Below are 111,502 nucleotides of genomic sequence, written 5' to 3'. Positions count from 1 at the left end.
CCCGCGCATTCCAAACCACGCCCCTCGGCGACCTAATCTTCTATTTCGACCCCCGCTATCAGCCTGAACTCTCCACGCTGGTCCAACGCTTCCTCGCCGCACCGGAACAACACACCACCCTCGACATACCCGAGGCCACGCGCGGGGTGTTCCTGCTGGAGGGTGAGCGACGGTGGGTGTTGAAGCACAACAAGCTTGAGCACTGGAAAAAACAGCTGCAGAACTACCTGGGGCTAAAACGTGCATTTGGCCTGCATGACCTGACCAACGAGTTCATCAACCTGTCCGTGGTGTCCACCAAGTCAGCCAGCGTGCCGCGCGTCGCCGGGTTCGGCTATAAAGCGCGCTTTCCGTTCCTGAAAGAGGAGTACCTGCTGGTGGGCTTTTTTGATGATCATTGCAGTGTGGATGATCGTCTTGTCGCGCAACCTGAACAGGCCGCTGCACTACTGCCACAGGTGTTTCGACTGTTTGCGCAGATGCTCGCCGAAGGGTTTGTGCACATGGACCCCCACCCCAAGAACATTTTGATCGCGCCGGACGGTCAGCTGCGCCTAATCGATTTTGAGTGCTGCGCGCATTCGGTTATCGATCATGACTTCAGCCTGGGTTTCTCCATGGGGTACTTCTATCACTTCTGGATCAAGCGCTTCGTCAGCCTCGAAGCCTATCGTGCGCTCTGTGAGCGTTACCTGGAGGACGAGCAGCCGAATCTACAACGGTCCATCTTCGACCCCGTATTCGAACGCTTCCTTACCCGGAAAGTCTCGCGCACCACGCGCTACAGCATCCTGACCAACCCCAAGGCCCAGGCCGCCTTCAAACAGGCTCCCGCCACGCACCCTTGACGGGCTCAGCGCCGTTTGCCAAACACCGACTTGGGCGGTTTGCCAAAAAAACGCGTAAACGCTGCGCTGAAGTTATTCGGAAATTTGTACCCCACCTGATAAGCCGCCTGGGCCACCTGACAGCCACTTTCCAGCAAGGTGTAGGCCTTGCGCATGCGGATCTCGTTGAGCATGCGGTGCGCAGTGGAGTTGAAGCGGTAGTGCAAACCTTCCTTGAGCTTGAACTCGTTGAGCCCGACCGCCGCGCAGAGATAGGGGATGGTCAGCGGCTGGTCCATCTGCTCGATCATGATGTCGCGCACGCGCTGGAGTTTCTCGATGTCGGTCGCGCTGAATTTCAGGCTTTGCGAGAGCGCGTCGGGGCTCAGCAGCTTGAGCTGTTCGCAGAGCAGGCTCAGGGTGTGAATGTGCATGTCCAGGGTGCCGGTCACGCCGTGGCTGAGGTAGCGGGTCAGGGCGCTGGCATGGCTGGCGCTGGCGGCCGAGCTCTTCTGGAATGCCAGTTGGCGCACATTGCCGTTGCCGAGGATCTGCTGGGTGCGCTGCTCGCCGATGTACTTGTTGAGCATGCTCTCGCCAATCAACAGGCGCAGTTGCGACACCGTTGCACCGGCCTTATAGCAGCGTTCGCCGAGACTGAGCTGGAACGAAGTGATCGTGGTAAAGCCCGCCCTGAACGACACCGCCGCGCCATCGGCGCCCTTGTAGCCGGAATCACCCTGCATACCGAAAGTAATCACCAACATGTGGCGGTTGTGCGGGCTGACGGTTTCTTCAATCAGGTTGCGCGTCGGGCGATAGCGCGAACGCACCACCATCAGGTCGTCGTCGAAGGTCAGGCGTTCCGAATAACACTCGCCCAGTTCTTCCGGCAACTGTTGGCGCATCCAGCCGCAGGCTTGCGTACTGACCAGCCGCGAGTGCGTTGACGCAACTCGATACGACTGGGAAATCCTCTGTAAAGCCGACACGTTTAACGCCCTCCCTAGATTTGGCTCCGATTCGCATATGGATTGATCCGAAATCCATACGGACTTACATGATAAGCGTTCGCATTAATGCGTAGCATGTTTCCCCATCAACTGCCATCGCCAAGACGCGGCCATGGGGCGATTCATTGAAGGGGAATGCGGGTGAGCACAGCTGTTTTCAGGGGCGTACTGGTGTGTTGGCTGGGTAACGCAAGCGTTGCCGTTGCACAGACTGAACTGGCGCCGGTCAAGGTCACGGCCAACAAGATCGAGCAGGAACAGGAAGAGGTCCCGGCCAGCCTCTCGGTGATCTCCGGCGAAGAGCTGCGCAAGGGCAATATCGATGATCTGGAACGCCTGGCCCGCACCACTGCGGGCTTCACCTTCCAGCCGTTCGGCCAGTCCGGCACCAATCTGCCGGTGGTGCGCGGCCTGAGTTCGGGTGCGACGGCGTTTTCGTCCTCGATGCTGATGCTCGTGGACGGCGTGCCGACCCTGATGGGGCAGGGCTTCGACCACACCCTGCTGGGCGTCGAACGCATCGAAATCCTGCGCGGCCCGCAATCCACACTGTACGGTCGCAACGCCGAAGCCGGCGTGTTGAGCATCCACACCCGCCAGCCTGGCGATACACCTTACGCGCGCCTTGAAGCCGGCACCGGCAGTCGCGACCTGCGCACCATGAGCGTCGACGCCAGCACTGCCCTGGTGCCCGGCACCTTGTATGCCGGCGTCTCCGGCCAGTGGCGCGAGCAGGACGGCTTTATCGATAACGCCTATAAGGGCGGCCAGGCCGATGACCGCGAGCGCCACAGTGCGCGTATGGTGCTGCGCTGGACACCCAGCCTGGCCACTGATGTCAACCTGCGCTACAGCCGCCAGGATTACCGTGACGTCGGCTCACAGTGGGGCACCGCCACTTCGGCGCGGCGCGAAGTGCGCTCCGGCACGCCAAGCTGGAACCATTCCAGCGGCCGCAGCCTGTCCCTGGATGTGACGCACGAGTTCGACTCCGGCCTGAAGCTGCGCTCGATCACCGCCCGCAATGACTTCTACGACCGCCTGCAACAAGACACCGATTTCCAGCCGGCGGACCAACTGCACCTGGCCCGCGACTACCATTTCAACACCCTGTCCCAGGAATTGCGTCTCGAAGGCCAATGGCGCAACAACCAGTGGCTGCTCGGCGCCTACGCCGACCGCGACGACCACGACCTGTCCTACCAGCAAAAACTGCCGCTGCGCCTGACCCAGACTGACAGCCAATTGGGCGGCAACACCCGCGCACTCTTTGGCCAATGGCTGATGCCCCTGGCCGAACGCTGGACCCTCACCCTCGGCGCCCGTGCCGAGCAGGACAAAGTGCACATCGACCCCGCCAGTGGCAGCCGCCAAAGCGCCAGTTGGCAACGCTTCACGCCCAAGGCCGCGCTGCAATACGAATGGCAGCCCGACGCCTACGTCTACGCCAGCTACGCCGAAGGCTTCCGCGCCGGTGGTTTCAATGCCTTCTCCAGCGCCGCCAACTACCCCGGCTACGATCCGGAAAAAGTCAAAACCTACGAACTCGGCGCCAAGGGCTGGCTGGCCGACAAACGCCTGCGCTACTCGGCCGCGGTGTACTTGATGGACGTGCGCGACATGCAGGTCCAACAGATCATCCAGCCCGGCGTGGTGTACATCACCAACGCCGCCACCGCGCGCTCCAGCGGGCTTGAGTTGCAGGCCGAATACCTGGTCGCCGACGACTGGCGCGTGGTCAGTTCCGTGGGCCTGAACCGCACGCGCTTCAAGCAGTTCAGCGAAGGCAGCAACGACTACAAGGGCAATCACAACCCCTACGCGCCGGACCTCACCGGCCACCTCAGCCTGCGTTATGACGCCCCTGCCGGTTGGTACGCCCAAGGGGGCGTCAGCGCCGTCGGCAAGACCTACCTGGACGCCGCCAATCAATACAGCCGTGGCGGCTACGGCTTGATCGACCTGAGTGCCGGCTACGACTTCAGCCACTACGGCATCAGCGCCTACCTGAACAACGCCGCCGATAAGCGCTACGACGCCGTCGGCTACCTGAATGGCACCACCCGCGTGTACAGCCCGGGCCGCGAAGTCGGCCTTCGGCTCAGCTATGAACTGTGAGCGATAAACCTATGAACCTGTCCACCCCACATGCCCTGCAACCTTTCTGGGACCTGACCCTGGCCGCCGTGCGCGCCGACGCCCTGCGCATTGCGCTGGAATGGAAACTCTTCGACCTGTTGCAAGTGCCCACCTCGGCCCACCTGATTGCCCGGCAACTGGAACTCGACCCGGCCAACACCGGCTTCTGGCTCGAAGTCCTGTGGAGCATGGACCTGCTTGAGCGCGACGAACGCCAGCCTGCGCTGTACCGCAACACTGCGGTAGCCAGTGATTACCTGCGCAGCGACGCACCGCACTACTGCGGCGACGCCTGGACGTTTCGCCTGCGTGGCATGCGCCGGTTCGGCAGCCAACTGGGCGAACACGTGCGCGCCGGCCAGCCCGACAGCCAACCCACCGACATGACCACCACCATCGACAACTGGACCGCCGCCGCCCGCCTGCAAATCGCCCAGGAGCAGCGCGCCGTCACCGTCGATGTGGCCCTGCGGCTGATGGCCCTGGTCCCGGAGTTCGCCCAGGCGCGTCGCTTGCTCGACCTCGGCGGCGGCCCGGGTTTGGTGGCGATTGCCCTGGTGCGCGACAACCCGATGCTCAGCGGCGAAATCTTCGACTTCGAAAAAACCGTCGAAGTGGCGGCGCTCAACATTCAGCGCGCCGGCCTGGAGCAACGCCTCGGCGTGCGCGGCGGCAACCTTGCCAGCGACCCGATTGGCGACGGCTACGACGTGATCTGGTGTTCTTCGGTGCTGCACTTCGTCCCGGACCTGCCTGCCACCCTGGCCAAGATCCGCGCCGCCCTGCGCTCCGGCGGCGTGCTGATCAGCGCCCACGCCGAGATCCCTGCCGACCCCGAACATGCCAGGCGCGTCATGCCGTATTACCTGTCGATGCAGATGCTCGGCCGCCACGTCACCGAGGCCGGTGGCCTGAGCGCCGCCCTGCAACAGGCCGGCTTCAGCAGCATCGACAGCTACCCCGAGGTGGCCTTTGCCGTGGCGCCGGTCTCGGTGCTGGTGGCCCGACGGAGCGCCTCATGAACGCTTCCCTGTGGCGCCTGCAATTGCTGTTTGGCTGGCTCGGCTTTGTGCTCGCGGTGCCGAGCATCTACCTGCTGCTCGGGCTGCCGCTGGTGATGCGTGAACACGGTTGGTCGGGCACCGACATCGGCCTGTTCCAGCTCGCCGGGCTGCCGGCGGTGTTCAAGTTTTTGCTGGCGCTGCCCGTGCAACGCTATCGCTTCCAGCGCGGGCATTACCGCAACTGGGCGATGTTGCTGTGCCTGCTGCTGGCGGCGCTGCTGGTGGTGGCGAGCCAACAGTCGATCAGCGGCAACCCGCTGTACCTGTTCGGCCTGGCGTTCGCCGCCTCCGTGCTGGCGACCTGGGCCGACATCCCGGTCAACGCCCTGGCGATCAAGTTGCTGCCGCACGCCGAGCAGGCGCGCGCCGGTGGTATCCGCTCGGCGGCGCTGTTTCTGGGGGCGATTGTCGGCGCTGGCGTGATGCTGCTGGTGCAGAACCGCTGGGGCTGGCAAGCGCCGTTCCTGTTGATGGCCGCCGGCCTGCTGCTGGCGCTGCTGCCCTTGGCCAGGCTGCGTGAAGGCGACGTACAAGCGGCCGATGGCAAGCCGGCCAGTCCGGCGCTGGCCGACTGGTCGGGTTACTTCCGCCAACCCGGTGCACGCCTGTGGACCTGGGTGCTGCTGACCAGCTTCCCGTTTGTCGGCGCGGCCTGGCTGTACCTCAAACCGCTGCTGTTGGACCAGGGCATGCTCGCGCCAAACGTCGCGCTGATCGCCGGTGTTGGCGGTGGCGTGGTCGGTGCCGTGGCCAGCCTGCTCGGCAGCCGGCTGATCCAGCGTATCGGGCCGGGCCGGGCGATTCCGCTGTTTATGTTGTGGGCGCTGATTTCGTTACTTGCACTGACTGCCGCCGTCGGCCTGCACGCCGACATGCTCTGGCTGGTGGTCGCGGCGTTCCTGCTGGCCACGGCCATGGGCGCGGTATCGACCCTGGTCTTCGCCCTGATGATGTTTTTCTCCCGCGAGCACCACCAGGCCGCCGACTACGGCTTGCAGGCCAGCCTGTTCGTGTTGACGCGGATGCTGGTGCCGATTGGCGCCGGGGTGCTGCTCGACCGCAGCGGCCATGTCGGCATGCTCGCCGGCCTGTCGTTGGCGATGGCCCTGGTGTGCGGCGTGGCCTTGCTGGCCCGGGCTTTTCCGGCTGGTACGGGCGCGCCTTGATGGGCGGCGGAGATTGATCCACGGGTGGTCTGAGGACCGCGTCATGGGACAAAAAAAGGGAAGCTCCGCTGCTGGGGCTTCCCTTTTTTTGCCCGACAGACGCACCTGCAAACGCCAGATTGGGCTTTTGAATCGATTGGATATTCTGTAGCCTTGCGCGGCTTCTGTTTCAACCGTGCTTGATGAGCAAAAACACTTCGTCCGGCGGCGCCCGATGGGCTCCAGAGCCGGTGGTACACTCGACTTTCGCGCTACTGCGCCTGCAGGTCTTGCGAACATGACGCAAATTTCCGAACGCCTACTGGTTCAAGCCCACCTCGACGCCAAGCAGCCCAAGGCCCTCAGCGCCGATGAAGAGGCGAGCCTGCGTGCCGCCATTGCCGCCGAGCTCAAAGCCCAGGACGCGGTGCTGGTTGCCCACTTCTATTGCGACCCGGTGATTCAGGCCCTGGCCGAAGAAACCGGCGGCTGTGTCTCCGACTCCCTGGAAATGGCCCGCTTCGGCGCCGCCCACCCGGCCAAGACCGTACTGGTTGCCGGCGTGCGGTTCATGGGCGAGACCGCCAAGATCCTCACCCCCGAAAAACGTATCCTCATGCCGACCCTGGAAGCCACGTGCTCCCTGGATCTGGGCTGCCCGGTGGACGAGTTTTCCGCGTTTTGCGACCAGCATCCCGAGCGCACGGTGGTGGTCTACGCCAACACCTCGGCGGCGGTCAAAGCCCGCGCCGATTGGGTGGTGACGTCCAGCTGCGCGCTGGAAATCGTCGAGAGCCTGATGGACAACGGCGAGACCATCATCTGGGGCCCGGACAAGCACCTGGGTACCTACATCCAGCGCCAGACCGGTGCCGACATGCTGCTGTGGGACGGTGCATGCATCGTCCATGAGGAGTTCAAGTCCAAGCAGTTGGAGGACATGAAGGCGCTGTACCCGGACGCCGCGATCCTGGTGCACCCGGAATCGCCGACGGCGGTGATCGAACTGGCCGACGCGGTGGGTTCCACCAGCCAACTGATCGCCGCTGCGCAGCGTTTGCCGAACAAGACGTTTATCGTGGCGACCGACCGCGGCATCTTCTACAAGATGCAGCAGCTGTGCCCGGACAAGGTCTTCGTCGAAGCGCCCACCGCCGGCAACGGCGCAGCATGCCGCAGTTGCGCGCATTGCCCGTGGATGGCGATGAACACGCTGGAGCGCACGTTGCAGTGCTTACGTGAGGGCAGCAACGAGATCTTCGTTGAGCCGTCGGTGATTCCGCATGCGGTAAGGCCGCTCAAGCGCATGCTGGACTTTACCCAGGCGGCGCGCCTGAAACTGGCCGGCAACGCCTGACCTGAGGCGAACTCGGCCAAAAATGTGGGAGCGGGCTTGCTCGCGAAGGCGGAGTGTCAGTCGATATATTGATTGACTGATACACCGCCTTCGCGAGCAAGCCCGCTCCCACATTTGGATCTTCACTAGGCTGTGATTATTTCTTCTGTTTGGGGATCCGCACCAGTTGCGTATCCGAATAGATGTCATGCCAGCTGCGCTTTTGCTTATCAAACAGCGACCAGACAAACCCCAGCCCCACGCACAGCCACGACGCAATCGACACCACAAACCGCAGCAGCGCCTGCCACAGGCTGATCCGCGAGCCGTCGGCGTTCTGCACGCGCACGCCCCACACCTGCATGCCCAGGGTCTGCCCGGAATGGGTCCAGAACTTGGCGAAGAAGCCAAACAGCACAAAAAACAGAATCGTCGACAGCAACGGATCGCCGTCCAGCGCACCGGATTCGGTCAGGGTGCGCATCTTGGCTTCGCCGACAAACGCCATCCACACCAGCTTGTAGATAAACGCGGTGACGATCAGCAGCGCGGTGCACAACAGGAAGTCATAGAACATCGCTGCCAGACGACGGCCCAGGCCAACGGCGGGAAATTCGCCCTGGGGGCTCAGCAGGGATTTGGACATGGCAGGGCTCTCTGGAGAAAAAAGCCATAGTACGGAATAACGCCCATAAAAAAGCCCCTGATGTCATATCAGGGGCTTTTTGTCGCAGGAAGGATCAGCCTTCTGCTTGTACTTCGTCTGCTTGCAGGCCTTTTTGGCCCTGGACCGAGACGAAGGTCACTTTCTGGCCTTCTTTCAGGCTCTTGAAGCCGTTGCCCTGAATAGCGCGGAAATGCACGAACAGATCCGGGCCGCTTTCTGGAGTGATAAAACCAAACCCTTTTTCGTCGTTAAACCACTTGACGGTGCCGCTCTGACGTTTGCTCTCCGACATTTTCTTATTTCCTTGACGCTAAAAATTAATGACAGCCTCTTTCGCATGAAAGAGTACTGGACTGGATTGCAGGAAAGTAAGACGTCGAACGGGTTGTAGCGCAACTACTTCAGCTACTGCCCAGGTCCAGGTTCAAAGCGACCCATGCAAACACAGTGGGCAAACTCTACGCCAACTAATAAGTAAAATACAAGCCCTGACAAAACCCCAGCGTTTGCTCGGTTTTATGACACTTTGGTGGCTGTTCGGGACTGGCCTTATTCGATAGAGTTGATCACTTGTTATAGGTTATTCCTTAATGTATTGACTATCGTCAATGCACTGTTTTATGGCGGTTGCGTTACAAATTAGTGCGCATTAACGCAACCGCGTTACTTATAGGAACAGTTAATCAGCCACGATAGTAACGCTGTGGGACGAATGGCGTTTTACTTACACGAAGTGGCACCTTTTTCCCACGTACCAACGCAGAGACTTCAGTGTCCAGCGCGATGAATGCGCTGTCCAGGTAACCCATGGCGAGTGGGCCGCCGAGGGTCGGACCAAAACCGCCGCTGCACACGCTGCCGATCAAGGTGCCGTGTTCGTCGACGATTTCTGCGCCTTCACGTACCGGCGTGCGTTCTTGCGGCAGCAGGCCCACTCGCTTGCGGCTCACACCGGCTTGCTGTTGGGTGAAGATGCGGTCGGCACCCGGGAAGCCACCGGCACGCGCGCCGTCGGCCCGGCGGACCTTGGAGATCGCCCACAGCAGGCTGGCTTCGATCGGCGTGGTGTCGACGTTCATGTCGTGGCCGTACAGGCACAGGCCGGCTTCCAGGCGCAGGGAGTCGCGGGCGCCCAGGCCGATGGGCTGGACTTCGGTCTCGGCCAGCAGGCTGCGGGCCAGGCTTTCGGCGCTGGCAGCGGGTACGGAGATTTCAAAACCGTCTTCACCGGTGTAGCCCGAACGGCTGACATAGCAGTCCACGCCCAGCAGGCGCAGTGAGGCGAACTGCATGAAGGTCATCTTGGTGACTTCCGGCGCCAGGCGCGCCAGCACCTTTACCGCCGCCGGGCCTTGCAGGGCGAGCAGGGCGCGTTCTTCGAACAGCGGTTCGATGCTGCATTGTTCGCCAATGTGTTTGCGCAGGTGCGCCAGGTCCTGGTCCTTGCAGGCCGCGTTGACCACCAGGAACAGTTCGTCGTTACCCAGGTTGGCCACCATCAGGTCGTCGAGGATGCCGCCCTGCTCGTTGGTGAACATCGCGTAGCGCTGCATGCCGACCGGCAGGTCGATGATGTCGACCGGTACCAGGGTTTCCAGGGCCTTGGCGGCATTCGCGCCGGTGAGGCGGATCTGGCCCATGTGGGACACGTCGAACAACCCGGCCTGTTCACGGGTGTGCAGGTGTTCCTTCATCACGCCCAGTGGGTATTGCACCGGCATGTCGTAGCCGGCAAAGGGCACCATGCGCGCGCCGAGTTCGATGTGCAGGGCATGCAGTGGGGTTTTCAACAGGGTTTCGGTGGACATGTTCAGCTCCTGAAAAACGTGCTGGCGCGCCTTGAGGCGTCAGCACTCGATAATGTTGACCGCCAAACCGCCACGGGCGGTTTCCTTGTATTTGCTTTTCATATCGGCGCCGGTCTGGCGCATGGTGCGGATGACCTTGTCGAGGGACACAAAGTGCTGCCCGTCGCCGCGCAAGGCCATGCGTACCGCATTGATGGCTTTCACCGAGCCCATCGCATTGCGCTCGATGCACGGCACCTGCACCAGCCCGCCAATCGGGTCGCAGGTCAGGCCGAGGTTGTGTTCCATGCCGATTTCGGCGGCGTTTTCCACCTGGGAAACCGTGCCGCCCAACACCTCACACAGGGCGCCGGCGGCCATTGAACAGGCCACGCCGACTTCGCCCTGGCAGCCGACTTCGGCGCCGGAAATCGAGGCGTTTTCCTTGTACAGAATGCCGATGGCGGCCGCGGTGAGCAGAAAGCGCACCACGCCGTCTTCGTTCGCGCCGGGGATAAAGCGCATGTAGTAATGCAGCACCGCCGGCACGATTCCGGCCGCACCGTTGGTGGGCGCCGTCACGACGCGTCCGCCATTGGCGTTTTCTTCGTTGACGGCCAGGGCGTAGAGGTTGACCCAGTCCAGTACCGACAGCGGATCACGCAGCGCCGATTCCGGGTTTTTGCACAGCTGGCGATGCAACCCCGCCGCGCGGCGCTTGACCTTCAAACCGCCGGGCAAGATGCCTTCGTTGCGACAGCCCGCAGCCACACAATCTTGCATCACCTGCCAGATCTTCAGCAGCCCGGCGCGGGTTTCGGCTTCGGGGCGCCAGGCACTTTCGTTGGTCAGCATGACCTGGCTGATGGACAGCCCGTAGGTGGTGCAATGCTGTAGCAAGTCCTTGCCGTGTTTGAACGGAAAGGTCAGCGGGGTGGCGTCTTCGACGATACGGTCGGCGCCGGCCGCGTCTTCATCCACCACAAAACCACCACCGACCGAGTAGTACTCGCGGCTGCGGATCTGGATATGGGCGGCGTCGAAGGCACGAAAAATCATGCCGTTGGGATGGTAGGCGAGGGGTTTGCGAATCATCGCCAGGTGTTCTTTCTCGTTGAACACGATGCTGTGTTCGCCGAGCAGATTGAGGCGGCCGTCCTTACGCATCTGCGCCAGGCGCGTGGCCACGGTTTCGGTGTTGACGGTGTCCGGGTGTTCGCCTTCCAGGCCCAGCAACACGGCCTTGTCGCTGCCGTGGCCTTTGCCGGTGGCGCCCAGCGAGCCGTAGAGTTCCACCTTGACGCACGTGGTGGCGCTCAGCAGGTTGTCACGCTTGAGCCCCTCGACGAATCGAGCGGCGGCGCGCATCGGGCCGACGGTGTGGGAGCTGGAGGGGCCGATGCCAATCTTGAACAGGTCGAACACGCTTAAAGACATGGTTGTTCTCCGGTTTCTTATTATTTTCTGAAGGCCCACTCGGTTAAATGTGGGAGCGGGCTTGATCGCGAAAGCGGTGGGTCAATCACAGTTGTATCAACTGATAGACCGCATTCGCGAGCAAGCCCGCTCCCACATTTTTACCCAGTACATCCTTGGGTTACGCGTAGCTCTCGATGGAAGGGCAGGCGCACACCAGATTGCGATCACCAAACACGTTGTCCACGCGCCCAACCGGCGGCCAGTACTTGCCTTCGATCAACGACGGCACCGGGTACACCGCTTGCTCGCGGGTGTACGGATGCGTCCATTCACCGACCAGTTCAGCGGCGGTGTGCGGGGCGTTTTTCAGTGGGTTGTCGTCCTTGTCCAGGGTGCCGTTTTCCACTGCGCGGATTTCTTCGCGGATGGCGATCATGGCGTTGCAGAAGCGGTCCAGTTCTTCCTTGGATTCGCTCTCGGTCGGCTCGATCATCAAGGTGCCGGCCACCGGGAACGACATGGTTGGCGCATGGAAACCGAAGTCGATCAGGCGCTTGGCCACGTCATCCACGCTGATGCCGCTGCTGTCTTTCAATGGGCGCAGATCCAGGATGCATTCGTGGGCGACCAGGCCGTTGCTGCCGGTGTAGAGGACCGGGTAGTGCTCTTCCAGGCGACGGGAAATGTAGTTGGCATTCAGGATTGCCAGCTGCGAAGCGCGCTTGAGGCCCGCACCGCCCATCATGCTGATGTACATCCAGGTGATCGGCAAAATGCTCGCGCTGCCGAACGGCGCCGCGCACACCGCGCCTTCCTTGCGTTCCATGGCCGCGTGGCCCGGCAGGAACGGCGTGAGGTGCGCTTTGACGCCAATCGGGCCGACGCCCGGGCCGCCACCGCCGTGGGGAATGCAAAAGGTCTTGTGCAGGTTCAGGTGGGACACGTCGCCGCCGAACTTGCCCGGTGCGCACAGGCCGACCATGGCGTTCATGTTGGCGCCGTCGATGTACACCTGGCCGCCGTTGTCGTGGATGATCCCGCAGATTTCGCGGATACCTTCTTCGAACACGCCGTGGGTGGACGGGTAGGTGATCATCATTGCGGCGAGCTGATCGCGGTGCTCGATGGCCTTGGCGCGCAGGTCTTCGATGTCGACGTTGCCGCGCGCATCGCAGGCGGTCACCACCACACGCATGCCGGCCATGTTGGCGGTGGCCGGGTTGGTGCCGTGGGCCGACGACGGGATCAGGCAGATGTCGCGGCGCGCATCGCCACGGCTCTGGTGATAGGCGCGGATCGCCAGGAGGCCGGCGTACTCACCCTGGGAACCGGCGTTCGGTTGCAGGGAGATCGCGTCGTAACCTGTGGCCGCGCAGAGCATGGCTTCCAGGTCGGAGGTCAGCTCCAGGTAGCCGGCGCTCTGCTCGGCCGGGGCGAACGGGTGCAGGGCGCCGAACTCGGCCCAGGTCACCGGGATCATTTCGCTGGCGGCGTTGAGCTTCATGGTGCACGAGCCCAGCGGGATCATGGTGCGGTCCAGCGCCAGGTCCTTGTCGGCCAGTTTGCGCAGGTAGCGCATCAGCTCGGTTTCCGAGTGATAGCGGTTGAACACCGGGTGGCTGAGCACCGGCGACTGACGCAGCAGCGCGGCGGGCAGGGTGCTGTCGACGCTGGCGTTGAAGTCCGGCAGGGCCTTGCCGTCGGCGAAGATCGCCCACAGGGTTTCGATGTCGGCCTGGGTGGTGGTTTCATCCACGGAAACGCCAAGACGCTCAGCGTCTACCACACGCAGGTTGATGCGCTGGGCGCGGGCCTTGTCATGCAGGGCAGCGGTGTGGGCGCCGGTGTTGAGGGTGAGGGTGTCGAAGAAGTTTTGCTGCTCGGCCTTGAAACCCAGGGTAGCCAGGCCGTTGGCCAGGATCGCGGCCAGCTGGTGCACACGCTGGGCAATCTGGGTCAGGCCTTTGGGGCCGTGGTACACGGCGTACATGCTGGCGATGTTGGCCAGCAGCACCTGGGCGGTGCAGATGTTCGATGTGGCTTTCTCGCGGCGGATATGTTGCTCGCGGGTCTGCATGGCCAGGCGCAGGGCCGGCTTGCCGAAACGGTCGACGGACACACCGACCAGGCGGCCGGGCATGTCGCGCTTGAACGCATCCTTGGTGGAGAAGTACGCCGCGTGCGGGCCACCAAAGCCCAGCGGCACGCCGAAGCGTTGTGCGCTGCCGATGGCCACGTCGGCACCGAACTCGCCCGGCGGGGCCAGCAGGGTCAGGGCCAGCAGGTCGGCGGCCACGGCCACCAGGGCGTTGGCAGCGTGGAAGCGCTCGGTCAGTGCGCGGTAGTCGAACACGTCACCATTGCTGGCCGGGTATTGCAGCAGGGCGCCGAAGAACGGGCTGACATCGGTCAGTTCGCGTTCGTCGCCCACCACCACGTCGATGCCCAGTGGCTCGGCACGGGTGCGCAGCACGTCGAGGGTTTGCGGGTGGCTGTGGATCGAGGCGAAGAAGGCGTTGCTGCCCTTGTTCTTGCTCAGGCGCTTGCAAAAGGTCATGGCTTCTGCAGCGGCGGTGGCTTCGTCCAGCAGGGAGGCGTTGGCGATCGGCAGGCCGGTAAGGTCGCTGATTAGGGTCTGGAAGTTCAGCAGCGCTTCCAGGCGGCCTTGGGAGATTTCCGGCTGGTACGGCGTGTAGGCGGTGTACCAGGCCGGGTTTTCCAGGAGGTTGCGCAGGATCGGCGCCGGCGTGTGGCAGTTGTAGTAGCCCTGGCCGATGTAGGTCTTGAACAGTTGGTTCTTGCCGGCGATGGCCTTGATCTTGGCCAGGGCCGCGGCTTCGCTCAGGCCGTCTTCCAGGCCGAGTACGCTGGTGCCCTTGATGCTTTCCGGGATCACGCTGGCGCTCAGGGCTTCGAGGGAGTCGAAACCGAGGCTGGCGAGCATGTGTTGCTCGTCTTGCGCGCGCGGGCCGATGTGGCGGGCGATGAATTCGTTGGCGGTGCTGATGTTAACGGTCATTGCGCGCTCCTCAAGCTTCGGCGTTGGCTTTGATCAGGCGGTCGTACGCGTCCTGATCCAACAGTTTAGCTACCGCGTCGGCATCGGCCGGTTTAAAGCGGAAGAACCAGCCTTCGCCCAGCGGGTCTTCGTTGACCAGTTCCGGGCTGTCGCTCAGTTTGTCGTTCACTTCCAGCACTTCGCCGGTCAGGGGCATGTACACGCCGCTGGCGGCCTTGACCGATTCCACGGTGGACGCTTCGGCGCCTTGCTCGTAGGCCTGCAACTCCGGCAGTTGCACGAAAACCACGTCACCCAGCGCGTTTTGCGCAAAAGCCGTGATACCCACGGTGACGCTGCCGTCAGCTTCGGCGCGCAGCCATTCGTGATCTTCGGTGAAACGCAACTCGCTCATGGAAACTCCTCAGGGCCAGAATCGTCTGGTGGACGGGATTGGAATAATGAGGAGTTGCTTAGCAAGAACGCGGCCAAGGTTATTAAATCGTTATAAAACAAAGACTTGGTTAATTTGGTTATAGCGTTATGCATTTCACCTGTAGCGATTTCGATACAGCTGGACCGGTTAAAAAAAGCCTATGTGGATCAAAGCCTTGCATGGCACGCAAAAAACAGGGTTGTAGCGAAATCGTTACGCTGTAGCGCTTTCAGTACACGGAATGTCGTTCCTGGACCAAAAATGGGCAGGCATTCCAAATGTGGGAGCATTCCACATTTGGATTTTGTGGGTTCAGGGCTTGTTGGGAATGCCGTACTTGCGCAAGCGATGGGCAATCGCCGTATGGGAGGTCTGCAAACGGCTGGCCAGTTGGCGGGTCGAGGGGTAGCTGGTGTAGAGCGTTTCCAGCAGGTTGCGTTCGAAGTCTTCCATCGCTTGCTCCAGGCTGTCGACTTCGTTGTCATTCTGACGGGCCACCGAGGTGCCGGCGATGTCGAGGTCGCCGATGTCCACCAGGCTGCTTTCGCAGATGGCGGCGGCGCGGAAGATCACGTTTTGCAACTGGCGCACATTGCCCGGCCAGCGGTTGCCCAGCAGCGCCGGATAGGTGCCGGGGGCCAGGCGGCAGACCGGGCGCTGGATCTGCGCGCAGGCCTGCTGCATGAAGTAGCGCGCCAGCAGCAGGATGTCCTGGCCCCGTTGGCGCAGCGGCGGCACTTCGACGTTGAGCACATTGAGGCGGTAGAACAGGTCTTCGCGGAAGGTACCTTCGCTGACCATCTTTTCCAGGTCGCGGTGGGTGGCGCTGAGGATGCGCACGTTGACCTTCACCTCACGGTCACCCCCCACGCGACGGAAACTGCCGTCATTGAGAAAACGCAGCAGCTTGGCCTGCAGATACGGCGACATCTCGCCGATTTCATCGAGAAATACCGTGCCCTGGTTGGCCAGCTCCATCAGCCCTGGCTTGCCACCGCGCTGGGCGCCGGTAAACGCGCCCGGTGCATAGCCGAACAACTCGCTCTCGGCGAGGTTTTCCGGCAACGCCGCGCAGTTCAGTGCCAGGAACGGTGCACTGTGCCGCGCACTGATGGCGTGGCAGGCCCGTGCCACCAGTTCCTTGCCCGTGCCGGTTTCGCCCTGGATCAACAGCGGCGCATCCAGCGCCGCCACCCGCTGTGCGCGGGCCTTGAGGGTGCGGATCACCGGGGACTCGCCGAGCAGTGCATCAAAGCCTTCGGCGTGGTCGTGGTGCAGTGCCGACAGTTGTTCGCCGATGCGGTTGGGTTGGTACAACGTCAGCAGGGCGCCGGCATCAGTGATCGGCGTGGCGTCCAGCAGCAGGGTCTGGCCGTTGACGCTGATTTCGCGCAAGGGCAAACGAAAGCCCTGCTCCAGCAAGGTCTCCAGCAGCTTGGGGTCGTTGAACAGTGCGCTGATGCTTTCCCCGGCCGGTTCGCGGCCGTACAGGGCGATCAGTGCCGGGTTGGCCAGCAGGATCGTGCCCGCGCTGTCCAGCGCCAGCACCGGGTCGGTCATGGCGGCCAGCAGGGCGTCGAGTTGCAGGTGGCGACGTTGGCCGGGAAGGATGTCGACCACGGTGACGGCTTGCACGCCATGCACGCTGAATAACGCATCACGCAGTTCTTCGAGCACATCGGCGCTGAGGGTCGGCGCGTCGATATAGACGTTGGGCGGCACCATCTCCACCGCATCCAGGTTGAGATTGCGCCCACCGAGCAGGGCCAGGACTTCCTGGGTGATGCCGACGCGGTCGATGAAGCTGACGTGGATACGCATGGGATGGATGGCAATTCTGCAGAGCGAGAGGTGGCAAGTATGCCTTGGAGCGAGGGTAGAGGTGAAATCTCACATGGGATGAAGATCCAAATGTGGGAGCGGGCTTGCTCGCGAATGCGGTGTATCAGTCACTGATGTGCTAACTGATCGACCGCATTCGCGAGCAAGCCCGCTCCCACAGGGGATTTACGCTGTGCTTACTCTAAGTGCTCAGGTTTGACCGGATCACCTGGCTTCACATCCAGTTGATGGCGCACATCCTCGAACATCAAGTCGTACTGCTTGTGCATCGAGCCGTTGAGCACCGCCACCTTTGGCATGCCGTACTTCTGCGCAATGTTCATCGCATGCCGGGCAAAGTCGAATGCCTGGTCCTTGGGCAGGAAAAACTCCTCTTTGATGCCCTTGCCCTGCACCGAGCCATGCAGCTTGAAGAGCATGCCCTTGCCTTCCTTGGGGTCCTGGCTGACTTCATAGTCGATGCACAGGTTGTAGCTGTAGTCATTGGCATTGAGTGCATGACGTTCAACGTGCAAGTGACCCGGTTCAAAGGTGGCCATCGGCGTTTCTCCTCAACTTCACAGGTAGGTAATGCCAGGCTTTGCCGTGCTGATGCGTGTACCGGCGCTGCCCTGGACGATCGCTTCGATGTCCGAGAGTGAACCGATGACTGCGGTTTTGCCAGTCTTGCGGGCGAACTCGCAGGCCGCTTGCACCTTGGGCCCCATGGAGCCGGCGGCGAAGCCGAGTTTCTCGATTTCGTCGGGGTGGGCGTGGCCGATGGCTTTCTGGGTCGGCTTGCCATAGTCGATAAAGGCCGCGTTGACGTCGGTGGCGATCACCAGCAGATCGGCGTCCAGTTGCGAGGCCAACAGCGACGAACACAGGTCTTTGTCGATCACCGCCTCAATGCCACGCAGTTTGCCGTCTTCGCCATACATGGTCGGGATGCCGCCGCCGCCGGCGCAGATCACGATGGCGCTTTTTTCCAGCAGCCACTTGATCGGGCGGATTTCAAAGATGCGTTTGGGCCGCGGGCTGGCGACCACACGGCGGTACTTGTCGCCATCCGGCGCAATGGCCCAGCCTTTTTCGGCGGCGAGCTTCTGCGCTTCGGCCTTGGAATACACCGGGCCAATCGGTTTGGTCGGGTTCTGGAAGGCCGGGTCCTTGGCGTCGACTTCGACTTGGGTGAGCAGGGTGGCGAACGGCACCTCGAAGTCCAGCAGGTTGCCCAGTTCCTGTTCGATGATGTAGCCGATCATGCCTTCGGTCTCGGCACCCAGCACATCCAGCGGATAAGGCGAAACCTGGGTGTAGGCCGCCGCCTGCAACGACAGCAGGCCGACTTGCGGACCATTGCCGTGGGCAATCACCAGTTCGTTGCCAGAATGGATCTTGGCGATCTGTTCGGTGGCGATCCGGATATTGGCGCGTTGGTTGTCCGCGGTCATGGGTTCACCACGGCGGAGCAGGGCGTTGCCGCCCAGTGCAACGACGATACGCATACAGAGTGTCCTTCTGAAATTCATCGTTGTGAACACGGTGCAAAAAATGTGGGAGCAAGCCCGCTCCCACAGTCGACCGCATTCCTTCAGTTACAGGTCGGCGAGGGTGGAGACCAGGATCGCCTTGATGGTGTGCATGCGGTTTTCCGCCTGCTCGAAGGCAATGCACGCCGGCGACTCGAACACGTCATCCGTCACTTCAATGCCATTGGCCAGGTGCGGATACTGCTCGGCAATCTGCTTGCCGATCTTGGTATCGCTGTTGTGGAATGCCGGCAGGCAGTGCATGAACTTGGTGCGTGGGTTGCCGGTGGCTTTCATCAACTGGGCGTTCACCTGGTACGGCAGCAGTTGCTCGATGCGTTCAGCCCAGGCTTCCACTGGCTCACCCATGGACACCCAGACGTCGGTGTGGATGAAGTCCACGCCTTTGACCGCAGCTTTCGGGTCGTCGGTGAGGGTGATGCGTGCGCCGCTTTCTTCCGCGTATTTTTTGCAGCGGCTGACCAGGTCATCGTGGGGCCACAGCGCTTTCGGTGCGCAGATGCGTACGTCCATGCCGAGTTTGGAGCCGACCAGCAGCAGCGAGTTGCCCATGTTGTTGCGTGCGTCACCCAGGTAGGCGTAGCTGATCTCGTGAATCGGCTTGTCGGCGTGTTCACGCATGGTCAGCACGTCGGCGATCATCTGGGTCGGGTGGTATTCGTCGGTCAGGCCGTTGAATACGGGCACCCCGGCGAACTTGGCCAGTTCCTCGACGATTTCCTGCTTGAAGCCACGGTATTCGATGGCGTCATACATGCGCCCGAGTACGCGGGCGGTGTCTTTCATGCTTTCTTTGTGGCCGATCTGCGACGAGCCCGGATCGATGTAGGTGACGTTGGCGCCCTGGTCATAGGCCGCCACTTCGAAGGCACATCGGGTGCGGGTCGAGGTTTTTTCGAAGATCAGCGCAATGTTGTTGCCCTTGAGGTGCTGCTGTTCGGTGCCGGTGTACTTGGCGCGCTTGAGGTCGCGGGACAGGTCCAGCAGGTAGCGCAGCTCGCGCGGGGTGTGGTGTTCCAGGCTGAGCAGGCTGCGGTTGTGGATGTTGAACGCCATGATGATTCTCCTTGGATTCGGTAATCGGCCCGGTCGGCGCGGGATATGCGCCGCCGGGTGGATGGTCGTTTAGTAGTCGATTGGGTCGCGGATGATCGGGCAGGTCATGCAGTGGCCGCCGCCACGGCCCCGGCCGAGTTCACCGGCGCTGATGGTGATGACTTCCACGCCGGCCTTGCGCAGCAGGGTGTTGGTGTAGGTGTTGCGGTCGTAGCCGATGACCACGCCGGGCTCCACGGCGACCACGTTGTTGCCGTCGTCCCACTGCTCGCGCTCGGCGGCGAAGGCGTTGCCGCCGGTTTCCACTACCCGCAGGGCCTTGAGGCCAAGGGCAGCGGCGACGGTGTCGAGGAAGTTGGTTTTTTCGCGTTGGATGTCGATACCGTGCGGCTTGCTTTCGTCAGGGCGCAGGGTGAAGGCGACGATCTGGTTGACCACTTCGGGGAAGATGGTCACGAGGTCGCGGTCGCAGAAGCTGAACACGGTGTCCAGGTGCATCGCGGCGCGGGATTTGGGCAGACCGGCAACGATCACCTTCTCCACCGCCTTGTTCTTGAACAGGTTGCGCGCCAGCTGGCCGATCGCCTGGTGGGACGAGCGCTCGCCCATGCCGATCAACACCACCCCGTTGCCGATCGGCATCACGTCGCCGCCTTCCAGGGTGGACGCGCCGTGATCCTTGTCGGGGTCGCCGTACCAGATCTGGAAGTCGGCGTTGGTGAACTCGGGGTGGAATTTGTAGATGGCCGAGGCCAGCAGGGTTTCCTGACGTCGCGCCGGCCAGTACATCGGGTTCAGCGTCACGCCGCCATAGATCCAGCAAGTGGTGTCACGGGTGAACTGGGTGTTGGGCAGTGGCGGCAGGATGAAGCTGGCGTGGCCGAGGAAGTCGCGGAACATTTCGATGGTCTTGCCGCCGAACTCGCTCGGCAGGTCATCGGCCGAGACGCCACCGATGAGGAACTCGGCGACCTTGCGTGGTTCCAGGCTGCGCAGCCACGAGCCGACTTCATTGACCAGGCCCAGGCCGACCGTATCGGCAGTGATCTTGCGTTCCAGGATCCAGTCCAGCGCTTCAGGGATGGCAACGATGTCGGTGAGCAGGTTGTGCATTTCCAGCACATCAATATCCCGCTCGCGCATCTTGGTCACGAAGTCGAAATGGTCGCGCTTGGCCTGGGCCACCCACAGCACATCATCGAACAGCAGTTCATCGCAGTTGTTGGGCGTCAGCCGCTGGTGGGCCAGGCCTGGGGAGCACACCATGACTTTGCGCAGTTTGCCGGCTTCGGAATGTACGCCGTACTTCACTTTTTCCGTGGTCATTACAGATCCTCCAGTTATCAACAATTACAAGGTCAGGAAACCGTCGTAGAGCCCATAGGCCGCCACCAGGGCGCCAATGACTACTGCGGCGAAGATCAGCTTCTCGACGTTGGTGAAAATCGGTTTGCCCAGTTCACGCTTGGCCTTGGCGAACAGGATTGCGCCGGGGGCGTAGAGCAGGGCGGAGAGCAGCAGGTATTTGGTACCGCCGGCGTAAAGCAGCCAGATCGCATAGATCAGGGCGACGGCGCCGATGAACAGGTCTTTCTGGCGCTCCTTCAGGGCGTTTTCGTAGGTCTCGCCGCGCACCGCCAGCAGCAGGGCGTAGGCCGCCGACCACAGGTACGGCACCAGGATCATCGAGGTGGCGAGGTAGATCAGCGACAAGTAGGTGCTGGCGGAGAACAGCGTGATCACCAGGAACACCTGCACCATCGCGTTGGTCAGCCACAGGGAGTTGACCGGCACGTGATTGGCGTTTTCCTTGCGCAGGAACTCCGGCATGGTGTGGTCCTTGGCGGCGGCGAACATGATCTCCGCACACAACAGCACCCACGACAGCAGCGCACCCAACAGCGAGATGATCAAGCCGACGCTGATCAGCACCGCGCCCCAGTGGCCCACCACGTGTTCCAGCACGGCGGCCATCGACGGGTTCTGCAGCTTGGCCAGTTCCGGTTGGGTCATGATCCCCAGGGACAGCACGTTCACCAGCATCAGGAACAGCAGCACGGTGATAAAGCCGATGACAGTGGCCTTACCCACGTCCGAGCGTTTCTCCGCACGGGACGAGAAGATGCTCGCGCCCTCGATACCGATGAACACCCACACGGTGACCAGCATCATGTTGCGCACCTGGTTCATCACGCTGCCCAGGCTCGGGTTTTTCACGCCCCAGATGTCGGCGGTGAAGATGTCCAGCTTGAACGCGAACAGTGCGATCAACACGAACAGCACCAGCGGCACGACCTTGGCGACGGTGGTCACCAGGTTGATGAACGCTGCTTCCTTGATCCCGCGCAGCACCAGGAAGTGCACGGCCCATAGCAGCACCGATGCGCCGATCACGGCTGCGGGGGTGTTGCCTTCGCCGAAGATCGGAAAGAAGTAACCGAGGGTGCTGAACAAGAGTACGAAGTACCCCACGTTGCCTAGCCAGGCACTGATCCAGTAGCCCCAGGCCGACGAGAAGCCCATGTAGTCGCCGAAACCGGCCTTGGCGTAGGCGTACACGCCGCCGTCGAGGTCGGGCTTGCGATTGGCAAGGGTTTGAAAGACGAACGCGAGGGTCAACATGCCAATGGCGGTAATGACCCAACCGATCAACACCGCGCCCACATCAGCACTGGCGGCCATGTTTTGCGGCAGTGAGAAGATCCCGCCACCAATCATCGAACCCACGACAAGTGCAACCAGTGCGCCAAGCCTAAGTTTTCCAGGAGTTTCAGACATTGCGTGACTCCAATGCAGGAGAAGAGAGACCACAGAATAAATCCGTGAGCTATTCAAACAGCTGACTCAGATCACTTCATTGGCACATTCCATTGTGAATTAATGACTTAGGATGGAATCCCATTGGCAATGAAAAGCTCCGAAAGGTGCTTTCCAGAGCGGCTCCTCCGTTATTGTTAATTAATAAGTCAGGGGGTTGGACGTTTGAAGCTAGACCGTTTTCACGGATGTGCAAAATTTTTGTACGATGTTTTACAAATCTTTCAGAATTGTAAAAGTTGATGGTGTATTTAAATTTCAAATAAGACTAAATGTGTCTTTTTTTGACATGCCATTGCGTTATGAACAGCCGAGTTTTATTTGCTATCGCTATTAAGCGCTACACTCATTTGCGCCCGTAGTTGAGTGCACAGTTGTCAGCTGATTTTTGTTTTAGCTAGGAGTCTGCATGTCCCAACCGGCCCAGAAGCTTCGACTCAGTGCCCTTATCGCCCTGGTGGTGGGGTCAATGATCGGCGGCGGAATTTTTTCCCTGCCACAAAATATGGCCGCCCGTGCCGAGGTGGGTGCGGTGTTGATCGGCTGGGGAATTACCGCCATCGGTATGTTGACCCTGGCGTTTGTGTTCCAGACCCTGGCCAATCGCAAGCCTGAACTGGATTCAGGCGTGTATGCCTATGCCAAGGCGGGGTTTGGCGACTACATGGGGTTTTCGTCGGCCTGGGGCTACTGGATCAGCGCATGGATGGGCAACGTCGGTTACTTCGTGTTGCTGTTCAGCACCCTCGGTTACTTTTTTCCGGTGTTTGGCCAGGGCAATACGCCGGTGGCCATCGGCTGTGCGTCGCTGCTGCTGTGGGCCGTGCATTTCCTGGTGATGCGCGGGATCAAGGAAGCGGCGTTCATCAATCAGATCACCACCGTGGCGAAGATCGTACCGTTGGTGATGTTTATCGTGATCGCCGTGGTGGCGTTCGAGGCCGACATTTTCACCCGTGACGTCTGGGGCCTGGGCAATCCGAAACTTGGCACGGTGGTGGATCAGGTGCGCAACATGATGCTGGTCACCGTGTTTGTGTTCATCGGCATCGAAGGTGCCAGCGTGTACTCGGCGCGCGCCGAAAAACGCTCGGACGTGGGCCGCGCCACCTTGATCGGTTTTCTCGGTGTGCTGGCGCTGTTGGTGCTGGTGAATGTGTTGTCACTGGGGATCATGAGCCAGTCGCAGCTCTCGCAACTGCAAAACCCTTCCTTGGCGGGCGTGCTGGAACATATCGTCGGGCCGTGGGGGGCGATGGCGATCAGCATCGGCCTGGCCGTGTCGTTGCTCGGCGCATTGCTGTCGTGGGCGCTGCTGTGTGCCGAAATCCTCTATGCCACGGCCCATGACAAGACCATGCCGGCGTTTTTGAAGAAGGAAAACACCAATCAGGTGCCGGTCAACGCGCTGTGGCTGACCAACGTGATGATCCAACTCTTCCTGGTGATCACGCTGTTTTCCCATAGCACCTACACCACGTTGATCTATCTGGCTTCGTCGATGATCCTGGTGCCGTATTTGTGGTCGGCGGCGTATGCGGTGCTGTTGAGTGGGCGCGGGGAAACCTATGAAGGTGAACAGGGCCGACGCATGAAGGATCTGCTGGTGGGCTTGATCGCGCTGGGGTATGCGGTGTGGCTGCTCTATGCCGGCGGGTTGAAATACCTGCTGCTGTCGGCGCTGTTGTATGCGCCGGGGGTGATTCTGTTTGCCCTGGCCAAGCGCGAGCAGGGGCAGCCGTTGTTCACCCACATGGAGAAAGGCATTTTCAGCTGCGTGATTGCGGGGGCGGGGTTGGCGGCGTATGGGTTGTACAGCGGAGTGTTGAGTTTGTGAGGGGGTGACGGTACTGGCCTCTTCGCGGGCAAGCCCGCTCCCACATTTTGACCGCGCCGCCTATCCAATGTGGGAGCAGGCTTGCCTGCGAAGGCGAGCTTCAGGTCACCACTGCGCCCGATGTGAACCCAGTTCTCCCGCCGGCAAATCCCACTGCAACGGCGAGCCGCTGATACTTAGCGGCGCCAGCAACCGATGGGCCTGGCCCCACGCCGTCTGCTCCACCAGCAAACCCTGATCGCCCGCTGTTTCGGCACGCAACGCCGGTTGTTCCGGGACTTGTCCAGCTTCCATCAATAACCTCGCCGTGCGGGCCAGTGACAACCGCGCCGAGCCACCGCGTCGGGTCTTCAATCGTTCACTCAAGGCTTGGATGGCCGCGGCCGCCATCAAATACCCCGTGGCGTGATCCAGCGCCTGCACCGGCAGTGGCACCGGTTTGTCCGTGTGTTTCCAGGCCATGCCGGCGTCTGCGATGCCGCTGCTCATCTGTACCAGGCTGTCGAAGCCCCGGCGGTTGCGCCATGGGCCGCTCCAGCCGTAGGCGTTGAGGCTCACGTCGATCAGGCCGGGGGCGAGGGCCTGCCACTCGCTGGCGGTGTAGCCCAGGTGTTCAAGGGCATCGGCGCGGTAGCCGTGAAACAGGATGTCGGCGTCCTTGAGCAAGGCTTCGAAAACCTGTCGGCCTTGCGCGGTTTTCAGGTCCAGGCGGGCACAGCGTTTGCCCAAGGTCATCTCCGGGACGACGCCGGGTTCGTTCCAGGTGGGCGCGTCGATGCGCAACACATCGGCACCCAGGCCGGCAAGAAAACGACTGGCTACGGGACCGGCCAGCACGCGGGTCAGGTCCAGCACCCTGATGCCCGCCAGCGGGCGCGCCACCGAACCGAGCCAGGGCTGGTCGGTGGTGGCGTCGAAGGTCTGGCGCTGCACCAGCGCTTCGGCGTTGACGGCCAGCCCCTGGGGATGTGCCTGCCAGGCCTGCCAAGTGCGCATCTGCGCGGCGCACCCGCCCTCATCGACAATCGCCTGCTCCAATTCTGCGGCGTTCCACGCGGCGACTTTGGCGGCCATCGCCTTGCGCTCGGCAACCTGGCCCAGCACGCGTTCGGCGGCGGCACGGTGATGGGGGGCGTTGGTGTGCAAGCGTATCCAGCCATCGGCGCTGGGGTAGTCGCCGGCCACCGGGTCCCACAGCGGCGGCACTTGCCAGCCCAGCGGGCGGAGCGAGGACGCGAACCAGAAGGAGGCGAGGCGTCGGTCCACACTGACGTTGGGCAGGCGCCCGGTCTGTTGCTGGATCAACTGGGCCACGGCCTGGCCAGCGGCGCCGAGGCTGGCGGCCGCCAGTTCGGTGACGGCGAAGGTCGAGGGCAGGGCGCCGGCCTCGGTCAAGGTCAGTGGGGTGTGCGGCAGATCGAGTGCGGCTTGGATGGGTGTCAGCAAGTCAGTCATCAAAGGCCCTCCGTAAGAGAAGGGCCACTATAAGAGATGATCAGGCCGGTGTGACAACTCCGGGTTCCAACGGCAGGTCGATGCTGGCGATAAAACCGCCGTCAGGGTGGTTGGCCAGGGTCAGGCTGCCACCATGGCGCTCGGCGGCGCGGCGCGCAATCGCCAGGCCCAGGCCATGGCCCTGGGCGGTCTGGCCGGGGGCGCGATAGAACGGTTCGCCCAACTGGCTGAGGTGTTCGGCATCGACGCCGGGACCGTGGTCGCGCACGCTGATCAGGATGCGTTCGCCCAGGCGTTGCGCAGCCAGCTCGATGGGCTGTCCCTGCGGATTGAAGCGCTGGGCATTGCGCAGCAGGTTGTCTACGGCGCGTTCGATCATGGTCGGCCAGCCTTTGAGCTGCAGGTCGGGCGCTGCACTCAGTTGCACGAGCTGATCCGGCGCGCCGAGTTGGGCGTCCTTTTGCAGGGTCTTGAGCAATGCACTGAGGTCGATGTCTTCGGCGCTGGCGTTGTCGGCATCGACGCGCGCCAGCACCAGGATTTCGCTGATCAAGGCTTCGAGGCGATCACATTCGCGGGTCAGGCGTGGCCAGAGCTTTTCTCGTTCTTCGGGGCTGGCGCGCTCGGCCAGGGCCAGGGCGATACGCAGACGGGCCAGGGGCGAGCGCAGTTCGTGGGATACGTCGCGCAGCAATTGGCGCTGACTGCCGATCAGGCTTTGCAGGCGCGCGCCCATGCGGTTGAAGTCGGTGGCGAGTACGCCGAATTCATCGCGGCGGTTGGCCAGTTGCGCCAGGCTGTTCTGCTGGTAGGTGGCTTGGCCGAGGTCGTGCACCGCACCGCGCAGGCGGCTGAGGGGGCGGGTGATGGACAGCGTCACCAGCAGGCTGAACAGCGTCAGCACCACTAGCGCAATCGCCAGCGCGCTGAGTGGCCACAGCAGGCTGTTGCGGTGCCAGGCATCCAGTTCCGGGTGGGGAATGCGGTAGATCAGCAGGTAGGTGTCGCCGGTTTTTTCGCTGGTGTATTCGGCCGTCAGGCGGCGCCAGGGCAGGTGGCCGTCCTGGCTGTCGTTCTGGCGGGCCTCGAAGGCGGCAGCGCGGCGCGGGAAGGTGCCGCGTACCACCGGGTCGCCGCTTTCGTTCAGCACTTGCACGTCGATGTGGTACTGGCGCTTGCGCTGTTGCAGCAAGTCCTGGGCGGCGTCTTCGCCTTGGGATTCGTAGAGCTCGGTCCACTCTTGCGCCAGGTTGTTGAGGCCAGGGTGGCGGCTGAGAATCCAGGCATCTTGATTGAGCATATGCCCAAGCAGGATCGACAACCCGGCAACCAGGGCGATGGCCAGCCAGAAACTGGCCAGGATCCGCCAGAACAATGAACGCACAGGAAACCCTCAAACAGGAAAAGCCCAGTGGCGGTGGCCACTGGGCTGGGAGCGTTAACGCGTGGGCATTATTGCGCTTTTTGCGGCTGTTGCGCTTTCCAGGCCTGGAATTCCTTCCACTCGGCACGACGCTCGGCTTGTTTCTTGACGATCTCGTCGAACTTCTTCTGCTGGTCAGGCTTGAGTACCGCGCGGATGTCCGCCTGGGTTTTCTGCTTGCTGGCGGCAATTTCGTCCTGCATGGCTTTCTGGTCAGCGGCTGGCAGTTTGTCCAGGTACTTCTTGGTCAGGTCTTTGCGAGCGTGCCATTGGTCGCCCATCAACTTGCCGATCTGCTGGCGCTGTTCCTTGCTCAGGTCCAGTTGGCTGAAGGGGCCGCCTTTGCCACGCGGACCGTGTTCACCGCCGTGGCCCGGGCCGCCCATCATGTGGCCTTCCGGACCGCCCATCGGGCCTGGGCCTTCAGGCATTGCTGCCATGGCGACGGTTGGCAGGGCTGCGGCGAACATCAAAGCGATAAGGGTCTTGCGCATGGTGATTCTCCTGTCTCTATTCCGGTGAGTCCGGATGTGAGTAGATTACGGAGATCAAGGTCAGCGGCGGTCAGGGGAGCGTAAAGCTTGGGTAAAGAGGGTTTTGGTCGGGCCTGACAAAAACTTGCGCGTCAGAACACCGCGTGTGGGAGCGCGCCTGCTCCCACAGGGACAGCGATGGCTTAAAGGCTGTAGTAATAGCCGCGGCTACGCAGCGCCATGATCCGTGGCCGGCCATCGGGGTGCGGGCCGATCTTCTTGCGCAGGTTGCTGACGTGCATGTCCAGGCTGCGATCGTAAAGGGTCAGCTTGCGGCCCAGGGCAATCTGCGCCAGTTCCTGTTTATCCAGGGGCTCGCCGGGCTGACGCAGCAAGGCTTCGAGCAGGCGGCTTTCGGAGACGGTGAGGGTGAATTCCTGTTCGTCGATGCTGACCACACCGCGCACCGGGCTGAAGCACAGGTCGCCCAGTTCCATCTGCGTGGAGACCGCGGCCGGGTGGCTGCGGCGCAGCACGGCGCGCAGGCGGGCGGTGAGCTCGCGGGGGTCGCAGGGCTTGGCCAGGTAATCGTCGGCGCCGAGTTCCAGGCCAAGGATGCGGTCCAGCGGTTCGCCACGGGCCGACAGCATCAGCACTGGCAGCTCGGGGTGGTCGGTGCGCAATTGCTTGAGCAGCTCCAGGCCACTGCCGTCGGGCAGCATTACGTCGAGCACCACGGCGGCGGGCGCACTGTCGGCCAGGGCTTTGCGCGCACTCAGGCCGTCATGGCAGGCGCGCACCTGGAAACCTTCCTGGCTCAACCAACTGCTCAGCAGCTCACAGAGCTCCTGGTCATCATCTATCAGTAACAGCTCGCTCATGACTCACTCAATTTAGCCATTGTCGACGGCGACGGTGCCCACCACTGGCGAAGATCCCGCACAGCAAGGCGATCAATGCGACGGCCCCGCCGGTGACAAACCACTGTTGTTGCTCGGTCAGCCAGCGCGTCAAGGCGCCGCCCTGTGTCTCTTTGAGTTGCTGGGCCAGGCGTTGGTTCTCTTGGCGAAGACGACTCAATTGCGCGCTTTCGCGGGCGGCGTCCGCGTTTTGCAGTTGCTTGCTCAGTTCATCGCGCTGGCGCTCGCTTTCTTTCAAGCGTTGCTGCAACTCGGTGATCTGGCTGCCGGCACTCAACGACAGAGGCGTCGAATTGCCGGTGTTAGGGGTTTCTTCAGCGTGGGCCGTAGCCCCGATCGTTAACACTACCAACAGACACAACTGACGTAAGCGCATCGGAACTCCTGATTCCACACGAATATTCAGAACGTTGTCGGCAGGTTACCGAGAATAATGAGCCATTGGGAGTGTGCCGAACGCAATAGGTTCGGCACGGACCCCGGTCAAGGCAGGACTTGCTTGAACGGCTTGATCACCACGTCGGCATAAACGCCGGCCGCGACATACGGATCAGCCTTGGCCCAGGCTTGGGCATCGGCGAGGGAGGCGAACTCGGCAACGATCAGGCTGCCGGTGAAACCGGCTTCGCCCGGGTCGTTGCTGTCTACCGCCGGATGCGGGCCGGCCAGTACGATGCGGCCTTCGGCTTGCAGCTGCTTGAGGCGCTCAACGTGGGCCGGGCGGACGCTCAGGCGTTTTTCCAGCGAGTTGGCAACGTCGGTGGCAATGATGGCGTAGAGCATGTCAGTCCTCGGTTTTTGGCGTGGTGGGGGCGGCGTCATGCAGGTGGCGCGACAGGTAGATGCCCTGGCCGACCAGGAACAGCACAGTCATGCCCAGGCTGCCGAAGACCTTGAAGTCGACCCAGTAGTCCTGGAATGTAAACGCGACGAACAGGTTGGCGGCGCCGCAGAAGATGAAGAACACGATCCAGGCGATGTTCAGGCGTGTCCACACCGGCTCCGGCAGGGTCAGCGCGTGGCCCATGATCCGCTTGATCAGCAGGCGGTCACCGATGAAGTGGCTGCCGATAAACACCAGGGCGAACAGCCAGTTGACCACCGGCGCTTTCCATTTGAGGAAGGTTTCGCTGTGGAAGGCCAGGGTCAGGCCGCCGAATACCAGGCAGGCGACCAGGGTCAGCCATTGGCTTTTTTCCAGCTTGCGCTGGGAGATGAAGATGGCGCCGTAGACGACGATAGAGCTGATGATCAGTACGGCGGTGGCGCTGTAGATGCCTCCGAACGAGAGCTGGTGACCGGCGATATCGATGACCCTGGGGTCGAGTTTGGTAACGATGAAAAACAGCAACAGCGGGATGAAGTCGATGAATTGTTTCACAGTAAGAGCCAGAAGCTGGATGTGGCGGCATAATAACAAACATCCTTGGTAGCGAAAGCGCCAGCTGACTTGAGGTTACACACTCCCGTGAATGTTGATTTGCACTGCCACAGCACGGCCTCCGACGGCGCCCTGGCGCCCGCGGTACTGGTTGCGCGTGCGTTTGAAAAAGGCGTGCGAGTCCTGGCGTTGACCGACCACGACACCCTCGAGGGCCTCGATGAAGCCCGCACGGCGGCGCAGGCGCTGGGCATGCAACTGGTCAACGGCGTGGAATTGTCCTGCACCTGGGGCGGCGCCACCATTCACGTGCTCGGCTACGGTTTCGATCAAACAGCCGCGCCGCTGGTGGCCGCCATTGCGGCGTTGCATGATGGCCGCTGGCTGCGCTCCGAAGAAATCAGTCGCAAACTCGGCCTCAAAGGCATGCCCAACGCCCTCGACGGCGCCCGTGCCATCCAGCAGGAGCTGGGGGACAGTGGCAACGCCCCGGCCCGGCCGCATTTCGCCGACTGGATGGTGCGCGAAGGGTTTGTCAAAGACCGCGCCGAAGCTTTCCGCAAATGGTTGGGCGCCGGCAAGCTGGGCGACGTCAAACAACACTGGCCGACCCTGGAAGACACGGTCGAGACCCTGCGCGCCTCCGGCGCCTGGGTCAGCCTGGCACATCCATGGCATTACGATTTCACCCGCAGCAAGCGCCGCAAGCTGATCAGCGACTATATTGGAGCAGGCGGCCACGCAATCGAAGTGGTCAACGGGCACCAGCCCGCCGAACAGGTGGGCAGCCTGGCGATCCTTGCCCGCGAATTTGGTCTGCTGGTCAGCGCCGGCAGTGACTTTCATGGCCCAGGTGGTTGGTCCGAAATTGGCGAGTATCGCCAGGTACCTGATGACCTGCCGCTCTTGTCGGGGCGATTCAAGCATGACCCCATTACTGCCACCGTCTGAACAGGTAGAACACGTGAGTCAATTCTTCCAGATTCATCCGGAAAACCCCCAGGCGCGCCTGATCAAACAGGCCGTGGAGATCATTCGCGCCGGCGGCGTGGTGATCTATCCGACAGACTCGTCCTACGCCATCGGTTGCCAGATCGGCGACAAGGGCGCGGTCGAACGTGTACGCCGCCTGCGCCAGCTGGATGACAAACACAACTTCGCGCTGATCTGCAGCGACTTGTCCCAACTCGGGCTGTTCGCCAAGGTCGACACCGGCACGTTCCGCCTGCTCAAGGCCCACACGCCGGGGCCCTACACCTTCATTCTCAACGCCACCCGCGAAGTGCCGCGCCTGTTGCTGCACCCGAAGAAACGCACCATCGGCCTGCGCGTGCCCGAGCACCCCATCGCCCTGGCGCTGCTGGCCGAGCTGGGTGAGCCGTTGATGAGCGTGTCGCTGATCATGCCCGGTGAAACCGAGCCGCTGGAAGACCCGTACGAAATGCGCCAACTCCTGGAAAAACAGGTCGACCTGATCATCGACGGTGGCTTCGGCGGCAACAAAGCCTCCACCGTGATCAACCTGGCCGATGGCGAGCCGGAAGTGATCCGCGTCGGTTGCGGCGATCCGGCGCCGTTCATGGTCGAGGCCTGAATGTCCGCTGTGGAAACCGTTGATCCCCAGGCCGGCGCCCAGCAGGAACTGCCATTTGCCATGGTCTATGGCCAGGCGGTCATGGAAATGCCCCTGGACCTGTACATCCCGCCGGACGCCCTGGAAGTCTTCCTGGAAGCCTTCGAGGGCCCGCTGGACCTGCTGCTGTACTTGATTCGCAAGCAGAACATCAACATCCTCGACATCCCGGTGGCGGAAATCACCCGCCAGTACATGGGCTATGTCGAGCTGATGCAGTCGGTGCGCCTGGAGCTGGCCGCCGAGTACCTGGTGATGGCCGCGATGCTCGCCGAGATCAAGTCGCGCATGCTGCTGCCGCGTTCGGAGACGGTGGAAGCCGAAGAAGACGATCCGCGTGCCGAACTGATCCGTCGCCTGCAAGAGTACGAGCGTTTCAAGGCTGCTGCCGAAGGTATCGACGGTCTGAGCCGAGTCGGTCGTGACGTGGTGGTGCCCAAGCTGGATGCGCCCGAGGCCCGCGCCCGAAAGCTGTTGCCGGATGTAAGCCTGGAAGAATTGTTGATGTCCATGGCCGAGGTGCTGCGCCGTGGCGATATGTTCGAGAGTCATCAGGTCAGCCGCGAGGCGCTGTCCACCCGCGAACGCATGAGTGATGTGCTCGAGCGCCTCAAGGGCGGCGGGTTTGTGCCGTTCGTCGAGCTGTTCACTAAAGAAGAAGGGCGTTTGGGGGTAGTGGTGACCTTCATGGCGGTCCTTGAATTGGTCAAGGAATCCTTGGTCGAGCTGGTCCAGAATGAGCCTTTTGCGGCTATCCACGTGCGGGCGCGAGCCGAATAAAGAGCTGAATCGATGAATCTGACTGAACCCCGCGAACTGGCCCCGCTCCTGGAGGCTTTTCTACTGGCCTCGGGTAAGCCCCAATCGTTGGAGCGCCTGTTCGAACTGTTTGAAGAAGCCGAGCGCCCTGAGCCGCCGGTGTTCAAGAAGGCGCTGGAGATTCTGCGCAAATCCTGCGATGGCCGAGCCTTTGAATTGCGCGAAGTTGCGTCAGGCTATCGCTTGCAGATCCGTGAGAAGTTTTCCCCGTGGGTCGGCCGACTGTGGGAAGAGCGCCCGCAGCGTTATTCGCGGGCGATGCTGGAGACCATGGCGCTGATCGCCTATCGCCAACCGATTACCCGGGGCGAGATCGAGGACGTACGGGGCGTGGCGGTCAACAGCCATATCGTCAAGACCCTGCTGGAGCGCGAGTGGATTCGCATCGTCGGCTACCGCGACGTGCCCGGCAAACCGGCGATGTTTGCAACCACCAAGGTGTTTCTCGACCACTTCAACCTGAAAAACCTCGATGACTTGCCGCCGTTGGCCGAACTGCGCGAGATGGAGCCGGACCCGGTGCTGGACTTCGACGACGCACCTGTGCCCGCCAGCCTGCAAGAGCTGGCCGATGCCAGCGCCGAGCCGGAAGAGCCGAAGGACGAAACCAGCTTCCACACCTTGTTGCTGGAATTGGACGACATGGAGCAGGGCATCAAGACTGACTTTGATGATTTGTTGCGTGATGGTGCCGTTGAGCCTGAGGCCGCAGAGATTGCTGAACCCGAACCCGAACCCGAGGAAGACATCCTCGGCGTTGCCCAAGCCCGCGAAAAACTCCTGGCCGCCGTCGCCGCCCTCGAACAGCCGGCCTTGAGCGACGAAGAAGCCGAAGCCCGTGCATTGGCCGAAGCCATCGAAGCTGAGCGACGCGAATTCGAAGACTGACCCAATCCCGCAAACACTGCTGAACCCCCTGTGGGAGCGGGCTTGCTCGCGAAAGCGGTCTATCAGTTGACTTGTGTGGTAACTGACACACCGCATTCGCGAGCAAGTCGAATCGTCGCACCGCCGCTCCCACATGTTGATCTGCTGTGGGCCACTGGTCGGCGCAAGGCCAGCGACTTTGCCTTTATCAACTAGTCTCTGATGCGCAACGCGCAGCATACGCGTATGATTCGCGACCCTTCGCCGACCTCTTCGGCCTAGACCCCGCTTTCAACACTCTTCAGGCCACGCCTGAATCGACCCACCGGGAGGTGCTTAAGATGAACGACAAAGACCAGAACGACAGCCAGGAAATCGGCCCAGCAGGCGAAAAACTGCAAAAGGTGCTGGCGCGTATCGGCGTGGGCTCGCGCCGCGACGTCGAAGCCTGGATCACCCAGAAGCGCATCAAGGTCAACGGCGTCGAGGCTACCCTCGGCCAGCGCGTCGACCTGCACGATGCAATCACCATTGATGGCAAGGTCATCAAGCGTGAAGAGGCCGCCGAATCGGTGCGCCGCGTGATCATGTACAACAAGCCCGATGGCGAGATCTGCACCCGTGACGACCCGGAAGGCCGTCCGACCGTGTTCGACAAGATGCCCAAGCCTAAAGAAGGCCGTTGGATCAACATCGGGCGCCTGGACATCAACACCACTGGCTTGCTGATGTTCACCACCGACGGTGAACTGGCCAACCGCCTGATGCACCCGTCCTATGAGATGGACCGCGAATACGCCGTGCGTGTACGTGGCGAAGTCGATGACGAGATGATTGAGCGCTTGAAAGCCGGTGTGGTCCTCGAAGACGGCCCGGCCAAGTTCACCGACATCAAGCAGGCTCCAGGCGGCGAAGGTTTCAACCACTGGTACCACTGCGTGGTGATGGAAGGCCGTAACCGTGAAGTCCGTCGCCTGTGGGAATCCCAGGGCCTGGTGGTCAGCCGCCTGAAGCGCGTGCGTTTCGGCCCGGTGTTCCTGAACTCCGACCTGCCGATGGGCCGCTGGCGCGAAATGAGCCAGTACGAAGTCGACATCCTCAGCGCCGAAGTCGGCCTGACGCCGGTCGCCATGCCGCAGATGAACGCCAAGAGCAAAGACAAGCTTGAGCGTATGCAGCGTAAATCGTCGCGTCCTGTGGCGCGTACCGAGCGTGTTGCGCGCACGCTGCGCCCAGCGTTGAATGCACCGGCCACCGGCGGTCGTATCTCCCGTGAGCCGCACATCGAAGGCGAGCGCCGCCCAACCGCGCCATCGCGTCAGGAAGGCGAGCGCGCTCCACGTGCACCGCGTCCGGCTCCGACGGGTGGTCGCAGCAACCGTGGTGAAGCCGAGCGCCCGGCCGACAACGCCAGCACCAAGCGTCCAGCCAAGCCGGCGGCGAACAAGCGCCCTGGCCCGAAACTGGTCGCGGACGAGCCGTCGGGCAAGCGCCGTGGCGCGCCGGCCGGTTCGGGCCAGCGTCCTGGTTTTGGTCGCAAGAAGCCGCAGTGATGTTTTAAGCGCGGCCTGAAAACGCCAACCCTCGGGTTGGCGTTTTTTTTTGCCATTCAAAAAATGTGTGTGGGGGCTCCCCAGCGCTGCTGATAGCGGGATTCAGAAGGCAAAGCTGCCATCAAACACCGGCTTGTCATCCAGTGCCAACACCCCGCTGGCGAAGATCAGGTCCAGATGGTGGCTGCCTTTCTGCCCGCCGCCCAAGCCCAGGTGCAAGCCGCAGTGGCGCTCCTCGAAGCCCGCATTGCGCGCATACAGATCCTTGACCCCTTCATTGGTGCCAATCCCCAATTCCTCCACGCGCCGGTTCGACGGGTTGGCGTTCAGGTACTTGTTGAAATCCTCCACCAGCCCCGGCACATCACTGGCCACGCTGCACACCGTCGAATTTTCGATCCACAACTGCAGTGGCGATTGCAGCACGCCGTACTTGCGCGCAAACGGGATGGTGCTGAGGAAAGTACCGACAAACCGTACCTGGCCATTGATGGCTTCGCTGTGGGTGGCGATTTCGCCGGGCGCCAGGTCGTGGTTGCCGACGCCGTTGATATTGGTCCACTTGCGCACGCTGCTCAGCGGCGCCTGAAGGCGTGAACCGTGCTTGTCGGTAAAGCTCAGCACCTGGGCCTGGGACAGGCGCCGGATCAGCGTGGCGTTGAGGTCGGCGATGCGCTGGGGCTCGACGCTGAAGGTGTCGTAGAAGTAGTCGCCGTAATCCTTGAACAGCAGGGACTTCTGCCAGTGCTCCGCCATCACCCCTTGCAGGTCGCGGATAAACGCCGGGCCTTGGGCGCTGGGGTTGGGCAGTGTCGACGAGTCGTACAGGAACAGGTACAGGTCGCAGCTTTCGATGGCCTGGGCCAGGGTCTCGCTGCTGGCCAGATCCAGGCGCTGCACCTGGAAGTTGAAACGCGCCGCGCTGGCGTGGGTGATGGCCAAGGCAATCGCCTCATATCGCGCGGTGTGGCCCAGCAGTACGGTGGGGCAGTTCAGGCCGGTGAGGGCCGGGTGGTGGGCGAGGTAGTAAAGAAAGTGTTCGACAGCGCGGGCCTTGTCCATGACGGGTGTCCTTGTGTGCCTTGGGTAAGGGGGGCAGGTGCCGTGCACAGCACCTGCCAGGAGCCTGTCGGGCGTTACGGCCACATCGCGGTGCCAAACGGCACCACGGCGTCGGCTTGCATCATTTCCACGGCGGCCTCATGGGTAGGGGCTTCAAACCAATCGTCGAGTTGCAGTTCGGTTTCCAGAGCGTTTTCCAGTGTGTGCATGCTGTCTCTCCTTGAAGGCATTTTCGGAATGGCTTGCCGACCGGCAAGTGGTTTGAACCTAGGAGAGAGTGTTTCAGAAAGCAAAAAATTTAATGACACGGTTCCATTGGCGATTTTTGTTGCGGTTTTCCATGGGGATTTTTTCCTGAGGAAATACAGCAGGCTGGCGGTGCTGATTTTGAACCAATCGGCGACCGCCAATTTTTCTAAAACTGACAGCCGTAACGTAGGTTTTCCGCCCTGTAACGATAAATTTACGGGTCTGTGGCGGGTTCATTGGCGTAGCGGTTGCCGTAAGGAATACCTGACAGTTCGTCGCACGCACCATTCGAGAGCGGCCCCAAGCAGTCGAGCGGTGTACAATGCGCCGCGTTTTACTGTGACCCCTCCTTGCGCAACCACGCGAAAGGCCAAGACCTCAGGGTTTGCCTACCCTGATCACTCCGTTTGGCTACGAGCCGGACGGGTTCGATTTCGTCACAGATAAAAACAAACAGGTGACGCATGACCCTTAGAACGACGCTGTACTCCTGGTGCCTGCGCTGGGGTTTGAGCGGGGCTGCTTGAGTCGAGATTCACGGCAGCTACGTGTATTCAACATCATCAAACCTTGCGTGAGACCCTTTTCATGAGTGGACCCCATTCCTCTTCAGGCGAGCTGAAACGCGGCCTGAAAAATCGTCATATCCAGCTGATCGCCCTCGGTGGCGCCATCGGTACCGGCCTGTTCCTCGGCTCGGCCGGGGTGCTCAAATCCGCCGGCCCATCGATGATCCTGGGCTATGCCATCTGCGGCTTCATCGCCTTCATGATCATGCGCCAGCTTGGCGAAATGATTGTCGAAGAGCCGGTCGCCGGTTCCTTCAGCCACTTTGCCCATAAGTACTGGGGCGGTTTCGCCGGCTTCCTGTCGGGCTGGAACTGCTGGATCCTGTACATCCTGGTGGGCATGTCGGAGCTGACGGCCGTCGGCAAATACGTGCATTACTGGTGGCCGGAGATCCCGACCTGGGTCTCGGCGGCGGCGTTCTTCGTGCTGATCAACCTGATCAACCTGGCCAACGTCAAAGTCTTCGGTGAGGCCGAGTTCTGGTTCGCGATCATCAAGGTGGTGGCCATTGTCGGCATGATCGCCCTGGGCAGCTACCTGCTGGTCAGCGGCAGCGGCGGCCCGCAAGCTTCGGTGAGCAACCTGTGGGAACACGGCGGTTTCTTCCCCCACGGCGTTGGCGGCCTGGTGATGGCCATGGCGATCATCATGTTCTCCTTCGGTGGCCTGGAAATGCTCGGCTTCACCGCTGCCGAAGCCGACCAGCCACGCACCGTGATCCCGAAAGCGATCAACCAGGTGATCTACCGCATCCTGATTTTCTACATCGGCGCGCTGGTTGTGCTGCTGTCGCTGACCCCGTGGGACAGCCTGTTGACCACCCTCAACGCGTCCGGCGATGCCTATAGCGGCAGCCCGTTCGTGCAAGTGTTCTCGATGCTCGGCAGCAACACCGCTGCGCACATCCTCAACTTCGTGGTCCTGACCGCGGCACTGTCGGTGTACAACAGCGGCACGTACTGCAACAGCCGTATGCTGCTGGGCATGGCCGAGCAGGGCGATGCACCCAAAGCGCTGGCCAAGATCGACAAGCGCGGCGTGCCGGTGCGTTCGATCCTCGCCTCGGCGGCGGTGACGCTGGTGGCGGTGCTGATGAACTACCTGATCCCGCAGCACGCGCTGGAACTGCTGATGTCGTTGGTCGTGGCCACGCTGGTGATCAACTGGGCGATGATCAGCTTCTCGCACTTCAAGTTCCGCCAGCACATGAACCGCACCGGCCAGGTGCCGCTGTTCAAGGCGCTGTGGTACCCGTACGGCAACTACATCTGCCTGGCGTTCGTGGCGTTTATCCTGGTGGTGATGCTGATGATCCCGGGCATCCAGGTGTCGGTGTACGCGATCCCTGTGTGGGTGGCGTTTATGGCGGTGTGTTATGGCATCAAGAACAAGCGCAGTGCCGAAGCGGTGCAAGCCTCGGCGAATGCGGCGTTGAAATAAGCCAACGCCTGAAAACACGAAACCCGGCGCTTTGCCGGGTTTTTTGTGGGCGCTGGCAGGTTAGACTCGCGCCTCGTTTTAATGCGTGACCGGCACAGCGGTCCTTTAGGCCTGATCGGCTTGGATTTGAGCGGTTTTCGCCTCAATGATGCCAAACTGTTCAAAGGCGCCGTGATTTCCATAGCCCAGGCGTCGATGTTGTTGTCCGAGTTGGGCTTGTCCGTTGCTTAGGGTGTTTGATTGATGCTGGTGATTTCCAACAATGTGCACTTGCCCGATGCCGAGATCGAGCTGACCGCCATTCGCGCCCAGGGCGCCGGTGGGCAGAACGTCAACAAGGTATCGAGCGCGGTGCACCTGCGTTTTGACATCCCTGCGTCGTCGTTGCCGGAGTTCTACAAGGAGCGGCTGCTGGCGCTGCGTGACAGCCGCATCACCAGCGACGGCGTGCTGGTGTTGAAAGCCCAGCAGTACCGGACCCAGGAGCAGAACCGCGCGGATGCGCTGGAGCGTCTGGTGGAGTTGATCCTCAGTGCCACCAAGGTCGAGAAGAAGCGCCGCCCGACCAAGCCGACGCTGGGCTCGAAAAAGCGTCGCCTCGAATCCAAGACCAAGCGCGGCAACATCAAGGCCGGGCGCGGCAAGGTCGACTTTTAGTCGCCGCGCGTTTCGCGGGCTTTGGGCGCCTGGCGGTACAGGTAAACGCTGAGCAGCAAGCCACCGAGGGCGGCGAGGGCGGCGAACAGGAAGATCGATGCAAAGCCAAAGCCGGCCGCGACCGCCCCAGCCAGCGGTCCGGTGATCCCCAGGGACAAGTCGATGAACAACGAGTAGGCGCCCACCGCCGAGCCACGGCTGGAGGCGGGTACCAGATTGACCGCCTCCACGCCCAGCGCCGGAAACACCAGGGAAAAACCGAAGCCGCTCAATGCTGCACCCGCCAGGGCCAGGTTGGCGTCCGGCGCCAGCCATAGCAGCAGCAGGCCAAGGATCTCCACCGACAGGCAGGCAATCGCCACGCGAAAGCCGCCGATGCGGTTGATCAAGTTGCCAAACAACAGGCGCGCACCGATAAAGCTCGCACCGAACAGGCTCAGGGCCCACACCGCGTTGTCCCAGTGCTGGGTGGTGTAATACAGGGTGATAAAGGTGGCGATGGTGCCGAATCCGATCGAGCCCAGCGCCAGCGCGCAACCGTGGGGCAGTACGCGGCCCAGCACGTTCATGAACGGCAGGCGCACGCCGGCGACGATGGGCGCGGCTTCCTTCTTCCAGGCCAGCAGCAGGCCGATGACGGCGAGCAGGATGATGCTGACGCCCATGCTCCACAGGCCCAGGCTTTTCACCAGCAACACGCCCAACGGTGCGCCGACGGCCAGTGCGCCATAGCTGGCGATACCATTCCACGAAATGACCTTGGCCGTATTGGCCGCGCCGACACGGCCGATGCCCCAGCCGATGGCGCCAGAACCCACCAGGCTTTCCGCGCTGCCCAGCACCAGGCGCCCGATGAGCAGGCTGCCCAGGCTGATCGCCGGCAGGCTGGAAAACCACGCGGCCAGCAGCATGAACACACCGCTCAGGCCACAGCCGACCAACCCGATCAATACCGCGCGCTTGCTGCCCAGGTTGTCGATGATTTTGCCGGCATACGGGCGGCTCAGCAGGGTGGCCAGGTATTGCAAGCTGATCACCAGGCCGGCGATAACGGCACCGTAGCCCAGTTCACTGTGGACATAGCCGGGCAATACGGCGAGGGGGATGCCGATATTCAGGTAGCCGATAAAGGTAAACAACACGATGGAAACAACTTGCAGCGTGACCGCCATGGGGCGCTGGGTATCTGGCATGGGAGAGGTCCACAGTCGCAGCAGGTAAAGATAGGCTGCTAATGATACCGATGGTTTGGCCCACGCAGGGCGGTAAATTCCAAAAACGTCAGATCAGAAAGACGTCAGGACTTGGACGGGGCGAGCAATTGGGTGGTGACCAGGGCGGCCAAGGCGTTTTCCTGGGTGCCAAAGCGCTTGAGCAGCAGGGCTTGTTTGTCCGCGCTGAGGCGGTTCCAGACGTCGACCATCTGCAAGGCAGCGTCGAGGACGGCGGTATCCGGGGTATCTGTCATGGCGTCTATCCAGGTCTATTCAGGCAGTGTGGAAAGCGCGCAAAGCTGCGCTTTCCACACGGTCTGGTGCGGCGTCAGCCCTGGCTTTTGCCGTCGACTGGTTTTGCTTCTTTGGCCTCAGGCTGCTTTGGGCTGGCCTGCTGCGGTGTTGGCTGCTCAGTTTCGTGCAGGCTTGGGAAGGGGAGATTAGGTATCTCGTGCATCGTCGTCGCTCCTCGCAAGGTCTGTTTTTTCAATCGCAGGTGATTCCGCGCTCTCAAAAAGCCTTGGCAGGATACAGCACTGCAAATGACAAAAAGATTTTTCTGTCGGCGGATGTCAGAACTTTGATCATTTAACGCAAGTGACATGGGGTCACACGTCTAGAACGGGACTTTGCCGAGGATCATGTCGCGATACATCACAAAATCCCCCAATAAGCTGTAGAACGGGTGCTTGAAGGTCGCCGGGCGGTTCCTTTCGAAGAAGAAGTGGCCGATCCAGGCAAAGCTGTAGCCGGCAATCGGTATGGCCAGCAGCAACGCCAATGAGCCCCGACCAATGGCATAGGCCAGGATGCCGATCACCAGGGTGGTGCCGATGAAATGCAGGCGCCGGCAGGTACTGTTGGCATGCTCGCCCAGGTAATACGGGTAGAACTCAGCAAAGCTATTGAATTGCTTGATATTTTCCACGATTGCCGGCCCTTTGATTGTTGTGCCGCCCAACAGATGTTCGGCGGGGAGCTTATTTGAGTCTAGAGTGATCAGTGGTAACGGCCAGTGACAATAGATGCCACTTTAGTATCCTTGGCTTTCCTGGCTGCCGTTTAAGCCTGCTTTATTAAGAAGACGCCATGAGCGAACGAACAACTTCTGCAAGCTGGGCGATGGGGATAGTTAAGGCATTGGAAATGGATGGCCTGGACTGCCGGACGCTGTTCAAGCAACTGGGCCTGGATTACGCCGCCCTGAATGACCCCGATGCACGGTTTGCGCAAGACTCCATGACCCGCCTGTGGCAGCGTGCGGTGGAACTGTCCGGCAACCCGGCAATTGGTCTGAACATGGGCAAGGTGGTGCGCCCGGCCTCGTTTCATGTGGCCGGGTATGCGTTGATGTCGAGCAACACGCTGGCCGAGGGGTTTATGCGCCTAGTGCGTTACCAGCGGATCATTGCCGAAAGTGCCGACCTGAGTTTCCGCCTGCTACCTGAAGGCTATGCGTTGATTCTGACGGTGCATGGCGATCACCTGCCGCCCACCCGGCAAAGCGCCGAAGCCTCGCTGGCCAGTGCTTTGGCGCTGTGCGGCTGGCTCAGCGGCCGCACCCTGCAGCCGCGTAAAGTGCTGTTGCAAGGCGATCACCCGGTGGACCTGGGGCCGTACAAACAAGCCTTCCATGCCCCGCTGGAATTCAACGCGGCCTACGATGCACTGATTTTCGAGCAGGCCGACATGGAGGCGCCACTGCCCACCGCCAACGAGGCCATGGCGCTGCTGCATGATCGGTTTGCCGGTGAGTACCTGGCGCGCTTCTCGGAAAGCCGCGTGACCCACAAGGCCCGGCAGGTGCTGTGCCGCCTGTTGCCCCAGGGTGAGCCCAAGCGCGAAGTGGTGGCGCAGACGCTGCACCTGTCCCAGCGCACCCTGCAACGGCGATTGCAGGAGGAGGGCACCAGTTTTCAGACCCTGCTTGATGACACCCGTCGCGAACTGGCCGAGCAATACCTGGCGCAACCGAGCATGACCTTGCTGGAAATTGCCTACCTGTTGGGGTTTGCCGACCCGAGCAATTTCTTCCGCGCCTTCCGTCGCTGGTTCGATGCCACGCCCGGTGAATACCGGACGCGGTTGCTCGAAGCGTCGACGGTCAGTGGCGCCAAAACGCCGGAATACACAGAACAAAGACCGTAATGATCTCCAGTCGGCCGAGCAGCATGCCGAGCGACAGGATCCACTTGGCCGCATCCGGCAGGCTGGCGAAGTTGCCGGCCGGGCCGATGGTTTCCCCCAGGCCCGGGCCGACGCCGGACACCGTGCTGGCAGCGCCGGTCAGCGCGGTCATCCAGTCCAGGCCGAGCAGCGACAGTGCAAGGGCGATGGCGCAGATGGTGATGGCGAAGAAGAACGAAAAAGTCAGGATCGAGCGTACGATTTCTTCGTCGAGACGGTGGCCGTTGTACTTCTGCTTGATCACCGCGCGAGGGTGAATCAATTGGTTCAAGTTGGCCTTGAGCAGGATGTAGGCGACCTGGAAGCGGAAGATCTTGATCCCGCCCGCCGTGGAGCCGGAGCAGCCGCCGATAAAGCCCAGGTAGAAAAACAGCATCAGTGAGAAGTTGCCCCACAGGCTGTAGTCCCCCAGTGCAAAACCTGTAGTGGTCACCACCGAGGTAACGTTCAGCGCCACGTGGCGCAGGGCGTCCAGCCAATGCAGGTCGGTGGTCCACCAGTACCAGGTGCCGAGCACCAGCCAGGTTACCAACAGCAAGCCGAGCAAGCCCTGCACCTGCTGATCCTTGACCAGCGCCTTGCGGTTGCCGCGTAACGTGGCGACATACAGGGTGAACGGCAGGCTGCCGAGGATCATCACCACCACCGCGACCCAGTGCACCGCCGGTTGTTTCCAGTGGGCCAGCGACTCATCGGAGGTGGAGAAGCCGCCGGTGGAAATCGCCGACATCGCGTGGTTGATCGCATCGAACAAACCCATGCCGGCCCACCAGAACGCCAGGCTGCCCAGGATGGTGATGCCCACGTACGCCGCCACGATCAGGCGCGCCACCATGTGTGAGCGCGGCATGACCTTTTCCGAGCGGTCCGAGGATTCGGTCTGGAACAGACGCATGCCACCGATGCGCAGCAGCGGCAGGATCGCCACTGCCATGCCGATAAAGCCGATACCGCCGAGCCAGTGCAGCAGCGAGCGCCACATCAGGATGCCCGGCGACATGCTGTCCAGCCCGCTCAATACGGTGGAGCCGGTGGCGGTGATGCCGGACATGCTTTCGAAAAACGAGTCGGTGTAGCTGATGTGCTGGGTCAGCAGGAACGGCAGCGCGGCAAAGATGCATACCACTACCCAGCTTGTGACGGTGAGCAGGTACATGTCCCGTGGGCGCAGGTGCACGTGTTCGGGGCGGCCGGGGATGACCAGGGCCAGGCCGGCGAGAAAGGTGATCATGCTGGCCCACAGGAACGAGGGCAGGTCGCGGGTGCGTTCGAAGATCACCAGGGTGGCCATGGGCACCACCATGGCGATTGCGAGGGTGATCAGGAAGATGCCGATGATGAAACCGATGATGCGTAGGGTCGGCAACGCCATGAAGTGAGCTCGGGTGATTGGGCAGAGGCGCCATTCTACCTGGGGTGCAGGTCTTGTAAACCGGCCCCTTCAGGCGATACCGAGCAAATGTGGGAGTGGGCTTGTGTGGGAGCGGGCTTGCTCGCGAATGCGGTGGGTCAGCCAAATATCCAGTGACTGATACAGCGCATTCGCGAGCAAGCCCGCTCCCACATGGGGTTTGTGGTGTTTGATGCAGGCATTAAAAAGGCGACCCGAAGGCCGCCTCATTCAACTCGGCGTTGATCAGAACTCGTGATCAGCGTTGTCCGGGTTCAGGTCGCTGATGCCCAGCTTGCCCGCCGCCGCTTCGATCGAACCGGTCTGCTTGACCAGCGCCGCGATGGCGTCACGCACGATCTGGTTGCCCGCATCGTTACCGGCCGCGATCAACTGGTCGTAGTGCTCACCCTTGTTGGCGTGGTCAACCATGACTTGGATCTTCGCTTCGGTCGCTGCCAGGTCTGCCTTCAGCGCGCTGTCGGCAGCCGGGTCGACCTTGGCCACCAGGGACGACAGGCTGGCACCGGTCAGCTTGGTGCCGTCGGTGCGGGTGTATTCGCCCAGGTAGACGTTGCGGATGCCCTTGGCGTCGTAGAAGTGCGAGTTGTGGGTGTTGTCGCTGAAGCAGTCCTGCTCGTCTTCCGGCGAGTTGGCTTCCAGGGACACTTTCATACGCTCACCAGCCAGTTCGCCGAGGGACAGGCTACCCATGCCGAACAGCATTTTGCGAAGGCCGTCGGTGGCCGGTTCAGCCTCCAGGGTGGCGCGGTAGTTGTCGGCGACGTTTGGCTTCCAGTTGCCGACCATTTCTTCCAGGTCGCTCACCAGCAGCTGGGTCACGGCGCTCAGGTAGGCGCGGCGACGCTCGTTGTGGCCGCCCGTGGCGCCGTCGCCGGTCAGGTAGTCCGATGCTGGGCGGTTGCCGGCGCCAGGGCCGGTGCCGTTCAGGTCCTGGCCCCAGAGCAGGAATTCGATGGCGTGGTAGCCGGTGGCGACGTTGGCTTCGGAACCGCCCAGCTCGTTGAGGCTGGCAAGTTTTTCCGGGGTGATTTCCTTCACGTCGACCTTGTCTTCGCCGACCTGGACTTCGGTGTTGGCGACGATGTTGGCGGTCGCGCCTGGGTTACCCAGGGCGTGTTCGTAGGACTTGTCGACGTAGTCGATCAGGCCTTCGTCCAGCGGCCATGCGTTCACCTGGCCTTCCCAGTCGTCGATGATGGTGTTGCCGAAGCGGAACACTTCGCTCTGCAGGTACGGGACGCGTGCGGCAACCCAGGCCGCGCGGGCGGCTTTCAGGGTTTCGTCGTTCGGCTTGGCGAGGAACGCGTCGATGGCGGTCTGCAGGGTTTTGGCGGTGGATTCGGCGTCGCTGTAGACCGCGAACACCATGTCAGCGTAATGCGCGACCACGGCCTTGGCAGCTGCTTCGTCGACTTGGCCGGCAGGGGTGGCAGCCGCTGGAGCGGTAGTGCTGGCAGCCGGGGTCGGCGCCTGTGGCGCGGCGGCCTTGTCTTTACCTTCGCCGCAACCGGCGAGAGAAATGGCAATGGCCAGCAGACTGGCGGTGGCCAGGGGCATACGAATCATGGCGAACATCCTGCTTCGGTTGTTGATAGGGCGCGCGGGGGGAGCGCAAAACTGCGACATAATGCGAAAGATTTGCATTTTGTGTAAAGGCTTAAACGCGGGAAATATTCAGTATCGTTTTCTCGGTTCAAAGAATCGCGGCGTTATTGCGCTCTGACTGTTTCAGATACGCGGCCAATTCCCGCGCCGGCAGCGGTTTGCTGTAGTGATAGCCCTGCCCCTCATGGCAACCCTCGGAGATGATGTAGGCCTCTTGTTCCGCGGTTTCCACGCCTTCGGCGATCACCTGCATGCCCAGGCTTTTACCCAACTGGATAATCGCCCGCACGATGGTGGCATCGTCGTCGTCATCCAGCAGGTCCTGGACGAAGCTCTTGTCGATCTTGATCTTGTCCAGGGGGAGGCTTTTCAGGTAACTGAGGGATGAATAGCCGGTGCCGAAGTCGTCAATCGCGATCAACGCTCCGGAGCGGCGCAGGCTCAGCAGGTGTTGGGCGGCGGTGCTGATGTCCTCCATCAGGCCGGTTTCGGTGACTTCCAGCTCCAGGCTGCGCGGCGGCAGGCGGTAGATCTGCATCAGGTTGTTGACCACTCGCGGCAACTCGGTGTGGTGCAACTGCACGGTGGACAGGTTGACCGCCATGCGCAACTCGGTGAAACCCAGGTCATGCCATTCGCGCAACTGCCGGCAGGCCTGGTCCAGTACCCATTCGCCAATCGCGATGATGGTGCCGTTCTGTTCGGCCAATGGGATGAACAAGTCAGGCGGCACCAGGCCATGTTCCGGGTGCTGCCAGCGGATCAACGCTTCGACGCCCACCACACGGTGGTCGCGGTAGCTGATTTGCGGTTGGTACACCAGGTGGAACTGGTTGCGACTCAAGGCGTCGCGCAGGTCTTTTTCCAGTTCGCGGCGGCGGCGCATTTCGCTGTCGACGCTGGCGATATAGAACTGGTAGCGGTTGCGTGACCGGCTCTTGGCCAGGGTCATGGTCTGTTCGGCTTTTTGCAGCAGCTTCTCGGTGCTGTCGCCATCTTCCGGAAACAGGGTGATGCCTATAGTGGCGCGCAGGCGGATCTGTTCGTGGTCGAGGGCGAATTCCGCTTCGAGGTCATCGAGGATGCTTTGTGCCAACTCCGCGGCTTCGTAGGGTTGGTCGATGTCGGCCTGCACCAGGGCGAACTGGTCGCCCCCCAGGCGGGCGAGGGCGCCGAGGCGGCCGCTATGGGCGCGCAAACGGTCGGCGAGGGCCAGCAGCAATTGGTCGCCGGCCTGGTAGGTGAACTGCTCGTTGACGCTCTTGAAATCGTCCAGGCCCACGCACAACACCGCCACGCGGCGCTGCCGGCGTCCGGCGTCGATGAGGATCTTGTCCAGTTGTTCCTGCAGCTTCTGGCGATTGGGCAACCCGGTCAGGAAGTCGTACTGCGCCATGCGCCGCAGGCTGCTCTCGGCCTCGTGACGCAGGTGGGTGTTGCGCTCGATGGATTCGAGCAACTGGTTGGCGGTATTGATCCACAGCCCCAGTTCATTGCGTTCATGGCCTTTGAGCTGGGGGATCTTGTGTTCGCTGGGCCGGTCCGGGTTGATCGACGTCAGGTGCTCGATGATCCGCGACAACGGCTTGGTCAGCAGCCAGTGGTAGACCAGGTACAACACCAGGCCCATCGCCAGGGCCCGAAGTACTCCGGAGATAAAGATAATCACCGAGCTGACAATAAAATCCTTGCCGTACGTGGCGGTGTCGAGGGTGATGCTCAGGTCGCCGTAGTACTCGCTGTAGGGACCTTTGCCCACCAATGCCGTGGTGAACGTGCGTTCCTGGCCAAGAATCAGGTCGGTCAGCCAACGGCTGGGGGATTGCTGCAGGGCGCGGCTTTTTTCCGCGAGCATGGTTTCGTTGGGATGGCCGATGGACGCCATGCGTACCGCATCGTCTTGAAACAGGCCCTCAATGACCTGCATTCCCATCTCGCGGTCCAGGCTGTAGACGGCCTGGGTCGAGGGGTCGCGGAACATGTCGAGGATGCGCTGGGCATCGCTGGCCACGGCCTGGCGCGTTTTGTAGGCATCAAAGACGATCTGCGCCACGCTCAGCGCTACACCCACGACCAAGGCCGACAGCAGCACGACCCGTAGCAACTTCACCGACAAGCTGTTTTTGAGTTCCAGCTTCAAAGGGGGATTCCTTGTTCCATGCGGGTAGCCTCAATATGCCATGAGTATTGGCAATCTGAGGGTGGCAGTCAAAGGGACATTCGGTTAAGCGGGAAATGTTGAGAAAAGTGGAACCCAGCTCGCGGAAATTGCCACCCACGCGGTGAGGGGAATGAGCCTCTCGTTGAATACTGGAGTACTTATTTATGTTGACGGCATTGGCAGGCATAGCGTTGCCTGCAGTGGCTGCGGCTGCAGCCCCTGTGGTTGGGCAGGGTTTGAAAATGTTAGGGGATGTTGGCGAGCAGGTCGTAAAAGGCGCGATGGGCGCAGTCTTGGGGGGGGCGGGTCTAGGGCAGTCAAATCCAACAATCAACTTTGGGGGCAGCAACAATCGCAATAACGTACTGGAGCAAATAGGCCTCCAAATGTTGGCGAATGCCGTGAAGCGTTAAGCCCACATATTCCCTGGCATGCCCCGTGCGATAGCGGAGTCAAAAGCCGCAGGAGCAGGAGCGGTCCCGCTCCTGCCCTGGCGCTATCGTTTATTTAATGAAACTGATCGTCTGCTTAGCCTTGTTGGTCAGGGCGGCAAACTGTATCGGTTCGCTGGATTCGCTCTTTGGACTCTCTGCGCCGATTTTCTTTGCTACTGCGTCGGCAAAGGGTTGGATCAGTGGTGCAATAGCTTTTACCACTTCGCCAACGACAGGAATTGCGGCTTTCAATAGATCGCCACCCAGCGAGATTGCGGAGGCTGCGCTTATTGTCATTGTGATTTCTCCGATAGGTTAAGGGGGCGTATCCCCTCACCGAATAAGTGGCGGCTGACGCTGTGAGAGTTCCTCGTGGGGTTTGCGCTAACCATGAAAAAGCCCGGCAATTCAGGCTGTGTGAAAACCTAGCAATCTGCCGCCCGGTTTAAGAAAAATGCCCGTATCGAAAGAGACGGGCATTTTTCTTATGCGCTACATCCAAGGTGAAGACCGTATCCAAGGCATTCTGTTTCCAGTCTCACTGGACGAACTCATTCCCGAAAAAATGCCCGGTTCCTGTTTCGCCAACTCGACGGAACACGAACGGAAATGGCGCTAGCGATGCAGGTGTACAACCTGAAAAGAGCCATAAACGTGTTGGGTGTGCGAAAAATGATGGAGTTGATGGGCTGAAAAGCCCTTTTTTGCTATCCGAAACCGCAAAAGCAAATGCCCCGACAAGTCGGGGCATTTGCTTTAGACCGGCGTGGGCTGCGTTTTCACACAGCCTGCATTGCCGGGCTTTTTTTACTGCAAGGGCTGCTTAGGCAGTGAAGGTCTTGCCTTCGAACTGCTCAGCCACGAACTTCCAGTTGACCAGGTTCCAGAACGCTTCCACATACTTTGGACGCGCGTTGCGGTAGTCGATGTAGTAGGCGTGTTCCCACACGTCGCAGGTCAGCAGCGGGGTGTCGCCGCTGGTCAGCGGGTTGCCGGCGCCGATGGTGCTGGCCAGGGCCAGGGAACCGTCAGCCTTTTTCACCAGCCAGCCCCAACCGGAACCGAAGGTGCCGACGGAGGTCTTGGTGAACTCTTCCTTGAACTTGTCGAACGAACCGAACGCAGCGTTGATGGCTTCAGCCAGCGCGCCGGTTGGTTGACCGCCGGCGTTTGGCGCCAGGCAGTTCCAGTAGAAGGTGTGGTTCCAGACCTGGGCAGCGTTGTTGAAGATGCCGCCCGAAGAGGACTTGACGATCTCTTCCAGGGTCTTGCCTTCGAACTCGGTGCCTGGCACCAGGTTGTTCAGGTTCACGACATAGGTGTTGTGGTGCTTGTCGTGGTGGAATTCCAAGGTTTCCTTGGAGATGTGCGGCTGCAGGGCATCGTGTGCGTAGGGCAGCGGCGGCAATTCGAAAGCCATGATGATTCTCCTAATCAGGTCAGTTGCGGTGAGCGCAAGGCCGATCACGGGCGGCCAAACAAGCGCCGGGGAGTTTGTACTCTTTGCGGCGCAGGGTCCGGATCATAGCACCGGGGGTGCGGCAAAACCACGCAACAACTGTGTGGGATAGAGGTTCCAGAGCGTTTTGGAATATTCGTCAGGCGGCGATCAATTGATAGGCCACGCTGAACATCATCACCGCCACCAACAGGTCCAGCAGGCGCCAGGTGGCCGGGCGTGCCAGCCACGGCGCCAACCATGCCGCACCGAGGGCCAGGGTGGCGAACCACAGGAAGGACGCACTGGCCGCCCCGGCCACGTAGGCACCGGGTTCGGTTTGTTGCGCGCCCAGTGAGCCGATCAGCAATACCGTGTCCAGATACACATGGGGATTGAGCAGCGTCACCGCCAAGGCACTGAGCATCACCGCGCGCAACGAACGCACCTTGAGGTTGCCGCCCTGCTCCAGGCTTTGGCTCGAAAATGCCCGACGCAGTGCCAGGGTGCCATACCACAACAGGAATGCCGCGCCGCCCCAGCGGGCAATCGCCAGCAGCAGCGGGTTTTGCGCCAGCACCGTGGCCAGGCCGAACACCCCCGCGGCCACCAACAACGCGTCGCATACCACGCACAACGCCGCGACGGGCAAATGGTGTTCGCGGCGCAGGCTTTGCGCCAGCACAAAGGCGTTCTGGGTGCCGATGGCCATGATCAAACCGAGGGCCACCAACAGGCCGTTCACATAGCTTTGCCACATAGGATTTACTCCGCGTCCGCCGCCAGTTGCCGTAATACCTGCAAGGCACGCTCGGCATCGGCGCGGCCGACGAACAGGTGATCGTGGTAATAACCGGCAATCACATTGCAGCTGATTCCGGCCTGGCCCAGCGCGCTGGCAAAGGCGGCGGTGAGGCCGACAGCCTCCAGGGACGAATGCACGTTCAAGGTGATCCAGGCGGCCACGTAGTCGAACTGCAATCCTGCCTGTTCGGCTTGCTCGCGCTTGACAATCAGCGTCAGGCCTTCCTGTTCGCGAAAGCTGCCGATCACTTCACAGCCCGCCGGGATGCGGTGGTCGGGCAGGGTGCAGAACACATAGTCGCCGTCATTCAACTGCGCGCTCATGCTACTTAGCAGGGTCGCCAGGGCGGTTTCGCCAGTCATGTGAGAATTCCTTGAATAGAGAGAAGCAATGCTGGTCATTCTCACGGGCGAAGCTGTATAAGAAAAACCAATATTGCTGATCGCTCATTAGAGAAACTGATGTTCGACTATAAATTGCTTTCCGCCCTGGCAGCGGTGGTGGAACAGGCCGGCTTTGAACGCGGCGCCCAGGTGCTGGGGTTGTCGCAATCGGCGATTTCCCAGCGCATCAAGCTGCTTGAAGCACGCATCGGCCAGCCGGTGCTGGTGCGGGCCACGCCGCCGACGCCCACCGACATCGGCCGGCGCCTGCTTAACCATGTGCAACAGGTGCGCCTGCTGGAGCGCGACCTGCAAAGCCAGGTGCCGGCGCTGGACGCAGAGGGCATGCCCGAACGCCTGCGCATCGCCTTGAACGCCGACAGCCTTGCCACCTGGTGGGCCGAGGCGGTCAGCGCGTTTTGCGCCGAGCAGCATTTGCTGCTGGACCTGGTGGTGGAGGATCAGACCGTCGGCCTCAAACGCATGCGCGCCGGTGAAGTGGCGGCCTGTATCTGCGCCAGCGAGCGCCCGGTAGCCGGGGCCCGCAGCTTGTTGCTCGGCGCCATGCGCTATCGTGCGCTGGCCAGTCCGGCGTTTATCGCCCGGCACTTTCCCGGAGGGGTACGTGCCGATCAACTGGCGCGCACTCCGGCGCTGGTGTTCGGTCCGGATGATTTCCTGCAACACCGTTACCTGGCTTCGCTTGGTGTGGACGGTGGTTTCGAACACCATTTATGCCCATCTTCCGAAGGCTTCATCCGCCTGACGGAGGCCGGGCTCGGTTGGGGCCTGGTGCCGGAATTACAGGTGCGCGACCAGTTGGAAAAGGGCGTGCTGGTGGAGTTATTGCCAGATAAGCCCATCGATGTGCCGCTGTACTGGCATCATTGGCGCAGTGGCGGGCAACTGCTGGGCTTGTTGACCGACCATCTGGCCCAGGCGTGTGGCCAATGGCTGGTGCCGTTGGACTGACAGCGGGCGTCAAGGCAACAGCGATGAAAAATGAAAGAACATGGGGTAATACATGAAAATTCTGGTCACCGGCGCAAGCGGCTTCATCGGCGGACGCTTTGCGCGTTTCGCTCTGGAGCAGGGCCTCGACGTGCGGGTCAACGGGCGACGCGCCGAAGGTGTGGAGCACCTGGTCAGGCGCGGTGCCGAGTTTATCCAGGGTGATTTGAATGATGCCGACCTGGTACGCGAACTGTGCCGCGACGTTGAAGCCGTGGTGCATTGCGCGGGCGCCGTCGGGTTGTGGGGCAAGTATCAGGACTTCTACCAGGGCAATGTGCTGGTGACTGAAAACGTCGTCGAGGCCTGCCTTAAACAGCGTGTCGGCCGGTTGGTGCACCTGTCGTCGCCGTCGATCTACTTTGATGGGCGCGACCACCTGGGGTTGACCGAAGAGCAAGTCCCCAAGCGTTTCAAGCATCCTTACGCCGCGACCAAATACCTGGCCGAGCAGAAGGTGTTCGGCGCCCAGGAGTTTGGCCTCGAAGTGCTGGCGCTGCGCCCGCGTTTCGTGACGGGCGCCGGCGACATGAGTATCTTCTCGCGCCTGTTGAAAATGCAGCGCAAGAACCGCCTGGCCATCGTCGGCGACGGTTTGAACAAAGTTGATTTCACCAGCGTGCACAACCTCAACGAAGCGCTGCTCAGCAGTTTGCTCGCCACAGGTTCGGCGTTGGGCAAGGCCTACAACATCAGCAACGGTGCCCCGGTGCCGGTGTGGGATGTGGTGAACTATGTGATGCGTCAAATGGAACTGCCGCAGGTGAAGCGTTACCGGTCCTACGGTTTGTCCTACGGCGTTGCGGCGTTGAACGAAGCGTTCTGCGCGATGTGGCCCGGCCGCCCGGAACCGGCGCTGTCGCGCCTGGGCATGCAAGTGATGAACAAAGATTTCACCCTCGACATCAGCCGTGCCAGGCATTATCTGGACTACGAGCCCAAGGTCAGCCTATGGACTGCCCTCGACGAGTTCTGCAGCTGGTGGAAGGCCCAGGATTCGGGGCTCAAGTAAGGTCACAACAGGCAACACATCGGGAACCGAATTCGTGGTTCCGGGTCGATCAGAGCGACAGGACTGCGGTTTATACTCCCGTCGCTCGCCACCTCACCGATTCAGGGTTGATTCATGCGTAACGATGCCAAAGACGATTTCGACGACGTTCCCAGCCTGCGCGCCGATGTAGGGGATGACGATGATTTCGAACCGACTCCCGCCACCTCGGTGCGTTCGCGCAACACGAAGGTGGTCAAGGTCAAGAGCGCCAGCACCGGGCCATTGTGGGCCCTGATCGGCGCGCTGCTCTTCGCCTTCGCCGGGCTGGCCTGGTGGAGCTTCCAGCAGATTTCCCTGATGGGTCAGCAACTGGTCGCCACCCAGGAAAGCTTTGCGCGCATCAGCGAAGAAGCGGCGGGGCGCCTGCAGGATATTTCCGGCAAGGTCGTCGCCAGTGAGGCCAGTGTGAACAACGGCAGTGAAGCGTTGAAGTTGCAGATCCGCCAGTTGGAGACCCAGTTGCTGGAGCAGGGCAAGCAGCAGGTCGGCGTGGCCGGCCAGGCCACCGAGCTCGACAAGCGCCTGGCGACCATGACCGCCAGCACCACCGAACTGTCGAGCGCCAACAGCAAGCTGCAAGGCCAGGTGCAGGCCTTGACCGACGCCGTGGCAGGCTTGAAGGCGGCACAAGGTGAGGCGGCCAAGCGCGATGCCGAGTTCAAGGAGCTGGCCGCCGATGTGGCTGCACTGAAGAAACAAGGCAACCCAAGCGCGGCCATTGCTCGTCTGGAGCAGGATCTGGTGGTGCTCAAGAGCGCCCAGGAAAACCAGCCGGCCAGCAGCGATGCGCCGACCAATAAAGAGTTTGATGTGTTCCGCATCCAGACCACCCGCAACATCACCACCTTGCAGAGCCAGGTGCAGAACCTGCAGCAGCAACTGAATGCACCGGCCAGGGTCACCCCGCTGGGGCAGTGATCACACCTGAGACAACAGGCGTGTAAACCGCTCCCACATTTTGCACTGGGGCCAGGAGTTAAATAGTGCTCTTGGTCTCATTGTCACCGCCTGGTGACATTTCCCATCCCCTTCGTTACTTGCCCCCACGGCCCCCTTGTTTAGACTCCGGTCACCCCATAAACAATAATAAGGGCCACCCATGACCACCCAACCACTGCCTGCCAGCAGTTGGCTGAACGCGCCTGCCCATCACGCCTGGCTTGCCGCCGAAGGCCAGCGTCTGTTGGCATTCGCCAAGGCCGCGCGCCTGCCCGACGGTTTCGGCAACCTGGACGACAGAGGCCAATTGCCGGCCGATGCCCACGCCGAAACCATGAACACTGCCCGTATGACCCACAGCTTTGCCATGGCCTACGCCCTTGGCCTGCCGGGTTACGCCGAGTGGGTGGCCCACGGTGTCGCGGCCCTCAGTGGTCCGCTGAAGGATGCGCAGCACGGTGGCTGGTTCGCCACGCCCCGCGCCCTCGATGGCAACCGTGGCAAGGCTGCTTACCTGCACGCCTTTGTCGCCCTGGCTGCCAGCTCCGCGGTGGTGGCCGGCGTTCCCGGTGCCCAGGCCCTGCTAAACGACGCGATCCACATCATCGACCAGTGCTTCTGGAACGAGGAGGAGGGCGTCATGCTCGAAACCTTTGCCCAGGATTGGAGTGGCGTCGAAGCCTATCGCGGCGCCAACAGCAACATGCACGCCACCGAGGCCTTCCTCGCCCTGGCCGATGTAACCGGTGACACGCGTTGGCTGGACCGCGCGCTGCGGATCGTCGAGCGGGTGATCCACACCCACGCCGCCGGCAACCAGTACATGGTGATCGAACATTTCGACGCTCACTGGCAGCCCCTGCTGGATTACAACGAAGACAATCGCGCCGACGGCTTCCGCCCCTACGGCATCACTCCTGGCCATGGGTTCGAGTGGGCGCGGCTGGTGCTGCACCTGGAGGCCTCGCGCCTGCGCGCTGGGCTGGTCACGCCGGACTGGTTGTTGACCGACGCCAAAGGCCTGTTCGCCAGCGCCTGCGAATACGCTTGGGCGGTCGATGGTGCGCCCGGCATCGTCTACACCCTGGACTGGAACCAGCGCCCGGTGGTGCGTGAGCGCCTGCACTGGACCCACGCCGAAGCCAGCGCCGCAGCCCAGGCCTTGCTCAAACGCACCGGTGAGTTGCACTACGAAACCTGGTATCGGCGTTTCTGGGAGTTCTGCGAAACCCATTTCATCGACCGCATCCACGGCAGCTGGCACCACGAGCTCAGCCCGCACAACCAACCCAGCAGCACGATCTGGGCTGGCAAGCCGGACCTGTACCATGCCTGGCAAGCGGTGCTGCTGCCTGCGCTACCGTTGGCGCCAAGCATGGCCAGTGCATTGGGGGCGGGGTCTTATGTCACCAGCTGGTGACATTTGTACGTCCCTTTGTTACCTGCGCCCTAAATATCCATGTTTAAACTCCGTGCAGCGCAAGCTCTAGACTTGCATGCATAACAACAAAAAAAGGTACTCAGATGAACGCGATTAATCGCCTCGCCGTCGCTATTTCCATTGCCTCGTTGTTTCCCCTCAGTGCATTTGCCGCCGACTCCAAAGGTACGGTTGAAGTGGTGCATTGGTGGACCTCTGGCGGTGAGAAAGCGGCAGTGGATGTCCTGAAGGCCCAAGTTGAGAAAGACGGTTTCACCTGGAAAGACGGTGCCGTCGCCGGTGGCGGTGGTGCCACGGCCATGACTGTGCTGAAAAGCCGCGCAGTTGCGGGCAACCCGCCCGGCGTTGCCCAGATCAAAGGTCCCGACATCCAGGAATGGGCGTCCACTGGCCTGCTCGACACCGACGTCTTGAAAGGCGTGGCCAAAGACGAAAAGTGGGATTCCCTGCTCGACAAAAAAGTCTCCGATACCGTGAAGTTCGACGGTGACTACGTCGCCGTACCTGTGAACATCCACCGCGTCAACTGGCTGTGGATCAACCCGGAAGTCTTCAAGAAAGCCGGCATCACCAAGAACCCGACCACCCTCGAAGAATTCTACGCAGCCGGCGACAAGCTCAAGGCTGCCGGTTTCATTCCGCTCGCCCACGGCGGCCAGCCTTGGCAGGACAGCACCGTGTTCGAAGCCGTCGTCCTGTCGGTGATGGGAGCCGACGGCTACAAGAAAGCCCTGGTCGACCTGGACAACGCTGCGCTGACGGGCCCGGAAATGGTCAAGTCGCTCACCGAGCTGAAAAAAGTCGCGACCTATATGGACGTCGACGGCAAAGGCCAGGACTGGAACCTCGAAGCCGGTAAAGTCATCAACGGCAAGGCCGGCATGCAGATCATGGGTGACTGGGCCAAGTCCGAGTGGACCGCCGCCAAGAAAGTCGCGGGCAAGGACTACGAGTGCGTCGCCTTCCCTGGCACCGAGAAAGCTTTCACCTACAACATCGACTCCCTGGCGGTGTTCAAGCAGAAAGACAAAGGCACTGCCGCTGGCCAGCAGGACATTGCCAAAGTCGTGCTGGGTGAAAACTTCCAGAAGGTCTTCAGCATCAACAAAGGCTCGATCCCGGTGCGTAACGACATGTTGAACAACATGGACAAGCTCGGCTTCGACTCCTGCGCCCAGACCGCTGCCAAGGACTTCCTGGCCGACGCCAAGACCGGTGGCCTGCAGCCAAGCATGGCGCACAACATGGCCACCAACCTGGCGGTGCAAGGCGCGTTCTTTGATGTCGTGACCAACTTCCTCAATGACCCGAAAGCCGACCCGGCCGACACCGCCAAGAAACTGGGCGCTGCGATCAAGTCGGCCAAGTAAGCGACAAGCTGCAAGTTATTAGCTGCAAGTGGTCTGCAACCTCTCTTGCCGCTTATAGCTTGTAACTTGCAGCTGCCCTCACTCTTTCATTGGATTTCCCCATGAGTTCTGTTGCTGTGTTCAGCAAAGCCTCGCCGTTCGATGCACTGCAGCGCTGGCTACCGAAACTGGTGCTGGCGCCGAGCATGTTCATCGTACTGGTGGGCTTCTACGGCTACATCCTGTGGACGTTTGTGCTGTCGTTCACCACATCCACTTTCCTGCCCAGCTACAAGTGGGCGGGGTTGGCGCAATATGAGCGCCTGTTCGACAACGACCGTTGGTGGGTCGCAAGCAAAAACCTGGCGCTGTTTGGCGGCATGTTTATCGGCATCACCCTGGTGATTGGTGTTCTGCTGGCGGTGTTCCTCGACCAGCGTATCCGTCGTGAAGGTTTTATCCGCACCATTTACCTGTACCCGATGGCGCTCTCGATGATCGTTACGGGTACGGCCTGGAAGTGGCTGCTCAACCCGGGCATGGGCCTGGACAAACTCCTGCGGGACTGGGGCTGGGAAGGCTTCCGTCTCGACTGGCTGATCGACCCGGATCGCGTGGTCTATTGCCTGGTAATCGCCGCGGTGTGGCAAGCCTCGGGTTTCATCATGGCGATGTTCCTCGCGGGCCTGCGTGGGGTTGATCAATCGATCATCCGCGCCGCGCAGATCGATGGCGCGAGCCTGCCGCGCATCTACTGGAGCGTGGTGCTGCCCAGCCTGCGTCCGGTGTTCTTCAGTGCCGTGATGATCCTGGCGCACATTGCGATCAAGAGCTTCGACCTGGTGGCGGCGATGACCGCAGGTGGGCCGGGCTACTCGTCCGACCTGCCGGCGATGTTCATGTACTCGTTCACCTTCAGCCGTGGCCAGATGGGCATGGGCTCGGCCAGTGCCATCCTGATGCTCGGTGCGATCCTTGCGATCATCGTGCCTTACCTCTACTCCGAGCTGAGGACCAAACGCCATGACTAGTCTCGCTTCCAAACCTGCCATCAGCTTGAGTCGCGTCGCGATCTACGCGGTGCTGATCCTCGCGGTGCTGCTGTACCTGGTGCCGCTGGTGGTGATGTTGCTCACCAGCTTCAAGACCCCGGATGACATCAGTAACGGCAACCTGCTGAGCTGGCCGACCGTGGTCACCGGCATCGGCTGGGTCAAGGCCTGGGCCACGGTAGACGGTTACTTCTGGAACTCGATCAAGATCACTGTGCCGGCCGTGCTGATCTCCACCGCCATCGGTGCGTTGAACGGCTATGTGCTGTCGTTCTGGCGCTTCAAAGGTTCGCAGTTGTTCTTCGGCTTGCTGTTGTTCGGCTGCTTCCTGCCGTTCCAGACCGTGCTGCTGCCGGCGTCGTTCACCCTTGGCAAGATGGGCCTGGCCAGCACCACCACCGGCCTGGTGTTTATCCATGTGGTCTACGGGCTGGCGTTCACCACGCTGTTCTTCCGTAACTACTACGTGAGCATTCCGGATGCGCTGGTCAAGGCCGCACGCCTGGACGGTGCGGGTTTCTTCACCATCTTCCGTCGGATCATTCTGCCGATGTCGACCCCGATCATCATGGTCTGCCTGATCTGGCAATTTACCCAGATCTGGAACGACTTCCTGTTCGGCGTGGTGTTCTCCAGCGGCGACTCCCAGCCCATCACGGTGGCGCTGAACAACCTGGTCAACACCAGCACCGGGGCCAAGGAATATAACGTGGATATGGCGGCGGCGATGATCGCCGGGCTGCCGACCCTGCTGGTCTATGTGATCGCAGGCAAGTATTTCGTGCGCGGCCTCACGGCCGGCGCGGTCAAGGGGTAATCATGGCTACGCTTGAACTTCGCAATGTAAACAAGACCTATGGCCCCGGCCTGCCCGACACCTTGAAGAACATCGAACTGTCGATCAAGGAAGGCGAATTCCTCATCCTGGTCGGCCCTTCGGGTTGCGGTAAATCCACGCTGATGAACTGCATCGCCGGCCTGGAAACCATCACTGGCGGCGCGATCATGATCGGCGACCAGGACGTCAGCGGCATGAGCCCCAAGGATCGCGACATCGCCATGGTGTTCCAGTCCTACGCGCTATACCCGACCATGAGCGTGCGCGAGAACATCGAATTCGGCCTCAAAATCCGCAAGATGCCCCAGGCCGACATCGACGCCGAAGTGGCGCGCGTGGCCAAGCTGTTGCAGATCGAACACCTGCTCAACCGCAAGCCGGGCCAGCTCTCCGGTGGCCAGCAACAGCGTGTGGCCATGGGCCGCGCCCTGGCACGTCGGCCGAAGATCTACCTGTTCGACGAACCGCTGTCCAACCTCGACGCCAAGCTGCGCGTCGAGATGCGCACCGAAATGAAACTGATGCACCAGCGTCTGAAAACCACCACCGTCTACGTCACCCACGACCAGATCGAAGCGATGACCCTGGGCGACAAAGTGGCGGTGATGAAGGACGGCATCATCCAGCAGTTCGGCACGCCGAAAGACATCTACAACAACCCGGCCAACCAGTTCGTGGCGAGCTTTATCGGTTCGCCGCCGATGAACTTCGTGCCCCTGCGCCTGCAACGCAAGGACGGTCGTCTGGTGGCCCTGCTCGACAGCGGCCAGGCCCGTTGCGAGCTGGTGCTGAACGTGACCGACGCCGGTCTTGAAGACCGTGACGTGATCCTTGGCCTGCGCCCCGAGCAGATCCTGCTGGCGGCGGGCGAGGGCAACGGTTCGAGCATCCGCGCCGAAGTGCAGGTCACCGAACCGACCGGCCCGGACACCCTGGTATTCGTGCAACTCAATGACACCAAGGTCTGCTGCCGCCTGGCGCCCGACGTGGCCCCGCAGGTGGGCGAGACCCTGACCCTGCAATTTGATCCATCCAAGGTATTGCTGTTCGACGCCAATACCGGCGAGCGTCTGGGCACTGCTTCTTCATTGCCCGCACAGGGGCATGCCGACAATGTGGCCCAATTCAAAGGCCGTTGAAGCAGATAAGTTGTTGTTTTAAATAAAAAAGTAACCCGCGTTAGATAAAAACAGTTTAATAACAATAAAGACGAGGATGTAGGGATGAAAAAGCAACACAACACTACCCGGCTGATCTGCCAACTGTCAGCGGCAGCAGCCCTGGTTTTGTCCGCCAATGCGATGGCGGACGAAGCATTCAGCGCCGATTCCAAGTGGATGACCGGCGATTGGGGCGGCGAACGGACCAAGCTGATCGAGCAAGGTATCGATATCAAGGCTGACTACGTAGGCGAAATGGGCTACAACGCCCACGGCGGCTACAACACCGACAAGACCGGTCGCTACTCCGACCAGTTCGGCTTGGGTGTCGCGCTGGACCTGCAAAAACTGTGGGGCTGGGACAACACCCAGGCCAAGATCCAGTTGACCAACCGTAATGGCCAGAACATCTCCAACGATCGTATCGGCGACCCGCGTGCCGGCACGCTGAGTTCGTCGATGGAAGTCTACGGCCGTGGCCACATGGTGCGTCTGACCCAGTTCTGGATCCAGCACCAGATGTTCGACAACAAGTTGGACGTGAAGCTCGGTTACTTCGGTGAAGGCGAAGACTTCAACACCTTCCCGTGCGACTTCCAGAACCTGTCGTTCTGCGGTTCCCAGGTCGGTAACTATGTGAGCACCTGGTACAACTGGCCGGTCAGCCAGGCTGCGATCCGCGTGAAGTACCACATCACGCCTGAGCTGTACGCGCAAATCGGTGCGTACAACCAGAACCCGTCGCAGCTGGAGCACGGTAACGGCTTCAAGCTCAGCGGCAGCGGTACCAAGGGCACTGTAATCCCGGTGGAATTGGTCTGGTCGCCGAAGGTCAACAACCTGCCGGGCGAATACCGTGTGGGTTACTACAAAAGCGCCGCCGAGGCGTCCGACGTGCGTGAAGACGTGAACGGTAACGATGCGGCGACCACACGCGCGGACTACCGCACCCACAGCAGCAAGAAAGGCTACTGGTTCGTTGCCCAACAGCAACTCACCACCCATAACGGCGACGCTTCCCGTGGTCTGAACATCGCGGCCAACGCCACGTTCCACGACAAGGAAACCAACACCGTCGACAACTACCAGTCGTTGATGCTGGTGTACAAAGGTCCGTTCGACGCGCGTCCAAAAGATGACGTCGGCATCGGTGCTGCGCGTCTGCACGTCAACAATGACGTGAAGAAAAACGCCGAGCTGCTCAACGCCTCCAACGGCGTGAGCGACTACGACAACCCGCTGTACACGCCGATCCGCGAGACCGAGTACAACTTCGAAATCAACTACGGTTTCCACGTCACCAACTGGCTGACCGTGCGTCCTAACCTGCAATACGTCGTGCAACCTGGCGGCGTGGACAAAGTCGACAACGCGTTGGTGGCTGGCCTGAAAATTCAGTCTACGTTCTAACGTTGTTGCGATAAGCTCCTTCTCTCTGTGCGCATTTTGCGGGTAGCCATGGCTATCCGCTTTTTTTTGCGCAGCACTGTGAAGACCTTCAGGACAGTGGCAAATGCATGAGCAACCGCTGCAACGCTTTTTCAAATCCCTGCGCGAACGTCCAGTGTTCGCCTGGGAGCGCTTTCAGATGCGCGACGTATTGGTGATCGACCACCCGCTGTGCCAGGCGGTGTTCAGTCGTCAGGGCGCGCAACTGTTGCACTTTCAACCCACGGGGCAAAAACCCTGGCTGTGGTGTGCGGCGAAGTGGCCGCAAGTCGGCGCGATCCGTGGTGGCGTGCCGGTGTGCTGGCCGTGGTATGGCCGTCATCCCAGCGAGAACGCTTGGCCATCCCACGGCTGGGCGCGGCTGATCGACTGGAAACTGCTCGACAGCAGCACCGACGACGACGGTGTGCGTCTGCACTGGCAACTGCAGTTGTGCGATTGGCAGGTCGACCTGCACGCACACCTGGGCGACACCCTGGAACTGCGCCTGAGCACCGAGCATCAGGACGAGCTGCCGTGTCAGTTGAGCCATGCTTTGCACGCCTACTGGCGTATTGGTCACGTTGATGAGGTAGCGCTGTCTGGGCTCGACGGCGCGCAAGGTTATGACCAGCTCAGTCGCCAGGCTTGCCAGCAGGAAGGTGAGTTGCGGGTGGACGGCGGCTGCCAGCGGGTGTTCCAGCACGACGGCGAATTGCAGCTCAAGGACCACGCCTGGCAACGCGAATTGTGCATCGACACCGGCGACAGCGCCGATACGGTGGTGTGGCATCCGGGCAGCCGGCCGCTGTTGGGCGTGAGCTTCAACGAGGCGTCGGGGTTTGTGTGCGTGGAGTCGGCAATGGCCGGCGCGAGCCTGGCGCCGGGGGAACGGGCGCATTTGAGTCTGCAGGCCAGGGCTGGGGTGTAGCGGTGTGGCTGCGGACCCCTTCGCGAGCAAGCCCGCTCCCACATTTGAATGTGTTCACAAATCAAAATGTGGGAGCGGGCTTGCTCGCGAAGAGGCCGGTACAGCTGGTAGAGATTCCAGCCTTAGTTGAACTCATCGCCAACCGGATACCGGCTGTCATTCAAGCTCTCTTTGATCTTGCGCAGATGGGGCTGGAAATCCACCCCACGGCGCAGCGTCATGCCTGTCGCCAGCACATCCAGCACCGTCAACTGAATGATCCGCGAGGTCATCGGCATATAGATGTCCGTATCTTCCGGCAGTGGAATATTCAGGCTCACCGTACTGGCCTTGGCCAATGGTGAGTTCTCGGCGGTCACGCCCAGCACCGAGGCGCCGTTGCTGCGGGCGATACGTGCCACTTCCACCAGCTCACGGGTACGCCCGGTGTAGGAAATGATCACGAACAGCTCGCCCGTATGCGCCACCGACGCGATCATGCGCTGCATCAGCACGTCCGCGTGGGCGGTGACCGACAGGTTGAAGCGGAAGAACTTGTGCAGCGCGTCCATCGCCACAGGTGCCGAAGCGCCGAGGCCGAAGAAGTGGATCTGCCGCGCCTGGATCAGCAGGTCCACGGCCTTGCTGATCAAGTTCGGGTCCAGGGCCTGGCAGGCGCTGTCCAGGGATGCGATGGCGCTGCCAAAGATCTTCTGGGTGTAGGCCTCGGGGTTATCATCGGCCTCCACCGCGCGGCTGACATACGCAGCACCGCTGGCCAGGCTTTGCGCCAGTTGCAGTTTCAGTTCAGGGTAGCCGCTGACGCCGAACGAACGGCAGAAACGGTTGACCGTCGGTTCACTGACCGAGGCGGCTTGGGCGAGGGCGGCGATAGAGAAGCGGGTCGCCTGCTGCGGGTTGAGCAGGATGACCTCGGCGACTTTTTTCTCGGCCTTGTTCAATTCTTCGAGGCGGTTCTGGATCTGTTCCAGAAGATTTCGCACGCGGTCCATTCAGTCTTTCCTTCGGGCGACGATGCAAATAAGGGTGGCAACCAATCGACCAGTGGTCTTTTGCGGTGGCCTATCCTACTGAGGGTAGCTGAACACCACCACTCGCAATGCGTATTTCGGGAAAATGTTGTGGTTATTACTACATTTTTCCTTGAGTGATGCCTTGAAAAAAGGTATTTGTAGCTTAACTTGATAAAAGAACAAACATCATGCCTTCGATAACCGTAGAACCCTGCACCTTTGCCCTGTTTGGCGCCTTGGGTGATCTGGCGCTGCGCAAGTTATTTCCTGCCCTCTATCAACTCGATGGCGCCGGGCTCTTGCACGACGACACCCGCATCCTGGCCCTGGCCCGTGAAGCCGGGACCGAGCAACAGCACCTGGCCCATATCGAAAAAGAACTGCGCAGCTACGTCGGCAAGGACCTGGACGAAACCATCGCCCAACGTTTCCTGGCGCGCCTGACCTACGTCCACGTCGACTTCAAGAACGCCGATGACTACGTCGCCCTGGCGGAAAAAGTCGGCCACGAACAACGTCTGATCGCCTACTTCGCCACCCCGGCAGCGGTGTACGGTGCGATCTGCGAAAACCTGGCCAAGGCCGGCCTGGCGGAAAACACCCGCGTGGTGCTGGAAAAACCCATCGGCTCGGACCTGGAATCCTCGCGCAAGGTCAACGATGCCGTGGCGCAGTTCTTCCCGGAAAACCGCACCTACCGCATCGACCACTACCTGGGCAAAGAAACCGTCCAGAACCTGATCGCCCTGCGTTTCGCCAACAGCCTTTTCGAAACCCAGTGGAACCAGAACTACATTTCCCACGTGGAAATCACTGTCGCCGAGCAGGTTGGCATCGAAGGCCGTTGGGGCTACTTCGACAAGGCCGGCCAGCTGCGCGACATGATCCAGAACCACCTGCTGCAACTGCTTTGCCTGATCGCCATGGACCCGCCGGCTGACCTGTCCGCCGACAGTATCCGGGACGAGAAGGTCAAAGTGCTCAAGGCCCTGGCGCCGATCAGCCCGGAAGGCTTGACCACCCAGGTTGTGCGCGGCCAGTACATCGCCGGCTACAGCGCTGGCAAGCCGGTGCCGGGTTACCTCGAAGAAGAGAATTCCAACACCCAGAGCGACACCGAGACCTTCGTCGCCCTGCGTGCCGACATCCGCAACTGGCGTTGGGCCGGGGTGCCGTTCTACTTGCGCACCGGCAAGCGCATGCCGCAAAAGCTGTCGCAGATCGTTATCCACTTCAAGGAACCGTCCCACTACATCTTCGCCCCCGAGCAGCGCTTGCAGATCAGCAACAAGCTGATCATCCGCCTGCAACCGGACGAAGGTATTTCCTTGCGTGTGATGACCAAGGAGCAGGGCCTGGACAAGGGCATGCAACTGCGCAGCGGGCCGCTGCAACTGAATTTTTCCGACACCTATCGCAGCGCACGGATTCCCGATGCCTACGAGCGGTTGTTGCTCGAAGTGATGCGCGGCAATCAGAACCTGTTTGTGCGTAAAGATGAAATCGAAGCCGCGTGGAAGTGGTGTGACCAGTTGATCGCCGGGTGGAAAAAATCCGGTGATGCGCCCAAGCCGTACGCGGCGGGTTCCTGGGGGCCGATGAGCTCCATTGCACTGATCACGCGGGATGGGAGGTCGTGGTATGGCGATATCTGATTTGAAACTGCCCCAGGGCGTCACGCCGCACGAGTACCGCACGCCGGTGCTGTTGGCGCAAGGCCTGGCCAATGATGTGGCCGAGCAATTGCGTGCGGCCATCAGCGCCCGTGGCGAAGCCACGTTGGTGGTGTCCGGTGGCCGTAGCCCCGTGGCGTTTTTCCAGAACCTGGCCAAGCAAGGCCTGGACTGGTCCAAGGTGACGATCACCCTGGCCGACGAACGCTGGGTGCCGGTGGAACACGCCGACAGCAACGCCGGTCTGCTCAAGCAATACTTGCTGCAAGGCCCGGCGGCCAAGGCCAAATTCCTGAGCCTGTACAGCGCCGCGGCCAATCTTGAAGACGCTGCCGAGCAGGCCGATCGCCTGCTGGCGGAATTGCCGGCGATTGACGTGTTGGTGCTGGGCATGGGCGATGACGGTCACACCGCGTCGCTGTTTCCCAACAGCCCGAACCTGAGCGAAGCCTTGCAGCCGGACGGCACGCGCCGTTGCTGGCCGATGCTGGCGCCGACCGTACCCCACCAGCGCCTGACCATGAGTCGCGCGCTGCTGGCTTCGGCGAACTACACCGTACTGTCGATTTCCGGCAGTTCGAAATTGACGACCTTGAGCGCTGCACTGGCCGGTGACGACATCGCTGCCATGCCGATTCGCGCGTTTTTGCAACCCACATTAGAGATTTACTGGTGCCCATGAGCCAAGGATCAGCCGCTATGAAAAGCCCTCAACCGACCGTGTCCATGGCGGATAAAGTTGCCCTGATCGACAGCCTCTGCGCCAAGGCGCGGATCCTGCCGGTGATCACCATCGCCCGCGAACAGGACATCCTGCCGCTGGCCGATGCCCTGGCCGCCGGTGGTTTGACCGCGCTGGAAGTGACCCTGCGTTCGCAGTACGGCCTCAAGGCCATTCAGGTGCTGCGCGAGCAACGCCCGGAACTGTGCACCGGTGCTGGCACCGTGCTGGATCGCCATATGCTCGAAGCGGCCGAAGTCGCCGGCTCGCAATTTATCGTCACCCCAGGCATCACCCGCGACCTGCTGGAAGCCTCGGTACACAGCGCAATCCCGCTGCTGCCGGGCATCAGCAACGCCTCCGGGATCATGGAAGGCTATGCGCTGGGTTATCGCCGCTTCAAGCTGTTCCCGGCTGAAGTCAGCGGCGGCGTCGCGGCAATCAAGGCCCTGGGCGGCCCGTTTGGCGAAGTGAAATTCTGCCCGACCGGCGGCGTTGGTCCGGCCAACATCAAAAGCTACATGGCGTTGAAAAACGTGATGTGCGTGGGCGGTAGCTGGATGCTTGATCCTGAGTGGATCAAGAACGGCGACTGGGCCCGCATTCAGGAAGTCACCGCCGAGGCGCTGGCGCTGCTGGATTGATCTGATTCATCGAATCGTTGTTGCTGTGCTTGACGGCATTTTTTCGGTGCACTTGGTCGGTGTACCGCTTTTTTTTGCCTGCAGAAAACCTCTCATGTCGGCGTAACTCCTTGAGTTGGAATGGGTTTGTGTGGGAGTGGGCTTGCTCGCGAATGCGGTGGTTCAGCTTGCAGATGTATTGCTGACACACCGCATTCGCGAGCAAGCCCGCTCCCACAGTTTTAATCGGCGTTGAGTTCGGCGATGGCGGTGACCAAGGCATTGATGTCCGCGGCCGACGTGACCAACCCCGGCGTCACCCGAATGCAGGTCCCAAACGCCGCGCCCACCCGTGTGGTGGTAAACAGGTTGTAGTCCTTGAGTAAACGATCTGCCATCACCTGCTGGTCCCTTCCGACAAACTTGAACGCCGTAATCCCGCAATATAGGCGCGGATCATCCGACGTCAGCACCTCAACCCCCGCCAACGGCCGCACCTTGCTCACCCACAGGTCACGCAGGTAATTCACCCGCGCGCCCTTGGCCGCCGAGCCTCCCAGGCTTCGATGCTCCTCAAACACCAAGGGCAAGGTCATCAGCGCCGGAAAATTCGGTGTGCTGTAGGACGTGCGTGCGCGCACGTCGCTGGGCGGGTAGTGAAACTCGCCCATGTCCGGGTCGATGTCGGCCAGGCGCTCGGGCGCGATGTACAGAAAACCCAGGGTCAGCGGCGCGCCGATCCATTTGTGCAGATTGAAACCGGCGAACTGAATGCCCAGTTCGGCGAGGTTGAAGTCGATCTGGCCCAGGGCGTGAGCGCCGTCGAGGATCACATCCACATCATATTCACGCGCCGCCTTGGCGATCGCCTCGACCGGCATCACCAGGCCAGTGCGATGGGTGACGTGGGTCAGCGCCATCAGCTTTAAACGTGGGTATTGCGCGAACGCATCGCGGTATGTGCGCAGCAGGCTGTCGAAACTCGCCGGGTGCGCGTGGGACAGTTCGATCACCTCCACGCCGCGAACCCCGGCCAACCAGCGCATGGCGCCTTTGACCGTGTCGTACTCCAGGTCACTGATCAACACCTGATCCCCCGGCTCCAGGCGGTTGTAGTTACGGATCAGCGACTGCAAGGCCTCGGTGGCGTTGCGGGTGAAGGCGACCGACTCGGGGTCGACGTTGATCAGCCCAGCCAGTTGGCGGCGGATCTCGACGTTTTCGCCCTGCTCGAAACGCTGGCGCACATGCAGGGAATTGCTGCGGTTGATAAACGCCACGTGTTCCAGATACTGCGCGCGCACGACGCGGCTCATGCGTCCGAAATAGCCGTTTTCCAGATTGATCGGGCCAGGCTCCAGCTCATAGCGCCTGGCGATGGCGGTCCAGTGTTGCTCGTTATCGGCATTCCTTGGCATGGCGGGGTTCTTTCTTAATGGCGGGGGGCGGGCTTGCCGTGTTTTACGCGCAACGGTTCGAGCAATTCGGCCAGGCCGTTGCTGTCGATTTCCTGCATCAATGCCAGCAGCCCACCCAGTTCGCCGTGGGGGAAACCTTCTCGGGCAAACCAGTTCAGGTAGGGGCCGGGCAGGTCGGCGATGATCCGGCCCTTGTACTTGCCGAAGGGCATTTGGCGGGTGATCAGCAGTTCGAGTTTTTCGGGGTTCATGGGCTTCAGACGAATGAGTCGAGAGCCCTGAAAATACAGGCATTCTGCATGAAGGCCAATTGACAGATCATGCAAATAACGTACATACAGATGGTTCAAATATTTTTAAGTTATTGAAAACAAAGGAAAAGTTGTTATTGAAAAAACTGGCACGGGCGCTGCAATCATTAAGACAACCTCTTAACCCGTACAAGGAATTGAAAAATGACTGACATCACTAAAGAATCGATCTCCGTACTGAACGACCTGATTGAAACCAGCATCGACGGTCAAAAGGGTTTCAAAGAGTGCGCTGAAGACATCAAGCACCCAGAGCTCAAGGCGCTGTTCGCCAAGCGTTCCGCCGACTGCGCCACCGCTGCTGCCGAGCTGAAGACTGCCGTGCGTGCCTTGGGTGGCGATCCGGAAGATTCCGGTAGCGTTGCCGGCGCACTGCACCGTGGCTGGGTCGACGTGAAGTCGATGCTCACCGGCAAGGATGAAGAGGCGGTACTGAACGAAGCCGAGCGCGGTGAAGACCACGCACTGAAGGCTTACAAAGAAGCGATCGAGAAGATCAACAAGCACAACCTGTTGGGCATTCGTGACCTGGTTGAGCGTCAGTACCACGGCGTGCAACGTAACCACGACCAGGTGAAGGCGCTGCGTAACCAGGCTCGCGCCCAGTCGTAAGCCTTACGCTGTAACGAATGTGGGAGCGGGCTTGCTCGCGAATGCGGTCTTTCAGTCACAGTGTTGGTGACTGATCCACCGCTTTCGCGGGCAAGCCCGCTCCCACATTTGTATTGTGTAGATTTCAGCCAATGCTGATCGGCGGCAATTCGGTCAGCGTCACCACCTGCTGCTTGCGCGGCGCCAGAATCTCCGCTTCACCATCCACCACCAACTCATCGCGCTGGTTGAACACCCGCGTGGCGATGCGTACGCGGAATTTCGGCAGTTTTTCGAGAATTTCCAGGCGCACGGTCAGGGTGTCGCCGATCTTCACCGGCTTCTGAAAGCTCATCTGCTGGCCGATATAGATAGTGCCCGGCCCAGGCAATTCGCAGGCTACCGCCGCGCTGATCAGGGCACCGCTGAACATGCCGTGGGCGATACGCTCCTTGAACATGGTCGCCTTGGCGTATTCGGCGTCCAGGTGCACCGGGTTGTGGTCACCGGACATCGCGGCGAACAGCTGGATGTCGCGCTCTTCCACCAATTTGCTGTAGCTGGCGGTCTGGCCGACTTCAAGGGCTTCGTACGGGGTGTTGGTTACCTGGGTCATCTAAAGGTGCATCCTGTGGCTAATCGGTAATTTAATCGGCTGATTCTAAAGCAAACATTATTCGCAGCGGACCGGCCTGTGCAGGGTCAGGGCCTGGTCGAGCCACGTCAGCAGGTCGGCGGTCACTTGGTCACGGTTGGTTTCGTTGAACACTTCATGGCGCGCCTGCGGGTAGATCGTCAGTTGCACGTGGCGGCAGCCGGCTTCACGCAGGGCGTTGGCCAGATGGGTGAGACGCTTGCCCTCACTCACCGGATCACATTCGCCGCCGGTCACCAGGATCGGCAGACCCGGATCGATCTGCGCGAGATTGGACGCTTTGCTGATTTGCTGCAAGCCGCCGAGCAGGTCGACCCACAGCTGGTTGGTGCAGCGGAAACCGCAGAGCGGGTCGTTGATGTACTTGTCGACTTCCGCCGGGTCGCGGCTGAGCCAGTCGAAGGCCGTACGGTTGGGTTTGAACGCTTTGTTGAATGAGCCGAACGACAGGAAGTCGATCAACGCACTGCGCCCGCGCAGGCCCTGGCGGGCCCGCTCGATGCGCGCGATCACCCGGGCGGCGCGGTACAGCGCCACGGGTTGGAAATTCGAGCCGCTCAGAGCCGCGCCGCTCAGGCTGGCGCTGTGATGCAGCAGATAGGCCTGGGCGATGTAGCTGCCCATGCTGTGGCCCAGCAGAATGATCGGCACCCCCGGATGCTGCTGGCCGATATGCTGGTTGAGGCTGGCGAGGTCGCCCACCACTTTGTTCCAGCCGTCGTGCTCGGCGTACAGGCCCAGGGTGCCTTCGTCGGCGGTGCGGCCGTGGCCACGCTGGTCCGGTGCATACAGGCCGTAGCCCGCCGCACACAGTGCCTGCGCCAGGCGCGCATAGCGCCCGCTGTGCTCGGCCATGCCGTGGGACAGCATGATCATCGCCTTGGCGGGGCCGTCCGGCAGCCATTGATTGACATACAGGCGGCTGTGGTCATTCGCGGTCAGCCAGAAGGTGCTGTGGTTCATGGCGGTTCCTTTGCTCGGGGTCGTTGCAGTGTATAGCTCATCCCACGGGAAGCGTCTGATCAGTGCAGGGCCTTGTAGGAAGATTCACGCAATTAATGACGCTCTTTCCTGTATTTGCCTGTTTGGCCATAGCTGCTAACGTCCCCAAAGCTCCGCTTTGTATGCAGTGCAAAAGCGGCCGGACACACTCAGGTAAGAGGACAAGAATAATGCAACCTGATTTCTGGAATGACAAACGCGCCGCGGGCGTTCCCAATGCCATCGACCTCACCTCTTACAAGTCGGTGATCGAAGTCTTCGAGCGTTCCTGCAAGACCTTTGCCGACCGTCCGGCGTTCAGCAACATGGGTATCACTCTGACCTACGCCGAGCTGGAGCGCCAAAGTGCGGCGTTCGCCGGCTACCTGCAACAGCACACCGACCTCAAGCCCGGCGAGCGCATTGCGGTGCAGATGCCCAACGTGCTGCATTACCCGATTGCCGTGTTCGGCGCCCTGCGCGCCGGGCTGATCGTGGTCAACACCAACCCGCTGTACACCCCGCGCGAGATGCGCCACCAGTTCAAGGACGCCGGCGTGCGTGCGCTGGTCTACCTCAACCTGTTCGGTTCGCGGGTGCAGGAAGTGTGCTCCGATACTGAGATCGACTACCTGATCGAAGCCAAGATGGGCGATTTCATGCCCGCCGCCAAAGGCTGGCTGGTCAACACCGTGGTCGACAAGGTCAAGAAAATGGTCCCGGCGTATAGCCTGCCGCGCGCCGTTTCCTTCAAGCGTGCGTTGCGCATGGGCGCAGGCCTGGGCGTGATCCGCCATCCCGTGACCCTGGACGACATCGCAGTGCTGCAATACACCGGCGGCACCACCGGCCTGGCCAAGGGCGCGATGCTCACCCACGGCAACCTCGTGGCGAACATGCAGCAGGCGCGGGCGTGCATGTCCCAGGTCAACGACGACGGTCAACCGCTGGTGCGCGAGGGGCAGGAAGTGATGATCGCGCCGCTGCCGCTGTACCATATCTATGCATTCACGGCAAACTGCATGTGCATGATGGTGACCGGCAACCACAACGTGCTGATCACCAACCCGCGCGACATCGGCGGCTTTATCAAGGAGTTGAAGAAGTGGCGCTTCTCCTGCCTGCTGGGGTTGAACACGCTGTTTGTGGCATTGATGGATCATCCGGACTTCAAGACCCTGGATTTCTCCCACCTCAAGATCACCAACTCCGGTGGCACCGCGCTGGTCAAGGCCACTGCGGAGCGCTGGAAAGCGCTGACCGGCTGCACCATCGGCGAGGGCTACGGGCTGACGGAAACGTCGCCGGTCGCCAGCACCAACCCCTACGGCAGCCAATCGCGGTTGGGCACCGTGGGCATTCCGGTGCCGGGCACGGCGATGAAAGTCATTGATGACGAAGGCCGCGAATTGCCCTTGGGCGAGCGCGGCGAGTTGTGCATCAAGGGCCCGCAGGTCATGAAGGGCTACTGGCAGCAGCCGGTGGCCACCGCCGAGACGCTCGACGCCGAAGGCTGGCTCAAGACCGGCGACATTGCGGTGATCGACACCGATGGCTTTGTCAGCATCGTCGATCGCAAGAAAGACCTGATCATTGTCTCGGGCTTCAATGTGTACCCCAACGAGATCGAAGATGTGGTGATGGCCCACCCTGCGGTGGCCAACTGCGCGGTGATCGGCGTGCCGGACGAGCGCACGGGGGAGGCGGTGAAGCTGTTCGTGGTCGCCCGCGCCCAGGGTGTGAGCCTTGAGGAATTGAAGACGTACTGCAAGACCAACTTCACCGGCTACAAGGTGCCCAAGCATATTGTGTTGCGTGAGTCGTTGCCGATGACGCCTGTAGGGAAAATCTTGCGGCGGGAACTGCGCGACATCGCCTGACCCTGAGTTGAAATGCAATCAAAAAATGTGGGAGCGGGCTTGCCCGCGAATGCGGTGCATCAGTCGACATATCTGTGTGACTGGTACACCGCATTCGCGGGCAAGCCCGCTCTCACATTTGCTGTTCGGTGTCCTCAAAGCCTTATTCCAGAGCCTTTCCCGAGGCAAATTAAGTGCTGTTTATAGTGTGACCAAATATTGTAGGACAGTCGCGAATATGACTGTAGGGCCCGCGTTTGGCTCTAGTCGGCCCTTGGCAAAGCTGCTACTCTCGGCGCGCTTTGTGACGTCTCGGCCTGCTTGAAAGCGCCAGATTCACCTTAAAAAAACATACACCAATAATAATCGCATCAAATGCGATGATGAATTCGCGTCGCTGAGGAGTGGGCTTCCATGAACGAAGACTTTTGGAAGGATAAGTACCCCGCCGGGATTGCTGCAGAAATCAATCCAGACGAGTATCCGAATATTCAGGCGGTACTGAAGCAGTCCTGCCAGCGCTTCGCCAACAAACCGGCTTTCAGCAACCTGGGCAAGACAATCACCTACGGTGAGTTGTACGAATTGTCCGGTGCTTTCGCCGCGTACCTGCAACAGCACACCGACTTGAAGCCCGGCGACCGCATCGCCGTGCAACTGCCCAACGTCCTGCAGTACCCGGTCGCCGTGTTCGGTGCCATCCGGGCCGGCTTGATCGTGGTCAACACCAACCCGCTGTACACCGCGCGGGAAATGGAACACCAATTCAACGACTCCGGTGCCAAGGCCCTGGTCTGCCTGGCCAACATGGCGCACCTGGCGGAAAAGGTCGTGCCCAAGACCGCCGTCAAGCATGTGATCGTCACCGAAGTCGCTGACCTGTTGCCGCCGCTCAAGCGTCTGCTGATCAACAGCGTCATCAAGTACGTGAAAAAAATGGTCCCGGCTTATCACTTGCCCAAGGCGATCAAGTTCAACGACGTGCTGGCCAAGGGGCAGGGCCAGCCGGTCAGCGACGCCAACCCCGCCAGCAGTGATGTGGCCGTGCTGCAATACACCGGCGGCACCACCGGCGTGGCCAAGGGTGCGATGCTCACCCACCGCAACCTTGTCGCCAACATGCTGCAATGCAAGGCGCTGATGGGCTCGAACCTCAATGAGGGCTGCGAGATCCTGATCACGCCGCTGCCGCTGTACCACATCTATGCGTTCACCTTTCATTGCATGGCGATGATGCTGATCGGCAACCACAACATCCTGATCAGCAACCCGCGCGACCTGCCGGCGATGGTCAAGGAATTGTCCAAGTGGAAGTTCAGCGGTTTTGTCGGCCTGAACACGCTGTTCGTGGCGCTGTGCAACAACGAGGCGTTCCGCAAGCTGGACTTCTCTGCGCTGAAGGTCACCCTGTCGGGCGGCATGGCCCTGCAACTGGCCGCCGCTGAGCGTTGGAAGGACGTGACCGGTTGTGGCATCTGCGAAGGCTACGGCATGACCGAAACCAGCCCCGTGGCGACCGTGAACCCGATCCAGCATATCCAGATCGGCACCATCGGCATTCCCGTGCCGTCCACCGTGTGCAAGGTCATCGCCGATGATGGCACCGAGTTGCCGCTGGGCGAAACCGGCGAGCTGTGCGTGAAGGGCCCACAGGTGATGAAGGGCTACTGGCAGCGTCAGGACGCCACCGACGAGATGCTCGACAGCGAAGGCTGGTTGAAGACCGGCGACATCGCGATCATCCAGCCGGATGGCTACATGCGCATTGTCGACCGCAAGAAGGACATGATCCTGGTCTCGGGCTTCAACGTGTACCCCAATGAGCTCGAAGACGTGCTGGCCGGCCTGCCGGGCGTACTGCAATGCGCGGCCATCGGTGTGCCGGACGAGAAGTCCGGGGAGATCATCAAGCTCTTTATCGTGGTCAAACCGGGTGCCACGTTGACCAAGGATCAGGTGATGGAGCATATGCGCGCCAACGTCACCGCCTACAAGGTGCCCAAGCTCGTGGAATTCCGCGATGCCTTGCCGACTACCAACGTGGGCAAGATCCTGCGGCGTGAGTTGCGTGATGAAGAGCTGAAGAAGCTCGGCCTCAAGAAGTAACCCCATAAAAAACCCCGCGAATGCGGGGTTTTTTACGCCTGCTGATTTCCAGGATTGGAATCCAATCCAATGCGGGAGCTCCCACAGTTTTTGAACCGGGTTCTTACAGGGCGAACTGGGCGAAGCTGATACCCGCACCGGCTGGCCGCACATCCTTCAGGAAGGAATCCTTGTCTGCGCTCAGCTCCAGGGTGATCTCCGGCTTGCGCTTGCCCGCATTGCGCACCACCAAGCCTTCGATGTGTTCGCGCAAAAACGCCGTCGGCACCTTCAGGTGCAGCAACTGGTCGGTCTCGGCGTTGTGCATCAACAGGTGAATCCACTCGTACTGGCCCACCGCAATACGGCCCACCGGCAGATCGAACCACCAGATGTTGCGTTTGCGGTCCAGGTCGGTGAAGTGGCAGTTGTTGACGCCGAGTACGGCACCGCCCAGTTCGGTGTTTCTGCGGGCGATGGCCTGTGCTTTATTGAGTTTCATAACCTTCCTACGGGATCTGTTATTCAGCGTTATAGCCTGAATGTGCCGGGCATTCTCGTGGGTTGGCCACAAAACATAAAGCCAAACCTGCGCCCGGCGATGAAATGTCCGTGGAAAATAATTGAAACTCTGCCGGACAGCCCCGGGTCAATTTCTACGTAATGACCAAAACCCTTGATTGTTCTTCTGGAGAAATACCATGGGCAGCACAGCGGATAAGGCAAAAGGTTTGAAAGACGAGGCCGTCGGCAACATCAAGCAAGGCATCGGCAAAGTCACCGGAAACGACAAACTGCGCGCTGAAGGCGTGGTGCAGGAAAAGAAAGGCCAGGTTGAAAAGGCCATTGGTGACACCAAGGACGCGGTCAAGAAAGCCGTCAAATAAGGCAGCACTTGAGCAGTCGGAGCGGCCATCCACGGATGGCCGTTTTTTTGTCACCGGATGCGGTTAAAGTTTCGAAATTGTTTCAAGGTCGCCAAATAAGCTACCTTGATGTAGAAAACGGCCCCTGAGTCGCCCTTGAACTCATCTTTTGCGGCGAAAGGAGACGCTATGATTTTTCCGGTCCTTGATGGCCTCAAGCTACATAAAGTGTTGGTGCGCACCGTCAAAGAGTTCGTCGATGACGAGATGTCCACTTACGCCTCGGCGCTGGCCTACCAGATGCTGTTTTCGCTGTTTCCCTTCCTGCTGTTCCTCATCGCCCTGATTGGTTTCCTGCACCTGCCCGATTTCTTCACCTGGCTGCGCCTGCAGTCGGAGCTGGTATTGCCGCCCCAAGCCCTGGAGCAGGTCAACCCGGTGATCGACCAGCTGCAGCAATCCAAGGGTGGGCTGCTGTCGGTGGGTATCGTGATTGCGCTGTGGACCGCTTCAGCGGGTGTGCGCCTGATGATGAGCGCAATGAACGCCGCCTACGACGTCGTCGAAGGCCGGCCGATCTGGAAGCGTTTTCCGCTGTCGATTTTCTACACCGTCGGCATTGCCGGCATGCTGCTGGCCGCTGCGGCGCTGATGGTGCTCGGCCCACAAGTGATGGAATGGGTGGCGGGCCAGATCGGCATGCAGGAGTTCGTGGTCACCCTGTGGACCATCCTGCGCTGGCCGCTGATCGTGATCCTGCTGATGTTCGCCGTGGCCCTCATGTACTACGTGATGCCCGACGTAAAACAGAAATTCCGCTTCATCACCCCAGGCTCGGTATTGGCGGTGGTCGTGTGGATTGTCGCGTCCCTGGGCTTTGGCTACTACGTCAAGACGTTTGCCGACTACAACGCCATGTACGGCAGCATCGGTGCGATCATCGTGCTGCTCCTGTATTTCTACATTTCCGCCGCCGTGTTGCTGCTGGGGGCAGAGATGAATGCCGTAATCGAACACATGTCGGCTGAAGGCAAGGAGCCTGGCGCGAAGGATTTCGACGAGCCAGCCCATGAAAAACAGCATGTCTCCGGCCTCGGCCGGGACCATTCCAAGCCCACTACTGATGAAGTCTGATCGATGATCCGTGAAATCCTGAAAATGGGCGACGAGCGCCTGCTGCGTATCGCGCCACCGGTGCCGCCGGAGATGTTCGACAGCCCCGAGCTGTGGCAATTGATCGACGACATGTTCCAGACCATGGAGCACGTCGGTGGTGTCGGCCTGGCCGCCCCGCAGATCGGCGTTGACCTGCAACTGGTGATCTTTGGTTTCGAGGCCAGCGAACGCTACCCGGACGCGCCGCCGGTGCCGCAGACCATCCTGATCAACCCGTTGATCACGCCGCTCAGTCCGGTGTTGGAGGAGGGGTATGAAGGCTGCCTGTCCGTGCCCGGCTTGCGTGGTGCGGTGAACCGTTACCAGCAGATTCGCTACGAGGGTTTCGACCCCAAGGGCGAGCCGATCGTACGGGTTGCCGACGGGTTCCATGCGCGGGTGGTGCAGCATGAATGCGACCACTTGATCGGCCGGTTGTACCCGTCGCGGATTACCGATTTCAGCAAGTTCGGATTTATCGAAGTGATGTTCCCCGACATGGACCCCACGGCTGACGATTAGCTTTCAAGCCCAATGAGGCAAAACTGTGGGAGCGGGCTTGCTCGCGAATGCGGTGTTTCAGCCGACATATCAGGTGACTGGTACACCGCATTCGTGAGCAAGCCCGTTCCCACAGTTGGAATGCACTTCAAATAGGTTTATTTGGCTGGCTTGACGAACCGCAACGTCAGCCGATCGGACTCACCAATTGCCACATACCTGGCCTTGTCCTGTTCGCCCAACTTCAACGTCGGCGGCAAAGTCCACACCCCCGCCGGATAATCCTTGGTGTCCTTGGGGTTGGCGTTCACTTCACTCTGCGCCGCCAGCTTGAACCCGGCATCGGTGGCCAGTTTCACCACCTGGGCGGTGGTCAGGTAGCCGCTGTCCTTGATTGCTTCCAGGTCTGCTCCGTCCTTGGCCCGGTGATCTTCCACGCCCAGTACGCCACCGGGCTTGAGCACCTTGTAAAACGCGCTGAAGGTCGCGTCGGCGGTGCCCGCCAACACCCAGTTATGCACATTGCGAAAGGTCAGCACCGCATCCGCCGAGCCCGGCTTGCCGAACACCGGCGCCTTGGGATCGAACTCGAGGACTTCGGCCTTGCCATACCGCGTCGGGTCTGCGGCGAATTTCTTCTTCAGGTTCTCTTCGGACGTACGCGCGTAGGCGCTGCTGCTCGCGGCCTGTACGGCAGCGATGTAATGCCCGTGGTCCTTGAGCAGCGGTGCCAGCAGCTCGCTGTACCAACCGCCGCCCGGGGTGATTTCGATCACGCTCTGTTTGGCGCCCAGGCCAAAGAATTCCAGGGTCTGTTGTGGATGGCGATAACCGTCGCGGGCGCTATTGGCCGGGTCACGCCAGCTGCCGGCGAGTACGCTTTGGTATTGCTTGGCGCTGATCGGCGCGTCGGCGGCCTGGCTGAGGGGCGGGACGAGGAGGGCGGTGAGGCAGAAAGCTGCAAGCGTCGTTTTCATGATCATCCTGTGAGGGGGCCACTGTGTCGCCGAGGCTAGCATGGGCCCTGTACCCACGGATCACACATTATCCGAGGTCAACCTCACTAACGGTTCTAAGCCCATGGCGATCATCGGCTTGTTGCGTTTGTAGCGCACCAGACGTTCGCTGAGGGATTGCGGTAGCAGTGTGTCCTGAGTGAACCCCATGCGTTGATACAACCCTTCCAGGTCCGGATGGCACAGCAGCCATACGGTGCCTTCGCACGCGGCCACCGCCTGCAGAATCAGGGTTGCCGCCAACCCCCGGCCGCGATAGGCCGGGTCTACAAACACCCCGGTCAACCACTGCCCGCCCACCACCGGCGTCAGGCACAGGCCCGCGACAATCTCGCCGTCGCGTGCGACCCACAAACGCCCGCCCTTGAGCGCTTTCATCGAGCAATTGTGGCTGCGATAGAACTTGTTCAGCAGCGGCCACAGGGGGTCTGCCAGTAGATCGATGGTCAACTCGGGCATGGTGTTCAGACGACGTGATGAAGGGGACGCGATTATAAGCGCCTTCTGTCGGGCAATAGGTGGTATACCCAGTGTCACGTTCCCTGACAGTGGAGTACGCATCATGGCCAAAGGTATGGATTCAAAGAAAGCCGCGAAGAAAAAACCGGCAAAAACCGCCGATGAAAAACGCGCCGACAAGAAAGCCAAGAAATCCGAGGGTGGTTTGTTCGGCCATTGAGTTTCAAGCCTGATGTGGGAGCTGCCTGGCTCCCACATGCTCATCCCATTTCAGCTCATTGAGCTTCTGCCGCCAGTGCCGCAATCACTGCCGGCCGCTGCCCGACCCTTTGTTCAAACGCCTGCAGCGCCGGCCATTCGCGCAGATCAATAGCGTGGAACGCCGCCCAGCGCAGCACCACGAACAGATAAGCATCCGCCACCGAATACTGCGAACCCAGCAGATAGTCCTGGCGCTCCAACGTCTGCACCAGAATCGCAAAGCGCTTGAACAGTGTGGCCTGGAACATCGCCCTCACTTCGCCTTGGATCGCTCCGTTGAAGAACACCGCCAGCCCGCCATGGATCTCGGTGGCAATAAAATTCAGCCATTCCTGCAAGCGCACCCGCTCCCAGCTGCCATTGGCCGGGGCCAGTCCGGCGGCGGGTTTCAGGTCTGCCAGGTATTGCAGGATCGCGCTGGCTTCGGTCAACACCTGGCCGTTGTCCAGTTGCAGTGCCGCCACGTAGCCCTTGGGGTTGATCTGTAGGAAGTCCTCACCGTTGGCCGTGGTTTTTGCCTGGTTATCCACCTTCACCAACTCAAATGGCAGCGCCAACTCCCGCAGCACGATGTGTGGGGCGAGGGAACAGGCGTGAGGGAAGTAATACAGTTTCATCGAGGGCAGCTCCGTTGGATTTGCGCCAGTCTCGCGGGCATGACACCGTGCGTAAAATTAAACCTTCAGAGCCCTGCCATAAGGACAGCTACTGCCATGATGAACCTGATGCACTGGCGCCTGCTGGTGGCCGTTGCCGACCACGGCAGCATCACCGCCGCCGCCGAGCACGTGGGCATGACCCAGTCCGCCGCCAGCCAGGCCATGGCAGGCATGGAGTCGACCCTGGGGGCGCAACTGTTTACCCGCGCGCCGCGCCAGACCTTGCCCACCGCCCTGGGCCTGAGTGTGATCGAGCAGGCGCGGGTGATGCTCGGCGCCTTGCAGGCGATTCGCAGCACCGTCGACGAAGCCAGGCCGATGTTGCGTGGAAGTCTTCGCATCGCCAGTTTCCCCATGGTGCTGGCGACGTTTCTGACGCCGCTGTTGCAGCGTTTCGCTCAACTGTACCCAGGCATCGACGTCACCACCCTGGAAGTCACCGACAACGAAGTGAACACCTTGCTCGACGCCGGCCTGATCGATCTGGGCGTGGTGCTCAACCCCAAGCCGGAGCGCAATGCCACGGTGTTGGGGCGCGACAACTGGCTGGCGGTGTTGCCGCAGGCGCATGCACTGGCCCAGCGTCCGGCGGATGCCACGCTGACGCTGGAGGAGTTGTTGCAACAGCCGTTTGTACTGGCCACTGGCGGCTGCACTGCCAATGCCCGCAGCCTGGCCGCCGAGGCGGGGCTGACTTTGGCTGATATTCGCGTGCAAGTGCGCGAATGGAGCAGCGCCTTCAGCCTGGTGCGTGATGGCATCGGCGTGACCCTGGTGCCCGAAGTGACACTGCCTGTCCAGCGCCAGGGCCTGCGGGTGATGCCAGTGGCCGTGCCCCTGCACCGTGAGTTCTCTTTGGTCGCCTCGCAAACCTGCCCGCCCTCCGCAGCCGCCCGCGCGTTGTTGAAAACGCTGGCTGACTAGTGGCCTTGCGTAACGCCGAGCCCTGTCTATGCTCATCCAAAACCGATGGTGACACTTGGCATATAAAACGTTTCGGATGGTTTGTTCCCCATGAAAAGCGTGCCAGCAGTATCCAACTGATGAATGGAATGCGCCTTGCAGGCGCCGGGACTCAAGGGTGATCTGACCATGTTCAACCGCCATCACAAAGCCGATCTGCGCGAAATCGAACGTTTCTCCTGCGCCCTGACCGAAGCCAACGCCAAACTCGCCGCCATCAGCCGTTCGATGGCGATGATCGAGTTCGATCGCAATGGGGTGATCCTGGATGCCAACGACAACTTCTGCAAAACCATGGGTTACAGCGCCGAGGAAATTCGCGGCAAGCATCACCGGATTTTTTGCGACGAGGCCTACACCCAAACCGAGCCCTACGCCAAGCTCTGGCGCGACCTGGCGCGGGGGGAGGCCATCAGTGGCACCTTCATGCGCTTGAACAAGCACGGCGAGGAGGTCTGGCTTGAAGCCAGCTACATGCCGGTGCTGGACAGTGACAATCAGGTACAGAGTGTCATCAAGGTGGCGTCGGATATTTCCGCGCGGGTCCACCATGAACACGAAAACCAGAGCCTGATCGATGCCATCGGCCGCTCCATGGCGGTGATCGAGTTTACTCCGCAAGGGCAGATCCTCAACGCCAACGACAACTTCCTGCGCACCGTGCAGTACTCCCTGGACGAAATCATCGGCCAGCATCACAGCATGTTCTGCCACCGCAGCGAGGTCGAATCGCCCGCCTATAAGGCGTTCTGGGCGTCGCTGAACCGCGGCGAATATCACTCTCACCGCTTTGAGCGCAAAAACAAATACGGCAAGACGCTGTTTCTGGAAGCGTCCTACAACCCGATCTTCGACACCAATGGGCGCCTGTACAAAGTGGTGAAGTTCGCCAGCGACATCACCGACCAGGTCTCGACCCTACGCAACGCTGCCGATTCGGCCCACGCCACATCGGTACAAAACGACGCCTGCGCGCGCAAAGGTTCGGAGGTGGTGCAGCAAACCGTGCAGATCATCGAAGAAATTTCCCAGGACTTGAACCAGGCCGCCGTGAGTATCGACGCGGTGAGCAAGCAGTCGGACATCATCGGCGCCATCGTGCAGACCATCCGTAGCATTGCCGAGCAGACCAACATGCTCGCGCTCAATGCCGCCATTGAAGCCGCCCGGGCAGGTGAGCATGGGCGCGGCTTTGCGGTGGTGGCCGATGAAGTGCGCAGCCTCGCGGGGCGCACCAGCCAGGCGACGGTGGAGATTGTCGACGTTGTACGCAAGAACCACGACCTTTCGCTGAGCGCGGTGTCGAGCATGCAATCGAGCCTGAGCCGCACGGGGCTGGGTGTGGAACTGGCGAATGAGGCAGGGCAGGTGATCCTGGAAATCCAGGAAGGGTCACGGCACGTGGTGGATGCGATCAGTCAGTTCAATTCGACCCTGCAACTGCAATAACACCCGTAGTGAGCGGGCTTGCCCGCGCTGGGCGGCGAAGCCGCCCCAAATCCAGGCACCTCGGTCTTCCTGATCCTCCGCGGCGATCTGTTTGGGGCGGCTTCGCCGCCCGGCGCGGGGCAAGCCCGCTCACTACAGGTTGCGTTTTAGATTGCGGCGAGGGTTTCTTTTACGCTTTGAGCCGGGTCAGTGGCCTTGGCGGCAACCTGCTGCTCTTGCTGCTGCTTCAAACGCTCGGCCACTTGCTTGGAAATCGCGTCCTGCTTTTCCTGCGTCATGTTCTGCACATCCGCTTCGGTCAAACCCTGTTCCTTGAGCAATTGTTCACGGATACGCTCGGCCGGAGTCTTGCTCATGTAGTCGGTGAATTCCGAACGTGCCGCCGACGTGGCATTGACCGCTGGAACATCCGTGGTTGCCGCCTGCAACTGCACGCGGGTCTTGGCGAAGGCTTCGTCGATACGGTCGGCGGCCTTGTCCAGTTCCTTCTGCGCGGCCGGCACGGTAATGCTCTGCTGCGCCGCTTGCACCGCACCGCTGTACAGCGCGCTGGCGGCGGCGTTGGCGGGGTCCATGTCGGAGCGCTTGAGCTGCTGGAGGGTCGTCACAGCTTGGGTGTTGTTGTTAACCAGCATGATCGGTCACCTGGGGAAATGTTCGTGTGCCACAGGTGGAGCAAATAGCGTGCCGAGGTTTATTCCCTTTGCCGCGTGGCTTCTGGCCGGCGGGAGCGGCAATGAATGGCCCATGCAGGGCTGTTCATTGCCGCTTGTGCTGCAAAGTATTGCCTGGGTTTAGGCTTTGATATCGAAGTGGCCCGCGAGTGTGTAGTCAGTATTTTCTACGGTGACGACGACATCGAACTTGCCTGAAGCCTCAGCATTGGCTGTGCTGAAGCTTTCCAGCGTCAATGTCCCACTCTTCGCTGGAAAAGACTGCCTGGCGCTGCCCACTTGGCGGAAGTAGTTCACCGAGTAGGTATCGGGAAAGCCTTGGGGAATGGTGTGTTGACCCAAGCTCGCGGAACTGGGGAAATCAATTTGCACGCCCCTCGAGCTGCCATTGGTTTCAGGCTGCAAGCCGTCCAGCGTAATGTTTCGGCCGCCGTTGCCCCATTGGCGATACGAGGTGGTGACGGCGTCAATAGGGCCATCAGGCGCACTTGTAGCAATCAGAGTTTTTCCGGGTAGTCCCTTGGTATTGGGCATGTCCAGCTCCTCTTTCGTCATCGGAGGGCGGCCCGAGCTGGGCTCGCCTTCCGAGAGTAGATACCCGGGGGAATTAGGGCGGTACTGTCATAATTAACAGTTATGACGCCTGGCTGACGAATGGCAGTGGTGTGCTTTCCATGGGCATTGATTGCTTTAAGTGATGGGGATTTCAAAAGTCTGGAAGGCATCGTCCACCGGTTGATAACCCAGCACCCGCGTGGTTTCGCTCAAATCCAGGCGCTTGAAGCGGTTGTTGGAGATGCCATGGGCGATCAGGTGCCTCACACCCTCGGTTTCTACCGAGCGTTGCAGCAGCTGCACCGCATCGCGCGGGCTGAGCCAGGCGCTGAGGTCGCGGGCGTTGTTGAGGTCGTGGGTTTCGACAAACTCGAAGGCGCCAATGCGCAGGGCAATCGTCGACAGCGGGGTTTTCGCTGCGTAGTAGGCACACAGCGCCTCACCGTAGCATTTGCTCACGCCATACAAGTTGGCCGGCATCACCTGCATGCCGGGGATAATCTGGCGGTCCACCGGGTAGCCTTCGATGGTCTGCGCGCTGCTGGCGAAGACCAGACGTTTGACCCCGGCGGCCACGGCGGCTTCGAACAGGTAGGTGGTGGGGAGGATATTGTTCGGCAGCAATTCGTCGAACGAAGCGCTGGCGTGGGGGATGCCCGACAGATGCACGATCACGTCGATGCCGTCGAGCAGCGCCGCCAGGCCGGTTCTGTCACTGAGGTCGGCGTGTACGAAACGGTGTTCGCCGAGGGCAAAATCCGGGGCGATGCGGTCGGTGAGAGTGAAGCGGTAACGGTCTTTCGAGGCGTCGAAAAACGTCTTGCCGATTCTGCCGCAAGCGCCGGTGAGCAGTACGTTGAGTCCTTTCATGTGACCTCCGGTTAGATAGAAGTTGTGAGCTTCGGGCTTCGAGCTGCAAGCTTCAAGCTGAGAGGCTGTTACTTGCGGCTTGTAGCTAAAAACTTGACGCTGCTTCTATTCAATCATGGCCGTCGAGGGCGAAGGTCTGGAAACCGGGGCGCTGGCTGAGGCGCTGATAGTAAGCCTCGACAGCGGGGTAGGGCGGATGCTCCAGCGGCGCGTTGCGCCAGCGGTGCACCGACAGGCCGACGAGGATGTCGGCCAGGGTGAACTCATCGCCAGCCACGTAGGCGCCGGTCTTGAGCAACTGTTGTTCGAGCAGGCCCATCTTGCTGTTCCAGGCTTGCACGCCGGCCTGGATGCGCTGCGGGTCCTGGTAGTCGGGGTTCTGGCGTACCAGTGCATGGAACGCGTAGCCCCAGGACGGGTTGAGTTCGGTGGCTTGCCAATCCATCCATTGCTCGACGCGCGCCCGTGGCGCGGGTTCGGCGGGCAGCAGGTCATGGCGTTCGTAGAGGCCCACGAGGTAACGGCAGATGGTGTTGGATTCCCACAACACACCGTGATCGTCGATCAGCACCGGCACCTGGGCGTTGGGGTTCAGGGCGAGGAACTCGGGGGATTGGGTGGGGGTGTAGCCGATGCCCCAGTCTTCGCGCTTGTAGTCGATGCCGAGTTCCTGGCAGGTCCACAGCACTTTGCGCACGTTGATGGAGGAGGTGCGGCCCAAGATTTTCAGTGAGTGTCCCATGGTGCTTCCCTTGCGGTGGAGAGCAGCCAATCTAGCAGGGGCAGTAAGTTACGGCGATATTTCCAAGTGGGCAGTGTAAAAAAATGTGGGAGCGGGCTTGCCCGCGAAAGCGTCGGGGCAGCCAATAACCCTTTGACTGAAAGACCTCCATCGCGGGCAAGCCCGCTCCCACATTTGGAGAGTGCCCGGCTTTGGACGGTCAGGTACTTTCGCGCACCTGCAACTCAAAGCCCATATCCACCACCGGCTTGGCCACCTTGTTGCCCGCCATGATCGTCAACAGATGCTCCGCTGAACGCCGACCAATCGCTTCACGCGGCGTGCTGATGCTGCTCAGGCGCGGCACCATGAACGATGACGACGGCAAGTCGTTGAAACCCAGCACCGCCACGCGTTCCGGCACCTTTATGCCGTGGCGCAGGGCTTCGAGCAGAGCGCCCTGGGCCAGGTCGTCATTGCCGAAGAAGATCGCGTCCACATCGGGATGGGCGGCCAGCAACTGCAGGAACAGTTCGCCGCCCAGGCCCACGGAGGACGGGCGTGGCGTCAGCACTTCCAGCGCCGGGTCGTACAGGCCGGCCTGTTGCAGCGCGCGGCGGAAACCTTCGCCACGCAGCAGGGTGCGTTGGTCCAGTTGCGCGCCTATATACGCCAGGCGCTTGCGCCCACGGGCCAGCAGGTGCGCAGCCGCCGTTTCACCGGCTGCCAGTTGCGAGAAGCCTACGCAGTTCACGCCGGCGTTGGGGTCCAGGTCCATCATGTAGACGCAGGGAACATTGCTGCTCTCGACCATCCGTCGGGCGCTCTCGGTCCGGTCGAAGCCGGTCAGCAGCAAACCCCGTGGCTGGTAGGCCATGTAGTTGCGCAGCAGGTTTTCTTCTTCGTCGCGCGAATAGTGGGAGTTGCCGATCAGCACTTCAAAACCCTTGGGCCGCAGCACTTGGTGGATGGCTTCGAGGGTTTCGATAAACAGCAGGTTGGACAGCGACGGCACGATCACCACCACCGAATGGCTCTGGGCCGAAGCCAGGGCGCGGGCGGCGGGGTTGACCACGTAATTCAACTCGGCAGCGGCGTGCTGGACTTTTTCGACCAGCTCTGTCGCTACGGTGCTGATGCCGCGCAGGGCGCGGGAGGCGGTAATCGGGCTGACGCCAGCGAGGCGGGCGACTTCGTTGAGGGTCGGGCGACCCGTGGTGCGCAATTTTTTATCGTTCTTGGAGGTCATCAGGCGGCTTGCCAAACAAAAATCGAGGCACTAAGGTAGCGCTGTCTCCAAAAGGCTGCAAATTCTTGAACAAAGGGTTGCCTGATCCTGTTCAAACGCTTGGAGCGGATGCACGCGTCACTCCATAAAAAAAGACAAGACGGCGCGGGAAAAGCCTGTTTTTGCACTAGCCTTACAGCGTGCAAAGGTAGCGCTATCTGCGTCCTGAGGTGTTTCATGAGTCAACCTGTTACTGCCCTGGTCATCATGGGTGTTGCTGGCTGTGGCAAGACCAGCGTCAGCGAAGCCGTGTGCCGTCTGAACGGCGCTACCGCCATCGAAGGCGACAGCTTCCACCCTGCCGCCAACATCGAAAAGATGAGCGCCGGCCACCCCCTCAACGACGACGACCGCGCCGGCTGGCTCGACATCCTTTGCGATGAACTGCGCCGTTCGCTAAAAGCCGGGAAACACCCGGTACTCACCTGTTCAGCCCTCAAGAAGAAATACCGCGACCACCTGCGCGAAGCCGCGCCGGGCCTGGGTTTCGTGTTTCTGGAGCTGAGCCGTGAAGTGGCGTCCGACCGCGTGTCCCATCGCCCCGGCCATTTCATGCCGGCCAGCCTGATCGACAGCCAGTTCGCCACCCTTGAGTCACCCGTGGGCGAGCCGCTGACCCTGGCCCTCAACGCCAGCGTCGACAGCGTCGAGCAATTGGCCGAGCAGACCCATGCCTGGTGGCTGCAACACGGCTTCGAACCTTCCAAGTGATTTTTTGCCGGAAAAGATAGCGCTATCTACGGCAGGAAATTCAACACCCGCTTTAATAACAACAACAAACAGGAGAGACCCCCCATGTTTGGCATGTCCCACGAGTCCTACCTGCTGCTAGATGCAGTGGTCACTATCATCGGGTTGATCGTTCTGATCACCAAGTTCAAGGTTCATCCGTTCATTGCACTGATCATCGCGGCCGGCTTCCTCGGCCTGACCTCGGGCATGCCCGTGGACAAGATCATCAAGGCGTTCCAGGACGGCTTCGGCGGTGTGCTCGGCTTTGTCGGCATTATCCTCGCGCTGGGTACGATGCTCGGCAAGATGATGGCTGAATCCGGTGGTGCCGATCAGATCGCCCAGACCCTGATCCGTGCCTTCGGCAAGGAAAAGGTCCAGTGGGCCATGATGTTCGCCGCGTTCCTGGTGGGCATCCCGCTGTTCTTCGAGATCGGTTTTGTACTGCTGATCCCGCTGGTATTCATCGTCGCGCGCCGCACCGGCGTGTCGCTGATCAAGATCGGCATCCCGCTGCTCGCCGGCCTCTCGGCGGTGCACGGCCTGGTGCCACCGCACCCGGGCCCGCTGCTGGCCATCGGCGTGTTTGGCGCGGACATCGGCAAGACCATCCTGTACGGCCTGATCGTGGCACTGCCGACCGCCATCATTGCCGGCCCGATCTTCGGTACGTTTATCGCCAAGTACATCCCGGGCAATCCGTCCCAGGAACTGGTCGATCAACTGGCCCGCGAGTCGCAACACAAGTCGCTGCCGAGCTTCAGCATCACCCTGATCACCGTGCTGCTGCCGGTGTTCCTGATGTTGCTGAAAACCTTTGCCGACATCGGTCTGCCGGACGGCCATATCGTGCGCAACTGGATGGACATGATCGGTCACCCGATCTCCGCGCTGTTGCTGGCGTTGTTGCTGTCGCTGTACACCTTTGGCCATCGCCAGGGCATTCACTCCAAGCAGATCCTCAAATTGCTCGACGCCAGCCTTGCGCCGACCGCCGCGATCATCCTGATCATCGGTGCCGGTGGTGGCTTCAAGCAGATGCTGGTGACCAGTGGTGTGGGCGACGTCATCGGCCATATGGCGGTGAACGCACAGATCAACCCGATCCTGCTGGCGTGGCTGGTGGCGGCGGTGATCCGCGTGGCGACCGGTTCGGCGACCGTGGCGACCATTACTGGCGCGGGCATCGTGGTGCCGGTGGTGGGGATGATTCCAGGGGTTAACCGTGAGCTGCTGGTGCTGGCGACGGGGGCGGGGTCGTTGATCCTGTCGCACGTCAACGATGCGGGCTTCTGGCTGGTGAAGCAGTACTTCAACATGACCGTGGCGGAAACGTTCAAGACGTGGACGGCGATGGAGACGATCCTGTCTGTGGTGGCACTGATCTTCATCATGCTGTTGTCGCTGGTGGTCTAACCGACACACCACAAGGGCAGGGTGCAAACCCAATCCAAATGTGGGAGCGAGCAAGCCCGCTCCCACAGTTTTGACCATATTCCTACAGGGGGATTGGGTCAGGCCTTGGTGACCAACCCATCCGCACGAAACATCCCGCGAATCCCCCGCACCGCCTGCCGTATCCGGTCCTGGTTCTCGATCAGCGCAAAGCGCACATGATCGTCGCCATACTCACCAAAGCCGATGCCCGGCGACACACACACCTTCGCCTCCAGCAGCAGCTTCTTGGCAAATTCCAGCGAGCCCATTTCGGCATACGCCTCGGGAATCTTCGCCCAGACGTACATCGACGCCTTTGGATTTTCCACCATCCAGCCCAGTTCATGCAGGCCCTTGACCAGCACGTTGCGGCGCTGGCGATACTGCTCGGCAATGTCCTTCACGCACTGTTGGTCGCCTTCCAGCGCGGCAATCGCCGCCACTTGCAGCGGGGTGAAGGTGCCGTAGTCGTGGTAGCTCTTGATGCGCGCCAGGGCGTTGACCAGTTCCGGGTTGCCCACCATGAAACCAATGCGCCAGCCGGCCATGTTGTAGCTCTTGGACAGGGTGAAGAACTCCACCGCAATGTCCTTGGCACCGGGCACTTGCATGATCGACGGGGCTTTCCAGCCGTCGTAGACGATGTCGGCGTAGGCCAGGTCGTGGATTACCAGTACGTCATATTGCTTGGCCAGGGCGATCACGCGCTCGAAGAAGTCCAGCTCCACGCACTGCGCGGTGGGGTTGGACGGAAAGCCCAGGATCATCATCTTTGGCTTGGGGATCGAGCCGCGAATCGCCCGTTCCAGTTCGGCGAAGAAATCCACGCCGGGAATCAGCGGCACCGATCGCACCTGGGCGCCGGCAATCACGGCACCGTAGATGTGGATCGGGTAGCTGGGGTTGGGCACCAACACGGTGTCGCCCTGGTCCAGGGTGGCCAGCATCAAGTGCGCCAGGCCTTCCTTGGAACCGATGGTCACGATGGCTTCCGACTCGGGGTCGATGTCCACTTCATAACGGTCCTTGTACCAGCGCGAAATCGCCCGGCGCAGACGCGGAATGCCTTTGGAGGTGGAGTAGCCGTGGGTGTCTTCACGCTGGGCCACTTGTACGAGTTTCTCGACAATGTGCGGCGGCGTGGGGCCGTCGGGGTTGCCCATGCTCAAGTCGATGATGTCTTCGCCGCGCCGACGCGCAGCCATCTTCAGCTCGGCAGTGATATTGAAAACGTAAGGGGGGAGTCGATCTATGCGCGCAAAGCGGCGCGGCGAACCTTGGTCGGCCATTGTTGCCTCGAGAGTACGTAAGCGCCCGGAACCGTCCGAGCGACGTTGGCCACTGCGGTGGCCTGCGGGGCAGACAATACGGTCGATGATGGCCAGTTGTCCAGATGCGTAGGAAAATTTTCTGCTTGGAGTGCAGCGTCGATATAGCCCTATACTCGATGCGGGTTTGTTCCCCCATAAGAAGGAGACTGTTCCAATGGATCAGCACACAACACAACCGTTAGAGCCACGCATGGAAGAGGGTAAAGCTCTGGTGATCGCCGGTGTACAAGGGCGTTATTCGAAGGCCACCGTGGGTGATATTCCCAAATTGTGGGAGTTGTTCGACACCTGCATCAAAGACATCAAGCAACGCGTCGGCGGCGTGACTTACGGGGTGTGCCATAACCCCAACCACGGCGAGTTCGACTACATGGCCGGGGTGGAAGTGCCGCGTAAAAGCGATGTGCCCGGTAACTTCGAAACCGTTGAAATCCCAGCCCATCACTACGCCGTGTTCCCGCATTACGGGCCGGTACAGGCGCTGGAGCAGACCTATGAACGCATCATGTTCGAGTGGTTGCCGCACTCGGGCTTCAAGGTGGCGGGGCCGGATTTCGAGCGTTACAGCGCGGATTTTGATGTGACGAAGGGCACGGGGACGGTGGAGGTCTGGCTGCCGGTGGAGCCCAAGTAAACCCATCGATCTCTGTGGCGAGGGCGCCTGCTGGCGCTGGACTGCGCAGCAGGCCCCTCGCTGGGGGACGCTTCGTGCCCCAACGGGAGCAAGCTCACTCGCTACAGGTCTAGCGTCGTTGACTCGGCAATGGCGCATTTCAACCTGCGCTCATACCCCACCCGCGCCTTGTACGCCTCCCCGCAATCCACCCATCCAGCTCCAAGATACAAGCCCATTGCCGCCACATTTTCGGTGTCCACCGACAACTCGATCCCCTTGATCTGCGGCCACGCCAGCAACGCCGCATCGGGCAGCGCCTGCAAGCACGCCTTGCCAAACCCGCGCCCTTGTTGGCCACGATCGACTTGCAGCGCATGCAGCGTGGCGCTGTGCTCGTCGGCCCAATGGGGCAGGCACGGCGGGCGTTTGAGCAGCAGGAAAGCCACGGGCTGGTCGTCTGCGAGGAGGGCGAAGCCTTTGATGCCAGGGTTGGGATTGACCCGCAGGCTGTTCAGCGCGCAGTAGATGTCGCCGCAAAACGGCAGCTGTTCGGGGTGCACTTGCAGGCTGTCGAGCTGCTGTTTTTGCAACATGCTCAACGTCTCATAGGGGACGAGGCGGGTTTCCATCGGGGCTGCATCCCAAATACTACAAAGAGGCGCGGATTCTAGCGGGTTTGGCGCCGGTCTGGTCGAGTGCCACCTCCCGGCGCTGCGAACTATAGTGAATGCCGTGCACCGTTGACTCTCTGAACACAACAAACATAAGACTCAGGAGGTTTATTCCATGTCTACCCAACCTGCCGAATTTGAGTTGTCCATCAGCCGTGTGATCGACGCGCCCCGCAGCCGAGTGTTCCGCGCCTGGACCGAGCCGGCGCTGCTGCAACAATGGTGGGGCCCCCACGGCATGACCACCCCCGAATGCGAAATGAACCTGTGGGTCGGTGGGCTGTTTCGCACCCTGATGCGCGCGCCGGACGGCAGCGAATACCCGACCGAGGGCGTGTTCCTGGAAATCGTCGCGCCCCAGCGGCTGGTGTTTACCGATGCGTTCAGGCCGGGGTGGATCCCCTCGGGCAAGGCGTTCATGACCGCAGAAGTGACGTTGCAGGAGGTCGAAGGCAACAAGACGCTCTATACCGCGCGGGCGATGCATTGGAGTGCTGAGGATAAACAAGCGCATGAAGCGATGGGCTTTCATGACGGCTGGGGCCAGAGCCTGGATCGCTTGGTGACGCTGGTCACAACCGGCATGCGCGATTGACCAGGCTGTAGGCAATCAACACTGTGGGAGATTCTATGGTTGAGGGGCAGCATATCCGCCAACAGTGCCGCCGCCTTCGCAGCCTCGCCAAAGCTCGACGCATTTGCTCTGCATTGTTGCGCCCAGCATATTCGGGCATCACTCCAACATCTTGCCCAGTAACCAGCTCCCCGCCGGCCCCGGCGGGTGGTGGCGGGACCACAGGGCATCCACCGCCACCGACCGCGGCCAGCTGCGGGCCTTGAGCTCCACCAGGCGGCCGCCGTCAAAACGCTCCACCAGCCAGCGCGGCAGCGGTGCCCAGCCAAAGCCGAGCTGGGCCATCTCCATCAACATCAAGTAACTGGGCGCCGACCACACCCGCCCGCTGGCACGGGTTTCAGTCGGGTTGATGATGCTCGCCAGGCGCAGTTCGCGGTGTTGGCGCAGGGTGTCGACGGGGATGCTTTTCAGCCTGGCCAGCGGATGTTCGGGCGCGGCAAACAGGGCGATTTCCGTGCGCTCTTGCACTGGCGCGCCGGTGATGTCGGGCGGGTAAGTCTCCTGTTGTTCGATAAACGCGATTTGCGCCCGGCCACTCTGTACCAGGGCGATCAAGTCTTCGCACTCGGCGATCAAGCATTCCAGTTCAAGGTCCGGATAACGCTGTTCAAACGCACTGAGGGCGACTTCAAAGCGGTCGGACTGGTAGGTGTCGGACATCGCAATCGTCAGCTTCGGCTCCAGGCCCTGGGACAACTGGCTCGCCGCCAATTCCAGGCGGCTGCTGGCTTCCAGCACCTGTTCGGCGCGTTGCAGCAACACATGCCCGGCCGGGGTCAGCGTTGGCTTGCGGCTGCTGCGATCAAACAGCACCACGTCCAGGTCGATCTCCAGGCTCGCCACCGCCGCGCTGACCGTCGATTGGCTCTTGCCCAGCTTGCGCGCCGCCGCCGAAAACGAGCCCTGGGTCGCCGCCTGGACAAACGCCTGGAGCACTTCATGTGAGGCCATGACTATCGCCTTGATCGATGGTTATTGGTTACGAAGTATCGGCACAAGGGGTAATCATGGCAACCTCTTCACTCACGGAGCCGGGCCATGACCCCTACCAAATCGATGACTGAACGTGTGTGCCAAGCCCTGGGTTTTGAAGGCCTGGCCTTGTTGATCTGCACCCCGTTGCTGGTGTGGATCACCGGCCGGCCGGCGTTGGAGATGGGCGCTGTCACGCTGGGGATCAGCCTGTTGGCGCTGACCTGGAACATCATTTTCAACAGCCTGTTCGACCGCCTCAAGGCGCGTCTGCAACTGGCCAACAACAGCGGCACGCGGGTGCTGCATGCGCTGATGTTCGAAGGCGGGCTGATCCTGGTGTGTGTGCCGTTGATCGCGGCGTGGCTGAACATCAGCTTGATGGACGCGTTTATCCTCGACATCGGTGTACTGCTGTTCTTCCTGCCGTACACCTATGTCTATCACTGGGTCTATGACGTGCTGCGTGACAAGTTCCTACAGAAACATGCCGCCCGAGGCCTCGATGCGCTGCCCGGTGATCCAGTGGCTGCCGTCGGCCAGCAAGAGGGAAATGGCCCCGCCAATATCGTCCGGTAAACCGGCGCGACCCAGGGCGGTATTGTTGGCGACCATCGTGTTCAATGCGGCGTTGTCACGCACGGCGCCGCCGCCGAAATCGGTCTCGATGGCACCCGGTGCAAGGATGTTCACGCTGATGCCGCGACCGCCCAACTCCTTGGCCTGATAGCGCGTGAGCACTTCCATTGCGCCTTTCATCGCGGCATACGCGGCATAACCCGGCAGGCTGAAGCGCGCCAGGCCGCTGGAAATATTGAGAATGCGACCACCGTCGCGGATCAGCGGCAGCAGCTTCTGGGTCAGGAAGAATGGACCTTTGAATTGGATCGCCAGCAGTTGGTCGAACTGCGCCTCGGTGGTCTCGGCAAAGCTGGCATGGGCGCCGATGCCGGCGTTATTGATCAGAAAATCGAAGCGCTCCTGTGCGAAAACATCCTTGAGCAAAGTGCCGACGTCGCCAACAAAATCATTGAAGGTCGCGCTTTGGCCCACATCCAGTTGCAGCATCGCGGCACGGCCGCCCAGCGCCTGGATCTGCTCGGCCACCGCCTGGGCTTCGGCGGCAGCACTGTGGTAGGTGCCAATGATGTCGACGCCTTGTGCTGCCAGGTGCAGCGCGGTGCTTTTGCCCAGGCCACGGCTGGCGCCGGTGATCAATGCGATTTTACGGGTCATGGTGCAATCCTCTCGGGTGGTCAGTGGGATTGAGTGTATTTGTCCGGTCATTACGTGATAAACAGCGCTATACCGGAATCACTGGCCGGATAAAGCGAACAATCCCATGAACAAACTTGAGCTGTTGCGCACCTTTGTGCGCGTTACCGAACTGTCGAGTTTCACCGGCGCGGGCGAGAGCCTGGGGCTGCCGCGCTCCACCGTGTCCGAGCATGTACAGGCGCTGGAAGAACTGCTCGGCACGCGCCTGCTGCAGCGCACCACGCGCAAGGTCCAGGCGACCCAGGACGGTCGCGTGTTGTATGAGCGCAGCAAGGACTTGCTGGCGCACATGGACGAGCTGGAAGGGCTGTTCCGCCAGGATGAAGCGCAACTGAGCGGGCGCATTCGCGTGGACATGCCCAACGTGATGGCACGGGAATTGATCCTGCCGCGCCTGCCCGAATTCATGGATGCGCACCCGTTGATCGAACTGGAAATCAGCAGCACCGACCGCCAGGTCGACCTGCTCGCCGAAGGCTTCGATTGCGTACTGCGCGTCGGCGCGCAGCCGGACCAGACCGTCGTCGCGCGGCTGCTGTGCCGCCTGCCGATGATCAACTGCGCCAGCGCGGCGTACTTGCAACGGTATGGTGTGCCCCAGACGCTGGCCGACCTCGCGCATCATCACCTGGTGCATTATGTGCGCCCGTTGGGCTCACGTTCGGCGGGGTTCGAGTACCAACAGGGCAACAAGGTGCAGCGCATTCCCATGGCCGGGCGGGTCACGGTCAACAGCACTGACGCGTACCGTGTGGCGTGCCTGGGCGGGTTTGGGATTACTCAGGTGCCGGCCCTGGGGATTCGCGAGTTGCTGGCCAGTGGGGAACTGGTGGCGGTGTTGCCCGATTACCCGGCGCCGCCGTTGGATGTGTCGTTGCTGTACGCCGGTCAGCGGCACTTGCCGCAGCGAGTGCGGGTATTCATGGATTGGTTGGCCACTCTTTTACAGTCGCAGTTGTAGCCAATGTGGGAGGTGGCTTGCCCCTCCCACATTTTTACCCTCTGCCGGGTCAGAAGAGTTTGGTGAATAGCCAGTAGAGGCTGCCCGACAACACAATCGCCGCCGGCAACGTCAACACCCACGCCATCAACAGATTGCGGATGGTCTTCATCTGCAACCCGCCGCCATTGGCCACCATGGTTCCCGCCACACCGGACGACAACACATGGGTGGTCGACACCGGCAAGCCAAACATATCCGCCGCGCCGATGGTCAGCATCGCCACGGTTTCCGCCGAAGCCCCTTGGGCATAGGTCATGTGGGTCTTGCCGATCTTCTCGCCCACCGTCACCACGATGCGTTTCCAGCCGACCATGGTGCCCAGGCCGAGGGCGATGGCCACGGCGATCTTCACCCACAGCGGGATAAAGCGCGTGGAGTTGTCGATCTGTTGCTTGAACAGTTGCAGCTTGCTTTGGGTATCGGCGTCGAAATTGCCGACCTTGCCCTTGTCCATCAAGCGAATGGTTTCGCTGGTCAGGTACATGTCGTTACGCACGTTGCCCACCGCTTCGGCGGGGACCTTGGCCAGGGAGCCGTAGCCTTTGACCTGCTCGCCGATCTGCCCGGCGAGGGCGGCGAGGGCCGGGATCAGTTGCGGAGTGACTTCCTTGGTACTGACGTACGCCGACAGAATCGGCCGCGGGTTGCCCGGCAATGCCTGCGGCGCGCTTTTCGCCAGCGCGACTTGAGTCACTTCGGCCACGGCGGCGAATTGTAAGGATTGCTCGGCGGGCATGGTGCGGTTCAGCGCGTAGGCCATCGGCAACGTGCCCACCAGGATCAGCATGATCAGGCCCATGCCTTTTTGCCCATCGTTGGAGCCGTGGGCGAACGACACACCGGTGCAGGTGGCGATCAGCATGCCGCGAATCCACCACGGCGGCGGGGTGTCGCCTTTCGGCGCCTTGTACAGCGAACGGTTCTTCACAAACGCGCGCAGGGCCAGCAACAGCAGGGCGGCAAAGCCAAAGCCGATCAGCGGCGACAGCAGCAGCGCGTAACCGATCTTGGTGGCCTGGGCCCAATCCACTCCGCTGGTGCCGTCACGCCCGTGCATCAAGGCATTCGCCACGCCGACGCCGATGATTGAGCCGATCAGTGTGTGGGACGACGAGGCCGGCAAACCCAGCCACCAGGTGCCCAGGTTCCACAGGATCGCGGCGATCAGCAGGGCGAAGATCATCGCGAAACCGGCCGACGAGCCGACCTGCAAAATCAGCTCCACCGGCAGCAGGGCAATGATGCCGAACGCCACGGCACCGCTGGAGAGCAGCACGCCGAGGAAGTTGAAAAAGCCCGACCACACCACCGCAAAATGCGGCGGCAGCGAGTTGGTGTAGATCACCGTCGCCACCGCGTTGGCGGTGTCGTGGAAGCCGTTGACGAACTCGAAGCCCAGGGCAATCAACAGCGCCACGCCGAGCAGCAGGAAGGGGGTCCAGGTGGTGACCACCGTGCCCAGTTCGTGCATGTCGTGCATCAGGCTGTAGGCGGTGAACAGCAGGCCCATGGCGAGCACGGCGAAGAAAATGATCACCGTGAGCAGGTTGGGCTTCTTGTCCAGCCGGGGTTTGGGGTCTGCGGGGGAGGCGTGCGTGGAGGCAGTCAGGGAAGGGGTGGCCATGCCGGAGCATCCAGTGTGAGAGGGATGCTGCCCATGATCATTGCAGAATGTTACAGAGATGCTGCCATATGTCAGTGTTTTAATGATTGAAGATGCCGCTGGTCGAGATCACACCGCAGGGCCAAATGTGGGAGCGACCACATTTCCAATGGCGTTCCAGTTCAGTAATCCTTGCGTTTGCGGAACGCCCAGCGCCCGGCAATCAGGGTAAAGGTCGCGACCAAGGCCACCAATATCCAGAAGCCTTCCGGGTCCTGGGAAAGCGGCACGCCCCCCACGTTCATGCCGAAAAAACCGGCAATGATGTTGATCGGCAATGCCAGCACCGTCACCACCGTCAGGGTGAACAGCGTGCGGTTGCTTTGCTCGTTGAGGTTGGCGGCGATCTCTTCCTGCAACAGCTTGATACGTTCTCCGAGCGCCGTGAGGTCGTTGATGATCAGCGCAAACTCTTCGGTGGATTTGCGCAACTCCTTCACGTCTTCCTTTTGCAGCCACTGCGGTGGGCGGTTGAGCAGGCGCAGCAGCGAGCCCGGTTCCAGCGCCAGCAGGCGTTGCAGGCGCACCAGCACCCGCCGCGCGGCACCGAGTTCGGCGCGGTTGGTGGACAGGCGCGAAGACAGCAACTGGTCTTCGATATGGTCGACGCTGATGCTGGTCTTGCGCACGATCTGCGTCAGCACCTCGCCCTGATCGCGCAGCAGATGCACGAGCAACTCCAGCGGCGAACGGAAGCGTTCCCCGGCCTTTACCGACGAGCGCAGTTTGTCCACCGAGTGCAACGGTTGCAGGCGTGCACTGATCAGCAGGCGGCTGCGGGCGCACACCCACAGCGTGGAAATATCCGACGAGACCATGCTGCTGAAGTTGAACACCACGTCGTTGACCACCGCCAGCAAGGCCGAGTCGACGTGTTCGATACGGGTGGAGCGTGAGCCTTCGTGCAGGGCTTCGAAGAACTCATCCGGCAATTCCAGGTGCTTCTGCATCCAGCGTTCGCACGCGGCATGGGCCAGGTTCAGGTGCAGCCACAGGAATTCTTCCGGGTCTTGTGGGGCCTGTAGCGCAGCCAGTGCGGTGGCCGAGTCGATCTGTTCACCCTTTTCGCCTGGGCGAAAACGAAAACCGTAGAGCAAGCCGAACAGGTCGGAGTCCTGGTGGCTGTGGTCAATGCTGTGATTCATGGAGGCTCGCAGGGAAAGGGCCTGTAGGACGTTTCACAGGTCGCGTAGCCGAATCATTGCAAGGGGAATTGACAGTTTTGTGACGGCTTTGTGTTTATTTCCGCTGCGTGAGGTTTATTTGATTGTTTCTCAGCGAACGTTCAGACAGCGTCTAGCCCGGCAGATACGGCGCGCTTGGGCGCCTGATGAACCTGTGGGAGCGGGCCTGCTCGCGAAGACGGTCTATCAGAAACACATTCAGTGACTGATCCACCGCTTTCGCGAGCAAGCCCGCACACACATTGGGTTCTGCGTTTTGATCAAGTATCCAGTTTGTTTTCCAGCACTTCGCCGGTCTTGGCGTCGAGCTTCACGTCCCACTTCTTGCCGGTGGTGTCGGTCAGTTCAACTTCGTAGACCAGGCGACCGGCCTTGTCCTCCAGCTCGGTGTCGTGGATAACGGCGCCAGGGTGTTTGGCCAGGGCGTCTTTGTTGAGTTGTTCAAAAGGCTTCACCGCGCCGGACTGCAACAGGCTTGGAATCTGGTCAGGGCGAACGTCGGCTTGAGCCAGGCCGGCGGTCAGGGTCAAGGCGGTGGCGGCGAACAAAGCGGTCAGGGTTTTCATCGTGTGGGTCCTTTTGGGGTGAGCTGTTTAAGTGGCCTCAGGTTAGTCAGCGCAACTTAACTCACCCTTAATTATTTCAAGCAGTTGCGCAGTTTGTTCAATTCGTCGGGCGCGGCGGGTTTCATGCCGGGGGCTGTGGCAACCGCACCTGCTGCTGGTGTTCGCGGGCACTGCGTTTTATCGCGATGCCTACCGCACGGCCTCCAAGGACAGGTCTGCGTGCAACAACGGGGCGAGATCGAACACGGCAGGCTCGGCATATAGCACCGATACCTCACCCTGGCTCGCAAGAATGGCGTGGGGCTGACGCGAAGGGATAAACAGACGATGGGCCCTGGTGACCTGGCCGTCGGGGTTGACCGTGATCGGCGAACCGTTGGAGCACATCACCTGATGCGCATAGTACGCATGGGGCGCGGTACGCCCCAGCTCGCCGATGATCAGGCCGTAGTCACGCCCCAACCACAGGCGGCCTGACCAATGGGCCTTCACTCAATACTTATAGTCGTTCAGCAAGTCCTGCACGCTGGACGACGGCCAGCGCTTGTAGAACTTCAGCAGTTCGGCCGCGCGGTTGGTGAAGATGCCGTCCACGCCAGCCTTCATCACCTTGTCGAAGTCAACCGGCTCGTCGACGGTGTAGACGTGCACCAGCAGGCCTTTGTCGTGGGTCAGCTTGTTCATTTCAGGCTTGACCAGGTTCGAATAACTTTGATCGCCATGGGCGGTCAGCTCAGCCGACGGGCCAGTGCCGATGGCGCCGAGGCTCTTGGCTTCGTCGACCCACTTTTCGAACTCGGCGGCGTCTTTCGGCTCTTGCTTGGCATAGTAGGCGGCCTTGGTGGTTTCGCCGGACTCGGCGAACGTCTGCTTGGATTTTGGCTCGATGCTGCCTTCACCGACCCACAACAGCAGGATTTTCGGAGTGTTCGGCATCTCTTTTTGCAGCTCGACCAGGCTCGACTTCTCGAAGGTTTGCAGCACCACGCGGCCCTTGCCCTGGCCGACACCGGTGTTGCTCTTGCCCAGCTTGGAGCCGGCGGAACTCAACCAGCCTTTATCCAGCAGCTTGTTTTTCAGGTCGGCCTCGATGCCCGGGAATTGCTTGGGCTCCTTGGTCTCGATGTACAGGCCGGGTTTGTGCTGTGGGTTGCCTTCGGCGATCTTGATGATGTCGTCCAGGCTCTGGATTTTCAGGCCGACGAAACCCGGGCGGGCGCGGTCCGGGTAAGCGGCGTTGAACCAGCTGCCGGCGTCGAGGCTTTGCAGTTCTTTCCAGGTGAATTCGTTGGCCGGTGCGTCTTTGCGCTCGGGGAACTTGGTGGCCACGTCGGTGGTGCGCTGCAGGTTGTTGTCGTGCAGGGCGAACAGCACGCCGTCCTTGCTGCGTTGCAGGTCCATTTCCAGGTAGTCGGCACCCAGGTCGCGTGCAACTTTGTAGGCGGCGGCGGTGGATTCGGGAGCGTCGTACGAGGCGCCACGGTGAGCGATGACGGCGGGATACGGAATGCCTTCGTTTGTCGCCAATTCAGCCGGGCTGATCGGATCGGCAGCCTGGGCCTGGCCGAGGCCAAGCGTCAGGGCGAGCAGCAGGGCGCTCTTGGTGAACGTGACAGGCATATGCGAAGTCCTTTCGTGGAGGTAGCTTTGAGAAGGCCTCCTTTTTAACAATTGATTGCGAACGGCGCCATCACCAAACCGACATTAACGTGCGCATGCGCCAATTTTCTGGGTTTTTTTGCGGTGCATTGCAGTACTCTTGCCCGAAGCTTCCCCGCCAGAGGGCGGCAATTTCTGCCACGCGTGTAAACCATCTTTCCAGTCCATGTGGGACTTTTCAGTGAGGTTTACCATGCGCATCACTTCCGAGCTTATCTGCCAGGCTGCCGACAGACTCCACGGTTTTGTCGGACTGAACCGCAAGACCGGGCAGTACATCGTGCGTTTCAGCGAAGACTCCTTCGGCATGGATGTGGCCGATGACGGCATCATCCCCACCGCCGAATTTGTCTGGCTGCCCGCCGAGGATGACACCATGACGTTGTCCCGCGAGCGCATCCAATTGCTGCTGGACCAGAACATCGACGACCGCATCAACATCAGTGAGCCGCTGCGGGTGTACATGCGCCGGGTCGAGATCCCGCAGATTGCTGCGTTGCGCAGTCTGGTCAGCTAGCTACCTGTTTGCGAGGTTATAGAGAGCCAAATGTGGCAGCGGGCAAGCCCGCTCCCACAGGGGGTCAGCATTTCAGTTCTGGAACGCATAGTCCCGTTCGACTTTGCATACCCGTGTCTGAAACGCCGAGTACCAAAGGGCCCGTCCTTGCTCACGCACGGCACTGTGCTCGGCCTGCCGCTTCCACGCCAGGATCGCCGCCTCGCTTTGCCAGTACGACACGGTGATCCCCAGGCCATCCTCCCGCGCCGATTCCACCCCGAGAAACCCCGGTTGCCCACGCGCCAGTTCCAGCATGCGCGTGGCGGCCGCGCCGTAGCCGTGATCGCCCTCGGTGCGCAGCGAGCTGAAAATCACCGCGTAGTAGGGCGGGGTGGGTGTGGCGGCGATCATGCGGACACCTCCCGGCAGGCGTTGAGCAAGGCCATCGCCAGCGGCGGCGTGATGCCGTTGAGGGCGGCGCGTTCGGGTTGGAACAAGGTGGCGACGAAAAACGGGTGATCGAGCAACTCCACCGCGCGCAGATCGCCCGCCGAGTCGTGGCCGCAGGCAATCAAGTCGCCTTCGAGCAGGGCATCGAGAAACTCGCGATTGACCCCGTAGCGGCAGCGATAGCCCTCTTCAAGGTCCAGCGTGCCGTAGGCCTCGGCGATGCGGGTGTAGGGCGCCAGGCGCACGTGGTCGGTGGCTTCCACCAGGGCGCAGCTCAGCGGCGCGATCACCGCGCGTTTGGCCTCGGGGTTCAGTTCGCCATGTTGCGCATCCGCCCAGCCCAATACATTGCGGGCATATTCCAGCACTGCGTGCTGAAAACCGCCGCAGGTGGCGAGGAACGGTCGCCGCTGCTCGCGGGCAAAACGGATGGCTTGCAGGGCGCCGTCGGTGTCGCGATAGGGGCTGGCGGGCACGCACCAAAAACCGTCAAAGCCGTGCAGCGATGGCAAGTTGTCGGTGTCGAGCCATTGCAGGTGAACGGTCAGGCCAAGCCTGTCGGCTGCCTGTTGCAGGGCCACGGGAATGGCTTGGTGCGCGGTGACAGCGGGGTGGTGCTCGCCGATCAGGGCGAGGTGCAGCGTAGAGGCGTTCATCCTGTGCATCCCATGGCTTGTGGTGTCCTGGAGCGCACTATAAATTGGCGTTCACGCAATCAATATTGGCGTTTACCCATATGTTCAATGCGTCAACGCACTATCAGATTGACTACCCCGACCTGTCGCTGATCCTCGCCCTGGTGCGCGGTGGCTCCCTCGCGCGGGCGGCGGCGTTGTTGCGGGTGGACGTGTCCACGGTGTTTCGCGCAGTGCGGCGCCTGGAGGCGGCATTGGGTCAGACGCTGTTTGAAAAAAGCCGCGCCGGCTACTTGCCCACGGGCTTGGCGCGGGACCTGGCGCAACAGGCCGAACGTGCCGAACAAGCGCTGGAGGCGGCGCGCATTGGCGTGGAGCAGGGCGGTGAAGTGATCAGCGGCACGGTGCGCCTGACCTGTACCGACTCGGTGTTGCAAGGGTTGCTGCTGCCCGCCTTGGCGCAATTCATGCCGGATTATCCGGCGCTGACCCTGGAGCTGAGTACGTCCAACGACTTCGCCAACCTCAGCCGCCGCGATGCGGACATCGCCCTACGCTTGACCAAGACGCCGCCGGAGCACCTTGTAGGACGCTGCCTCGGCAACGTCGCCTACCAGGTGTGTGCGAGCCCGGGTTTTGCGCGTGAGCATGCCGGGCGCGAGTTGGCCGAACTGGCCTGGATCGCCCCGGATGATTTCATGCCGGACCATCCGACGGTGGCCTGGCGTCGCGAGCACCTGCCGGGTGTACGCCTTGGTTATCGCTGCAACAGCATGCTGTCGGTCACCGAACTGGTGCGTGCCGGGCTGGGTGTGGCGGCGTTGCCGGACTTTCTCCTGGATGAAGGCTTGCAACCGATGGGGCCGACGTTGACAGGGCATGGCACGGCGCTGTGGTTGCTTACCCGTCCTGACTGCCGGGCGTTGCGCTCGGTGGTGGCGTTGTTTGATGAATTGGGGCGGCACATCCGGATGAAACCCTAGACCCAAATCAAAAATGCGGGGGGACAAGCCCCCCTCCCATATGGGATTACGGGTGTTCTTGGGGTTTTCTTACAAAGTGCTCGTGCAGTTCACACGTCAGGCTTTCGACATGTTCCGTCAGTTGCTTGGTCATTTCCGTCAGCCGGGTGTTCTGTTCGAGTAATTCCAGCAACTGTTTGGTGGTCTGCGCGGCCTGGGCCTGGCGTTCGGTATTGGCAACGGCGAGGGCTTCACGGTGCTGCGCATCGGCGTCGGACTGGGCTTTGTCCCGCGCTGCCTGGCGTGTCTGCGCCAGCAGGATCAGCGGCGCGGCGTAGGCCGCTTGCAGGCTGAAGGCGAGGTTGAGCAGGATGAACGGGTAGGCGTCGAAGTGCGTCACGCCGGTCATGTTCAATACCATCCACACCACCACGATCACCGTCTGCGCACCGAGGAAGGTCGGCGTGCCGAAAAATCGGGCGAAGGCTTCGGCCTTGAGGGCAAAGGTGTCATTGCCAAACGTCGGTGCCAGGTGGGCGTGGGGGCGGTGGAAACGCAGGTGATCGACGGGGGCGGCTTCAGGTTTGCTTGGGGTCATGATGGGCTCGGATCTTCAACTGAGAGACAGTGAAGCACTATAGACCGAGCCCCCGACGCTACGTATGAAGATCGGGTCAGTTGCCGCCACGCTCGTTGGCGAATGCACTGACTGCCTGCACGGCCTCGCTGGTGCCTTCACGAATCTGCAGGATCACCGTGCCGGCGCGGTTGGCCAGGTCGACACCCTGGGCCGCGCGGTCGCGGGTGCCGTCCATGCTGTGGATGGCCTGGCGGGTTTCGTCCTGGATCATCGCGATCATGCTGGAGATCTCCGCGGTGGAGCCGCTGGTACGCGCTGCCAGTTGCCGCACTTCATCGGCCACCACGGCAAAACCACGGCCTTGTTCACCCGCGCGCGCCGCTTCGATGGCCGCGTTGAGGGCCAGCAGGTTGGTCTGGTCGGCGATGCCACGAATGGTGTTGACGATGGCGGTGATCTGCTGCGAACGCTCGCCAAGCTTGGCGATCAGTTGTGAGGAGCCGTCAATGTCGGCGGCAATGTCGCGCATGCCGCTGGCCGTTTGCTGGATCACTTCGGCACCTTTTTCGGCGATGTCCCGGGTGCTCAGGGAGATGTGGTACGCCTGGGCTGCGCTGGCCGCATCGGCGCTGTGCTGCTGCACCATGGCGGTGACGTCGGAGGCGAACTTGACCACTTTGCACAGGCGTCCGCCGGCGTCATACACCGGGTTGTAGTTGGCTTCCAGCCACACGGTGCGGCCGTTTTTATCCACGCGCTCGAACTGGCCGCTGAACATTTCGCCCTGGTTCAGGCGGCGCCAGAACTCGCTGTAGGCCGCGCTGTTGGCCAACTCCGGGGTGCAGAACAGGCGGTGATGCTGGCCCTGGACCTGTGTGAGGCTGTAGCCCATGCGTTGTAGGAAATTCGTATTGGCGGTGAGGATGGTCCCGTCGAGGTTGAACTCGATCACCGCCATCGCCCGGCCGATGGCGTCCAACTTGGCGTTGGCTTCGCTCTCGGCTTGCAGGCGTGGGGTCACGTCCATGGCGTACTTCACCACCTTGACCACGCGGCCGGCGTCGTCGCGTACCGGGTTGTAGCTGGCTTCCAGCCATACTGAATGGCCGTCGCCTGCCACCCGTTCGAAGGTGCCGGACTGGAATTGGCCGTTGCGCAGGTTCGTCCACAACTGGTTGTACTCGGCGCTGCGCGCAAATGCGGGGGTACAGAACAGCTTGTGGGGCTGGCCGACGATCTGTTCGGCGCGGTAGTTCATGGTCTTGAGGAAGTTGTCGTTGGCCCGCAGCACGTTGCCTTGCAGGTCGAATTCGATCACCGCCATGGAGCGCTCGAGGGCGTCCAGCAGGCTGGCCTGTTGGGCCACGGTATGTTGCAGGGCGCTGATGGTTTTTTTGTGGGCGTTAAATAGCATGTTCGGATGCTCGGGCAAGCAAGCGTAGGGGGTATCCATGTGAGGTCGCCTGCCCCGTAAGGCGCTGGGCTCTACGGTTGACGTGCTCATTGTCAGCTTCCTGGTGCTGACAGCGGGGGTGGAACAACGGGGTCAGAGTCGCGCAGCGGGAAGAAAGTTCGGCGATGTGCCACTACTTTTTACCGGCGGCGCCCAATGAAGGCATTATGCTATCGCTGCAAGTGCTGGGCAGGAAATTCAGACGAGGTGTCGTACGACAACTTCAGGCGGAATGAGCCACGCAATAGTTGCTGACGTTGACCCGGTTGCGCCCGGTGGCCTTGGCGGCGTACAGCGCCCGATCCGCGGCGTTGAGCCACATCGCGGCATCGCTGAAACCGGGTTGGAAGTCGGCCAGGCCGATACTCAGGCTGACGCGTAGCTCCGGGATCTGCGGGTTACGGTAGTTGCTGAAGGTCTCGCGCATGCGTTCCATCAACTGCGCGGCTTCTTCCAGGGGCATTTTCGGAAGAATCACACAGAATTCATCGCCACCATAGCGTCCGGCCAGGTCGTTTTCCCGCAGGTTGCGCCGCAACTCCAGGCTCAGTTGGCGCAGCACCGCGTCACCGACGATATGGCCGTGGGTGTCGTTGATCTGTTTGAAGTGGTCAATGTCGATCAGCGTGATGGTGGCGTGGCTTTGTTGTTGCCGGCACTTATGGAATTTGATGTGCAGCAGGTCTTTCCACGAACCGTGATTAAGCAAGCCCGTGAGGCTGTCGATACGGCTGAGGGCGCTGAGGGCGCGCTTGTGTTCGGACAGTTTGATCGCCAATTGGTAACAGACCATGCCGATGGCCATGGGGTAGAGGGTCAGCATCGGCAGGCAGGCGTAGACCTCAAGCACGCTGACATCCGCGTCGAAGCGCATGCCGAACAGCAACCACCCGGCTCCGATACCCACTGCCTGAGCCAACAGGCCGCGCAGGAACATCTGTTTGCCGCCCGCTGCGACGTTATTCATGGCCATCATGGACAGGATGGTCACGGCCGTCAGCGGCGAGAACTCAATGGCTGCCGCCCAGAACCCGCCGAAAAACGAGTCGTAGATCAGGTTGCGTTTTTCGGCCTGATAGGGGAATTGGGCGCGCGTCGAGAGTTGATACGCCACATGCGGCCAGCCAAGGCCATTGAACAGCAGGAACGCCCAGACCCAACCGGGCATCGAGAGCGGGTAGAGGGCGGCGGCCACACTGATGCCGCCGATGCCCAGGCCGATGATCCTTGGCTTGTAGATACGCCTGGCAAATGAGAGCCCTTTGCCTTGTCGGTTTTCCATAAATTCTGAGTCAGCTCTTTTTGCAGGTACGGCAGCGTGTTCGTGGGGTAACCGTTTATCGGATAAGGCTGTGAATATTGTCAGTTATTTGCGCACGAATAATCAGTGGCCTTACAGGCCATTTGTGCAAAACAGAGGGCGAATGCGTCAAAAACGACCTGCAATGTCGTTCAAGCAACAGCGTCTACCGAGGGTGGACTTCGTAGCCGGCCAGGAACAGGTCGATGGCAGACTCGATCACGCTGGCCTGGTTGGCGGCATCCAGGGTCGGTTGGCCAAGGGTGATTTGCGGCCAGAACGCGAACGCCTTGAGCAGGCTTTGGATCTGGTGGGCGGCGAATGCCGGATCGCTGCAACTGAGGCGGCCGTCTTCCTGGGCGGCGCGGACCCACTGGGTAAAACCTTCTTCGCGCTGGCTCAGGCGGGTCACCATGTCTTGGGCACGTTCCGGCGAGTGAATGGTGGCGGCGATAGCAACCCGGGCCAGGTCGAGGAAGTTGGCATCCGCCATCATCTTCATCTTGGCCTCCAGCAACCCGCGCAGTTGCTCGCGCAGCGGGCGGTCGCTGGTGTAGCTCACATCCAGTTGCGCGACGCTGCTGGCCCACAATTGGTGAAGGATTTCGGCGAACAATTCCTCCTTGCTCGGGAAGTGGTTGTACACGGTGCGCTTGGAAACACCGGCGGTGGCGGCGATCTTGTCCATGCTGGTGACCTCGAAACCGTTGGCGCGAAACTCGGCGATGGCCGCAGCCACGATGGCTTCGCGTTTACGGTCGGTGAGGCGTTGAGGGGCAGTCATGGGGGGCATTCGGCTCGGCAGGGGAAATTACACTCGGTAGTTTACTTGCTCCGGATTTTGTTGCAATCTTGAAACTACACTGTGCAGTGTAATTCTTCAGCGCTCTGTAGGAGTCACCTGGTAATGGCCATCCTCTCATCCCGTGTCGACCCTTTGCCTGAGGGGCTCAAACCTGCCGAGCAGGAACAGGGCCCCTTCAGTAACGACGCTCCCGTACAACACGGCGGCTTTGGCAAAACCTTGCGGATTTTCTGGAACATGCTGTTCAACAAGCCACGCAGCACGCGGCCGGTGGGGACGATCCCAGTGCAACCGCTGACCCGTGACCAGTTGCTGGCAGCGCCCGATCACAGTGTGTTTCGCCTTGGGCATTCCACGGTCTTGCTGAAAATGCGCGGTAAGTTCTGGGTGACCGACCCGGTCTTCGCTGAGCGCGCTTCGCCGTTCAGTTGGGCTGGCCCCAAGCGTTTCCACCAGCCCCCCATCAGCCTCGATGAACTGCCTGCGCTAGAGGCGGTGATTCTTTCCCACAACCATTACGACCATCTTGACTACAAGGCGGTCGTGGAATTGGCCGACAAGACTCGCTATTTTCTCGCACCGCTGGGCGTGGGCGACATTCTCGTCAAGTGGGGCGTTGAACCCGGCAAAGTACGGCAACTGGATTGGTGGCAGGGCACCGAGGTGGATGGCATCCGGTTTGTCGCCACACCTGCGCAGCATTTTTCCGGGCGCGGCTTGTTCGACAGCAACCAGACCCTGTGGTGTTCCTGGGTGATGATCGACGGCGCGCGGCGGATCTTCTTCAGCGGTGACACCGGCTATTTCGATGGCTTCAAACGCATTGGCGAGCAGTACGGTCCGTTTGATCTGACGCTGATGGAAACCGGTGCCTACAACGTCGACTGGCCCCACGTACACATGCAGCCAGAGCAAACCGTGCAAGCACACATCGACCTCAAGGGGCGTTGGCTGCTGCCGATTCACAACGGCACCTTCGACCTGGCGTTCCATGCCTGGCACGAACCGTTCGACCGCATCATGGCCTTGGCGTGGGAGCGCAATGTGTCGATCACCACGCCGGCGATGGGCCAGGCGTTCAGCCTGAACCAACCTGAGCGCGGGCAGGCGTGGTGGCTGGAGGTGGAAACCCAGGGCGCCGAAGAAAGCCTGGCAAGCTGAAGCTGGCGGCGTCGGAAAAAGGAGTTTTCAAGGTGTTTCCGGGCTGCGACAGAGGCCGGATGAGGGTGCGATGATTCCCGGAAAATTAATTTCTGGGGGACGTTTTGATGGATGAAAAGTGTAGGAAAATTTGTGCAGTACGCGTGCCGTGCCTGCCGGTGCAAGTGCTGCCCACGTTTGTCGAGCCTGCACCTGCTGGCCACGTTCCTGAGGCAGCGGGCCGGCGCGGTATTGCGTTTAGCGTCGAACCCCTGGCCGGCATGCCGCATGAGGTGAGTATCCCGATCCCTGGATATGACGCACCGGCGATTCCCTTTAAAACCGTGCGTGATCCCTCGCTGTCATTGATCGCCCTGAGTGGTATCGACCCCTCTGGACCAGTCATGGTGGAGGTGCCTCTGGTGCAGAACAACACCACATTCACTGCGACCCCGGCTCTGGCAGGCCGACGCGTGGGGGTTGCCGAGCGATTTGATGATCAGACACCGATCGAGCACCACGCCTCTTTTCTCCGCGCGCTGGAGATACTGCGGCGGGCTGGCGCGCACTTGGTGCTGGTGCCTGCCCGCGCGGCCAAGGGCGATCTGCACTTCACCTTGCAGAGCCTTAATGAAGTCGATGAGCTTGTCAGCGAATATCGCTTGGATGCGGTGGTGTCCGACAGCCGCACTGGAGCGTTTCACAGCGCTTGCTGGAACGGTTACCCAGCGCTCAACGAGCCGCTTGAGGACGGGGCGACACTGTGGTTCTACGGTGCGCGCTGGTCGAAGGCGATGTTGGCGGCGCTGGTGCAGGGCTATCGCAGCGTGCGTGCGTTGACTCCGGTTTAGGCCAGGCTACCCCATGCGTTGAACAATCCCACGGTATGAACGACTGGCCTCGCGCAGCCTGGATGGAGGGGCGTTTTTAGAATGGTGTGCGGATCAACATAGGTCCTTCGTCAATTCTTACCCCTTCCTGGAGGTGTTGCATGTTTGGTATTGGTCTTGGTGTGGGCGCGGTAATTAGCCAGGCGTCGAGAATGATGGGGGTGAAACCCGCGGGCGATCTACGCAAACCGGTACCGCCTGGCACTGAGTATGTCGGTGTTCGCGAACTCGGCGAGCAAATGGCACGGCCGGGTGGGTTCACCTCGGAAGATCTGGTCACCTATTTGCAAGCGCGCATTCGTAAGCTCGACCCCGCGTTAAGCACCATCATCGAACTCAACCCACAGGCGTTGGAGATTGCACGCGAGCTGGACCGCGAGCGCGTGTCAGGCAAGATCAGGGGGCCGCTGCATGGTATTCCGGTGCTGCTCAAGGACACGATCGAGACAGGCGATACCCAGCAAACCAGCGCCGGCGCGTTTGGATTGACGGGGACGGCGGCGCGCAAAGATGGATTTATTGTCGAGCGCCTGCGTGAGCAGGGCGCGGTGATCCTGGGCAAGACCAACCTGACGGAGCTCGCGGGTTTTCGCGGCGGCCCCGACGGTTGGAGCAGTCGGGGCGGGCAAACGCGCAACCCTTACCATGCGGATGCACCGGTCGGTGGTTCAAGTTCGGGATCGGCCGCCGCTGTTGCCGCCGGGTTGGCGCCGCTGGCCGTGGGCACCGAAACCAGCGGTTCGATCATTGTGCCGGCGGCGCTCAACGGCGTGGTCGGTTTCAAGCCCAGCGTGGGCGTGTTGAGCCGCAGCGGCATCATTCCAGCCAGCCACCGGCAGGACACACCGGGGCCGATGGCGCGCTCGGTGTTTGATGCTGCGCTCATGCTTAATGCAATGTCTGGCAGCGACCCTGACGACAGCGCGAACATTGATGCGCCCAAGGGCATCGACTACACCGCCTTGCTCAAACCCGGAGCGTTGCACGGCAAGCGTATTGGTTACCCGGCGACCTTTTGCGCGAAGGGCGAAAGCCTGTCGGTGGACAATAGCCCTCAGTTTGCCCAGGCGCTTGAGGTGCTTCGAGCGCAAGGGGCAACTGTGGTGCCGGTGAATATGCGACTGGCCGACGCCTCGCGTTATGGCGAATTGTTGTTTGCCGATGTGAAGGACGAGTTGAATGACTACCTGGCCAAGCGACAGGGACTGCCGGTCAAGTCGGTGCCGCAACTGATTGCGTTCAACGATGCGCGTGATGGAACCGCCACCGAGCACCAGCCGGTACTCAAGCAAATCGAGGCATCCACCCTCACGCCTGAGGAACGCGAACCCCTATGGGATGCCCTGATCCAGGAGTTTCGTGGCACCTTGGATGAGCTGATTGACGAGCAAAACCTTGATGCGGTGGTCTCGGACTTCGAGACCAACAGCTACTTTGCGGTCGCCGCAGCTGGTTACCCTGGTGTCTCGGTGCCTTCCGGGAAAAATGACGACGGTGAACCGACCAGCGCGTATTTCTTTGGTGCCCGCTGGAGCGAACCGACATTGCTGGCGGTGGCCCATGGGTATGAGCAGGCTGCGAAAGTGGGGATCAAGCCGGTTCTTTAACCTCAACGCATTAGACGTCATCCTGCGCCGCCTACGCCGTCCAGTGATCCTGCTGGACACTACGCACCATTCGGTTGAGGGGCTGGTGAGTCAAGAGAGGCCGCTGTTGAACCCATCAGCCGCGAGATGATACCTGGCTCGGCGGGTTCGGCCGGAGCAGGGGTAGACCTGCGTGCACTCATTCCCCACCCCGGCGCGAACCCTGGGAAAAACACCAGCCCCTCCGCCTCCAGCCGAAACGCCAGGGTCAACCGGGTTTCATCTTCCACGTCGGCGTGGCTTTCAAAGCGTTGCACCGCTTCCACTGCGACACCCGCCTGGCTGGCCAGGTCTTCGCGGCTCCAGCCCAGCATCGCGCGGGCCTGGACGCTGTGCTTGGCGGTGAATTGGTGCAGGACGATCTGTTGTTCTACGAAAGAGCTCATTGCCAGAGAGGACATGGGGTTTCTCCAGGATTCGACGGGGGAGGGCAAACTATACTGTGTTTTTGTACAGTTGTTTTGACCGCTCATCAACTGGATTTTTTTCGAAGGCTCGCGACCAGCCCTTACTCCACCCCCGGCGCCTCCCGAATAATCAAGTGATCCAGGTTCTCGATATTCGCGCTGAACACCCCGAACGTCTGCTCGGGGTGTTTCTTGCTTGGCACTTGTTTCAGCTCGGGCGTCACCCCGTAAAAGAAACAGTACAGCGCCTGCTTACTGTCCACCGCCGCCTTGATCTGCTCCAGGAACGCCTTGCGCTTGCGGTAGTTCTCGATCAGCTTTTTGCTCAGGTAGACGTTGACAGAGTAAGGCTTCTTGTCGAGCCACACCTTCTTTTCGAAGTCGATGCGAAAGCTGCTGGTGTAGTCCTTGATCGCCTTGATCCTGCCCCAGTAGATCAGGCCCTTGTTGTCTTGCAGGTACTCGATCTTCTTGAAAAACGCCCAGTACGTCGCAGTATGCTCGCCGATCTTCAGCGGCATGCTTTTGAGCTTGTGCTTGTCGTCGATGTTCGACACATAGCATTCCACCGGGTGGGCGAACACACTGGTTTTGTCTGGGGGGGGTGTCAGTGGCGACGTGGGAGGTGCTGCTGCGGATTGAAGGTGTTTTCGTTAGGTCTTCTGGGGCGTTTGCTTCGGTGTCGACCACAGTGGCTTTGCGTTGGTATTGGCGGCGGGTGAGCACAAACTCCGATGGGAAATTGTCCTCGCGCTCGTCGTCACTTTCACCGGATGCGGCCTTGTGCGTGCTGGCATAACGGCAGCCGTCGATATGCCGGGTGCCGGCCTTGTTCTTGAAGTGCGGCGTGCGTTGGTAGTTGACGTTTTTTGCGTTGAAGGTGCTCAGCGTGTTGCCCGCATCGAATGCTGCACGGCATTCATCGTTGGGGCAGAAGAAACGATCCTTGTCGGAATCGAAGTCGCTGGTTTCGTCGAAATTCAGGTCTCGTACGTCGTAGATCGACAGCTTTTCATCGAGACTCAGGCTGTAGGCCGTGTCGAATTTCATGGGGCTCGGGTCCGTGAGATAGTTCGCTATTAATAGCGGGATTTGCCTCAAATATCAGCAACAAGAGCAATCCATATACCTTTGGCGAGGCTACGATGGGGCCGCCATGATTCACTCGTAACGCCGGCCAAGGCGCTTGCGAATATCTACGTTCGACCGCGTGCCAGGCTTGCGGGTAGAGGATTGGGTTTAAGCTGCGCAGCAGAGCAGCGTCAGCGTTCACGGTTTTCAGACTCGCACCGATCAAATGTGGGACCTGTCGAACCCCTGTGAGGCTGCGAAGGGATCGGCTCAGTTTTTTTGCCGACCCCACTCACTGGTATCACCGCTGCAACCGGGCCCGCTTGTTCTTCTTCCCATGAAAATGCCGAAAATGCGCATCCTGCGCCGCCGCCAGCAACTCCCGATCCCCGCGCGTGTCACCCCAGGCCCGCAGACGATAATCCCCCAGGTCCCCATACACCGCTTCAAGCCGCAGCACCTTGTTCTCACAGCGGCAATTGTTGCCGGTCAGCTTGCCGGTCAGCACCCCGTCGACCACTTCAAGCTCGGTGCCGATCAACTTGATCCCCAGGCGATCGGCAAACGGCTGCAACACCAGCGCCGGCGACGCCGAGCACAGGGTCACCACCGCTCCGGACTTCAACTCATCGGCCACCGACTGCAGGCCGCTCGGGCGCATCAACCTGGTCCAATACGCCTGGCAATACGCTTGCGCCTGCTGCTGCACCCAAGCTTTCTCCACCCCGGTCATGAAGGTGCGGATCAACTGCGCCTTCAACTCATCCCGGCTGGTCAGCCGCAACAAAAACCGCAGCCCAGGCACCGCGAGCTTCACCATCCGCCGGCAGAACTCAGCCTTGCCAAAGGCAAACTTGAGGAACGGCACAAAACTGTCGTGGTGGGTCAGGGTGCCGTCGAAGTCAAACACGGAAAGTACTTTGGCATCGGCGGGGCCGGCTTCGAGCATGTCTGGGGTCACGGGGTGGCCTCGGTCGTATCTACTGAATATTGGAATGCACCAGCTGTGACAACCGCAGTTTGCTCGCGTATCAATCTATCGATTTTCGCGTAAATCGCTGCGGTAAAAGCCTCCCGGTCGCTGGACCGGTGACAACGCTGATGGCAATTGGGGCACAAGGCTACAGCATTGGTGATGTGATCCGAACCCTTCCGGGCGAGGTGCTGGGTGCGATGTGCTTCAAGAAATGGCAAATCACCAGGCATAAAAAAGCCCCGAGCGAGTCAGGGCTTCTTGATATTGCTTGGCGCGGGAATCAATCCCAGCTCAACGCACCACCAGTCTGA

The 111,502-nt window shown here is 61.0% G+C and carries 109 protein-coding genes and 5 pseudogenes (1 of these 114 cut by a window edge); 47 read left to right on the top strand and 67 right to left on the bottom strand.

Annotation, left to right across the window (positions count from 1 at the left end):
• Positions 1-848, top strand: partial view of a phosphotransferase gene (locus LIY36_RS15805; RefSeq protein WP_226456248.1) — the 3' portion only. Its footprint begins 22 nt before the window's first position; only the last 848 of its 870 coding nucleotides appear in the window; its start codon lies beyond the left edge, outside the window; it ends in the stop codon at positions 846-848.
• A 5-nt stretch (positions 849-853) separates the two neighbouring features.
• Here the strand turns inward: LIY36_RS15805 and LIY36_RS15800 are convergent, their stop codons facing one another.
• Positions 854-1,819 carry a helix-turn-helix domain-containing protein gene (locus LIY36_RS15800; RefSeq protein WP_329959611.1) on the bottom strand — a complete coding sequence of 322 codons (966 nt, stop codon included), beginning with the start codon at positions 1,817-1,819 and terminating at the stop codon, positions 854-856.
• A gap of 162 nt (positions 1,820-1,981) precedes the next feature.
• Between LIY36_RS15800 and LIY36_RS15795 the strand changes: the two genes are divergently transcribed.
• The 4 genes from LIY36_RS15795 to nadA all read left to right on the top strand — a co-directional run bounded on the left by LIY36_RS15795 (position 1,982) and on the right by nadA (position 7,545).
• The gene (locus LIY36_RS15795) at positions 1,982-3,958 is read left to right on the top strand and encodes a TonB-dependent receptor (RefSeq protein ID WP_226456246.1); all 1,977 of its coding nucleotides are present in this window, start codon (positions 1,982-1,984) and stop codon (positions 3,956-3,958) included.
• Positions 3,959-3,969: 11 nt separating this feature from the next.
• Positions 3,970-5,001 (top strand): methyltransferase, encoded by a 1,032-nt coding sequence (locus LIY36_RS15790; RefSeq protein ID WP_226456245.1) that lies wholly within the window; start codon positions 3,970-3,972, stop codon positions 4,999-5,001.
• Positions 4,998-6,209 (top strand): MFS transporter, encoded by a 1,212-nt coding sequence (locus tag LIY36_RS15785; protein ID WP_226456244.1) that lies wholly within the window; start codon positions 4,998-5,000, stop codon positions 6,207-6,209. Before LIY36_RS15790 ends, LIY36_RS15785 begins: the two co-directional genes overlap by 4 nt.
• A 277-nt stretch (positions 6,210-6,486) precedes the next feature.
• Positions 6,487-7,545: a quinolinate synthase NadA gene (gene nadA, locus LIY36_RS15780; protein WP_032890946.1), complete on the top strand. Its 1,059-nt coding sequence runs from the start codon at positions 6,487-6,489 to the stop codon at positions 7,543-7,545.
• A gap of 136 nt (positions 7,546-7,681) precedes the next feature.
• Here nadA and LIY36_RS15775 read toward each other — a convergent pair whose 3' ends face one another.
• The 12 genes from LIY36_RS15775 to arcD (LIY36_RS15720) form a co-directional block, all read right to left on the bottom strand.
• Positions 7,682-8,170, bottom strand: coding sequence for an RDD family protein (locus LIY36_RS15775; protein ID WP_226456243.1), 489 nt, complete (start codon positions 8,168-8,170; stop codon positions 7,682-7,684).
• Positions 8,171-8,264: 94 nt separating this feature from the next.
• On the bottom strand, positions 8,265-8,483 hold the full coding sequence (locus LIY36_RS15770) for a cold-shock protein (protein ID WP_226456242.1): 219 nt from the start codon (positions 8,481-8,483) through the stop codon (positions 8,265-8,267).
• Positions 8,484-8,874: 391 nt separating this feature from the next.
• A complete protein-coding gene (gene gcvT, locus LIY36_RS15765; RefSeq protein WP_226456241.1) occupies positions 8,875-9,999 on the bottom strand; it encodes a glycine cleavage system aminomethyltransferase GcvT in 1,125 nt (374 codons plus the stop codon).
• 39 nt (positions 10,000-10,038) lie between these two features.
• Positions 10,039-11,415 carry an L-serine ammonia-lyase gene (locus LIY36_RS15760; RefSeq protein ID WP_226456240.1) on the bottom strand — a complete coding sequence of 459 codons (1,377 nt, stop codon included), beginning with the start codon at positions 11,413-11,415 and terminating at the stop codon, positions 10,039-10,041.
• A 160-nt stretch (positions 11,416-11,575) separates the two neighbouring features.
• On the bottom strand, positions 11,576-14,416 hold the full coding sequence (gene gcvP, locus LIY36_RS15755) for an aminomethyl-transferring glycine dehydrogenase (protein WP_192299417.1): 2,841 nt from the start codon (positions 14,414-14,416) through the stop codon (positions 11,576-11,578).
• Between the two features lie 10 nt (positions 14,417-14,426).
• Positions 14,427-14,810 carry a glycine cleavage system protein GcvH gene (gene gcvH, locus LIY36_RS15750; protein ID WP_192299416.1) on the bottom strand — a complete coding sequence of 128 codons (384 nt, stop codon included), beginning with the start codon at positions 14,808-14,810 and terminating at the stop codon, positions 14,427-14,429.
• A gap of 333 nt (positions 14,811-15,143) precedes the next feature.
• Positions 15,144-16,652, bottom strand: coding sequence for a sigma-54-dependent transcriptional regulator (locus tag LIY36_RS15745; protein WP_192299415.1), 1,509 nt, complete (start codon positions 16,650-16,652; stop codon positions 15,144-15,146).
• Positions 16,653-16,849: 197 nt separating this feature from the next.
• Positions 16,850-17,212, bottom strand: coding sequence for a DUF5064 family protein (locus LIY36_RS15740; RefSeq protein ID WP_226456239.1), 363 nt, complete (start codon positions 17,210-17,212; stop codon positions 16,850-16,852).
• An 18-nt stretch (positions 17,213-17,230) separates the two neighbouring features.
• Positions 17,231-18,160 (bottom strand): carbamate kinase, encoded by a 930-nt coding sequence (gene arcC / locus LIY36_RS15735; protein ID WP_192299413.1) that lies wholly within the window; start codon positions 18,158-18,160, stop codon positions 17,231-17,233.
• Positions 18,161-18,250: 90 nt separating this feature from the next.
• Positions 18,251-19,261: an ornithine carbamoyltransferase gene (locus tag LIY36_RS15730; RefSeq protein ID WP_226456238.1), complete on the bottom strand. Its 1,011-nt coding sequence runs from the start codon at positions 19,259-19,261 to the stop codon at positions 18,251-18,253.
• 69 nt (positions 19,262-19,330) lie between these two features.
• Positions 19,331-20,587, bottom strand: coding sequence for an arginine deiminase (arcA, locus tag LIY36_RS15725; protein ID WP_226456237.1), 1,257 nt, complete (start codon positions 20,585-20,587; stop codon positions 19,331-19,333).
• A 24-nt stretch (positions 20,588-20,611) separates the two neighbouring features.
• Entirely contained in the window at positions 20,612-22,039 is a 1,428-nt protein-coding gene (gene arcD, locus LIY36_RS15720; RefSeq protein WP_192299410.1) for an arginine-ornithine antiporter, read from the bottom strand.
• A 448-nt stretch (positions 22,040-22,487) separates the two neighbouring features.
• On the opposite strand from arcD (LIY36_RS15720), the gene arcD (LIY36_RS15715) reads away from it, so the two are divergent.
• Positions 22,488-23,915 carry an arginine-ornithine antiporter gene (arcD, locus tag LIY36_RS15715; protein WP_192299409.1) on the top strand — a complete coding sequence of 476 codons (1,428 nt, stop codon included), beginning with the start codon at positions 22,488-22,490 and terminating at the stop codon, positions 23,913-23,915.
• A 105-nt stretch (positions 23,916-24,020) separates the two neighbouring features.
• Here arcD (LIY36_RS15715) and LIY36_RS15710 read toward each other — a convergent pair whose 3' ends face one another.
• From LIY36_RS15710 to LIY36_RS15680, 7 genes are all read right to left on the bottom strand, one after another.
• The gene (locus LIY36_RS15710) at positions 24,021-25,370 is read right to left on the bottom strand and encodes a CoA transferase (RefSeq protein WP_226456236.1); all 1,350 of its coding nucleotides are present in this window, start codon (positions 25,368-25,370) and stop codon (positions 24,021-24,023) included.
• 40 nt (positions 25,371-25,410) lie between these two features.
• Complete coding sequence (locus LIY36_RS15705; RefSeq protein WP_226456235.1) at positions 25,411-26,754, bottom strand: sensor histidine kinase; 1,344 nt, start codon at positions 26,752-26,754, stop codon at positions 25,411-25,413.
• A gap of 68 nt (positions 26,755-26,822) precedes the next feature.
• The gene (locus LIY36_RS15700; RefSeq protein WP_192299406.1) at positions 26,823-27,287 is read right to left on the bottom strand and encodes an LTXXQ domain protein; all 465 of its coding nucleotides are present in this window, start codon (positions 27,285-27,287) and stop codon (positions 26,823-26,825) included.
• A 182-nt stretch (positions 27,288-27,469) separates the two neighbouring features.
• A complete protein-coding gene (locus LIY36_RS15695; RefSeq protein ID WP_226456234.1) occupies positions 27,470-28,147 on the bottom strand; it encodes a response regulator transcription factor in 678 nt (225 codons plus the stop codon).
• Positions 28,148-28,154: 7 nt separating this feature from the next.
• Positions 28,155-28,562, bottom strand: a complete 408-nt coding sequence (locus LIY36_RS15690) for a translation initiation factor 2 (protein ID WP_192299404.1) — start codon at positions 28,560-28,562, stop codon at positions 28,155-28,157.
• Between the two features lie 107 nt (positions 28,563-28,669).
• A complete protein-coding gene (locus tag LIY36_RS15685) occupies positions 28,670-28,969 on the bottom strand; it encodes a YciI family protein (protein ID WP_010208140.1) in 300 nt (99 codons plus the stop codon).
• 1 nt (position 28,970) lies between these two features.
• On the bottom strand, positions 28,971-29,567 hold the full coding sequence (locus tag LIY36_RS15680) for a septation protein A (protein ID WP_192299403.1): 597 nt from the start codon (positions 29,565-29,567) through the stop codon (positions 28,971-28,973).
• An 87-nt stretch (positions 29,568-29,654) separates the two neighbouring features.
• Between LIY36_RS15680 and LIY36_RS15675 the strand changes: the two genes are divergently transcribed.
• The 5 genes from LIY36_RS15675 (at position 29,655) to rluB (ending at position 34,439) form a co-directional block, all read left to right on the top strand.
• The gene (locus LIY36_RS15675) at positions 29,655-30,518 is read left to right on the top strand and encodes a PHP domain-containing protein (RefSeq protein ID WP_192299402.1); all 864 of its coding nucleotides are present in this window, start codon (positions 29,655-29,657) and stop codon (positions 30,516-30,518) included.
• A 13-nt stretch (positions 30,519-30,531) separates the two neighbouring features.
• Positions 30,532-31,161, top strand: coding sequence for an L-threonylcarbamoyladenylate synthase (locus LIY36_RS15670; RefSeq protein WP_192299401.1), 630 nt, complete (start codon positions 30,532-30,534; stop codon positions 31,159-31,161).
• A gap of 120 nt (positions 31,162-31,281) precedes the next feature.
• Positions 31,282-31,980 carry a segregation and condensation protein A gene (locus LIY36_RS15665; RefSeq protein WP_177325347.1) on the top strand — a complete coding sequence of 233 codons (699 nt, stop codon included), beginning with the start codon at positions 31,282-31,284 and terminating at the stop codon, positions 31,978-31,980.
• Between the two features lie 12 nt (positions 31,981-31,992).
• Complete coding sequence (scpB, locus tag LIY36_RS15660; protein ID WP_226456233.1) at positions 31,993-32,907, top strand: SMC-Scp complex subunit ScpB; 915 nt, start codon at positions 31,993-31,995, stop codon at positions 32,905-32,907.
• Positions 32,908-33,227: 320 nt separating this feature from the next.
• The gene (gene rluB, locus LIY36_RS15655; RefSeq protein ID WP_192299399.1) at positions 33,228-34,439 is read left to right on the top strand and encodes a 23S rRNA pseudouridine(2605) synthase RluB; all 1,212 of its coding nucleotides are present in this window, start codon (positions 33,228-33,230) and stop codon (positions 34,437-34,439) included.
• 102 nt (positions 34,440-34,541) lie between these two features.
• Here the strand turns inward: rluB and LIY36_RS15650 are convergent, their stop codons facing one another.
• Both LIY36_RS15650 and LIY36_RS27685 read right to left on the bottom strand, forming a co-directional pair.
• A complete protein-coding gene (locus LIY36_RS15650; RefSeq protein WP_226456232.1) occupies positions 34,542-35,501 on the bottom strand; it encodes a leucyl aminopeptidase in 960 nt (319 codons plus the stop codon).
• Positions 35,502-35,575: 74 nt separating this feature from the next.
• Positions 35,576-35,710 carry a hypothetical protein gene (locus tag LIY36_RS27685; protein WP_263864820.1) on the bottom strand — a complete coding sequence of 45 codons (135 nt, stop codon included), beginning with the start codon at positions 35,708-35,710 and terminating at the stop codon, positions 35,576-35,578.
• Between the two features lie 628 nt (positions 35,711-36,338).
• On the opposite strand from LIY36_RS27685, the gene LIY36_RS15645 reads away from it, so the two are divergent.
• Together LIY36_RS15645 and arfB are read left to right on the top strand one after the other, a co-directional pair.
• Entirely contained in the window at positions 36,339-37,760 is a 1,422-nt protein-coding gene (locus tag LIY36_RS15645) for an amino acid permease (protein WP_192299397.1), read from the top strand.
• A 243-nt stretch (positions 37,761-38,003) separates the two neighbouring features.
• The gene (arfB, locus tag LIY36_RS15640; RefSeq protein WP_192299396.1) at positions 38,004-38,417 is read left to right on the top strand and encodes an alternative ribosome rescue aminoacyl-tRNA hydrolase ArfB; all 414 of its coding nucleotides are present in this window, start codon (positions 38,004-38,006) and stop codon (positions 38,415-38,417) included.
• On the opposite strand, the gene LIY36_RS15635 is transcribed toward arfB, so the two are convergent.
• The 4 genes from LIY36_RS15635 to LIY36_RS15620 form a co-directional block, all read right to left on the bottom strand.
• Positions 38,414-39,610, bottom strand: a complete 1,197-nt coding sequence (locus tag LIY36_RS15635; RefSeq protein ID WP_226456231.1) for an MFS transporter — start codon at positions 39,608-39,610, stop codon at positions 38,414-38,416. The genes arfB and LIY36_RS15635 overlap by 4 nt on opposite strands.
• 104 nt (positions 39,611-39,714) lie before the next feature.
• Positions 39,715-39,885, bottom strand: a complete 171-nt coding sequence (locus LIY36_RS15630; protein ID WP_226456230.1) for a hypothetical protein — start codon at positions 39,883-39,885, stop codon at positions 39,715-39,717.
• 74 nt (positions 39,886-39,959) lie between these two features.
• A complete protein-coding gene (locus LIY36_RS15625) occupies positions 39,960-40,235 on the bottom strand; it encodes a hypothetical protein (protein WP_192299578.1) in 276 nt (91 codons plus the stop codon).
• Positions 40,236-40,247: 12 nt separating this feature from the next.
• Positions 40,248-40,559 carry a DUF962 domain-containing protein gene (locus LIY36_RS15620; protein WP_192299393.1) on the bottom strand — a complete coding sequence of 104 codons (312 nt, stop codon included), beginning with the start codon at positions 40,557-40,559 and terminating at the stop codon, positions 40,248-40,250.
• 161 nt (positions 40,560-40,720) lie between these two features.
• Here LIY36_RS15620 and LIY36_RS15615 point away from each other — a divergent pair, with 161 nt between their 5' ends.
• On the top strand, positions 40,721-41,779 hold the full coding sequence (locus tag LIY36_RS15615) for an AraC family transcriptional regulator (RefSeq protein ID WP_192299392.1): 1,059 nt from the start codon (positions 40,721-40,723) through the stop codon (positions 41,777-41,779).
• On the opposite strand, the gene LIY36_RS15610 is transcribed toward LIY36_RS15615, so the two are convergent.
• From LIY36_RS15610 to LIY36_RS15580, 7 genes are all read right to left on the bottom strand, one after another.
• Positions 41,736-43,190 (bottom strand): TrkH family potassium uptake protein, encoded by a 1,455-nt coding sequence (locus LIY36_RS15610; RefSeq protein ID WP_192299391.1) that lies wholly within the window; start codon positions 43,188-43,190, stop codon positions 41,736-41,738. The two genes, LIY36_RS15615 and LIY36_RS15610, sit on opposite strands and share 44 nt — an antisense overlap.
• Before the next feature lie 264 nt (positions 43,191-43,454).
• Positions 43,455-44,798 (bottom strand): imelysin family protein, encoded by a 1,344-nt coding sequence (locus LIY36_RS15605; protein WP_226456229.1) that lies wholly within the window; start codon positions 44,796-44,798, stop codon positions 43,455-43,457.
• 127 nt (positions 44,799-44,925) lie between these two features.
• Positions 44,926-46,977 carry a putative bifunctional diguanylate cyclase/phosphodiesterase gene (locus LIY36_RS15600; protein ID WP_192299389.1) on the bottom strand — a complete coding sequence of 684 codons (2,052 nt, stop codon included), beginning with the start codon at positions 46,975-46,977 and terminating at the stop codon, positions 44,926-44,928.
• A gap of 524 nt (positions 46,978-47,501) precedes the next feature.
• The gene (locus tag LIY36_RS15595; RefSeq protein ID WP_226456228.1) at positions 47,502-47,729 is read right to left on the bottom strand and encodes a hypothetical protein; all 228 of its coding nucleotides are present in this window, start codon (positions 47,727-47,729) and stop codon (positions 47,502-47,504) included.
• A 526-nt stretch (positions 47,730-48,255) separates the two neighbouring features.
• Entirely contained in the window at positions 48,256-48,852 is a 597-nt protein-coding gene (locus LIY36_RS15590; RefSeq protein ID WP_192301010.1) for a superoxide dismutase, read from the bottom strand.
• A 178-nt stretch (positions 48,853-49,030) separates the two neighbouring features.
• A complete protein-coding gene (locus LIY36_RS15585) occupies positions 49,031-49,630 on the bottom strand; it encodes a LysE/ArgO family amino acid transporter (protein WP_226456227.1) in 600 nt (199 codons plus the stop codon).
• 5 nt (positions 49,631-49,635) lie between these two features.
• On the bottom strand, positions 49,636-50,037 hold the full coding sequence (locus tag LIY36_RS15580) for an ACT domain-containing protein (RefSeq protein ID WP_226456226.1): 402 nt from the start codon (positions 50,035-50,037) through the stop codon (positions 49,636-49,638).
• 99 nt (positions 50,038-50,136) lie between these two features.
• Between LIY36_RS15580 and LIY36_RS15575 the strand changes: the two genes are divergently transcribed.
• The 10 genes from LIY36_RS15575 (at position 50,137) to LIY36_RS15530 (ending at position 61,261) form a co-directional block, all read left to right on the top strand.
• A complete protein-coding gene (locus LIY36_RS15575; protein ID WP_192301013.1) occupies positions 50,137-51,030 on the top strand; it encodes a LysR family transcriptional regulator ArgP in 894 nt (297 codons plus the stop codon).
• A gap of 52 nt (positions 51,031-51,082) precedes the next feature.
• Positions 51,083-52,081 carry an NAD-dependent epimerase/dehydratase family protein gene (locus LIY36_RS15570; RefSeq protein ID WP_226456225.1) on the top strand — a complete coding sequence of 333 codons (999 nt, stop codon included), beginning with the start codon at positions 51,083-51,085 and terminating at the stop codon, positions 52,079-52,081.
• 114 nt (positions 52,082-52,195) lie between these two features.
• On the top strand, positions 52,196-53,041 hold the full coding sequence (locus LIY36_RS15565) for an ATPase (RefSeq protein WP_192301015.1): 846 nt from the start codon (positions 52,196-52,198) through the stop codon (positions 53,039-53,041).
• Positions 53,042-53,222: 181 nt separating this feature from the next.
• Positions 53,223-54,482, top strand: a complete 1,260-nt coding sequence (locus LIY36_RS15560; protein WP_226456224.1) for a D-mannose isomerase — start codon at positions 53,223-53,225, stop codon at positions 54,480-54,482.
• 104 nt (positions 54,483-54,586) lie between these two features.
• Positions 54,587-55,873 (top strand): ABC transporter substrate-binding protein, encoded by a 1,287-nt coding sequence (locus LIY36_RS15555; protein WP_226456223.1) that lies wholly within the window; start codon positions 54,587-54,589, stop codon positions 55,871-55,873.
• Between the two features lie 101 nt (positions 55,874-55,974).
• Entirely contained in the window at positions 55,975-56,883 is a 909-nt protein-coding gene (locus LIY36_RS15550) for a carbohydrate ABC transporter permease (RefSeq protein ID WP_192301018.1), read from the top strand.
• Complete coding sequence (locus LIY36_RS15545) at positions 56,876-57,721, top strand: carbohydrate ABC transporter permease (protein ID WP_124524882.1); 846 nt, start codon at positions 56,876-56,878, stop codon at positions 57,719-57,721. The genes LIY36_RS15550 and LIY36_RS15545 overlap by 8 nt, the downstream gene beginning before the upstream one ends.
• A 2-nt stretch (positions 57,722-57,723) precedes the next feature.
• Entirely contained in the window at positions 57,724-58,881 is a 1,158-nt protein-coding gene (locus tag LIY36_RS15540) for an ABC transporter ATP-binding protein (protein WP_192301019.1), read from the top strand.
• 84 nt (positions 58,882-58,965) lie between these two features.
• Positions 58,966-60,312, top strand: a complete 1,347-nt coding sequence (locus tag LIY36_RS15535) for a carbohydrate porin (protein ID WP_017737958.1) — start codon at positions 58,966-58,968, stop codon at positions 60,310-60,312.
• Positions 60,313-60,415: 103 nt separating this feature from the next.
• A complete protein-coding gene (locus tag LIY36_RS15530; protein WP_226456222.1) occupies positions 60,416-61,261 on the top strand; it encodes a D-hexose-6-phosphate mutarotase in 846 nt (281 codons plus the stop codon).
• A gap of 122 nt (positions 61,262-61,383) precedes the next feature.
• Here LIY36_RS15530 and LIY36_RS15525 read toward each other — a convergent pair whose 3' ends face one another.
• Positions 61,384-62,244 (bottom strand): MurR/RpiR family transcriptional regulator, encoded by an 861-nt coding sequence (locus LIY36_RS15525; protein ID WP_177413991.1) that lies wholly within the window; start codon positions 62,242-62,244, stop codon positions 61,384-61,386.
• Between the two features lie 218 nt (positions 62,245-62,462).
• On the opposite strand from LIY36_RS15525, the gene zwf reads away from it, so the two are divergent.
• From zwf to LIY36_RS15510, 3 genes are read left to right on the top strand one after another with little or no spacing between them, the layout of a single operon-like run.
• Positions 62,463-63,929, top strand: a complete 1,467-nt coding sequence (gene zwf, locus LIY36_RS15520) for a glucose-6-phosphate dehydrogenase (RefSeq protein WP_226456221.1) — start codon at positions 62,463-62,465, stop codon at positions 63,927-63,929.
• Complete coding sequence (gene pgl, locus LIY36_RS15515; protein ID WP_192301023.1) at positions 63,916-64,629, top strand: 6-phosphogluconolactonase; 714 nt, start codon at positions 63,916-63,918, stop codon at positions 64,627-64,629. Before zwf ends, pgl begins: the two co-directional genes overlap by 14 nt.
• A gap of 17 nt (positions 64,630-64,646) precedes the next feature.
• Entirely contained in the window at positions 64,647-65,312 is a 666-nt protein-coding gene (locus LIY36_RS15510) for a bifunctional 4-hydroxy-2-oxoglutarate aldolase/2-dehydro-3-deoxy-phosphogluconate aldolase (protein WP_226456220.1), read from the top strand.
• A gap of 221 nt (positions 65,313-65,533) precedes the next feature.
• On the opposite strand, the gene LIY36_RS15505 is transcribed toward LIY36_RS15510, so the two are convergent.
• On the bottom strand, positions 65,534-66,709 hold the full coding sequence (locus LIY36_RS15505) for an aminotransferase class V-fold PLP-dependent enzyme (RefSeq protein ID WP_226456219.1): 1,176 nt from the start codon (positions 66,707-66,709) through the stop codon (positions 65,534-65,536).
• A 14-nt stretch (positions 66,710-66,723) separates the two neighbouring features.
• Entirely contained in the window at positions 66,724-66,960 is a 237-nt protein-coding gene (locus LIY36_RS15500; protein WP_135289383.1) for a DUF3820 family protein, read from the bottom strand.
• Positions 66,961-67,164: 204 nt separating this feature from the next.
• Here LIY36_RS15500 and LIY36_RS15495 point away from each other — a divergent pair, with 204 nt between their 5' ends.
• Complete coding sequence (locus tag LIY36_RS15495; protein WP_192301026.1) at positions 67,165-67,632, top strand: ferritin-like domain-containing protein; 468 nt, start codon at positions 67,165-67,167, stop codon at positions 67,630-67,632.
• A gap of 124 nt (positions 67,633-67,756) precedes the next feature.
• Here the strand turns inward: LIY36_RS15495 and LIY36_RS15490 are convergent, their stop codons facing one another.
• Complete coding sequence (locus LIY36_RS15490; RefSeq protein ID WP_010208208.1) at positions 67,757-68,227, bottom strand: MaoC family dehydratase; 471 nt, start codon at positions 68,225-68,227, stop codon at positions 67,757-67,759.
• 57 nt (positions 68,228-68,284) lie between these two features.
• A complete protein-coding gene (locus LIY36_RS15485) occupies positions 68,285-69,229 on the bottom strand; it encodes an alpha/beta hydrolase (RefSeq protein ID WP_226456218.1) in 945 nt (314 codons plus the stop codon).
• Positions 69,230-69,438: 209 nt separating this feature from the next.
• Between LIY36_RS15485 and fadD2 the strand changes: the two genes are divergently transcribed.
• Complete coding sequence (fadD2, locus tag LIY36_RS15480) at positions 69,439-71,127, top strand: long-chain-fatty-acid--CoA ligase FadD2 (protein WP_226456217.1); 1,689 nt, start codon at positions 69,439-69,441, stop codon at positions 71,125-71,127.
• A gap of 393 nt (positions 71,128-71,520) precedes the next feature.
• A complete protein-coding gene (fadD1, locus tag LIY36_RS15475) occupies positions 71,521-73,212 on the top strand; it encodes a long-chain-fatty-acid--CoA ligase FadD1 (protein WP_226456216.1) in 1,692 nt (563 codons plus the stop codon).
• 103 nt (positions 73,213-73,315) lie between these two features.
• On the opposite strand, the gene LIY36_RS15470 is transcribed toward fadD1, so the two are convergent.
• Positions 73,316-73,693, bottom strand: coding sequence for a hypothetical protein (locus tag LIY36_RS15470; protein WP_226456215.1), 378 nt, complete (start codon positions 73,691-73,693; stop codon positions 73,316-73,318).
• 199 nt (positions 73,694-73,892) lie between these two features.
• On the opposite strand from LIY36_RS15470, the gene LIY36_RS15465 reads away from it, so the two are divergent.
• The 3 genes from LIY36_RS15465 (at position 73,893) to def (ending at position 75,734) form a co-directional block, all read left to right on the top strand.
• Positions 73,893-74,078, top strand: a complete 186-nt coding sequence (locus tag LIY36_RS15465) for a CsbD family protein (protein WP_192301030.1) — start codon at positions 73,893-73,895, stop codon at positions 74,076-74,078.
• A 168-nt stretch (positions 74,079-74,246) separates the two neighbouring features.
• On the top strand, positions 74,247-75,191 hold the full coding sequence (locus LIY36_RS15460; RefSeq protein ID WP_226456214.1) for a YihY/virulence factor BrkB family protein: 945 nt from the start codon (positions 74,247-74,249) through the stop codon (positions 75,189-75,191).
• Positions 75,192-75,194: 3 nt separating this feature from the next.
• The gene (def, locus tag LIY36_RS15455) at positions 75,195-75,734 is read left to right on the top strand and encodes a peptide deformylase (RefSeq protein ID WP_226456213.1); all 540 of its coding nucleotides are present in this window, start codon (positions 75,195-75,197) and stop codon (positions 75,732-75,734) included.
• Between the two features lie 137 nt (positions 75,735-75,871).
• On the opposite strand, the gene LIY36_RS15450 is transcribed toward def, so the two are convergent.
• From LIY36_RS15450 to gstA, 3 genes are all read right to left on the bottom strand, one after another.
• A complete protein-coding gene (locus tag LIY36_RS15450) occupies positions 75,872-76,690 on the bottom strand; it encodes a class I SAM-dependent methyltransferase (protein ID WP_226456212.1) in 819 nt (272 codons plus the stop codon).
• Between the two features lie 60 nt (positions 76,691-76,750).
• Entirely contained in the window at positions 76,751-77,188 is a 438-nt protein-coding gene (locus LIY36_RS15445) for a GNAT family N-acetyltransferase (RefSeq protein ID WP_226456211.1), read from the bottom strand.
• A gap of 275 nt (positions 77,189-77,463) precedes the next feature.
• The gene (gstA, locus tag LIY36_RS15440; protein WP_192301035.1) at positions 77,464-78,066 is read right to left on the bottom strand and encodes a glutathione transferase GstA; all 603 of its coding nucleotides are present in this window, start codon (positions 78,064-78,066) and stop codon (positions 77,464-77,466) included.
• Positions 78,067-78,162: 96 nt separating this feature from the next.
• Here gstA and LIY36_RS15435 point away from each other — a divergent pair, with 96 nt between their 5' ends.
• The 3 genes and pseudogenes from LIY36_RS15435 to LIY36_RS27865 all read left to right on the top strand — a co-directional run bounded on the left by LIY36_RS15435 (position 78,163) and on the right by LIY36_RS27865 (position 80,520).
• Entirely contained in the window at positions 78,163-79,032 is an 870-nt protein-coding gene (locus tag LIY36_RS15435) for a LysR family transcriptional regulator (protein WP_226456210.1), read from the top strand.
• A 123-nt stretch (positions 79,033-79,155) separates the two neighbouring features.
• Positions 79,156-79,974: pseudogene (locus LIY36_RS27870) on the top strand (PAS domain-containing protein); the annotation flags it as partial.
• On the top strand, positions 79,948-80,520 hold the full coding sequence (locus tag LIY36_RS27865; protein WP_442962217.1) for a methyl-accepting chemotaxis protein: 573 nt from the start codon (positions 79,948-79,950) through the stop codon (positions 80,518-80,520). The pseudogene LIY36_RS27870 and the gene LIY36_RS27865, both read left to right, overlap by 27 nt.
• Before the next feature lie 146 nt (positions 80,521-80,666).
• Here the strand turns inward: LIY36_RS27865 and LIY36_RS15425 are convergent, their stop codons facing one another.
• From LIY36_RS15425 to LIY36_RS15405, 5 genes are all read right to left on the bottom strand, one after another.
• Positions 80,667-81,155, bottom strand: a complete 489-nt coding sequence (locus LIY36_RS15425; RefSeq protein WP_226456209.1) for a hypothetical protein — start codon at positions 81,153-81,155, stop codon at positions 80,667-80,669.
• Between the two features lie 159 nt (positions 81,156-81,314).
• The gene (locus LIY36_RS15420; RefSeq protein ID WP_226456208.1) at positions 81,315-81,728 is read right to left on the bottom strand and encodes a hypothetical protein; all 414 of its coding nucleotides are present in this window, start codon (positions 81,726-81,728) and stop codon (positions 81,315-81,317) included.
• A 156-nt stretch (positions 81,729-81,884) separates the two neighbouring features.
• The gene (locus LIY36_RS15415) at positions 81,885-82,619 is read right to left on the bottom strand and encodes an NAD-dependent epimerase/dehydratase family protein (RefSeq protein WP_226456207.1); all 735 of its coding nucleotides are present in this window, start codon (positions 82,617-82,619) and stop codon (positions 81,885-81,887) included.
• Positions 82,620-82,728: 109 nt separating this feature from the next.
• A complete protein-coding gene (locus tag LIY36_RS15410) occupies positions 82,729-83,361 on the bottom strand; it encodes a glutathione S-transferase family protein (RefSeq protein WP_226456206.1) in 633 nt (210 codons plus the stop codon).
• 199 nt (positions 83,362-83,560) lie between these two features.
• Positions 83,561-84,592, bottom strand: coding sequence for a LacI family DNA-binding transcriptional regulator (locus LIY36_RS15405; protein ID WP_192301070.1), 1,032 nt, complete (start codon positions 84,590-84,592; stop codon positions 83,561-83,563).
• A gap of 213 nt (positions 84,593-84,805) precedes the next feature.
• Here LIY36_RS15405 and LIY36_RS15400 point away from each other — a divergent pair, with 213 nt between their 5' ends.
• The gene (locus tag LIY36_RS15400; RefSeq protein ID WP_226456205.1) at positions 84,806-85,339 is read left to right on the top strand and encodes a gluconokinase; all 534 of its coding nucleotides are present in this window, start codon (positions 84,806-84,808) and stop codon (positions 85,337-85,339) included.
• A gap of 84 nt (positions 85,340-85,423) precedes the next feature.
• Complete coding sequence (locus LIY36_RS15395; RefSeq protein ID WP_192301043.1) at positions 85,424-86,776, top strand: GntP family permease; 1,353 nt, start codon at positions 85,424-85,426, stop codon at positions 86,774-86,776.
• Positions 86,777-86,874: 98 nt separating this feature from the next.
• Here the strand turns inward: LIY36_RS15395 and alaC are convergent, their stop codons facing one another.
• Complete coding sequence (gene alaC, locus LIY36_RS15390) at positions 86,875-88,086, bottom strand: alanine transaminase (RefSeq protein ID WP_226456204.1); 1,212 nt, start codon at positions 88,084-88,086, stop codon at positions 86,875-86,877.
• Positions 88,087-88,282: 196 nt separating this feature from the next.
• Here alaC and LIY36_RS15385 point away from each other — a divergent pair, with 196 nt between their 5' ends.
• A complete protein-coding gene (locus LIY36_RS15385) occupies positions 88,283-88,762 on the top strand; it encodes a GyrI-like domain-containing protein (protein ID WP_226456203.1) in 480 nt (159 codons plus the stop codon).
• Positions 88,763-88,863: 101 nt separating this feature from the next.
• On the opposite strand, the gene LIY36_RS15380 is transcribed toward LIY36_RS15385, so the two are convergent.
• Positions 88,864-89,373 carry a GNAT family N-acetyltransferase gene (locus LIY36_RS15380; RefSeq protein WP_226456202.1) on the bottom strand — a complete coding sequence of 170 codons (510 nt, stop codon included), beginning with the start codon at positions 89,371-89,373 and terminating at the stop codon, positions 88,864-88,866.
• 157 nt (positions 89,374-89,530) lie between these two features.
• On the opposite strand from LIY36_RS15380, the gene LIY36_RS15375 reads away from it, so the two are divergent.
• On the top strand, positions 89,531-90,010 hold the full coding sequence (locus LIY36_RS15375) for an SRPBCC family protein (protein WP_226456201.1): 480 nt from the start codon (positions 89,531-89,533) through the stop codon (positions 90,008-90,010).
• Between the two features lie 138 nt (positions 90,011-90,148).
• Here the strand turns inward: LIY36_RS15375 and LIY36_RS15370 are convergent, their stop codons facing one another.
• Positions 90,149-91,003 (bottom strand): LysR family transcriptional regulator, encoded by an 855-nt coding sequence (locus LIY36_RS15370; RefSeq protein ID WP_226456200.1) that lies wholly within the window; start codon positions 91,001-91,003, stop codon positions 90,149-90,151.
• Between the two features lie 87 nt (positions 91,004-91,090).
• Between LIY36_RS15370 and LIY36_RS15365 the strand changes: the two genes are divergently transcribed.
• Positions 91,091-91,603, top strand: a complete 513-nt coding sequence (locus LIY36_RS15365) for a multidrug/biocide efflux PACE transporter (protein WP_226456199.1) — start codon at positions 91,091-91,093, stop codon at positions 91,601-91,603.
• On the opposite strand, the gene LIY36_RS15360 is transcribed toward LIY36_RS15365, so the two are convergent.
• Positions 91,502-92,260 carry an SDR family NAD(P)-dependent oxidoreductase gene (locus tag LIY36_RS15360; protein ID WP_192301050.1) on the bottom strand — a complete coding sequence of 253 codons (759 nt, stop codon included), beginning with the start codon at positions 92,258-92,260 and terminating at the stop codon, positions 91,502-91,504. The two genes, LIY36_RS15365 and LIY36_RS15360, sit on opposite strands and share 102 nt — an antisense overlap.
• A gap of 106 nt (positions 92,261-92,366) precedes the next feature.
• On the opposite strand from LIY36_RS15360, the gene LIY36_RS15355 reads away from it, so the two are divergent.
• Positions 92,367-93,263: a LysR family transcriptional regulator gene (locus LIY36_RS15355; RefSeq protein WP_192301051.1), complete on the top strand. Its 897-nt coding sequence runs from the start codon at positions 92,367-92,369 to the stop codon at positions 93,261-93,263.
• Between the two features lie 49 nt (positions 93,264-93,312).
• Here LIY36_RS15355 and LIY36_RS15350 read toward each other — a convergent pair whose 3' ends face one another.
• The 5 genes from LIY36_RS15350 to LIY36_RS15330 form a co-directional block, all read right to left on the bottom strand.
• Complete coding sequence (locus LIY36_RS15350) at positions 93,313-94,929, bottom strand: inorganic phosphate transporter (protein ID WP_192301052.1); 1,617 nt, start codon at positions 94,927-94,929, stop codon at positions 93,313-93,315.
• A 161-nt stretch (positions 94,930-95,090) separates the two neighbouring features.
• On the bottom strand, positions 95,091-96,113 hold the full coding sequence (locus LIY36_RS15345; protein ID WP_192301053.1) for a transporter: 1,023 nt from the start codon (positions 96,111-96,113) through the stop codon (positions 95,091-95,093).
• Positions 96,114-96,412: 299 nt separating this feature from the next.
• Positions 96,413-96,718, bottom strand: a complete 306-nt coding sequence (locus LIY36_RS15340; protein WP_192301055.1) for a PepSY domain-containing protein — start codon at positions 96,716-96,718, stop codon at positions 96,413-96,415.
• 189 nt (positions 96,719-96,907) lie between these two features.
• Positions 96,908-97,210, bottom strand: a complete 303-nt coding sequence (locus tag LIY36_RS15335; protein WP_226456198.1) for a hypothetical protein — start codon at positions 97,208-97,210, stop codon at positions 96,908-96,910.
• Positions 97,211-98,338 carry a glycerophosphodiester phosphodiesterase family protein gene (locus tag LIY36_RS15330; protein WP_192301056.1) on the bottom strand — a complete coding sequence of 376 codons (1,128 nt, stop codon included), beginning with the start codon at positions 98,336-98,338 and terminating at the stop codon, positions 97,211-97,213.
• A gap of 232 nt (positions 98,339-98,570) precedes the next feature.
• Between LIY36_RS15330 and LIY36_RS15325 the strand changes: the two genes are divergently transcribed.
• On the top strand, positions 98,571-98,894 hold the full coding sequence (locus LIY36_RS15325) for a DUF2025 family protein (RefSeq protein WP_192301057.1): 324 nt from the start codon (positions 98,571-98,573) through the stop codon (positions 98,892-98,894).
• A 72-nt stretch (positions 98,895-98,966) separates the two neighbouring features.
• Here the strand turns inward: LIY36_RS15325 and LIY36_RS15320 are convergent, their stop codons facing one another.
• Both LIY36_RS15320 and LIY36_RS15315 read right to left on the bottom strand, forming a co-directional pair.
• A complete protein-coding gene (locus LIY36_RS15320; RefSeq protein ID WP_226456197.1) occupies positions 98,967-99,287 on the bottom strand; it encodes an antibiotic biosynthesis monooxygenase family protein in 321 nt (106 codons plus the stop codon).
• Positions 99,284-99,982, bottom strand: coding sequence for a CTP synthase C-terminal region-related (seleno)protein (locus LIY36_RS15315; RefSeq protein WP_226456196.1), 699 nt, complete (start codon positions 99,980-99,982; stop codon positions 99,284-99,286). The genes LIY36_RS15320 and LIY36_RS15315 overlap by 4 nt, the downstream gene beginning before the upstream one ends.
• A gap of 80 nt (positions 99,983-100,062) precedes the next feature.
• Here LIY36_RS15315 and LIY36_RS15310 point away from each other — a divergent pair, with 80 nt between their 5' ends.
• The gene (locus LIY36_RS15310; RefSeq protein ID WP_226456195.1) at positions 100,063-100,944 is read left to right on the top strand and encodes a LysR family transcriptional regulator; all 882 of its coding nucleotides are present in this window, start codon (positions 100,063-100,065) and stop codon (positions 100,942-100,944) included.
• A 46-nt stretch (positions 100,945-100,990) separates the two neighbouring features.
• On the opposite strand, the gene LIY36_RS15305 is transcribed toward LIY36_RS15310, so the two are convergent.
• The 5 genes and pseudogenes from LIY36_RS15305 to LIY36_RS15290 all read right to left on the bottom strand — a co-directional run bounded on the left by LIY36_RS15305 (position 100,991) and on the right by LIY36_RS15290 (position 105,040).
• Positions 100,991-101,521 carry a DUF1003 domain-containing protein gene (locus tag LIY36_RS15305; RefSeq protein ID WP_192301061.1) on the bottom strand — a complete coding sequence of 177 codons (531 nt, stop codon included), beginning with the start codon at positions 101,519-101,521 and terminating at the stop codon, positions 100,991-100,993.
• Positions 101,522-101,597: 76 nt separating this feature from the next.
• Positions 101,598-102,032, bottom strand: a pseudogene (locus LIY36_RS27860) (methyl-accepting chemotaxis protein); the annotation flags it as partial.
• A 117-nt stretch (positions 102,033-102,149) separates the two neighbouring features.
• Positions 102,150-102,917 (bottom strand): annotated as a pseudogene (locus LIY36_RS27855) (PAS domain-containing protein); the annotation flags it as partial.
• Positions 102,918-103,179: 262 nt separating this feature from the next.
• Positions 103,180-104,238 carry a diguanylate cyclase gene (locus LIY36_RS15295; RefSeq protein ID WP_226456194.1) on the bottom strand — a complete coding sequence of 353 codons (1,059 nt, stop codon included), beginning with the start codon at positions 104,236-104,238 and terminating at the stop codon, positions 103,180-103,182.
• Positions 104,239-104,422: 184 nt separating this feature from the next.
• Positions 104,423-105,040, bottom strand: a complete 618-nt coding sequence (locus LIY36_RS15290) for a TetR/AcrR family transcriptional regulator (protein WP_226456193.1) — start codon at positions 105,038-105,040, stop codon at positions 104,423-104,425.
• A 123-nt stretch (positions 105,041-105,163) separates the two neighbouring features.
• Between LIY36_RS15290 and LIY36_RS15285 the strand changes: the two genes are divergently transcribed.
• The 3 genes from LIY36_RS15285 (at position 105,164) to LIY36_RS15275 (ending at position 108,698) form a co-directional block, all read left to right on the top strand.
• A complete protein-coding gene (locus tag LIY36_RS15285; protein WP_226456192.1) occupies positions 105,164-106,222 on the top strand; it encodes an MBL fold metallo-hydrolase in 1,059 nt (352 codons plus the stop codon).
• Between the two features lie 107 nt (positions 106,223-106,329).
• The gene (locus LIY36_RS15280) at positions 106,330-107,052 is read left to right on the top strand and encodes a hypothetical protein (RefSeq protein ID WP_226456191.1); all 723 of its coding nucleotides are present in this window, start codon (positions 106,330-106,332) and stop codon (positions 107,050-107,052) included.
• A 140-nt stretch (positions 107,053-107,192) separates the two neighbouring features.
• Positions 107,193-108,698, top strand: a complete 1,506-nt coding sequence (locus tag LIY36_RS15275; protein WP_226456190.1) for an amidase family protein — start codon at positions 107,193-107,195, stop codon at positions 108,696-108,698.
• 59 nt (positions 108,699-108,757) lie between these two features.
• Here the strand turns inward: LIY36_RS15275 and LIY36_RS15270 are convergent, their stop codons facing one another.
• The 4 genes and pseudogenes from LIY36_RS15270 to LIY36_RS15255 form a co-directional block, all read right to left on the bottom strand.
• The gene (locus LIY36_RS15270) at positions 108,758-109,138 is read right to left on the bottom strand and encodes a helix-turn-helix domain-containing protein (RefSeq protein WP_226456189.1); all 381 of its coding nucleotides are present in this window, start codon (positions 109,136-109,138) and stop codon (positions 108,758-108,760) included.
• A 107-nt stretch (positions 109,139-109,245) separates the two neighbouring features.
• Positions 109,246-110,194 (bottom strand): annotated as a pseudogene (locus LIY36_RS15265) (hypothetical protein).
• Positions 110,195-110,516: 322 nt separating this feature from the next.
• Positions 110,517-111,164, bottom strand: a complete 648-nt coding sequence (locus tag LIY36_RS15260) for an HAD-IB family hydrolase (RefSeq protein WP_226456312.1) — start codon at positions 111,162-111,164, stop codon at positions 110,517-110,519.
• Positions 111,165-111,238: 74 nt separating this feature from the next.
• Positions 111,239-111,409 (bottom strand): annotated as a pseudogene (locus LIY36_RS15255) (HNH endonuclease); the annotation flags it as partial.
• Positions 111,410-111,502: the final 93 nt, after the last annotated feature.

This window comes from Pseudomonas sp. AF03-9 (assembly GCF_020515815.1).
GTDB lineage: Bacteria > Pseudomonadota > Gammaproteobacteria > Pseudomonadales > Pseudomonadaceae > Aquipseudomonas.
Note: the sequence above shows the minus strand (reverse complement) of the source record. Positions and strands in the feature narration are given on the sequence as shown.

Excerpts from the sequence above, each read along its gene's own strand:
- LIY36_RS15570 (WP_226456225.1), top strand. The coding sequence starts at position 51,083 with ATGAAAATTCTGGTCACCGGCGCAAGCGGCTTCATCGGCGGACGCTTT.
- LIY36_RS15530 (WP_226456222.1), top strand. The coding sequence starts at position 60,416 with ATGCATGAGCAACCGCTGCAACGCTTTTTCAAATCCCTGCGCGAACGT.
- LIY36_RS15325 (WP_192301057.1), top strand. The coding sequence starts at position 98,571 with ATGCGCATCACTTCCGAGCTTATCTGCCAGGCTGCCGACAGACTCCAC.
- LIY36_RS15310 (WP_226456195.1), top strand. The coding sequence starts at position 100,063 with ATGTTCAATGCGTCAACGCACTATCAGATTGACTACCCCGACCTGTCG.
- LIY36_RS15410 (WP_226456206.1), bottom strand. The coding sequence starts at position 83,361 with ATGGGACACTCACTGAAAATCTTGGGCCGCACCTCCTCCATCAACGTG.
- LIY36_RS15560 (WP_226456224.1), top strand. The coding sequence starts at position 53,223 with ATGACCACCCAACCACTGCCTGCCAGCAGTTGGCTGAACGCGCCTGCC.
- LIY36_RS15345 (WP_192301053.1), bottom strand. The coding sequence starts at position 96,113 with ATGAATCACAGCATTGACCACAGCCACCAGGACTCCGACCTGTTCGGC.
- LIY36_RS15275 (WP_226456190.1), top strand. The coding sequence starts at position 107,193 with ATGTTTGGTATTGGTCTTGGTGTGGGCGCGGTAATTAGCCAGGCGTCG.
- LIY36_RS15380 (WP_226456202.1), bottom strand. The coding sequence starts at position 89,373 with ATGGAAACCCGCCTCGTCCCCTATGAGACGTTGAGCATGTTGCAAAAA.
- LIY36_RS15280 (WP_226456191.1), top strand. The coding sequence starts at position 106,330 with ATGGATGAAAAGTGTAGGAAAATTTGTGCAGTACGCGTGCCGTGCCTG.
- LIY36_RS15295 (WP_226456194.1), bottom strand. The coding sequence starts at position 104,238 with ATGGAAAACCGACAAGGCAAAGGGCTCTCATTTGCCAGGCGTATCTAC.
- LIY36_RS15425 (WP_226456209.1), bottom strand. The coding sequence starts at position 81,155 with ATGCTGGTTAACAACAACACCCAAGCTGTGACGACCCTCCAGCAGCTC.
- nadA (WP_032890946.1), top strand. The coding sequence starts at position 6,487 with ATGACGCAAATTTCCGAACGCCTACTGGTTCAAGCCCACCTCGACGCC.
- LIY36_RS15470 (WP_226456215.1), bottom strand. The coding sequence starts at position 73,693 with ATGAAACTCAATAAAGCACAGGCCATCGCCCGCAGAAACACCGAACTG.
- LIY36_RS15545 (WP_124524882.1), top strand. The coding sequence starts at position 56,876 with ATGACTAGTCTCGCTTCCAAACCTGCCATCAGCTTGAGTCGCGTCGCG.
- LIY36_RS15330 (WP_192301056.1), bottom strand. The coding sequence starts at position 98,338 with ATGCCTGTCACGTTCACCAAGAGCGCCCTGCTGCTCGCCCTGACGCTT.
- LIY36_RS15340 (WP_192301055.1), bottom strand. The coding sequence starts at position 96,718 with ATGAAAACCCTGACCGCTTTGTTCGCCGCCACCGCCTTGACCCTGACC.
- scpB (WP_226456233.1), top strand. The coding sequence starts at position 31,993 with ATGAATCTGACTGAACCCCGCGAACTGGCCCCGCTCCTGGAGGCTTTT.
- LIY36_RS15285 (WP_226456192.1), top strand. The coding sequence starts at position 105,164 with ATGGCCATCCTCTCATCCCGTGTCGACCCTTTGCCTGAGGGGCTCAAA.
- arcA (WP_226456237.1), bottom strand. The coding sequence starts at position 20,587 with ATGACCACGGAAAAAGTGAAGTACGGCGTACATTCCGAAGCCGGCAAA.
- LIY36_RS15785 (WP_226456244.1), top strand. The coding sequence starts at position 4,998 with ATGAACGCTTCCCTGTGGCGCCTGCAATTGCTGTTTGGCTGGCTCGGC.
- LIY36_RS15605 (WP_226456229.1), bottom strand. The coding sequence starts at position 44,798 with ATGATTCGTATGCCCCTGGCCACCGCCAGTCTGCTGGCCATTGCCATT.
- LIY36_RS15370 (WP_226456200.1), bottom strand. The coding sequence starts at position 91,003 with ATGGCCTCACATGAAGTGCTCCAGGCGTTTGTCCAGGCGGCGACCCAG.
- LIY36_RS15650 (WP_226456232.1), bottom strand. The coding sequence starts at position 35,501 with ATGGACAAGGCCCGCGCTGTCGAACACTTTCTTTACTACCTCGCCCAC.
- LIY36_RS15575 (WP_192301013.1), top strand. The coding sequence starts at position 50,137 with ATGTTCGACTATAAATTGCTTTCCGCCCTGGCAGCGGTGGTGGAACAG.
- LIY36_RS15435 (WP_226456210.1), top strand. The coding sequence starts at position 78,163 with ATGATGAACCTGATGCACTGGCGCCTGCTGGTGGCCGTTGCCGACCAC.
- fadD1 (WP_226456216.1), top strand. The coding sequence starts at position 71,521 with ATGAACGAAGACTTTTGGAAGGATAAGTACCCCGCCGGGATTGCTGCA.
- LIY36_RS15415 (WP_226456207.1), bottom strand. The coding sequence starts at position 82,619 with ATGAAAGGACTCAACGTACTGCTCACCGGCGCTTGCGGCAGAATCGGC.
- LIY36_RS15270 (WP_226456189.1), bottom strand. The coding sequence starts at position 109,138 with ATGTCCTCTCTGGCAATGAGCTCTTTCGTAGAACAACAGATCGTCCTG.
- LIY36_RS27685 (WP_263864820.1), bottom strand. The coding sequence starts at position 35,710 with ATGCACACACTGGAAAACGCTCTGGAAACCGAACTGCAACTCGACGAT.
- LIY36_RS15775 (WP_226456243.1), bottom strand. The coding sequence starts at position 8,170 with ATGTCCAAATCCCTGCTGAGCCCCCAGGGCGAATTTCCCGCCGTTGGC.
- rluB (WP_192299399.1), top strand. The coding sequence starts at position 33,228 with ATGAACGACAAAGACCAGAACGACAGCCAGGAAATCGGCCCAGCAGGC.
- LIY36_RS15355 (WP_192301051.1), top strand. The coding sequence starts at position 92,367 with ATGAACAAACTTGAGCTGTTGCGCACCTTTGTGCGCGTTACCGAACTG.
- LIY36_RS15485 (WP_226456218.1), bottom strand. The coding sequence starts at position 69,229 with ATGAACCACAGCACCTTCTGGCTGACCGCGAATGACCACAGCCGCCTG.
- LIY36_RS15745 (WP_192299415.1), bottom strand. The coding sequence starts at position 16,652 with ATGCGTATCCACGTCAGCTTCATCGACCGCGTCGGCATCACCCAGGAA.
- LIY36_RS15645 (WP_192299397.1), top strand. The coding sequence starts at position 36,339 with ATGAGTGGACCCCATTCCTCTTCAGGCGAGCTGAAACGCGGCCTGAAA.
- LIY36_RS15630 (WP_226456230.1), bottom strand. The coding sequence starts at position 39,885 with ATGACAGATACCCCGGATACCGCCGTCCTCGACGCTGCCTTGCAGATG.
- gcvP (WP_192299417.1), bottom strand. The coding sequence starts at position 14,416 with ATGACCGTTAACATCAGCACCGCCAACGAATTCATCGCCCGCCACATC.
- LIY36_RS15710 (WP_226456236.1), bottom strand. The coding sequence starts at position 25,370 with ATGACTGACTTGCTGACACCCATCCAAGCCGCACTCGATCTGCCGCAC.
- LIY36_RS15505 (WP_226456219.1), bottom strand. The coding sequence starts at position 66,709 with ATGCCAAGGAATGCCGATAACGAGCAACACTGGACCGCCATCGCCAGG.
- LIY36_RS15740 (WP_226456239.1), bottom strand. The coding sequence starts at position 17,212 with ATGGCCACCTTTGAACCGGGTCACTTGCACGTTGAACGTCATGCACTC.
- LIY36_RS15320 (WP_226456197.1), bottom strand. The coding sequence starts at position 99,287 with ATGATCGCCGCCACACCCACCCCGCCCTACTACGCGGTGATTTTCAGC.
- LIY36_RS15365 (WP_226456199.1), top strand. The coding sequence starts at position 91,091 with ATGACCCCTACCAAATCGATGACTGAACGTGTGTGCCAAGCCCTGGGT.
- LIY36_RS15465 (WP_192301030.1), top strand. The coding sequence starts at position 73,893 with ATGGGCAGCACAGCGGATAAGGCAAAAGGTTTGAAAGACGAGGCCGTC.
- LIY36_RS15540 (WP_192301019.1), top strand. The coding sequence starts at position 57,724 with ATGGCTACGCTTGAACTTCGCAATGTAAACAAGACCTATGGCCCCGGC.
- LIY36_RS15730 (WP_226456238.1), bottom strand. The coding sequence starts at position 19,261 with ATGGCGTTCAACATCCACAACCGCAGCCTGCTCAGCCTGGAACACCAC.
- LIY36_RS15580 (WP_226456226.1), bottom strand. The coding sequence starts at position 50,037 with ATGACTGGCGAAACCGCCCTGGCGACCCTGCTAAGTAGCATGAGCGCG.
- LIY36_RS15260 (WP_226456312.1), bottom strand. The coding sequence starts at position 111,164 with ATGCTCGAAGCCGGCCCCGCCGATGCCAAAGTACTTTCCGTGTTTGAC.
- fadD2 (WP_226456217.1), top strand. The coding sequence starts at position 69,439 with ATGCAACCTGATTTCTGGAATGACAAACGCGCCGCGGGCGTTCCCAAT.
- LIY36_RS15595 (WP_226456228.1), bottom strand. The coding sequence starts at position 47,729 with ATGACAATAAGCGCAGCCTCCGCAATCTCGCTGGGTGGCGATCTATTG.
- LIY36_RS15445 (WP_226456211.1), bottom strand. The coding sequence starts at position 77,188 with ATGCCCGAGTTGACCATCGATCTACTGGCAGACCCCCTGTGGCCGCTG.
- LIY36_RS15760 (WP_226456240.1), bottom strand. The coding sequence starts at position 11,415 with ATGTCTTTAAGCGTGTTCGACCTGTTCAAGATTGGCATCGGCCCCTCC.
- LIY36_RS15685 (WP_010208140.1), bottom strand. The coding sequence starts at position 28,969 with ATGCTCTACGCCATCATTGCCACCGACGTTGCCAACTCGCTGGAAAAA.
- LIY36_RS15450 (WP_226456212.1), bottom strand. The coding sequence starts at position 76,690 with ATGAAAACGACGCTTGCAGCTTTCTGCCTCACCGCCCTCCTCGTCCCG.
- gcvH (WP_192299416.1), bottom strand. The coding sequence starts at position 14,810 with ATGAGCGAGTTGCGTTTCACCGAAGATCACGAATGGCTGCGCGCCGAA.
- arcD (WP_192299410.1), bottom strand. The coding sequence starts at position 22,039 with ATGTCTGAAACTCCTGGAAAACTTAGGCTTGGCGCACTGGTTGCACTT.
- LIY36_RS15695 (WP_226456234.1), bottom strand. The coding sequence starts at position 28,147 with ATGAGCGAGCTGTTACTGATAGATGATGACCAGGAGCTCTGTGAGCTG.
- LIY36_RS15395 (WP_192301043.1), top strand. The coding sequence starts at position 85,424 with ATGTTTGGCATGTCCCACGAGTCCTACCTGCTGCTAGATGCAGTGGTC.
- LIY36_RS15315 (WP_226456196.1), bottom strand. The coding sequence starts at position 99,982 with ATGAACGCCTCTACGCTGCACCTCGCCCTGATCGGCGAGCACCACCCC.
- arfB (WP_192299396.1), top strand. The coding sequence starts at position 38,004 with ATGCTGGTGATTTCCAACAATGTGCACTTGCCCGATGCCGAGATCGAG.
- LIY36_RS15770 (WP_226456242.1), bottom strand. The coding sequence starts at position 8,483 with ATGTCGGAGAGCAAACGTCAGAGCGGCACCGTCAAGTGGTTTAACGAC.
- LIY36_RS15510 (WP_226456220.1), top strand. The coding sequence starts at position 64,647 with ATGAAAAGCCCTCAACCGACCGTGTCCATGGCGGATAAAGTTGCCCTG.
- LIY36_RS15290 (WP_226456193.1), bottom strand. The coding sequence starts at position 105,040 with ATGACTGCCCCTCAACGCCTCACCGACCGTAAACGCGAAGCCATCGTG.
- LIY36_RS15550 (WP_192301018.1), top strand. The coding sequence starts at position 55,975 with ATGAGTTCTGTTGCTGTGTTCAGCAAAGCCTCGCCGTTCGATGCACTG.
- LIY36_RS15700 (WP_192299406.1), bottom strand. The coding sequence starts at position 27,287 with ATGCGCAAGACCCTTATCGCTTTGATGTTCGCCGCAGCCCTGCCAACC.
- LIY36_RS15635 (WP_226456231.1), bottom strand. The coding sequence starts at position 39,610 with ATGCCAGATACCCAGCGCCCCATGGCGGTCACGCTGCAAGTTGTTTCC.
- LIY36_RS15360 (WP_192301050.1), bottom strand. The coding sequence starts at position 92,260 with ATGACCCGTAAAATCGCATTGATCACCGGCGCCAGCCGTGGCCTGGGC.
- LIY36_RS15590 (WP_192301010.1), bottom strand. The coding sequence starts at position 48,852 with ATGGCTTTCGAATTGCCGCCGCTGCCCTACGCACACGATGCCCTGCAG.
- LIY36_RS15690 (WP_192299404.1), bottom strand. The coding sequence starts at position 28,562 with ATGCGCTTACGTCAGTTGTGTCTGTTGGTAGTGTTAACGATCGGGGCT.
- LIY36_RS15385 (WP_226456203.1), top strand. The coding sequence starts at position 88,283 with ATGGATCAGCACACAACACAACCGTTAGAGCCACGCATGGAAGAGGGT.
- LIY36_RS15420 (WP_226456208.1), bottom strand. The coding sequence starts at position 81,728 with ATGCCCAATACCAAGGGACTACCCGGAAAAACTCTGATTGCTACAAGT.
- pgl (WP_192301023.1), top strand. The coding sequence starts at position 63,916 with ATGGCGATATCTGATTTGAAACTGCCCCAGGGCGTCACGCCGCACGAG.
- gstA (WP_192301035.1), bottom strand. The coding sequence starts at position 78,066 with ATGAAACTGTATTACTTCCCTCACGCCTGTTCCCTCGCCCCACACATC.
- alaC (WP_226456204.1), bottom strand. The coding sequence starts at position 88,086 with ATGGCCGACCAAGGTTCGCCGCGCCGCTTTGCGCGCATAGATCGACTC.
- LIY36_RS15790 (WP_226456245.1), top strand. The coding sequence starts at position 3,970 with ATGAACCTGTCCACCCCACATGCCCTGCAACCTTTCTGGGACCTGACC.
- def (WP_226456213.1), top strand. The coding sequence starts at position 75,195 with ATGATCCGTGAAATCCTGAAAATGGGCGACGAGCGCCTGCTGCGTATC.
- gcvT (WP_226456241.1), bottom strand. The coding sequence starts at position 9,999 with ATGTCCACCGAAACCCTGTTGAAAACCCCACTGCATGCCCTGCACATC.
- LIY36_RS15610 (WP_192299391.1), bottom strand. The coding sequence starts at position 43,190 with ATGGCGTTGCCGACCCTACGCATCATCGGTTTCATCATCGGCATCTTC.
- LIY36_RS15500 (WP_135289383.1), bottom strand. The coding sequence starts at position 66,960 with ATGAACCCCGAAAAACTCGAACTGCTGATCACCCGCCAAATGCCCTTC.
- LIY36_RS15400 (WP_226456205.1), top strand. The coding sequence starts at position 84,806 with ATGAGTCAACCTGTTACTGCCCTGGTCATCATGGGTGTTGCTGGCTGT.
- LIY36_RS15535 (WP_017737958.1), top strand. The coding sequence starts at position 58,966 with ATGAAAAAGCAACACAACACTACCCGGCTGATCTGCCAACTGTCAGCG.
- LIY36_RS15490 (WP_010208208.1), bottom strand. The coding sequence starts at position 68,227 with ATGACCCAGGTAACCAACACCCCGTACGAAGCCCTTGAAGTCGGCCAG.
- LIY36_RS15350 (WP_192301052.1), bottom strand. The coding sequence starts at position 94,929 with ATGGCCACCCCTTCCCTGACTGCCTCCACGCACGCCTCCCCCGCAGAC.
- arcC (WP_192299413.1), bottom strand. The coding sequence starts at position 18,160 with ATGCGTATCGTCGTTGCACTGGGCGGCAACGCCCTGCTCCGCCGTGGT.
- LIY36_RS15565 (WP_192301015.1), top strand. The coding sequence starts at position 52,196 with ATGCGTAACGATGCCAAAGACGATTTCGACGACGTTCCCAGCCTGCGC.
- LIY36_RS15585 (WP_226456227.1), bottom strand. The coding sequence starts at position 49,630 with ATGTGGCAAAGCTATGTGAACGGCCTGTTGGTGGCCCTCGGTTTGATC.
- LIY36_RS15615 (WP_192299392.1), top strand. The coding sequence starts at position 40,721 with ATGAGCGAACGAACAACTTCTGCAAGCTGGGCGATGGGGATAGTTAAG.
- arcD (WP_192299409.1), top strand. The coding sequence starts at position 22,488 with ATGTCCCAACCGGCCCAGAAGCTTCGACTCAGTGCCCTTATCGCCCTG.
- LIY36_RS15460 (WP_226456214.1), top strand. The coding sequence starts at position 74,247 with ATGATTTTTCCGGTCCTTGATGGCCTCAAGCTACATAAAGTGTTGGTG.
- LIY36_RS15495 (WP_192301026.1), top strand. The coding sequence starts at position 67,165 with ATGACTGACATCACTAAAGAATCGATCTCCGTACTGAACGACCTGATT.
- LIY36_RS15625 (WP_192299578.1), bottom strand. The coding sequence starts at position 40,235 with ATGTCACTTGCGTTAAATGATCAAAGTTCTGACATCCGCCGACAGAAA.
- zwf (WP_226456221.1), top strand. The coding sequence starts at position 62,463 with ATGCCTTCGATAACCGTAGAACCCTGCACCTTTGCCCTGTTTGGCGCC.
- LIY36_RS15555 (WP_226456223.1), top strand. The coding sequence starts at position 54,587 with ATGAACGCGATTAATCGCCTCGCCGTCGCTATTTCCATTGCCTCGTTG.
- LIY36_RS15375 (WP_226456201.1), top strand. The coding sequence starts at position 89,531 with ATGTCTACCCAACCTGCCGAATTTGAGTTGTCCATCAGCCGTGTGATC.
- LIY36_RS15305 (WP_192301061.1), bottom strand. The coding sequence starts at position 101,521 with ATGACCCCAAGCAAACCTGAAGCCGCCCCCGTCGATCACCTGCGTTTC.